This is a genomic window from Candidatus Njordibacter sp. Uisw_056 (genome assembly GCF_047730085.1).
GTDB lineage: Bacteria > Pseudomonadota > Gammaproteobacteria > Pseudomonadales > Balneatricaceae > Njordibacter.
This window is the reverse complement of sequence record NZ_CP159830.1, coordinates 104,624-219,634: the sequence shown is the minus strand read 5'-3', so window position 1 is coordinate 219,634 and position 115,011 is coordinate 104,624. Positions and strand designations below refer to the sequence as shown.

The 115,011-nt window shown below is 45.1% G+C and carries 118 protein-coding genes, 1 tRNA gene, 1 pseudogene and 1 riboswitch (2 of these 121 only partly in view); of the genes and pseudogenes, 58 read left to right on the top strand and 62 right to left on the bottom strand.

From position 1 onward, the window contains the following. A protein-coding gene (locus tag ABXT60_RS01110) for a S41 family peptidase (protein WP_443630945.1) crosses the window boundary here: on the top strand, nt 1-1,031 show its 3' portion. The gene continues 154 nt to the left of window position 1, outside the view; the window shows 1,031 of its 1,185 coding nt (coding positions 155-1,185); its start codon lies beyond the left edge, outside the window; the stop codon is at nt 1,029-1,031. 82 nt (nt 1,032-1,113) lie between these two features. Next, nucleotides 1,114-1,833, top strand: a complete 720-nt coding sequence (locus ABXT60_RS01105; RefSeq protein WP_443630944.1) for a divergent polysaccharide deacetylase family protein — start codon at nt 1,114-1,116, stop codon at nt 1,831-1,833. Here ABXT60_RS01105 and hisF read toward each other — a convergent pair. The 4 genes from hisF to hisB are packed head-to-tail and all read right to left on the bottom strand — an operon-like array spanning nt 1,807 to nt 4,612. Next, nucleotides 1,807-2,580, bottom strand: a complete 774-nt coding sequence (hisF, locus tag ABXT60_RS01100) for an imidazole glycerol phosphate synthase subunit HisF (protein WP_443630943.1) — start codon at nt 2,578-2,580, stop codon at nt 1,807-1,809. The genes ABXT60_RS01105 and hisF overlap by 27 nt on opposite strands. A gap of 26 nt (nt 2,581-2,606) precedes the next feature. Next, entirely contained in the window at nt 2,607-3,356 is a 750-nt protein-coding gene (gene hisA, locus ABXT60_RS01095) for a 1-(5-phosphoribosyl)-5-[(5-phosphoribosylamino)methylideneamino]imidazole-4-carboxamide isomerase (RefSeq protein ID WP_443630942.1), read from the bottom strand. A 19-nt stretch (nt 3,357-3,375) separates the two neighbouring features. Then, the gene (gene hisH, locus ABXT60_RS01090) at nt 3,376-4,011 is read right to left on the bottom strand and encodes an imidazole glycerol phosphate synthase subunit HisH (RefSeq protein ID WP_443630941.1); all 636 of its coding nucleotides are present in this window, start codon (nt 4,009-4,011) and stop codon (nt 3,376-3,378) included. Between the two features lie 7 nt (nt 4,012-4,018). Beyond that, a complete protein-coding gene (gene hisB, locus ABXT60_RS01085) occupies nt 4,019-4,612 on the bottom strand; it encodes an imidazoleglycerol-phosphate dehydratase HisB (RefSeq protein WP_046485602.1) in 594 nt (197 codons plus the stop codon). 158 nt (nt 4,613-4,770) lie between these two features. Here hisB and mutY point away from each other — a divergent pair, with 158 nt between their 5' ends. From mutY to ABXT60_RS01065, 4 genes are all read left to right on the top strand, one after another. Continuing rightward, nucleotides 4,771-5,814, top strand: a complete 1,044-nt coding sequence (gene mutY / locus ABXT60_RS01080) for an A/G-specific adenine glycosylase (protein WP_443630940.1) — start codon at nt 4,771-4,773, stop codon at nt 5,812-5,814. Next, nucleotides 5,811-6,086, top strand: a complete 276-nt coding sequence (locus tag ABXT60_RS01075) for an oxidative damage protection protein (RefSeq protein ID WP_443630939.1) — start codon at nt 5,811-5,813, stop codon at nt 6,084-6,086. Before mutY ends, ABXT60_RS01075 begins: the two co-directional genes overlap by 4 nt. 136 nt (nt 6,087-6,222) lie before the next feature. Next, nucleotides 6,223-6,298, top strand: a tRNA-Phe gene (locus tag ABXT60_RS01070). A 77-nt stretch (nt 6,299-6,375) separates the two neighbouring features. Next, a complete protein-coding gene (locus ABXT60_RS01065) occupies nt 6,376-7,104 on the top strand; it encodes a DUF6538 domain-containing protein (RefSeq protein ID WP_443630938.1) in 729 nt (242 codons plus the stop codon). Nucleotides 7,105-7,220: 116 nt separating this feature from the next. Here the strand turns inward: ABXT60_RS01065 and ABXT60_RS01060 are convergent, their stop codons facing one another. Beyond that, the gene (locus ABXT60_RS01060) at nt 7,221-7,907 is read right to left on the bottom strand and encodes a fumarylacetoacetate hydrolase family protein (RefSeq protein WP_443630937.1); all 687 of its coding nucleotides are present in this window, start codon (nt 7,905-7,907) and stop codon (nt 7,221-7,223) included. Nucleotides 7,908-8,063: 156 nt separating this feature from the next. Then, nucleotides 8,064-8,966: a LysR family transcriptional regulator gene (locus ABXT60_RS01055; protein WP_443630936.1), complete on the bottom strand. Its 903-nt coding sequence runs from the start codon at nt 8,964-8,966 to the stop codon at nt 8,064-8,066. Between the two features lie 174 nt (nt 8,967-9,140). Between ABXT60_RS01055 and ABXT60_RS01050 the strand changes: the two genes are divergently transcribed. From ABXT60_RS01050 to ABXT60_RS00995, 12 genes are all read left to right on the top strand, one after another. After that, entirely contained in the window at nt 9,141-10,181 is a 1,041-nt protein-coding gene (locus tag ABXT60_RS01050) for an ABC transporter substrate-binding protein (RefSeq protein ID WP_443630935.1), read from the top strand. Between the two features lie 8 nt (nt 10,182-10,189). Next, nucleotides 10,190-11,008 carry an ABC transporter ATP-binding protein gene (locus ABXT60_RS01045; RefSeq protein WP_443630934.1) on the top strand — a complete coding sequence of 273 codons (819 nt, stop codon included), beginning with the start codon at nt 10,190-10,192 and terminating at the stop codon, nt 11,006-11,008. Then, entirely contained in the window at nt 11,008-11,823 is an 816-nt protein-coding gene (locus tag ABXT60_RS01040) for an ABC transporter permease (protein ID WP_443630933.1), read from the top strand. The genes ABXT60_RS01045 and ABXT60_RS01040 overlap by 1 nt, the downstream gene beginning before the upstream one ends. 58 nt (nt 11,824-11,881) lie before the next feature. Next, nucleotides 11,882-13,234 carry an FAD-dependent oxidoreductase gene (locus ABXT60_RS01035; protein ID WP_443630932.1) on the top strand — a complete coding sequence of 451 codons (1,353 nt, stop codon included), beginning with the start codon at nt 11,882-11,884 and terminating at the stop codon, nt 13,232-13,234. An 82-nt stretch (nt 13,235-13,316) separates the two neighbouring features. Continuing rightward, nucleotides 13,317-14,480 carry a CaiB/BaiF CoA transferase family protein gene (locus ABXT60_RS01030; RefSeq protein WP_443630931.1) on the top strand — a complete coding sequence of 388 codons (1,164 nt, stop codon included), beginning with the start codon at nt 13,317-13,319 and terminating at the stop codon, nt 14,478-14,480. 8 nt (nt 14,481-14,488) lie between these two features. Beyond that, nucleotides 14,489-15,265: an enoyl-CoA hydratase-related protein gene (locus ABXT60_RS01025; RefSeq protein WP_443630930.1), complete on the top strand. Its 777-nt coding sequence runs from the start codon at nt 14,489-14,491 to the stop codon at nt 15,263-15,265. A gap of 22 nt (nt 15,266-15,287) precedes the next feature. After that, the gene (locus tag ABXT60_RS01020) at nt 15,288-15,635 is read left to right on the top strand and encodes an indolepyruvate ferredoxin oxidoreductase subunit alpha (protein ID WP_443630929.1); all 348 of its coding nucleotides are present in this window, start codon (nt 15,288-15,290) and stop codon (nt 15,633-15,635) included. A gap of 20 nt (nt 15,636-15,655) precedes the next feature. Further along, on the top strand, nt 15,656-16,558 hold the full coding sequence (locus tag ABXT60_RS01015) for a dihydrodipicolinate synthase family protein (RefSeq protein WP_443630928.1): 903 nt from the start codon (nt 15,656-15,658) through the stop codon (nt 16,556-16,558). A 45-nt stretch (nt 16,559-16,603) separates the two neighbouring features. Then, entirely contained in the window at nt 16,604-18,046 is a 1,443-nt protein-coding gene (locus ABXT60_RS01010) for an aldehyde dehydrogenase family protein (protein WP_443630927.1), read from the top strand. 21 nt (nt 18,047-18,067) lie between these two features. After that, nucleotides 18,068-18,529, top strand: coding sequence for a deoxycytidylate deaminase (locus tag ABXT60_RS01005; protein WP_443630926.1), 462 nt, complete (start codon nt 18,068-18,070; stop codon nt 18,527-18,529). A 266-nt stretch (nt 18,530-18,795) separates the two neighbouring features. Then, a complete protein-coding gene (locus ABXT60_RS01000; protein WP_443630925.1) occupies nt 18,796-18,951 on the top strand; it encodes a hypothetical protein in 156 nt (51 codons plus the stop codon). Then, nucleotides 18,948-19,235 (top strand): hypothetical protein, encoded by a 288-nt coding sequence (locus ABXT60_RS00995; protein WP_443630924.1) that lies wholly within the window; start codon nt 18,948-18,950, stop codon nt 19,233-19,235. Before ABXT60_RS01000 ends, ABXT60_RS00995 begins: the two co-directional genes overlap by 4 nt. Nucleotides 19,236-19,889: 654 nt before the next feature. On the opposite strand, the gene ABXT60_RS00990 is transcribed toward ABXT60_RS00995, so the two are convergent. The 7 genes from ABXT60_RS00990 to ABXT60_RS00960 all read right to left on the bottom strand — a co-directional run bounded on the left by ABXT60_RS00990 (nt 19,890) and on the right by ABXT60_RS00960 (nt 26,250). Beyond that, the gene (locus ABXT60_RS00990) at nt 19,890-20,555 is read right to left on the bottom strand and encodes a GntR family transcriptional regulator (RefSeq protein ID WP_443630923.1); all 666 of its coding nucleotides are present in this window, start codon (nt 20,553-20,555) and stop codon (nt 19,890-19,892) included. 18 nt (nt 20,556-20,573) lie between these two features. Continuing rightward, complete coding sequence (locus tag ABXT60_RS00985; RefSeq protein WP_443630922.1) at nt 20,574-21,572, bottom strand: Gfo/Idh/MocA family protein; 999 nt, start codon at nt 21,570-21,572, stop codon at nt 20,574-20,576. A gap of 116 nt (nt 21,573-21,688) precedes the next feature. Beyond that, nucleotides 21,689-21,850 (bottom strand): Gfo/Idh/MocA family oxidoreductase, encoded by a 162-nt coding sequence (locus tag ABXT60_RS00980; protein WP_443632056.1) that lies wholly within the window; start codon nt 21,848-21,850, stop codon nt 21,689-21,691. Between the two features lie 23 nt (nt 21,851-21,873). Then, on the bottom strand, nt 21,874-23,016 hold the full coding sequence (locus ABXT60_RS00975) for an ABC transporter ATP-binding protein (RefSeq protein ID WP_443630921.1): 1,143 nt from the start codon (nt 23,014-23,016) through the stop codon (nt 21,874-21,876). A 27-nt stretch (nt 23,017-23,043) separates the two neighbouring features. Continuing rightward, nucleotides 23,044-23,892: a carbohydrate ABC transporter permease gene (locus tag ABXT60_RS00970; protein ID WP_443630920.1), complete on the bottom strand. Its 849-nt coding sequence runs from the start codon at nt 23,890-23,892 to the stop codon at nt 23,044-23,046. Between the two features lies 1 nt (nt 23,893). Further along, a complete protein-coding gene (locus ABXT60_RS00965; RefSeq protein ID WP_443630919.1) occupies nt 23,894-24,856 on the bottom strand; it encodes a carbohydrate ABC transporter permease in 963 nt (320 codons plus the stop codon). A 101-nt stretch (nt 24,857-24,957) separates the two neighbouring features. Beyond that, entirely contained in the window at nt 24,958-26,250 is a 1,293-nt protein-coding gene (locus tag ABXT60_RS00960; protein WP_443630918.1) for an ABC transporter substrate-binding protein, read from the bottom strand. 272 nt (nt 26,251-26,522) lie between these two features. On the opposite strand from ABXT60_RS00960, the gene ABXT60_RS00955 reads away from it, so the two are divergent. From ABXT60_RS00955 to ABXT60_RS00935, 5 genes and pseudogenes are all read left to right on the top strand, one after another. After that, entirely contained in the window at nt 26,523-27,653 is a 1,131-nt protein-coding gene (locus ABXT60_RS00955) for a mandelate racemase/muconate lactonizing enzyme family protein (protein WP_443630917.1), read from the top strand. A 188-nt stretch (nt 27,654-27,841) separates the two neighbouring features. Continuing rightward, entirely contained in the window at nt 27,842-28,753 is a 912-nt protein-coding gene (locus tag ABXT60_RS00950; protein ID WP_443630916.1) for a dihydrodipicolinate synthase family protein, read from the top strand. Nucleotides 28,754-28,784: 31 nt separating this feature from the next. After that, the gene (locus ABXT60_RS00945; protein ID WP_443630915.1) at nt 28,785-30,500 is read left to right on the top strand and encodes an IlvD/Edd family dehydratase; all 1,716 of its coding nucleotides are present in this window, start codon (nt 28,785-28,787) and stop codon (nt 30,498-30,500) included. Nucleotides 30,501-30,510: 10 nt separating this feature from the next. Beyond that, on the top strand, nt 30,511-31,398 hold the full coding sequence (locus ABXT60_RS00940) for an amidohydrolase family protein (protein WP_443630914.1): 888 nt from the start codon (nt 30,511-30,513) through the stop codon (nt 31,396-31,398). Between the two features lie 311 nt (nt 31,399-31,709). Beyond that, nucleotides 31,710-31,766: pseudogene (locus ABXT60_RS00935) on the top strand (hypothetical protein); the annotation flags it as partial. On the opposite strand, the gene ABXT60_RS00930 reads toward ABXT60_RS00935, so the two are convergent. From ABXT60_RS00930 to ABXT60_RS00880, 11 genes are all read right to left on the bottom strand, one after another. Beyond that, entirely contained in the window at nt 31,751-32,017 is a 267-nt protein-coding gene (locus ABXT60_RS00930; protein WP_443630913.1) for an FCD domain-containing protein, read from the bottom strand. The pseudogene ABXT60_RS00935 and the gene ABXT60_RS00930 sit on opposite strands and share 16 nt — an antisense overlap. A gap of 142 nt (nt 32,018-32,159) precedes the next feature. After that, nucleotides 32,160-33,683, bottom strand: coding sequence for an aldehyde dehydrogenase (NADP(+)) (locus ABXT60_RS00925; RefSeq protein WP_443630912.1), 1,524 nt, complete (start codon nt 33,681-33,683; stop codon nt 32,160-32,162). An 18-nt stretch (nt 33,684-33,701) separates the two neighbouring features. Continuing rightward, nucleotides 33,702-34,874, bottom strand: coding sequence for a fumarylacetoacetate hydrolase family protein (locus ABXT60_RS00920; RefSeq protein WP_443630911.1), 1,173 nt, complete (start codon nt 34,872-34,874; stop codon nt 33,702-33,704). A gap of 267 nt (nt 34,875-35,141) precedes the next feature. Continuing rightward, a complete protein-coding gene (locus tag ABXT60_RS00915) occupies nt 35,142-36,050 on the bottom strand; it encodes an SMP-30/gluconolactonase/LRE family protein (protein ID WP_443630910.1) in 909 nt (302 codons plus the stop codon). 14 nt (nt 36,051-36,064) lie between these two features. After that, on the bottom strand, nt 36,065-37,312 hold the full coding sequence (locus tag ABXT60_RS00910; protein WP_443630909.1) for an enolase C-terminal domain-like protein: 1,248 nt from the start codon (nt 37,310-37,312) through the stop codon (nt 36,065-36,067). A 16-nt stretch (nt 37,313-37,328) separates the two neighbouring features. Continuing rightward, complete coding sequence (locus tag ABXT60_RS00905; protein WP_443630908.1) at nt 37,329-38,063, bottom strand: ATP-binding cassette domain-containing protein; 735 nt, start codon at nt 38,061-38,063, stop codon at nt 37,329-37,331. Beyond that, nucleotides 38,056-39,030 carry an ABC transporter permease gene (locus ABXT60_RS00900; protein ID WP_443630907.1) on the bottom strand — a complete coding sequence of 325 codons (975 nt, stop codon included), beginning with the start codon at nt 39,028-39,030 and terminating at the stop codon, nt 38,056-38,058. The genes ABXT60_RS00905 and ABXT60_RS00900 overlap by 8 nt, the downstream gene beginning before the upstream one ends. An 86-nt stretch (nt 39,031-39,116) precedes the next feature. Beyond that, on the bottom strand, nt 39,117-40,097 hold the full coding sequence (locus ABXT60_RS00895; RefSeq protein WP_443630906.1) for a sugar ABC transporter substrate-binding protein: 981 nt from the start codon (nt 40,095-40,097) through the stop codon (nt 39,117-39,119). A 17-nt stretch (nt 40,098-40,114) separates the two neighbouring features. Next, entirely contained in the window at nt 40,115-41,305 is a 1,191-nt protein-coding gene (locus tag ABXT60_RS00890; protein WP_443630905.1) for an AGE family epimerase/isomerase, read from the bottom strand. A 22-nt stretch (nt 41,306-41,327) separates the two neighbouring features. Next, nucleotides 41,328-42,113 (bottom strand): SDR family NAD(P)-dependent oxidoreductase, encoded by a 786-nt coding sequence (locus ABXT60_RS00885; protein ID WP_443630904.1) that lies wholly within the window; start codon nt 42,111-42,113, stop codon nt 41,328-41,330. Nucleotides 42,114-42,145: 32 nt separating this feature from the next. Then, nucleotides 42,146-42,829 (bottom strand): GntR family transcriptional regulator, encoded by a 684-nt coding sequence (locus ABXT60_RS00880; protein WP_443630903.1) that lies wholly within the window; start codon nt 42,827-42,829, stop codon nt 42,146-42,148. Between the two features lie 225 nt (nt 42,830-43,054). Here ABXT60_RS00880 and ABXT60_RS00875 point away from each other — a divergent pair, with 225 nt between their 5' ends. After that, on the top strand, nt 43,055-43,384 hold the full coding sequence (locus tag ABXT60_RS00875; RefSeq protein ID WP_443630902.1) for a hypothetical protein: 330 nt from the start codon (nt 43,055-43,057) through the stop codon (nt 43,382-43,384). Nucleotides 43,385-43,492: 108 nt separating this feature from the next. Continuing rightward, nucleotides 43,493-45,523 carry an FG-GAP repeat domain-containing protein gene (locus ABXT60_RS00870; RefSeq protein WP_443630901.1) on the top strand — a complete coding sequence of 677 codons (2,031 nt, stop codon included), beginning with the start codon at nt 43,493-43,495 and terminating at the stop codon, nt 45,521-45,523. 338 nt (nt 45,524-45,861) lie between these two features. Here ABXT60_RS00870 and ABXT60_RS00865 read toward each other — a convergent pair whose 3' ends face one another. The 3 genes from ABXT60_RS00865 to ABXT60_RS00855 form a co-directional block, all read right to left on the bottom strand. Continuing rightward, nucleotides 45,862-46,380 (bottom strand): TRAP transporter small permease, encoded by a 519-nt coding sequence (locus ABXT60_RS00865; protein ID WP_443630900.1) that lies wholly within the window; start codon nt 46,378-46,380, stop codon nt 45,862-45,864. Next, nucleotides 46,381-47,661 (bottom strand): TRAP transporter large permease, encoded by a 1,281-nt coding sequence (locus tag ABXT60_RS00860; RefSeq protein ID WP_443630899.1) that lies wholly within the window; start codon nt 47,659-47,661, stop codon nt 46,381-46,383. A 94-nt stretch (nt 47,662-47,755) separates the two neighbouring features. After that, a complete protein-coding gene (locus ABXT60_RS00855; RefSeq protein ID WP_443630898.1) occupies nt 47,756-48,796 on the bottom strand; it encodes a TRAP transporter substrate-binding protein in 1,041 nt (346 codons plus the stop codon). A 212-nt stretch (nt 48,797-49,008) separates the two neighbouring features. Between ABXT60_RS00855 and pdxR the strand changes: the two genes are divergently transcribed. The 6 genes from pdxR (at nt 49,009) to ABXT60_RS00825 (ending at nt 54,254) form a co-directional block, all read left to right on the top strand. Continuing rightward, nucleotides 49,009-50,481 (top strand): MocR-like pyridoxine biosynthesis transcription factor PdxR, encoded by a 1,473-nt coding sequence (gene pdxR / locus ABXT60_RS00850; protein WP_443630897.1) that lies wholly within the window; start codon nt 49,009-49,011, stop codon nt 50,479-50,481. Nucleotides 50,482-50,692: 211 nt separating this feature from the next. After that, entirely contained in the window at nt 50,693-51,847 is a 1,155-nt protein-coding gene (locus ABXT60_RS00845; protein ID WP_443630896.1) for an epoxide hydrolase family protein, read from the top strand. Nucleotides 51,848-51,876: 29 nt separating this feature from the next. Continuing rightward, on the top strand, nt 51,877-53,388 hold the full coding sequence (locus ABXT60_RS00840) for an aldehyde dehydrogenase (RefSeq protein WP_443630895.1): 1,512 nt from the start codon (nt 51,877-51,879) through the stop codon (nt 53,386-53,388). Nucleotides 53,389-53,529: 141 nt separating this feature from the next. Continuing rightward, complete coding sequence (locus ABXT60_RS00835) at nt 53,530-53,856, top strand: TetR/AcrR family transcriptional regulator (RefSeq protein WP_443630894.1); 327 nt, start codon at nt 53,530-53,532, stop codon at nt 53,854-53,856. 75 nt (nt 53,857-53,931) lie between these two features. Beyond that, entirely contained in the window at nt 53,932-54,087 is a 156-nt protein-coding gene (locus ABXT60_RS00830) for a hypothetical protein (protein ID WP_443630893.1), read from the top strand. A gap of 11 nt (nt 54,088-54,098) precedes the next feature. Continuing rightward, the gene (locus tag ABXT60_RS00825) at nt 54,099-54,254 is read left to right on the top strand and encodes a hypothetical protein (protein ID WP_443630892.1); all 156 of its coding nucleotides are present in this window, start codon (nt 54,099-54,101) and stop codon (nt 54,252-54,254) included. 38 nt (nt 54,255-54,292) lie between these two features. On the opposite strand, the gene ABXT60_RS00820 is transcribed toward ABXT60_RS00825, so the two are convergent. Next, the gene (locus ABXT60_RS00820; protein WP_443630891.1) at nt 54,293-54,826 is read right to left on the bottom strand and encodes a hypothetical protein; all 534 of its coding nucleotides are present in this window, start codon (nt 54,824-54,826) and stop codon (nt 54,293-54,295) included. Between the two features lie 320 nt (nt 54,827-55,146). On the opposite strand from ABXT60_RS00820, the gene ABXT60_RS00815 reads away from it, so the two are divergent. Both ABXT60_RS00815 and ABXT60_RS00810 read left to right on the top strand, forming a co-directional pair. Continuing rightward, the gene (locus tag ABXT60_RS00815; protein ID WP_443630890.1) at nt 55,147-57,174 is read left to right on the top strand and encodes an FG-GAP repeat domain-containing protein; all 2,028 of its coding nucleotides are present in this window, start codon (nt 55,147-55,149) and stop codon (nt 57,172-57,174) included. Between the two features lie 595 nt (nt 57,175-57,769). Beyond that, on the top strand, nt 57,770-58,198 hold the full coding sequence (locus tag ABXT60_RS00810; RefSeq protein WP_443630889.1) for a DUF4864 domain-containing protein: 429 nt from the start codon (nt 57,770-57,772) through the stop codon (nt 58,196-58,198). A gap of 607 nt (nt 58,199-58,805) precedes the next feature. Here the strand turns inward: ABXT60_RS00810 and ABXT60_RS00805 are convergent. Then, entirely contained in the window at nt 58,806-59,675 is an 870-nt protein-coding gene (locus ABXT60_RS00805) for an EamA family transporter (RefSeq protein WP_443630888.1), read from the bottom strand. A 388-nt stretch (nt 59,676-60,063) separates the two neighbouring features. After that, nucleotides 60,064-60,243 carry a hypothetical protein gene (locus ABXT60_RS00800; RefSeq protein WP_443630887.1) on the bottom strand — a complete coding sequence of 60 codons (180 nt, stop codon included), beginning with the start codon at nt 60,241-60,243 and terminating at the stop codon, nt 60,064-60,066. A 282-nt stretch (nt 60,244-60,525) separates the two neighbouring features. Between ABXT60_RS00800 and ABXT60_RS00795 the strand changes: the two genes are divergently transcribed. Further along, the gene (locus ABXT60_RS00795; protein ID WP_443630886.1) at nt 60,526-60,693 is read left to right on the top strand and encodes a DUF2256 domain-containing protein; all 168 of its coding nucleotides are present in this window, start codon (nt 60,526-60,528) and stop codon (nt 60,691-60,693) included. Nucleotides 60,694-60,855: 162 nt separating this feature from the next. Here ABXT60_RS00795 and ABXT60_RS00790 read toward each other — a convergent pair whose 3' ends face one another. The 7 genes from ABXT60_RS00790 to ugpB form a co-directional block, all read right to left on the bottom strand. Beyond that, a complete protein-coding gene (locus ABXT60_RS00790; RefSeq protein WP_443630885.1) occupies nt 60,856-61,818 on the bottom strand; it encodes an ester cyclase in 963 nt (320 codons plus the stop codon). Between the two features lie 281 nt (nt 61,819-62,099). Continuing rightward, nucleotides 62,100-62,870: a DeoR/GlpR family DNA-binding transcription regulator gene (locus ABXT60_RS00785; protein WP_443630884.1), complete on the bottom strand. Its 771-nt coding sequence runs from the start codon at nt 62,868-62,870 to the stop codon at nt 62,100-62,102. Nucleotides 62,871-62,921: 51 nt separating this feature from the next. Then, nucleotides 62,922-63,644: a glycerophosphoryl diester phosphodiesterase gene (locus tag ABXT60_RS00780; RefSeq protein WP_443630883.1), complete on the bottom strand. Its 723-nt coding sequence runs from the start codon at nt 63,642-63,644 to the stop codon at nt 62,922-62,924. A gap of 155 nt (nt 63,645-63,799) precedes the next feature. Continuing rightward, nucleotides 63,800-64,852: an ABC transporter ATP-binding protein gene (locus ABXT60_RS00775; RefSeq protein WP_443630882.1), complete on the bottom strand. Its 1,053-nt coding sequence runs from the start codon at nt 64,850-64,852 to the stop codon at nt 63,800-63,802. A 2-nt stretch (nt 64,853-64,854) separates the two neighbouring features. After that, a complete protein-coding gene (gene ugpE / locus ABXT60_RS00770; protein ID WP_443630881.1) occupies nt 64,855-65,694 on the bottom strand; it encodes a sn-glycerol-3-phosphate ABC transporter permease UgpE in 840 nt (279 codons plus the stop codon). Then, nucleotides 65,694-66,575, bottom strand: coding sequence for a sn-glycerol-3-phosphate ABC transporter permease UgpA (gene ugpA / locus ABXT60_RS00765; protein WP_443630880.1), 882 nt, complete (start codon nt 66,573-66,575; stop codon nt 65,694-65,696). Before ugpA ends, ugpE begins: the two co-directional genes overlap by 1 nt. Before the next feature lie 286 nt (nt 66,576-66,861). Then, nucleotides 66,862-68,166, bottom strand: coding sequence for a sn-glycerol-3-phosphate ABC transporter substrate-binding protein UgpB (ugpB, locus tag ABXT60_RS00760; RefSeq protein WP_443630879.1), 1,305 nt, complete (start codon nt 68,164-68,166; stop codon nt 66,862-66,864). A gap of 627 nt (nt 68,167-68,793) precedes the next feature. On the opposite strand from ugpB, the gene ABXT60_RS00755 reads away from it, so the two are divergent. After that, nucleotides 68,794-69,165 (top strand): hypothetical protein, encoded by a 372-nt coding sequence (locus ABXT60_RS00755; RefSeq protein ID WP_443630878.1) that lies wholly within the window; start codon nt 68,794-68,796, stop codon nt 69,163-69,165. A gap of 348 nt (nt 69,166-69,513) precedes the next feature. On the opposite strand, the gene ABXT60_RS00750 is transcribed toward ABXT60_RS00755, so the two are convergent. Both ABXT60_RS00750 and ABXT60_RS00745 read right to left on the bottom strand, forming a co-directional pair. Next, complete coding sequence (locus ABXT60_RS00750) at nt 69,514-69,834, bottom strand: DNA-directed RNA polymerase subunit alpha C-terminal domain-containing protein (protein ID WP_443630877.1); 321 nt, start codon at nt 69,832-69,834, stop codon at nt 69,514-69,516. Nucleotides 69,835-70,017: 183 nt separating this feature from the next. Beyond that, the gene (locus ABXT60_RS00745; protein WP_443630876.1) at nt 70,018-70,428 is read right to left on the bottom strand and encodes a hypothetical protein; all 411 of its coding nucleotides are present in this window, start codon (nt 70,426-70,428) and stop codon (nt 70,018-70,020) included. Between the two features lie 531 nt (nt 70,429-70,959). Here ABXT60_RS00745 and ABXT60_RS00740 point away from each other — a divergent pair. After that, nucleotides 70,960-71,583 carry a CIA30 family protein gene (locus tag ABXT60_RS00740; RefSeq protein WP_443630875.1) on the top strand — a complete coding sequence of 208 codons (624 nt, stop codon included), beginning with the start codon at nt 70,960-70,962 and terminating at the stop codon, nt 71,581-71,583. Between the two features lie 55 nt (nt 71,584-71,638). On the opposite strand, the gene ABXT60_RS00735 is transcribed toward ABXT60_RS00740, so the two are convergent. The 6 genes from ABXT60_RS00735 to ABXT60_RS00710 all read right to left on the bottom strand — a co-directional run bounded on the left by ABXT60_RS00735 (nt 71,639) and on the right by ABXT60_RS00710 (nt 75,193). Further along, nucleotides 71,639-71,950 (bottom strand): hypothetical protein, encoded by a 312-nt coding sequence (locus tag ABXT60_RS00735; RefSeq protein WP_443630874.1) that lies wholly within the window; start codon nt 71,948-71,950, stop codon nt 71,639-71,641. A 44-nt stretch (nt 71,951-71,994) separates the two neighbouring features. Next, nucleotides 71,995-72,297, bottom strand: coding sequence for a hypothetical protein (locus ABXT60_RS00730; protein WP_443630873.1), 303 nt, complete (start codon nt 72,295-72,297; stop codon nt 71,995-71,997). 15 nt (nt 72,298-72,312) lie between these two features. Further along, a complete protein-coding gene (locus tag ABXT60_RS00725) occupies nt 72,313-72,558 on the bottom strand; it encodes a hypothetical protein (RefSeq protein ID WP_443630872.1) in 246 nt (81 codons plus the stop codon). 76 nt (nt 72,559-72,634) lie between these two features. Further along, nucleotides 72,635-73,462 (bottom strand): OmpA family protein, encoded by an 828-nt coding sequence (locus ABXT60_RS00720; protein WP_443630871.1) that lies wholly within the window; start codon nt 73,460-73,462, stop codon nt 72,635-72,637. Nucleotides 73,463-73,598: 136 nt separating this feature from the next. Further along, nucleotides 73,599-74,531, bottom strand: coding sequence for a DMT family transporter (locus ABXT60_RS00715; RefSeq protein WP_443630870.1), 933 nt, complete (start codon nt 74,529-74,531; stop codon nt 73,599-73,601). A 68-nt stretch (nt 74,532-74,599) separates the two neighbouring features. Continuing rightward, entirely contained in the window at nt 74,600-75,193 is a 594-nt protein-coding gene (locus ABXT60_RS00710; protein WP_443630869.1) for a DUF938 domain-containing protein, read from the bottom strand. Between the two features lie 286 nt (nt 75,194-75,479). Here ABXT60_RS00710 and ABXT60_RS00705 point away from each other — a divergent pair, with 286 nt between their 5' ends. The 3 genes from ABXT60_RS00705 to ABXT60_RS00695 all read left to right on the top strand — a co-directional run bounded on the left by ABXT60_RS00705 (nt 75,480) and on the right by ABXT60_RS00695 (nt 77,596). Further along, entirely contained in the window at nt 75,480-75,833 is a 354-nt protein-coding gene (locus tag ABXT60_RS00705) for a glutaredoxin (protein WP_443630868.1), read from the top strand. A 197-nt stretch (nt 75,834-76,030) separates the two neighbouring features. Continuing rightward, a complete protein-coding gene (locus tag ABXT60_RS00700) occupies nt 76,031-76,249 on the top strand; it encodes a hypothetical protein (RefSeq protein ID WP_046483601.1) in 219 nt (72 codons plus the stop codon). Between the two features lie 153 nt (nt 76,250-76,402). Then, nucleotides 76,403-77,596, top strand: a complete 1,194-nt coding sequence (locus ABXT60_RS00695; RefSeq protein WP_443630867.1) for an MFS transporter — start codon at nt 76,403-76,405, stop codon at nt 77,594-77,596. Nucleotides 77,597-77,922: 326 nt separating this feature from the next. Here the strand turns inward: ABXT60_RS00695 and thiB are convergent, their stop codons facing one another. Further along, on the bottom strand, nt 77,923-78,942 hold the full coding sequence (gene thiB / locus ABXT60_RS00690; protein WP_443630866.1) for a thiamine ABC transporter substrate binding subunit: 1,020 nt from the start codon (nt 78,940-78,942) through the stop codon (nt 77,923-77,925). Between the two features lie 93 nt (nt 78,943-79,035). Then, a riboswitch (TPP riboswitch) is annotated at nt 79,036-79,155 on the bottom strand. A gap of 536 nt (nt 79,156-79,691) precedes the next feature. On the opposite strand from thiB, the gene ABXT60_RS00685 reads away from it, so the two are divergent. The 13 genes from ABXT60_RS00685 to ABXT60_RS00625 are packed head-to-tail and all read left to right on the top strand — an operon-like array spanning nt 79,692 to nt 92,186. Beyond that, complete coding sequence (locus ABXT60_RS00685) at nt 79,692-82,013, top strand: bifunctional salicylyl-CoA 5-hydroxylase/oxidoreductase (RefSeq protein WP_443630865.1); 2,322 nt, start codon at nt 79,692-79,694, stop codon at nt 82,011-82,013. 13 nt (nt 82,014-82,026) lie between these two features. Next, entirely contained in the window at nt 82,027-82,779 is a 753-nt protein-coding gene (locus ABXT60_RS00680) for an SDR family NAD(P)-dependent oxidoreductase (protein WP_443630864.1), read from the top strand. Continuing rightward, nucleotides 82,780-83,241, top strand: coding sequence for a MarR family winged helix-turn-helix transcriptional regulator (locus tag ABXT60_RS00675; protein ID WP_443630863.1), 462 nt, complete (start codon nt 82,780-82,782; stop codon nt 83,239-83,241). Next, complete coding sequence (locus tag ABXT60_RS00670) at nt 83,234-84,046, top strand: enoyl-CoA hydratase family protein (protein WP_443630862.1); 813 nt, start codon at nt 83,234-83,236, stop codon at nt 84,044-84,046. The genes ABXT60_RS00675 and ABXT60_RS00670 overlap by 8 nt, the downstream gene beginning before the upstream one ends. A gap of 1 nt (nt 84,047) precedes the next feature. Beyond that, nucleotides 84,048-85,193, top strand: a complete 1,146-nt coding sequence (locus ABXT60_RS00665) for an acyl-CoA dehydrogenase family protein (RefSeq protein WP_443630861.1) — start codon at nt 84,048-84,050, stop codon at nt 85,191-85,193. A 12-nt stretch (nt 85,194-85,205) separates the two neighbouring features. Then, nucleotides 85,206-86,822, top strand: a complete 1,617-nt coding sequence (locus ABXT60_RS00660; RefSeq protein ID WP_443630860.1) for a benzoate-CoA ligase family protein — start codon at nt 85,206-85,208, stop codon at nt 86,820-86,822. A gap of 21 nt (nt 86,823-86,843) precedes the next feature. Continuing rightward, a complete protein-coding gene (locus tag ABXT60_RS00655; protein WP_443630859.1) occupies nt 86,844-87,983 on the top strand; it encodes an ABC transporter substrate-binding protein in 1,140 nt (379 codons plus the stop codon). Between the two features lie 54 nt (nt 87,984-88,037). Then, complete coding sequence (locus ABXT60_RS00650) at nt 88,038-88,958, top strand: branched-chain amino acid ABC transporter permease (RefSeq protein ID WP_443630858.1); 921 nt, start codon at nt 88,038-88,040, stop codon at nt 88,956-88,958. Nucleotides 88,959-88,962: 4 nt separating this feature from the next. After that, nucleotides 88,963-89,940, top strand: coding sequence for a branched-chain amino acid ABC transporter permease (locus ABXT60_RS00645; protein ID WP_443630857.1), 978 nt, complete (start codon nt 88,963-88,965; stop codon nt 89,938-89,940). Further along, nucleotides 89,933-90,682, top strand: a complete 750-nt coding sequence (locus ABXT60_RS00640) for an ABC transporter ATP-binding protein (protein WP_443630856.1) — start codon at nt 89,933-89,935, stop codon at nt 90,680-90,682. Before ABXT60_RS00645 ends, ABXT60_RS00640 begins: the two co-directional genes overlap by 8 nt. After that, nucleotides 90,679-91,371, top strand: a complete 693-nt coding sequence (locus tag ABXT60_RS00635; protein WP_443630855.1) for an ABC transporter ATP-binding protein — start codon at nt 90,679-90,681, stop codon at nt 91,369-91,371. The genes ABXT60_RS00640 and ABXT60_RS00635 overlap by 4 nt, the downstream gene beginning before the upstream one ends. Nucleotides 91,372-91,373: 2 nt before the next feature. Next, entirely contained in the window at nt 91,374-91,784 is a 411-nt protein-coding gene (locus ABXT60_RS00630; RefSeq protein WP_443630854.1) for an acyl-CoA thioesterase, read from the top strand. A 12-nt stretch (nt 91,785-91,796) separates the two neighbouring features. Beyond that, nucleotides 91,797-92,186 carry a RidA family protein gene (locus ABXT60_RS00625; RefSeq protein WP_443630853.1) on the top strand — a complete coding sequence of 130 codons (390 nt, stop codon included), beginning with the start codon at nt 91,797-91,799 and terminating at the stop codon, nt 92,184-92,186. 37 nt (nt 92,187-92,223) lie between these two features. Here the strand turns inward: ABXT60_RS00625 and ABXT60_RS00620 are convergent, their stop codons facing one another. The 5 genes from ABXT60_RS00620 to purE are packed head-to-tail and all read right to left on the bottom strand — an operon-like array spanning nt 92,224 to nt 96,122. After that, nucleotides 92,224-93,108 carry a heme-dependent oxidative N-demethylase family protein gene (locus tag ABXT60_RS00620; protein WP_443630852.1) on the bottom strand — a complete coding sequence of 295 codons (885 nt, stop codon included), beginning with the start codon at nt 93,106-93,108 and terminating at the stop codon, nt 92,224-92,226. Beyond that, nucleotides 93,101-93,571, bottom strand: a complete 471-nt coding sequence (locus ABXT60_RS00615; RefSeq protein WP_443630851.1) for an ion channel — start codon at nt 93,569-93,571, stop codon at nt 93,101-93,103. The genes ABXT60_RS00620 and ABXT60_RS00615 overlap by 8 nt, the downstream gene beginning before the upstream one ends. A gap of 11 nt (nt 93,572-93,582) precedes the next feature. After that, entirely contained in the window at nt 93,583-94,533 is a 951-nt protein-coding gene (locus ABXT60_RS00610) for an ornithine cyclodeaminase family protein (RefSeq protein WP_443630850.1), read from the bottom strand. A 4-nt stretch (nt 94,534-94,537) separates the two neighbouring features. Continuing rightward, a complete protein-coding gene (purK, locus tag ABXT60_RS00605) occupies nt 94,538-95,620 on the bottom strand; it encodes a 5-(carboxyamino)imidazole ribonucleotide synthase (RefSeq protein WP_443630849.1) in 1,083 nt (360 codons plus the stop codon). A 10-nt stretch (nt 95,621-95,630) separates the two neighbouring features. Further along, entirely contained in the window at nt 95,631-96,122 is a 492-nt protein-coding gene (purE, locus tag ABXT60_RS00600) for a 5-(carboxyamino)imidazole ribonucleotide mutase (RefSeq protein WP_443630848.1), read from the bottom strand. Between the two features lie 109 nt (nt 96,123-96,231). Between purE and ABXT60_RS00595 the strand changes: the two genes are divergently transcribed. Beyond that, nucleotides 96,232-96,843, top strand: a complete 612-nt coding sequence (locus ABXT60_RS00595; RefSeq protein WP_443630847.1) for an HAD family hydrolase — start codon at nt 96,232-96,234, stop codon at nt 96,841-96,843. A 17-nt stretch (nt 96,844-96,860) separates the two neighbouring features. Here ABXT60_RS00595 and ABXT60_RS00590 read toward each other — a convergent pair whose 3' ends face one another. Further along, nucleotides 96,861-97,892 carry a GlxA family transcriptional regulator gene (locus ABXT60_RS00590; RefSeq protein WP_443630846.1) on the bottom strand — a complete coding sequence of 344 codons (1,032 nt, stop codon included), beginning with the start codon at nt 97,890-97,892 and terminating at the stop codon, nt 96,861-96,863. Between the two features lie 134 nt (nt 97,893-98,026). Here ABXT60_RS00590 and ABXT60_RS00585 point away from each other — a divergent pair, with 134 nt between their 5' ends. Genes ABXT60_RS00585 through ABXT60_RS00575 form a run of 3 tightly spaced genes read left to right on the top strand, consistent with a single transcriptional unit; the run spans nt 98,027 to nt 101,148 of the window. Further along, nucleotides 98,027-98,872, top strand: a complete 846-nt coding sequence (locus tag ABXT60_RS00585; protein ID WP_443630845.1) for an AAA family ATPase — start codon at nt 98,027-98,029, stop codon at nt 98,870-98,872. 6 nt (nt 98,873-98,878) lie between these two features. Continuing rightward, nucleotides 98,879-100,054: a vWA domain-containing protein gene (locus ABXT60_RS00580; RefSeq protein ID WP_443630844.1), complete on the top strand. Its 1,176-nt coding sequence runs from the start codon at nt 98,879-98,881 to the stop codon at nt 100,052-100,054. Then, the gene (locus tag ABXT60_RS00575) at nt 100,051-101,148 is read left to right on the top strand and encodes an alpha/beta hydrolase fold domain-containing protein (RefSeq protein WP_443630843.1); all 1,098 of its coding nucleotides are present in this window, start codon (nt 100,051-100,053) and stop codon (nt 101,146-101,148) included. The genes ABXT60_RS00580 and ABXT60_RS00575 overlap by 4 nt, the downstream gene beginning before the upstream one ends. Here ABXT60_RS00575 and ABXT60_RS00570 read toward each other — a convergent pair. The 3 genes from ABXT60_RS00570 to ABXT60_RS00560 are packed head-to-tail and all read right to left on the bottom strand — an operon-like array spanning nt 101,119 to nt 105,976. Then, entirely contained in the window at nt 101,119-102,381 is a 1,263-nt protein-coding gene (locus ABXT60_RS00570) for a hypothetical protein (RefSeq protein ID WP_443630842.1), read from the bottom strand. The two genes, ABXT60_RS00575 and ABXT60_RS00570, sit on opposite strands and share 30 nt — an antisense overlap. A gap of 2 nt (nt 102,382-102,383) precedes the next feature. Then, nucleotides 102,384-103,268, bottom strand: coding sequence for an outer membrane lipoprotein-sorting protein (locus ABXT60_RS00565; RefSeq protein ID WP_443630841.1), 885 nt, complete (start codon nt 103,266-103,268; stop codon nt 102,384-102,386). Next, nucleotides 103,268-105,976, bottom strand: a complete 2,709-nt coding sequence (locus ABXT60_RS00560) for an efflux RND transporter permease subunit (protein WP_443630840.1) — start codon at nt 105,974-105,976, stop codon at nt 103,268-103,270. Before ABXT60_RS00560 ends, ABXT60_RS00565 begins: the two co-directional genes overlap by 1 nt. 118 nt (nt 105,977-106,094) lie before the next feature. Here ABXT60_RS00560 and ABXT60_RS00555 point away from each other — a divergent pair, with 118 nt between their 5' ends. After that, complete coding sequence (locus ABXT60_RS00555) at nt 106,095-106,322, top strand: hypothetical protein (protein WP_443630839.1); 228 nt, start codon at nt 106,095-106,097, stop codon at nt 106,320-106,322. Between the two features lie 108 nt (nt 106,323-106,430). After that, on the top strand, nt 106,431-106,877 hold the full coding sequence (locus ABXT60_RS00550; RefSeq protein WP_443630838.1) for a hypothetical protein: 447 nt from the start codon (nt 106,431-106,433) through the stop codon (nt 106,875-106,877). 43 nt (nt 106,878-106,920) lie between these two features. Here the strand turns inward: ABXT60_RS00550 and glpK are convergent, their stop codons facing one another. The 7 genes from glpK to hemC all read right to left on the bottom strand — a co-directional run. Beyond that, a complete protein-coding gene (gene glpK / locus ABXT60_RS00545) occupies nt 106,921-108,411 on the bottom strand; it encodes a glycerol kinase GlpK (protein ID WP_443630837.1) in 1,491 nt (496 codons plus the stop codon). Continuing rightward, complete coding sequence (ubiD, locus tag ABXT60_RS00540; protein ID WP_443630836.1) at nt 108,408-109,901, bottom strand: 4-hydroxy-3-polyprenylbenzoate decarboxylase; 1,494 nt, start codon at nt 109,899-109,901, stop codon at nt 108,408-108,410. Before ubiD ends, glpK begins: the two co-directional genes overlap by 4 nt. A gap of 36 nt (nt 109,902-109,937) precedes the next feature. After that, nucleotides 109,938-111,197 carry a transcription termination factor Rho gene (rho, locus tag ABXT60_RS00535; RefSeq protein WP_046483652.1) on the bottom strand — a complete coding sequence of 420 codons (1,260 nt, stop codon included), beginning with the start codon at nt 111,195-111,197 and terminating at the stop codon, nt 109,938-109,940. 145 nt (nt 111,198-111,342) lie between these two features. Further along, entirely contained in the window at nt 111,343-112,542 is a 1,200-nt protein-coding gene (locus ABXT60_RS00530; RefSeq protein ID WP_443630835.1) for a heme biosynthesis HemY N-terminal domain-containing protein, read from the bottom strand. A 3-nt stretch (nt 112,543-112,545) separates the two neighbouring features. Next, nucleotides 112,546-113,781, bottom strand: a complete 1,236-nt coding sequence (locus ABXT60_RS00525; protein ID WP_443630834.1) for a uroporphyrinogen-III C-methyltransferase — start codon at nt 113,779-113,781, stop codon at nt 112,546-112,548. A gap of 70 nt (nt 113,782-113,851) precedes the next feature. Continuing rightward, nucleotides 113,852-114,631 carry a uroporphyrinogen-III synthase gene (locus ABXT60_RS00520; RefSeq protein WP_443630833.1) on the bottom strand — a complete coding sequence of 260 codons (780 nt, stop codon included), beginning with the start codon at nt 114,629-114,631 and terminating at the stop codon, nt 113,852-113,854. 7 nt (nt 114,632-114,638) lie between these two features. Beyond that, on the bottom strand, nt 114,639-115,011 hold the end of the coding sequence (gene hemC / locus ABXT60_RS00515; protein ID WP_443630832.1) for a hydroxymethylbilane synthase. 578 nt of this gene lie beyond the right edge of the window; only the last 373 of its 951 coding nucleotides appear in the window; the start codon falls outside the window, past its right edge; its stop codon occupies nt 114,639-114,641.

Genomic DNA, 115,011 nt, shown 5'->3' with positions numbered 1-115,011 from the left:
AATCTTTTGTAGCGGTATATGAACGCATTCGGCTAAAACACGTAGATGCCAAGACTGATGAAGAGTTATTGCAACTTGCCCTTGAGGGCCTAATTTTAAAACTCGACCGCTTTTCTAGCTACTTAGATGCCGACGAGATGGCTCGCCTGCAACAAGATACCCAAGGGGAATACACTGGCATAGGGGTTGAACTGGTGCCAGAGGGCGACTACATTCGAGTGATCACCCCTATTGATGATGGCCCTGCATACCGTGCTGGAATACTCCCTGGAGATTGGATCACTCACGTTCAAGGCAAGGCCGTTAATGGGCTCGACGTGCATGCCATAGATGAGCTAATGACTGGAAGTGCCGGAACTGAGGTAACCCTAATTATATTACGTAAAGGTGAAACACTTAACTTTGCCTTAACCCGCGAAATTATATCCACACAAAGTGTTCGCAGTGAACTCATGCGAAGTAAAGTAGGGTATTTACGCATTAGCCTGTTCCAAAACCACACTGGGCAAGACTTAGTAGAGCAAATGCAGGCTCTGAAGTTGGCTGGTGCAGACCGTTGGTTATTAGACTTAAGAAATAATCCCGGGGGCACCCTAGGGGCGGCAGCAGACGTGGCTGATGCATTTTTAACCACAGGCGTCATCGTGACTACAAAGGCACGGCAAGCAAGTAGTAACATGCGTTTTGATGCCAAAGCCATAGACCCAAGTGAAGGCTGGCCGTTGGCTATTCTTATTAACAACGGCAGTGCTTCGGCATCAGAAATTGTGGCTGGCGCCATAAAAGATCATCAACGTGGCCAGCTAGTGGGCGACACTAGCTTTGGCAAGGGCTCAGTGCAGTCTGTTATCACACTGCCTCAAGGCGCAGGCGTTAAACTAACCACGGCATATTACTACACACCTGACGGCCACAATATTCACCTAAAAGGCATACAACCAGACATCATCCTAAGTAACACAGATGCACAAGACGACCAGCAGCTTGCTGCTGCACTAGACTTGCTCAGCCCTTTAGATGCTGAAAAATAAAATGTTTCTTACGCCTGTTCAGCTGCCTAAGTGCTTTAAATCAATTCTCTACTGTTTTATGTGGTGCCTGTTTGTACCTGTTATGGTATTTACACCTATTATAAAAGCAGACGTGTTTCAGCCCTCTATGGTAATTATCATAGACGATCTAGGTTATAACCTTGCCAACGGGCTGCGCGTTGTAAATTTGCCCGGGCCCATTACCTTGGCGGTAATGCCACACACCCCCCACGGTGCTTTGTTAGCCCGCAAAGGCGCCGCAGCAGATAAACAAATAATGCTCCACGTACCGATGCAAAACCATGCAGGTTTAAAACTTGGCCCAGGCGGCCTCACTTTAGACATGGACGAAACCCAATTTAAACAGGTATTAAGAGCGAATGTGGCTAGCGTGCCTTATGCAGAGGGGCTAAACAACCACATGGGTAGCGCCTTAACGGAGCAGGCCCTGCCCATGAAATGGACTATGGATGTAGCCAACGAATTAAATTTATTTTTTGTAGATAGCCGCACAAGTGCCGCTAGCATTGCTTGGCAACAGGCTATAGATCAAGCTGTTCCAGCGCTAACAAGAGATGTATTTTTAGATAATGATACCGACATAGAGGCGCTAGAGATGCAGTTTCAAAGGGCCATAACCATCGCTAATAAACATGGGTTTGCCGTTCTTATTGGCCACCCCTACCCAGCCACAGCAGCCTTTTTAAGCAAGTCTCTTAGTAGGCTCGATGAAGCCGGTATCAAGCTTGTTTCAGCATCAGCATTAATCTGGCAGCTACAGCCGCATTTCAATGCCCTTTGAAGACATATACTGCTTCGCTTGAGGGATGGTGTATTCGTTAAAGTGAAATATACTAGCGGCTAAAACAGCATCAGCCTTGCCTTTAATCACACCCTCTACCAAGTGGTCTAAGTTGCCCACTCCACCAGAAGCAATAACGGGCACAGACACAGCGTCGCTAATAGTGCGCGTTACGCCTAAATCATAACCATTTTTAACACCATCTTGATCCATGCTAGTCAGTAGGATCTCACCAGCACCATAAGTAACCATTTTAATAGCCCACTCCACAGCATCAATACCTGTAGGCTTACGACCACCATGGGTAAAAATTTCCCACCGAAGCGCTTCCCCGGGGCCACTTACTTGCTTAGCGTCTATAGCAACCACAATACACTGGGCACCAAAACGGTCGGCGGCTTGTTGCACAAAATCTGGGTTAAATACTGCAGCAGAATTAATACCTACTTTGTCTGCACCCGCATTTAGCATGCGGCGAATATCTTCACAGGTTCTAATCCCCCCACCCACAGTGAGAGGAATAAACACTTCACTGGCCATCTTTTCAACCGTGTGCACCATGGTGTCACGGTTTTCATGGGTAGCACCTATGTCTAAAAAAGTAATCTCATCAGCACCCTGCTCATTGTAGCGTTTAGCCACTTCTACAGGATCCCCAGCGTCTCTAATATCAACAAACTGCACGCCTTTGACAACCCGACCGTTGTTCACATCTAAACAGGGAATAATGCGTTTGGCTAAGCCCATGGGAGTTTCCTTAAAATAGGCAGTTGTTAGCTTTGGGCGTCACAATAAGATTGCGCTGCGGCCAAATCTAACGTGCCTTCATAGATAGCCCGGCCTGTAATGGCACCTACAATACCATCTGCAGCAACAGCAGCAAGCGCATGCACATCGTCCATATTAGTCACACCACCCGAGGCAATTACAGGAATCCCAGCTTCCCTGGCCAAATGGCGCGTAGCCTCTACGTTAACACCCTGCATCATGCCATCACGAGCAATGTCTGTGTACACGATAGCGCTTACCCCATCATTACGAAAGCGCTTTGCTAGGTCTACTGCCTTAATGTCTGTCACTTCGGCCCAGCCCTCTACGGCAACCATGCCGTCGCTAGCATCTAACCCCACTATAATACGGCCCGGAAAATCTCGACATGCCTGGGTAACAAAGTCGGGGTCTCTTACCGCTTGAGTACCAATAATTACATATTCAACGCCCGCCTGCAGGTAGGCCTCTATAATGTCTACATTACGAATGCCCCCACCAATTTGAATCGGTAATTTAGGGTGAGCCATAGCAATGGCCTTAACAATATCGCCATTCACAGGGTTACCAGCAAACGCACCGTTTAAGTCTACCAAATGCAATCTTCTGCAGCCCGCAGTGACCCATTGGCTAGCTACGGCAACTGGGTCTGCGGAGAACACGGTGGATTCTTCCATACGGCCTTGGCGTAGGCGCACACATTCACCATCTTTTAAATCGATGGCTGGAATCATTAATAAAGGGGTTTGAGACATAGACTATTTACGGCAGCGTTTAGCTACCGTCCCACTGTAAGAAGTTTTGTAAAAGCTTAAGGCCTGCCGAGTGGCTTTTTTCTGGGTGAAACTGAACAGCAAAGAGGTTTTCCCTAGCCAAGGCCACATCGAATTCAAGACCATAGCTGCAGGTAGCAGCCACTAGATCACGCGTTTGAGTGTGCACAAAATAACTGTGCACAAAGTAAAAACGGCTATTGTTGTCTATGCCATTCCATAGCTTGTGGGGCTTTTGCTCTACTTGGTTCCACCCCATATGAGGTACCTTTAAGTGAGCTGCTTGTACACTAGGTTGGTCGCCAAAGAAAGACACATCGCCTGGCAGCTGGCCTAAACAATCTACACCGCCATTTTCGCTTGAGCGCTGCATAAGGGCCTGCATACCCACACAAATCCCTAACATCGGCTTCTTGCCCATTTGATCAGCTACAATCTGATCAACACCCAAACGCTTAATTTCGGCCATACAATCACGAATGGCTCCCACACCTGGCAACACAACCCTATCACAGGATTCAATTTTAGCTGCATTGCTAGTGACATAAACGCGGGTATTGGGGCAAACGTGTTCTAGGGCCTTGGCAACAGAATGTAAGTTCCCCATGCCATAGTCAATTACTGCAATAGATTTCATAAGGCGCCTATAAGCTGCCCTTAGTAGAAGGCATCATTCCTGCCATACGTTCGTCGGCACTTAGAGCCATGCGTAACGCACGTCCAAATGCCTTAAATACAGTTTCTGCTTGGTGATGAGCATTTTTGCCACTTAGGTTATCAATGTGCAAGGTAAGCTTGGCATGGTTCACAAAACCACGGAAAAACTCATCAAACAAGTCCACGTCAAAGCCACCAATGCGGCCACGGGTGTATGACACATGATTAAACAAGCCTGGGCGGCCAGAAAAATCTAACACCACGCGAGATAGAGCCTCATCAAGTGGCACATAGGCAGACCCATAACGAGTGAGGCCCTTTTTATCACCCACTGCCTTATCTAAGGCCATGCCTAAGGTAATGCCCAAATCTTCTACCGTGTGGTGCGCATCAATGGCTAAATCACCATGAGCAACAATATCTAAGTCAATCAATCCATGACGCGCAACCTGTTCCAACATATGGTCTAAGAAAGGCAACCCAGTGACACAACTAAACTTGCCAGTGCCGTCTAAATTCACACTGACTTTAATCTGAGTTTCTAGGGTATTCCGTTCTACAGTGGCGGTACGTGCCGACATGAGGTGTCCTCGCGTTTAAGTAATAGGTAAAGCTACACAATAGGCAGAGATTATACGGCCTTTAGCGGCTAATTTACAAAGAACAAACGCACCTAAAAGCGATAAAACAATTGTATACTGAGCATTGACCTCATTTGCTCACCCATAAGCCCCAATTAATGACTACAATTAACTCTTTTGCGGAACAATTGCTCACATGGTTCGACCAACACGGCCGCAAACACCTGCCTTGGCAAAAAAATCGCACTGGTTATCGGGTGTGGGTGTCTGAGATTATGTTGCAGCAAACACAAGTCATCACGGTTATCCCCTACTTTGAACGCTTTATGGAGCAATTTCCCACAGTAAAAGACTTGGCTCAAGCCCAAAGTGATGAAGTACTTAGCCTTTGGACAGGGCTGGGTTATTACAGCCGGGCGCGTAACCTTCATGCCAGTGCGATAGCTATTACTGAGCAACATCAAGGTAATGTGCCAAAGGACCTAGACGCCCTCATAGCGCTAAAGGGTATCGGCAGATCTACCGCAGGTGCCATCATTAGCCAGGCCTACAACAACCCAGGGGTTATATTAGACGGCAACGTAAAGCGCCTACTCACTCGCTTACATGCCATAGAGGGATGGCCTGGCCAAAGCCACCTAGACAAACAACTTTGGCAAATGGCCACAGACCTCACACCAACCCAACGCAACGCCGATTACACTCAAGCCATCATGGACCTAGGCGCCACCATCTGCAAACCCAAGCAGCCTTTATGTGTGGCATGCCCCATGCAAGACTGCTGCCATGCGTTAGCACAAGACAAAGTGGCCTCTATTCCTACACCTAAGCCTAAAAAGGCATTACCTCACAAAACCATCAGTGTATTATTACTTAAAACACAGCAGGGCCAAACTCTACTAGAACAGCGGCCTAGCAAAGGCATTTGGGGTGGGCTTTGGAGCCTGCCAGAATTCGTAGACCTTAAGGCACTACAAACCCAACTTGCTGTAAATGGTTTACCGACAAATACTAGCCCTGTAACACCTATTAAACACGTATTTAGCCACTATAAGCTCACTATAGAGCCTCACCTTTTAGTGCTAGATAATGCCTCAAAAAAAGTTTCAGAAAATAATAAAAGTCAGTGGTACGATCCACAACAACTGCATACAATAGGGCTAGCCACTCCGATAAAAAAACTACTCGAGAGAACCCAATGACACGCACCGTTTTTTGCACCAAGTATAAAGCCGACATGGAAGCTATGGATCGCCCACCATACCCGGGCGCTAAAGGCCAAAAGCTGTTTGAAACCTTGTCTAAACAGGCATGGCAAGACTGGCTGGCACACCAAACCATGCTTATTAACGAAAAGCACTTAAACATGATGGATCCAGAAAGCCGTGCTTACTTGCAAGGCGAGCTGGATAAATTTGCCTCTGGTGATCATTACGACCAAGCAGAAGGCTATGTTCCACCTTCAGGTGAGTAAACCGCCACTAGAATAAAGAAAATAACCAAATTTCAGCAACTTATTGTTGACAGGAAAATTCAAAACGGGTTTAATACGGCCCTCTTCTTGGTCGCTCAACAGCGTGTAACCAGCTCAGAAGAAAGCAAATAGTATTGCCCGGATAGCTCAGTCGGTAGAGCAGAGGATTGAAAATCCTCGTGTCGGCGGTTCGATTCCGTCTCCGGGCACCACAAATCCCTAAGAAATCCCCATGAAAGCCCCGTGATACCTGTATTTCCATCAATTTTACTTGTGGGGTGTGTAGACCATGGTTGTAGACCAGAATAGCTATCTTTACCTTCGGAATAACATTTATTACTTTTCTAGACGTATCCCTCTGGATATGGAAAGCCGTTACATTTCTAAAAGAATTGTTAAGAGCTTAAAAACACGATCAAAACGAGTTGCCTTGCGTAGCTCCAATCACATTTGCTTTCAGCTTGAAGCCTACTGGAGTTCCATTAGGGTTGAGACGATTACCCATGGACTTGTAAGTGCACCTGTAGCTAAAGTCACTCCACCTGGCTGTGGATACGACCTTCTGGATGCTAAAGATTACTACATGAAGCTCAAAGGCAAAGATAGAGGCCATGTATTTGAGCGTACTGTAGAGCGAAATACTAGCTATCTTATTGAGGCTATAGGTAATCGTGATTTGGATGAATATACGTCATCCGATGGTGGAGTATTTCGAGACTTCCTAGTGACGAAAGGGTTAGCCATCAGCTCTATAAAGAGAGTTTTCTCATCATTGAAACCTATTATATTGTTAATGATACAAGAGTATGGGCTGGCTGCATCTAACCCACTATCTAAAACGTATATGCCTACAAATCACCTAAAGGACACAAGACAGCCAATCCCACTGCCGACAATCCGAAACATCCAATCATTGTGCTTGGGTATAAATGATGACCTAAGGTGGATCGTAGCTATGGTGCGTGATACTGGCGTTCGCCTTGCTGAAGCCTGTGGATTAGAGCGAAGTTTTAGTTGACCAATACAGGTTTTAGTGGGTTTTTTAAGTTTAATAATAAAAAGTTCTAGAAGTGAAACGCTGCACTAAAAACGCAGTCAAGAACGGTGTTCTCAGAATGAAGATAAAGGGAGAGATTAGACTACGGTAACAACAAGTTCACCCATGCCTGAAACTGACCCAGTCATAACGTCCCCTTTTACAATAGGGCCAACACCTGCTGGAGTTCCTGACATAATTAAGTCCCCCGCAGCTAACTCATAGTATTCAGAAAGGTAATTAATAATCTCTGCTGTTTTCCATATCATTTGATTTAAATCACCTTTCTGTTTTAGCTCACCATTTACTTTCAAATCTATCAATCCCTCAGCTGGATGGTCTAGATCCGAGGCCGGGATAATAGGCCCCATCGGTGCTGACTTTTCAAATGCCTTTCCAATTTCCCAAGGCCGACCCATCTTCTTCATATTAGTTTGTAGGTCTCTACGAGTCATATCCAGACCCAATGCATAACCATAAACATGCTCTAATGCATTGTTTAAACTGATGTTCTTACCGCCTTTACCTATGGCGATTACAAGTTCTATTTCGTAATGTACATCACTACTTTTTTCTGGATAAGTAAATGTTCCAGAAAAATCTAAATTATCAGGGTTTTTCTGAAAGAAAAATGGTGACTCTCGGTCTGGGTTATGGCCCATTTCGATTGCATGATCTGCATAATTACGGCCAATGCAATAAATTCGTCTTACAGGAAACACTGAGTTACTGTTAGCTATTGGAGCAACTGTTTGTGCTGGACCTGCTATTACGTAGTCCGCCATAATACTACCGTATCCAAAATGAGTTATTTATAGTTAGTAAAAGTAGCTTAAAGCTTGGTAGCAGTTTTCGACTCAGTTACCGCTTTGCCAATTCCTTTTGCTTCGACCGATTGAAGTCTTATTGTAAGGGAGGACACTAATCCTGACAGAGATAGATTATGTAAAGTCAACACTGCGAAGATTTTTTTCAATTAATTTCATGAAAAGTCGTGTAGGAGTGTCAGGGCTTTTGTGAGAGGATATAAAGACACTTATTTTATAGTCCTTCAACACTGATTCAGCTAAAGGCACAAAGACAAGTTTCTTTTCTCTTATATCTTGCATAAAACCAATTTTAGTATAAAGACCAATTCCAAGACCTTCAGTGATTGCCCGCTTAGCCATTAAAAGTGAATTTGTATAAAATATTGTTGAGAGTGAAGATAAATCCACCGAAGGCTCCTGATCGATGACTGAAGTTCGCCCTCTAGCATCAGTTGTTCTAACAAGAGGGAAACCTACACAATCATTCAGGCTGACATAAGGCTTACTTGCTAATGGGTGATTGGTCGGGACAATGAGGCCAAATGGCGAAGGTTTTTCTGCCATCACCCTAACATCAGGATGAGTCCAGCGAGAAAAACCAATTCCTATGTCCGCTTTATTTTTGGCAACTCGGCGCAGAGAATCATCCAAACCTGCGGTTTTTACACTATAAGAAATACTTGGGTATTCCTTGGAAAACGTTGCTATTACTTTGGGCAAAAAATCAAAGATCAAAGAGTCTAGCGTTGAGATAACAATATGTCCAGATCGCAAGTCACGAATATCTTCTATTGCCGCCCGCATACTTTTAAAATCATATATCGTGTTTCGGCAATGCTCCACAACAAGTCGCCCAGCCTCCGTTAATTCAATCCCCTCAGGTATTCGACTGAATAATTTAATGCCGAAATCTTCCTCAAGCTTTAATATCTGTCGATTAACGGCAGAAGATGAAACGTTAAGAACGTTTGCAGCTTTCCGGATTGACCCCTGACTAGCTACTTCGTCAAGGTATCGGAGGAGTTGATGGTGCATATTTTTGAGTCCATTATAAACTTCATCATGATGCCTTTAAGTCATCACTATTGGCGTAATTTACTTCTTATTGTACGCACTTAATCTCTGTATAGTAAAGCTTCGTTGTAATAGTTCAATGACGTTAACTACCATAATTTCTTAGCAGCATAATAATAAAATGAGGGAAATAATATGAGTAATATCTTGTTTGGTAATATGGGTAGAAGGAGTTTTCTAAAAAGTGCAGGAGCAGCAGGCTTAGCTGTTGGCGGCACAATGATTGGTATCACAAAATCTGCCCACGCAAGTGAATTTGAAATAAATATGCAATTAGGCTGGTTGGCATCTAATGGACAGCTTGGTGAAGTTGCCGCTGATGCTCTTGGATACTACAAGGCTGAGGGTCTAACTCTAAAAATCAGTCCTGGCGGGCCAAGTGTTGATGGAGTGGCTTCTGTCGCTGCCGGAAGTGCAAATATTGGGCAAGTTTCCTCAAGTCCATCTTTGATGATGGCGCGTGCGGCTGGCATCCCAATTAAATGTTTTGCAAGCGGCTACCAGCAACACCCTTTCACTTATTTCTCGCTTAAGACGAATCCCATTAATACGCCCCAAGATATGATAGGCAAGACAATTGGCACACAAGGTACGGCAAAAATATTGCTCCGCGCTTTGCTAGCGAAGCATCAAATTAAAGAATCCGATGTTGATATTGTTGTTATGGGCGGCGACATGGCGCCGTTGATGACTGGACAAGTCGATGCTGTATCAGGCTGGCAATCAAATATTAATGCCTTGAAAATTCTCGGCGACCAACGGAACGACATGCGCCTTTGGGACGCGGGTATCCAGCTTTATGCAAATCCTTATTACGCATCTGATGAGAATCTAAAAAATCATCCAGATAAATTTGAAGGCTTTGTTCGCGCCACTGCCAAAGGCTGGGGTTGGGTGCATGCTAATCCAATGGAAGCTGCGGAACTGCTCGTCAAGCGTTATCCAAACTTGAATATAGAGGCTGAACGAGAAGCTGTGCCACTTATCTTGAGCTATGTTTTCAATAGCGAAACAAAAGCTGGTGGATGGGGCACTATGCGCAGGGATAACTGGGAATCCCAGATTAAAACGTATTCTGATCTAGGCCAGTTTAAAAAGGGTGCTCCAAAGTTGGATGACGTCATGACGACTTCGATCCTTGATGCAACAGTTAACGACCGTCCTAAGATAGGGTGAGTTTAAACATGTCAAAAGGTCCAATTAGTAGTCGTATTACTGGCAATGCCGGGGGCGCAGAGCCCCCTGCTGTTGTCATGAAGGATGCTTGTGTGCGCTTTGGTGACCAATTGGCATTGGAAGATATTAGCCTAACCGTGGATGAGGGCGCATTTATCACAATTTTAGGTCCTTCGGGTTGTGGTAAATCAACCTTACTGCGCCTCGTTTCTGACCTTGTCCCAACCGACGATGGAGAAATTACCATATTTGGCAATGAGGTCGAAACCGCTCGCCTGAAACGAGAGTTCTCCTTTGTCTTTCAGGACGCCACTTTACTTCCCTGGCGCTCAGCCATAGATAATGTTCGGTTGCCGTTGGAAATTGGCGTGAAACACGCTCATAAAAGACCAAAGGCAGTAAGCAATCTCTCTCCAGAAGATTTATTAGAGCTTGTAGGGTTAAAAGGACGTGAAAACGCTTTGCCTCATGAATTATCCGGAGGTATGCGTCAGCGTGTAGCCATAGCTAGGGCTTTGATTTGCAAGCCCCGCCTATTGCTCATGGACGAACCTTTTGGCGCATTAGACGAAATCACGCGTGATCATTTAAATGAGCAAATTTTAAGAATCTGGAAAGAAACGGGGATAACAATTATGTTTGTAACTCATTCAATTCCAGAGGCGATTTTTTTGGGTCAAAAAGTATTGATGTTGGAATCTGATCCGGGACGTGTTCGTGAGCTTGTAGATGTCGACCTACCTTACCCTCGCGAATTACCCATGCGTGAAACACCTGAATTCAACAAAATATCTCGGTATTTACGTAACCTTTTGGAGACATGTTAGTGAATATTGACAAAAACGACACATCATCTAAAGTTGCCAAAAATAATTCAGTAATTGCAATAATTTTTGCTAATAGTTGGCTCCCAATATTAGCAGTAATTATGATTTTTGTAATATGGGAACTTGTAATTCTGATTTTTGGAGTGCCTGAATATATAGCACCGACACCCAGCGCAGTCCTAGAGACGTTGATCGAAGAGAGAACACTACTATTTCATAATTTCTTACCAACATTTTTTGAAAGTGTGGCAGGGTTTTTTGTAGGGAATTTATTTGCAGTTGTTTTAGCAATTGCATTTGTTCATAACAAAATGTTCGAAAAAGCCTTCTTCCCAATTGCTGTTTTTGTAAACACCATCCCCATTTTAGCTATTGCCCCCATTCTGGTACTGATGTTTGGGAACGGTATAAGCGCCAAAGTGATTATTGCGGCACTAATCTGTTTCTTCCCGACGCTTGTTAATATGGTACGAGGGTTAGAGTCAGTAAGCCCTGAAATGATTGAACTGGGTCGGATACTGTCGGCAACTAAGTCAGAGTTTTTTTGGAAAATCCGTATTCAATCATCGCTACCATTCCTGTTTTCGGCGCTAAAAATCGCATCGACAACATGCGTTGTTGGCGCAATCGTTGGCGAATGGATTGGGGCTGATGTGGGCTTGGGCTCTTTAATTATTGAGGCAACTTACAATTTTCGATCACCTTTGTTATACGCGACTGTAATTGTTTCTTCCGGCCTTGCGGTCATTTTGTTTGTATCGGTAACCATTGCTGAACGTCTGATTGTTAGATGGAAGCCTGAACATATATCCTAATTTTCGCCAAAAATAACTTATTTCGTCTGAATAGGTTTCAGACTTACAGGAAAATATTATGCTAGATTTTGACCACGCACCAATAACACTCACTCAACAGAATGTACCCGTGGTCGCTAAATCTGACGTTGTGGTTGTTGGCGGCGGCCCAGCAGGTGTTACAGCAGCTATTTCTGCAGCGCGTAACGGCTGTTCTGTGACGTTAATTGAGCGATATCACCACCTCGGTGGTATGGCATCAGGTGGAATGGTGCTAGTTTTGGATGATATGTGCAACGACGGTGAAATTACAACCACCGGAATTGTTGATGAATATGTTGAAACCATGAAAAGTGAGAACGGTGCCGTATATCCCCCACCAGAAGATCGTTTGCAAAGTCATGAAATGTGGCGTAAATGGTCTCGTTGGGGCTGCCATGACTTCCGTTCCACACAAGATCCGATGCCTATTGTATATGCTGTCGCATTCGATCCTGATGCCTGGAAGCGAGCATCATTGAAACTTGTTAAAGAAGCTGGGGTTAACCTGAGACTGCATAGCTGGTTTTCTGATGCGATTGTCGAAGATGGAAAAGTTAAAGCCATTATTGTTCAAACTAAAACAGGTCGGCAGGCAATTTTAGCCGATGTCTTTATTGACGCATCTGGTGACCTAGATTTGGCAATCGCAGCAGGTGCTAAATATTCAAAGGGACAATATATTGTCACCACTGTATTTCGATTAAGTAATGTTGATACGGTAGCTGTAGACAAGTTTCAGTACGAATGCCCAGAAGAGTACAGAAAGATTGATCGTCAGGCACGTCGCATTATTGGCGGTGCATGGGACATGTGGTGGCTGAAGACTCCTCTTCCAGGGGTTGTTTGGTGCAATTGCCCACACATGCCGGGTTATGACGGGATCTCGGTAGAGGATAACACTAACGCTGAATACGAGGGACGCCGTCGTATGTGGGCCTTATATGAATTCGTAAAAGCCAACATGCCAGGCTTTGAGAAATGTCATATGCTGGGAGCAGCTGAGCAGGTTGGCGTTCGGCAAACCCGCCAGTTGGTCGGCGAATATGTGGTTACAAAAGATGATGTCACTAGCCGTCGTTACTTTGAGGACACTGTTTGCCGAGGTCGTGATTATTATACTCCATACAGGGCGCTGTTACCAAAAGGCATTGACAATTTAATTGTCGCGGGGCGCCATTACTCTGCTGAATCTGAAGCACAAAAAATGTCCCGAGAAATTCCCCCATGCATGGTCCAAGGTGAAGCATCGGGTGTTGCTGCTTCCCTAGCGTTGAACGGCAACCTAGCGTTCCGGGATGTTGATCCTAAGGCGATTCAAAAGAAAATGCGGGCACAGAATGCTGATCCAGGTGACAAACCTTCTGAAAACGCCGGGAAAAGGGTTACCTAAATATAAACATTAGATATAAACATTAGATATAAACATTAGATATAAACATTAGATATAAACATTAATTATAAAAAGGCGAAACATGTCAAATAATGAGCTTCCTCTGGATGGCGTTAAAATCATTGATTTTTCCCAGGTTATGTTGGGCCCTTGTGCCACACAAATGCTGGCTGATTTTGGAGCTGATGTCATAAAAGTTGAGCGCCCAAAATCTGGCGACCTGTCCAGGAATGTATTTGGGGGGCAGGGTGAAGTGTCACAAAATAACCCAGTTTTTTGTAGTTTAAATCGCAACAAGCGTTCAATCACTTTGAACACTCGAACAGACGCTGCCAAAAATGTTATCTACGAGCTCATTAAGACTGCTGATGTAGTCGTGAACAACTTTAGGCCTGGTGTAATGACGCGAATGGGGTTTGGCTACGAAAAACTTAAGGAAATAAACCCAGGTATCATTTTCGCGGCTGGGACTGGGTTTGGTACTAAGGGTCCATACTCCCATAAAGGGGGGCAAGATGTTCTTGCTCAGGCAATGAGTGGCGTTATGGAACAGCGTGCACATGACTCTGTCCCTCGTTCCATTTATCCAACAGCCCTTTGTGATTATGCGGCTGGAATGCATTTGGTCCAGGGTGTTTTGGCCGCAATTATTGCCCGTTATAAATCGGGGGTTGGCCAGAAAGTTGAAGTTTCATTGTATAACTCCATGATTGCGATGCAAATGCAAGAAGCTGCTAATCTCATGGCAACGAAAGGCACCTTGAACTGGGCTGCATTACCTTTGTGTGGCGTTTTTGACACGACTGACGGGGCTGTTGTGGTTGTTGGGGCCTTCAAAGAAAATCCACTACAAGATATTTGCATAGCAATAAAACACGCAAAAGACTTATCTATCAAATATCCAATGCTAGAAGATCAAGTTGAAGCCAAAGAATTTTTACAGGGGGAATTCCGTAGCCATTTTAGCAAAATGTCAACGACTGAAGCCATAACTAACATGGAGAAACGAGATCTTTTGTGTGCCCCAGTAAAGTCTTTGGAAGAAGCACTAAAGGATGAACAAACAATAGTTAATCAAATGATCGCAACAATGAATCATCCCATACACGGAAGTATACAAGTAATCTCATCACCTATAACCATGTCAGACAGCCCCTTTACAATTAGGCATACACCCCCTGGATTGGGTCAACATACGGATGAGATTTTAGCCGAACTAGGCCTATCTCTAGACGACACACAATAGGAACGACCATGACTGTAAAATTTGCCATAAAAGACAATGTTGCCTATGTCACTATCGATCGTCCAGAGCGCATGAATGCGGTTGACCAACCGACCGAAGAGGTTCTTGAAAAAATCTGGTGTGAGATTGAAGGTAACAAGAATATATACTGCGTCGTCCTTACCGGCAGTGGGGAAAAGGCTTTCAGTGCTGGGGCTGATATGAAATCTCCAGGTAATTATACTGGACTTGAATACTGGGCTCATTTAAGTGCAAATGGCTTCGGAGGTATAGCTTTACGAGATACTCTCAACGTGCCTGTAATTGCACGAGTAAATGGACTCGCATTAGGTGGAGGTTTCGAAATGATTCTCGGGTGCGATATTGTTGTCGCAACACAGGACTCTTCTTTTGGGTTACCTGAATCAAGAGTGGGCCGTCTCGCACTTGCTGGTGGAATGGTGCTCTTGCAACGTCAAATTCCAGAAAAAATTGCTTCCGGTATTATATTGTCTGGTCGCCGTATATCTGCCTCTGAAGCCTATCAGTATGGTTTGGTAAATAATGTTGTTGCACGTGAAAGTTTGGATGCAACTGTCCAGAGTTGGGTTGATGATATTAAACGATGTGCCCCTCTATCCGTTCGTGCCTTAAAAGACACCATTCGCAATACAGCTCATATGAAACCCAAAGAGGCGCAGTTCTACCGGTCGGAATCCTTGGTTGCAGCTCTGGTATCCAAGGATTCCGAGGAAGGGGTGCAAGCTTTTATTGAAAAGAGGCCTCCAGTATGGTCAGGCGGATAACTTTTGGTACAGGCGTTCAAATATGTCGTACGTAATAATTGAAGAATGCGTAGATATTAAAGATGGAGTGTGTACACAAGTTTGCCCTGTTGATTGCATTTATGAGGGTGGTCGGATGTTTTACATCCACCCAGAAGAGTGCGTGAAATGTGGGCTTTGCGAATCGATATGTCCAGTCGACGCTATACGTGTGATCACTGAAGTTACTCCTGAAGAGCAGCCCTATGTCCTTATTAATAAGGAGTTTTTTGAAGAAAAGGTGACTGGGTGGGGGCGGCCGGACGGATGGTCATCAGAATTTACAACAGATCTAGATCATCCACATATCGCTGTATTGCCACTAAGAAATAGGGAAAAACCGGATGAATGATTCAATGTTAGGAGGTATCTGTGCCGAGAAGAGATAGTGAAATCAGTGGCGTGGTTGCTGCTGTGCCAACAATTGTCGATCCTAATCACCAACCAAAAATAACCGAATTCATACACCATTGTAAGTGGGCACTTGATAATGGGTGTGATGGTTTAAATATTTTAGGAACAACGGGCGAGGCTAACTCGCAGGGCCCCGCGACCCGAAAATCAATTATGAAGGCAGCAGCAAGAGATATCGACCCTTCAAAAATGATGGTAGGCACGGGTACTTCTGATTTGGAAATGACGGTTGAGTTAACACGCTATGCTGATAAATTGGGGTATGCTGTAGCTCTTGTTTTGCCTCCCTTTTATTATACACCAGTTACTGATGACGGAATCCTCTCTTATTTTAAGGCGATTGACAATGCATTGGGAACATCAGATATTGTTCTATATCTCTATAATTTTCCTGCACTATCAGGCATTAAGTTTTCTGTTCAGTTAATTAAACGTATGGTCGAAGAGATGCCAAATCGTATTCGTGGTCTTAAGGATTCCTCTGGCGACGTGCATTATTGCAAGGAAATTGTTGAAGCTGTACCAAATTTTAAAGTCTTCCCTAGCAATGAGATATGTATTAGCGAGGCTCGTATCAATGGTTTCGCTGGGTGCATATCAGGTTCCGTGAATGTAACAGGCCCTTGGGCTGGCAAACTGTGGCATGATTATGACGGCCGTAATCTTGACAGCCAATTAGTCGAACTAAAGGAACTTAGAACGGCAATTTCATCCGTTCCCTTGGTACAGGCTGTAAAACACTTGATTGGTCTTCGAGAACATAACATCGATTGGAATATTGTGATTCCGCCTTTAATGCCTCTCACAGAGTCACAAAAAATACAGTTAACAGAAGTTGCGCAAAAACTTAGTTACATCTGAAAAAATCAACTTTGATAAAAATTCCAAAATTCACAGGAAACAAATATGACATCTAACATTAAATGTAATCTTATTAATGGAAAGTGGCAAAAGGGTGCTAAAGCTACTGACAATATAAATCCCGCTAATACAACAGATATCGTTGGTGTTTATTCATCCGGCTCAAGAGATGATGTAAATGTAGCAGCCGAAGCTGCAAAAGACGCCTTTCATGGATGGGCCAATGCCAGTCCGCAGGTTCGTCACGACTTGCTTGATGCTGTTGGTAATACTATTGCCGCACGCAAGGCACAGTTGGGCGAATTGCTAGCTCGCGAAGAGGGAAAAACACTAGCTGAAGGAATAGGCGAAACTATACGCGCCTCTCAGGTATTTAAATTTTTCGCTGGTGAAGCCCTCCGTGTTAAAGGTGACACTATCGCATCAATACGTCCAGGAGTTGGAATTGACGTGACCCGCGAACCGCTTGGTGTCGTGGGGGTTATAACCCCTTGGAATTTTCCAATCGCCATTCCCGCTTGGAAAATTGCTCCTGCACTAGCTTTTGGTAATTGTGTTGTTATGAAGCCTGCTGCGTTAACCCCAGGGTGTGCTCATATGATTGCAGAAATACTTATGGAGTGCGGGGTGCCAGACGGAGTTTTTAATTTGATTATGGGCTCTGGCTCGATCGTTGGTGAAGCCATTTTAAATCATCCCGACATCGATGCTGTATCGTTTACTGGCTCTATCCCGACAGGTAAACATGTCGCCGCGAAGTGTTTTGAAACAAATAAAAAGTTTCAGCTTGAAATGGGCGGTAAAAATCCAATGGTTATTTTGGATGACGCTAATTTAGAAGTTGCTGTTTCAGCATGTATTAGTGGTGCTTTTTTCTCAACTGGACAACGCTGCACAGCCCCTTCTCGATTTATAGTAGAAAAAGGAATTCACGACCAGTTTGTTTCGTTGATGAAAGAAGGGATGGCAAAGCTTGTTGTGGGTGATCCTCTTGACGTGAATACATCAATTGGACCAGTTATTGATGAACGTCAGCTACAATCGAATCTGAACTATATTGAAATCGCAAAGCAAGAAGCTGCTGAAGTCTTCGGCGGTGAGCGTCTTGAACTGGACAAGCCTGGTTTCTATCAAAATCCTGCCCTTTTTCTCGGCACGACAAATGATATGCGTATAAATCGAGAAGAAATTTTTGGACCATGTGCATCCGTGATTAAAGTAGAAGACTACGACGAAGCACTTCGAGTTGCCAACGATACAAGTTTTGGTTTAGCGGCAGGTATTTGTACACAAAGTCTTAAATATGCAACAAAATTTAAACGTGAGGCTGAAGCTGGAATGGTAATGGTGAATTTACCCACTGCAGGGGTTGATTATCATGTCCCGTTTGGGGGAAGGAAAGGCTCGTCGTATGGTCCTAGAGAACAGGGTCAGTATGCGGTTGAATTCTACACAACTGTGAAAACAGCCTATACTTACGCTGGATAAAACCTCAGCAAAGGTTGTATTATGAATTTTAAAAAATATGAGATGGATCGGTGGGATAAGCGGTTTTTTGATTTGTGTAATCTAATCTCTTCCTGGAGTGAGGACCCTCACCGGGTCGTTGGGGCTGTAATTGTTGGACGCGGAAACCAAATTTTATCTACTGGGTATAACGGTTACCCTCGAGGAGTTATATCAAAGGAAGAACGATTTAGTCGAGTGAATAGAGAGAAGTTTCATTGGTCTGAACATGCCGAGCGTAATGCATTGTATAATGCAGCTCGGTCTGGTGTCGCTACTGAGGGAATGACACTTTATTCCAGTGTGTTCCCGTGTTCTGACTGTGCGAGAGGCATTATTCAGTCTGGTATCAGACGACTAAAAACGTTTCGTGCTCCGGAAAAAGACCCTAGTTTCGAACGTGGTTTTATTGTCTCTAGCATCATGCTTGAAGAAGCTGGAATTGATGTCCAATTATTTGACTAGCTGTGGTTGCTACGGTCAATATAAACTGAGCACTTTTCTTGGGTTGTATCTCAGAGAAGGAGAAAAGACAGGTTAACACCTGAACGGTTGGATTGTCTTAATGCGTTAGGTTTTTTTCTAGGTCAAAAAAGTTTACTTTGATACTCCAAGAGCATTGCTGCCAAACGCTTGCGCATGGCAACTACTTCTTAAGTCCTAAGGCCGTGAGCATAGCAGTGATGGTTCTTTCCAAAGGTCTGGTTTCTTGGCCCTGTAGAAGCTCTACCATGGCGTTTAGATCGGCTTTTAGTGTGCGTCACCTGAGCAAGCCAGGTCTTATCAACAAAGCTATTAAGGTTGCACACAAAGGCGATTGGGATAGAGTTGCTGATGAGTTTGACGACTTAGAGACACTAGTAGTTACTGTAGGAAAAGACAAATGATAATGCAAAAGGTAAAAGATTTTTGGATCAACAGTTACAAAAGTGATAATGTTGCTTTTGGATTCGAATTAATAAGTTTTGTATTTACAGTTATGGCAAGTATGACTTTAGCATTTAATGCTACAGATCCTAACATGCTAATTATATATCCGTTCTTCTTTGTAGGATCGGTTACACAATGCTACGCTTCAGTACGTAGAGGCGCCGCTTGGGTAATGCTACTAACTGGTTACTTTGCAGTAATCAATGTATTTGGATACGGAGTGGCCGCATTATGGTGGTAAAACCTTATCAATGGCTGGCCTGGGTGGCAGTGCTAATAGCTTGGCCCTAGCGTTGGCTATATGGCCTTGCCATGTAGCTACGACTAACTCCATCGGCAATAGGTTGCCACGTCGCTGTTCTGGCCCCAGAGTTACCTTTTTAGCTTGTAGCCTAGTTAGCTTAGCCCTCTCTTGAGTGTAGTCCAGTTCACCACTTGACCTATTACCTAGCCACCGTTTGAGTGCTGCAATCTCAAAGAAAACTTGTTTGCCGGTTTTATATAGCAGATGTTGCCTCCATTTACTTTCCAGATAAAGATATCGATGCCGATACCGTACGTTTTCAGCTGCGGCCACTTATCCAAAAAGAACTTGATAAATGAACAACATCACTATCTCTTTTATTATTGGGCGAATTTTGGGTGTTAAGAGTAATGCTTGAAACTCGAATGTGGTGGATATGGGGGGAGTCGAACCATTCTCCTGATCCCTTTAAATATAGTGTATTAAAAGTAGTTTTATAGATTAGGGTACCAAAAAATCAATCCATCTATAGTCGAGACGTGGCACTTCTGCCGCCCGCTTCAACAGCTCCAAAGGCCACTTTCAATGCTCGAAGATTTGCAGCAAACCATGCATTTTGCAAGCGGAAGGTGGAACAAGGAAAATAAGGGGTTAATTCTTCCTATTCTTTATAACTTCAATATAGATTTTTTTACTTGTTTTGATGTGATCAACGCTCAATTCAGCAAGCATCCAACTGTCTGTTCCCTGCAGATATTTGATAATCAAACGGTGGTGTTCGATAGATTCCTTTAAACGAGCGGGATTGGCAAGATTCTTAGCACGAATAGCCAAAGTGATATCCATATACTCAAATATAAGTTCGCGGAGATATGGATTGGTACACGCCGACAATTGCGCCTTGTGAAATGCATCATTTGTTTCATGAATGCCCCTTAAATCGTTGGCGGCAATACATGCGCAATATTCATCGTTAATCGCCTTCAGTTCCTCAATCAGTTCTTCAGAGGCCGGCAATGGTGTACACAACGCTGCCCGTCGATGCAGCATCTCCCTAACCTCGTAGATATGACCTACCTCCTCAGCGGAAAATGTGCGAACCATCGCGCCCTTGTTACGCTCGAGCACAACAATTCCCGAACGTTCAAGACGGGCGAGCGACTGGCGCATGAAATGCCGGGTTCCACCAAAACGCTCCAGTAAAGTGCCCTCTCGCAACCTTTCTCCGGGCTGCAGTCGTCCGAAAATGATGTCTTCCTCAAGTTCCCGTGCGACACGTTCGTCAAGGGGTATTTTAAAATTTTTAACCTTGCTCATAGGGCTGTGAACTCTCTTTTACGATACATAGGTCCCATATACCTTATCAATAATTTCCATAGTCTTTAAATTATCTTCCGGCCATGTCTCGAATTGCCTGCCGCTGCTAAGGCAATCGAGAAAGTGTTTGATCGTATCATGATAGGACGACTCATAGTCGGCAGCTAGATCGACCTTTACGGATTGCTGTTGGCGTGCGATCAACTCGAGTTCATCGCCATGCAGCCGTATGGTACCTGTTTCACCAATAATTTCAAGGTCATCAAAAAGCGATGGCGGGTATCCGTGCGCTGAAAAATTTCCTGTTAAAATGACCGAACCGTCGGATTTCGACCGCATATAAAGCGTTGCATTGTCCTCGCCAGCTATCTCTTTACACACTTTACCCATTCGCGAGGACTCAAGCTCAAGGTCCCCGAGCAAAAAACGCAAGCTATCCACGTGATGGATCAATACTTCCATCAAAAGCATCTGCTCCAGATTTTTCATCATCGGTTGGCGCGTAAGGGCTGGAAGTTTGCCGCTACTATCGGGCAACAGGCCTGATGTAAAAGCATTCAGTGATGTCTGGAGAGGTTCTCCAATAAAACCCCCATTAATCCAGCGATGAATCTGGCGGTAATGGGGTCTCCAGCGCCAGTTCTCATGCACCATTATCCGTACTTTTTCGCCAACAGTTGTTACAAGCGCCTTTGCCTCGGCAAAATCCTTCGCCAGCGGTTTTTGGCACATGGTCGGCAGATTATGTGAAACAGCCATCAATACGTGCTCTACATGAAATTGACGTGGTGAGATTATGTCCACTGCGTCCAGTGATTCTTGTTCCAGCATTTCGCCTGCAACGGCGTAAGCCCGTTCAATGCCATATTCTTCTACACGCGTATTGCGCGCCACCGCAGATGGGTCCGCGATTGCGACTACTTGTGCCTGATCCTGCAGTTTCTGGTAGGCATTCAAGTGGTGTTTAGACACCCACCCGGCTCCTATCATGCCGATTTTTTTTACTTTGTTTGTCATTTTAAACCCAAACCTCCGGACAAATCGTTATCGCATGAACTGCGGCATCAAATACTTCGGAACAGAAAGCATAAGTTCAGGGAAATCAGCTGCAATAATCACCACACCTAAGGAAATCACGTAGAACGGAAGATGATGATTGCCAGAATGGCGAAGGCGGCGGCGCGATTCTGGGCGGCCGAGTCTGATGGGTCGGCGATCGCCACAACCTGCGCCTGCCCAACGAGCGTTCGCCAAGCCATCAAATGGTGTTGAGAGACGAACCCCGCTCCTACCATTCCTACACGAAGCGAACGGGCGTTCATGGAATTTCTTCTCGTGTGGAGCCCTGGGGAGGTATCGCCCTTGTCGTTTCCGCATCAAACAAAAGGACCGCATCTGGGTCAAAGCGAAGTCCCACGGCGTCGCCGGGGCGGACACTCACATCTCGGTGCAGCCGGGCGATCATCTCGCCGCTTTCGGGTACGTCTACGACCAGCATTGTCTCGGCACCCAACGGCTCGACCGCCAAAACGGTCGCTGGCAGTATCGCCGCATCGGCGTCATTCAGTTGAGCGACGTCGGTGAGCTCTATGTCCTCCGGACGTATGCCAAGTGCCGCCACCTTGGCTTGGCTATTGGCGAACGGACCATTGTTCCAGCGCGTCAACGCGATCCGACGTCCGGCCACTTTGGCGACGAGACGGTGGTCACTCCGCTCGATCCCGACCTCCAAAACATTCATCGGTGGACTGCCTAGGAAGCGGGCGACGAACAAGTCGGCGGGGTCATGGTAAATGTCGAGTGGCTTTCCGACCTGGACCACCCGCCCATTGTTCATGATACAAATTCGTTGGCCCATAGTCATTGCTTCAATCTGGTCGTGTGTGACATAAATCATGGTGGTGCCAAGACGTCGTTGCAGCTTCACAAGTTCATTGCGCATGTTAACTCGTAGTGCTGCGTCGAGGTTGGACAGCGGTTCATCGAAGAGAAATACCTTAGGTTCACGAACCATAGCGCGACCCAAAGCGACACGCTGTCGTTGCCCGCCAGAAAGGGCGTGCGGTTTGCGTTTCAGCAGATCGGACAACCCTAGAAGATCAGCTGCCTCATTGACGCGGCGGTCAATCTCACTCTTCGGGATCCGGCGTCGGCGCAGGCCAAAGGCGAGGTTGTCAGCGACCGACATATGGGGATAAAGGGCGTAGGACTGGAACACCATCGCGATGTCGCGATCCTTTGCCGACACGTCATTGACTACGCGTGCGTCGATCGAGAGGCTCCCTGAGCTGATTGTCTCAAGACCAGCGATCATTCGCAGGGTCGTCGACTTGCCGCAGCCTGATGGCCCTAGCAGGACCATGAACTCGCCGTCGGCGACCTCAAGGTTCACGGTATCCACTGCTAATTCCGATGCACCGCTATATCGTTTACATATCTCTTCTAGCTGTACTGTTGCCACGCCGGATCTCCTCTCTTTGAATGCAATTTATTTGACAGCGCCCGCCGTCATCCCCTGAATTAACTTTTCTGAGAAAAAGGCGTAGACGATGAGGACGGGAATTATGGAGATCATCATGCCGGTGGCGATCATACCAATGTCCTGAAAGTAATCGCCCATGAAGCGCTGGATGCCCACCGGAAGGGTTCGCAAATCCTCATCCGCAATCAGTACAACGGCGAATAGAAACTCATTCCATAGCATGATGAAGTTCAAGATCATCGCAGTCGCCACCGCCGGCATTCCGATCGGCAGGACGAGCCTGACGAATATCTCGAGATCCGAGTATCCATCGATCTTAGCGGCATCGAACAGATCCTGAGGGATACGCGCGAAAAATCCTTCAAGCAGATACACTGTGAGTGGCAACTGCAGCCCGATATAAACCATGATCAGGCCCAGACGCGTGTTGTAGAGGTCATATTCAACCAACACCTGGAAAAGGGAAATAAGGATGATTTGGGGGGGGAAGATGATCGAGCTGAAAAGCACGAAATAGATCAGCCGGTTCCCGCGAAACCGATAGCGCGATAGACAATGCGCGGCAGCTGCGCCTATTAAAGTGACTAGAAGCACCGCGGTAACAACCACGATGGTGCTGTTCATGAAGTACTGGTCGAAGTTGGAGTCAGCCCAGGCAACTTTAAATTTGCTCCAGTGAAACGTCGACGGCCAGGCATAATGGTCAGCGCTGATCTCGGAGGTGGTGCGGACCGACATTGTGCCGACCCAGACGAAGGGAAGCGCCGAATAAACCGTGTAGGCAACCAACACCGCCATCAACCCACCGCTACGACATAATCCTCGCAGGGTGTCCAGACCAGGCCCTATCGACATTTCAGTACTCCAACCGTTCGCGTTGACGGAATAATCGCATTAAGCCGGCGACAAATACCAGCACGACAATGAACCAGACCACCGCGATCGCCGACGGATAGCCAAGGTCGAATGTGTTCCAATTGAAGGCCCGCTTGTAGACGTAGGTCGATACTGTCTCAGTTGACCAAAGCGGCCCGCCTTGGGTCATGATCCAAACCAGATCGAAGACCTTCATCTTCCCAATAAACGCGAGCACGAGGAGATTCAACAGCGTCGGCCGCAGCATCGGTATGATGATGTGGATAAGCTTCCGCCACCAGCCACACGCATCGAGCTCCGCCGCCTCGAGGACCTCTCGGGGCAACGAATGCAGCGCAGCCAAACATACAACCATATTGAAGCCTGCCCATTTCCAAGAGTGGGTGACGATCAGTGAGGCGAGCGCTAAGTCAGGATCACCGATCCATGATGCGGTCAGCGCCTCGAGCCCAAGCGCACGTAAGACGATGTTCAAAACTCCCCAGTCATAATTGTAAATCCACGTCCACATGATGGCGACGACGACATAGGACAGCAGCACCGGCGTGAACCAGGCGACTCGGAAGAAACGTGCGAAGGGTACGCCCGCATAAAGACAGAGAGCGAGCAACAAGCCGGTCGTGACATCTAGCGCCGGTGCGACAAGGGACCAAATCATCGTATTGCTGACCGCCATCCAGAAGGTAGTGTCGGAGGCAAGCTCAATGTAATTCGCTAGGCCGACGAACTCTGAGGAGGAGAGGTCCTGGACCATCAGAAAACTGTTGTAGAAGGTTCGAGCGACGGGATAGGCGGTGAACGCCGCATACACTAGAAGAGCCGGAGCCAGGAACGTTATAAGCACGTACCAGGAGGCTGCCCGCGGATCGCCACCCTGCCGCCCGGCGAGCGCGCTCTTAAGCTTGCCCTTGATACCACGGTCCTTATGGTCTGTTGTCGTCACCTCCCGTCACTCCCTAGATTGTTCCTCAACGCTTGAGTAACACGGCAACCGAGGGCACTGAGGCCCTCGGCGCCGATCACCGTATTTTAGACAGCGGGGCGTCAGCCCTTGTAGCATGCCGCATCCATCTTTTCAGCGGCTTCTTCAACACCTATCAGACCACCTGCGAAAGCTTTATTCAAGACCTGATCCCAGGCGTCCTTGCATTTGCCCTGAAGATAATGAAGCGGCGTGCCGATAAAGTACTTCGCGTTGGCGTTAACCGCTTTGAGATCCTGGAAATAGGCAGCGTGAACGCTTTCGATTTTGCTAGGGTCCGTCTCGATGCCAGTTTGCAGCAGCACCGCCTTCATCCAGTTATTGCCGTTGTCCACGGTCGCGATAGACTTGAGCAGGGCGCCCGCGCACTGCTTGTGTTTGCTTTGCGAATACATGACGTAGCTGCCACCAACTGCCAATGTCTTGCAATTATTGCAGACACCGCCCTCCACCGCCGGGAAGTTCATGATACCGAGGGGGAAATCCTTGGGTTGGCCACCCTTCTCAGGCGGCACAAATGAGCGGCCAGTATACCAACTTCCCATCGCCAGCGTCAGCGAACCCGGTTTGGTATGGAAATAGTAGTGTGACTCACCAAGCTTGGTAGTCATGAAGCTCTTAGAATAGGCGCCGGCGTCCACAAGTCCTTTGACCCATGTCATGATCTCGGCGACGCGGGGGTCCTTGTAAGAAAGCTTGTTCTCCAGCAATTGTCGATAAGCCGTGAGGCCGAGCTTGTGCATCAGAACCTCCTGCAGGAAATAGGCCCCCGGATAGGGCCGATCACCGACGCCATTGCCGATTGGCGTTATGCCTGCATCAACCCCCTTGCGCACCAAAGAAGCAAAAGCTTCCTGGCTGAGCTGCTGCCCCTCCGGCACCTGGATACCGAGTTCTGCCAGCTTGTCCTTGTTGTAGTAGAGTTCGACCGTGTAGGCCTCAAGCGGCAATCCGTAAACCTTGCCACCATGGGACCAGGATTCCTTGGCCCAGCCCTTCAAGTTGTCGAGGTCGATATAGGAGTCGAGGGGTTCAAGATAGCCCCCATCAATGTATTCAGTCTGGTCCGGTTCGAGCCAGAAGATGTCGGGTGCCTGTCCGGTCCGTACGGAGGTTTTTGCGGCCGTATAGATCTCAGCCTTCTGGATGAACTGAAGGTTGACCTTGCACTGCGGGTTTGAAGCCTCGAACTCACTGACGCGATCCTCGACGAACCCCCGCTTACTGACCTCGTCCGGCCAGTGACTCCACATCGTCAGCTCTTCTGCGGCTCTTGCTGGTGTGGATGCAACTAATAAGCTGACGGCGAGCGCCGTAATCAGCCAACAAGCTTGATTGATGTATGCACTTTTCACGGCGTACCTCCTAGTCAAATGATTTTCAGGTAAATGAGCATGGATAATGACCCCAAAAATACATATTGTCAATAATATTATCACTAACATGCGATGAACGCCGCCGATAGTAAATTAAATTATTGTTTTTTAAGCATATTAATAAATATTTTATTTTTGGTTGCAATTGATTATTGACAATTATATAGGGACGCGGTAATTTAGTTATTGTGTTAATGAGCCTGCGCGCAACATGCAGGTTGATCGTACTAACTAAAATGGGGAGGAACGAGTTGAGCCGCATATCATCAATCTCAAGCTGTGTGGTACGGGTGCCGCTGAGCCAGCCCGTGAGCTTTGCTACCCGTACTGTCGAGGCGCGAGAGTACTTATTGGTTCGGGTCACCGGCGACGACGGTATTGTCGGCGTTGGTTTCTGCTATCCGGGCGATCGTGGCGCCCAACTCGCACAAAGCGCCGTGCATCAATTGCTTGGCCCGCTGGTTGTCGGCCAAGACGCTCACATGGTGCCCGCGATATGGCAGCGCAACCATCAATCTGCCTTACTGCACGGCCGCTCCGGGGTTGTTATGCGGGCGCTCAGCGCAATCGACATTGCCCTGTGGGACCGCAATGCCCGTGCCGCCGGTTTGCCACTCCACAAGTTTCTTGGGTCCGTCTGTGACCGCGTGCCGGCCTATGCCAGCGGCGGCTATTATCTCGCGGGCAAGACGCTCGATGACTTCGCACGCGAACTCGCAGACTATGTCACCGCCGGCTATCGCGCAGTGAAAATAAAAGTCGGGCAACTCGACATTGCCGGCGAACGTGAACGCATGGCTGTCGCGCGAGAAGCGATCGGTCCCGACGTATTTCTGATGCTCGACGCCAGTAACGCCTGGCGCGATGTGGCAAGCGCCGATCGATTCTTGCGACTATGCTATGAACCGTTCGATCCTTATTGGATAGAAGAGCCGTTCGGCCCCGACGATGTGCTTAACCATGCAGAATTGGCAAATCGGACGAGGGTGCCGGTGGCCACAGGCGAGCTTTTGGCTGGTCGGCAAAGCTTTCTCGGCCTGATGCGCGAGAAGGCATGTGCCATTGTGCAACCGGACGCCCAGGTGTGCGGGGGAATCACCGAATACCGGCGAATCGCCGCGACAGCCGAGAGCTTCGGCATGGCCATTTGCCCGCACGCCTTCCACGATTTGCATAAGCATCTCGTCGCGGCGAGCATTAATAGCCCCTTCGTTGAAGTTTTTACTGACACCAGCATCCTCAACTTCACCGCTTTGCTCGACCGTCAATCGTTGATCGAGGACGGCGAAGTTGTGCTGGGAGATGAGCCAGGCCTCGGCTTCGACTTCGACGAGTCCGTGGTCGACCGACACGCAATCACCTCTTGGGAAGAGGTTTCATGAACGACGACACGGGCGATCGGAAGCATTCGGGCCCAAGCGATCCGAACACCACGGTCCCGTCCAGTATGCGCAAGGGGCTGACAATTCCGCCCTTGTGATAAAAGTCTAAATTTTGTTCATTCGGGCAAGCATTCAACCGGAACCCGAATGAAGGCATTGGTAAACAAATCACGATAAGGGATGCGTTAATGACTAAAGGTAATTTCGAGGGGGTTCTTGTTCCCGTACTGACCCCTTTCACAGCAGATTTCAAACCAGATAGCGCGCGTTTTATAAACATGTGCAAATGGTTACTCGATCAAGGTGCTAATGGTCTTGCAATCTTTGGTACCACCAGCGAAGCAAACTCAATGTCGTTTGCTCAAAGAGAAGAACTACTTGATCGACTGATTACAGCAGGCATCCCCGCTAAGTCCCTTTTGGTCGGTACCGGAGCTTGCTCACTTGATGAAGTAGTTCGCATAAGTCGAAAATCCACAAAGCTTGGCTGTGGCGGCGTACTTATTTCAACACCATTCTATTATAAAGCCGTTTCGGATGAGGGCATCTTTGCCTTCATGTCTACGGTGATCGAACAGGTCAATGATGCCGCACTCAGAATCTACCTTTATCACATACCTTCTCATACTTGCGTGCCTTTTGGGATCGAGCTCGTAGGGCGTCTGGCAACCGCCTATCCAGATACAATTGTAGGTTTGAAAGACAGCTCCGGAGACTGGACAAACACCGAGAGTCTGCTCAAAGAATATCCTCAGCTTGAAATTTTTCCCGGTTCAGAGGCCTTTTTACTAAAAGCGTTACGGTTAGGTGGCAGTGGTTGCATTACCGCCACAGGCGGAGCAAATCCCAAGGGCATTAGAGAAGTATTCGACCGTTGGCAAACCGATGAAGCGGATAATTTGCAAGACCGGATTTCCGAGATTAGGAGAACCATTCAGCGTTATCCGTTGATTCCCGCCATGAAGGCCATGGTCTCGCACTTCCATGATGACCCGGCATGGCGAACACTGGCGCCCCCCCTATTGCCGTTGCCGCCCGAAACTGCCGGCTCTTTATTTGCCGATCTGGCAGCCATCAACTTTCAAATAGAACCACGATAAACACCCTTCATATAACTTTAAGAATTTTCCAATGGATGACAAGATAGGTATACAACGAGGATTGACCAGCTACGGCGATGAAGATTTCTCGCTCTACTTGCGCACTGCCTTTATCAAGGCGATGGGCTATACCGACGAAGCTCTCGGCCTGCCGGTGATTGGAATTGTTAATACGTTTTCCGGCTTTAACCCTTGCCACGGAAACGTACCCCTGATCATTGAAGCGGTAAAACGCGGCGTGATGTTGGCCGGAGGACTACCGATTGAATTTCCCACCATCTCTTTGCATGAATCATTTACCTATCCGACCAGCATGTATTTGCGCAATCTGATGTCAATGGATACCGAGGAGATGCTTCGCGCCCTGCCAATGGATGCCTGCGTGCTGATTGGTGGTTGCGACAAAACCGTTCCCGCACAGCTTATGGCAGCGGCAAGCGCAGACGTTCCGGCGATAAGTTTGGTTACTGGTCCGATGCTCTCCAGCTCACATCGCGGTAAACGTATCGGTGCTTGCACAGATTGTCGCCGGTTCTGGGGTGAATATCGTGGCGGTCGTATCAAGGAAGACGAGCTGAAAGAGGTAACAGGACAACTTGTGCCATCGGTAGGAACTTGCGGCGTGATGGGTACAGCCTCAACAATGGCATGCATGACCGAGGCCATGGGGATGATGCTTCCTGGCGGGGCTACCATTCCTGCAGTACTTTCTGAACGGCTTCGCCATTCTGAAGAAACCGGTGCACATGCGGTAAAACTATCGAAAATGAAGTTGAAGCCGTCTGAAATAATGACACCCGCTGCGCTGAAAAACGCTTTGCGGGTGCTCTTGGCGGTGGGAGGGTCGACCAATTGTCTTGTACATTTGGCAGCAATTGCTGGGCGATTGGGTGTCCAGTTAGATATGGATGCATTCAACACACTTGGGGCAGAAACACCAGTTCTTGTCGATCTAAAGCCAAGCGGTAAATATTACATGGACGATCTTCATCGGGCTGGAGGTATGGCAGTTGTACTGCGTGAGCTCAAACCACTTCTCAATCTAGATTGTATGACAATTACTGGACGTACACTTGGCGAAGAAATTGAGGCATCACCAGAACCGTTTACGCAAGATGTTGTACGAACAATAACGAACCCGATTCACTCCGGAGGCAGCCTTGTATTCCTTAAGGGAAATCTTGCAGGCAATGGTGCAATAATCAAGCAGTCAGCCTGTTCGCCGGACTTGCTTAAACATTCCGGACGCGCCGTGGTGTTTGATTCTCTCAATGATCTGGCCGATCGCATCGACACCATTAAAGATGTCAACAAAGAAGACGTTCTGGTGCTGCGAAATGCAGGACCAAAGGGTGCTCCCGGGATGCCTGAAGCAGGTTACATCCCAATCCCAAAAGTTTTGGCAAAGCAGGGAGTAATAGACATGGTGCGTATTTCTGATTGTCGGATGAGTGGCACCGCCTTTGGCACCGTCGTTTTGCACGCCGAACCGGAAGCCGCCGTTGGCGGCCCGTTAGCTTTGGTTGAAAATGGTGATATTATTACGCTGGATGTTGCCAATCGCACATTGACCATGGATGTGGATGCTGAAGAACTTGAGCGTCGTCGTGCGGCCTGGGTACCTGCTCCTCCGGTAGAAGGAGAGCGTGGATATAGGAAACTATTTGTCGAACATGTAAACCAGGCGGGCGAAGGTGTGGATTTTGATTTTCTGACCAATCGACCGTTTACTGCGAAAACCCCTTAGGCGGCTCCAAATGGGAAATAGGGATAGAGCTAATAACATGCCATTGGAAAAAACATTCACGCCGCCGCAATTTGATGTTCCAGATAACGCTTGTGATTGCCATGCACATATATGTGGCCCCTCATCAGTTTACCCATACGTGCAGGATAGAATTTACACACCACCCGACGCCTTGCTGTCCGATTATAATGCAATGTTGAACGCTCTCAACGTGCGCAGAGCAGTTTTGGTGCAACCCAGTATCTATGGAACCGACAACCGTGCCATGTTAGATGCAATACAACATGCAAGTTTTCCCTGCCGTGGTGTCGCTGTGGTCGATGAATTGGTGGGCGATCAGGAATTACAAATGATGCATGATATCGGCATTAGGGGCGTGCGCTACAATATGGTCGACGTGAACGCTCACACAGACACACTCCCGATCGGAGCGATGACAAAATTTGCCGAACGCATCAAACAATTTGGATGGCACATTGAGCTTCAGATCCGTATCGATGAATTTCCGGATTTTGATCAGATATTCAATAATTTCCCAATTGATCTGGTTGTTGGGCACATGGGCTATATGAACCTCGGTAAGACGCCACAAGAACCAGGGTTTCAGGCAATGGTGCGGCTGGCGGAAACTGGCCGCTGCTGGGTGAAGTTATCTGGTCCTTACCGGATTTCTGCAACAGATATGCCGTACGACGACATTATTTCTACCGCTCAGACTCTTGCCCGCGCTGTGCCCGACCAATTGATTTGGGGGAGTGATTGGCCCCACACAAATATCGCCGGACCAATACCAGATGACAGTTGCCTTTTCGACTTTGTAGCGACTTGGGTTACCGATGCATCGACGCGAAGTAAAATACTCGTTGATAATCCCACCCGTCTTTATTGGGCCAATTAGGAGACCTGTACGCCAGTTATTCATCGCAGATGAACTCAAATCGGGGTACTTACAAGTTAACTGTAATTCGGTGACAATTGCCGAATGACTAAACCAATATCTACATACGATATCGTTTTCCCTCCGAAATCATTCAATATGCCGTATGGCTTTATTACAGATTCAATCTCAGGCATCGTGACATTGAAGATTTGTTGGCTGAGCGAGAAGTAGATGTTACTTACGAAGCAATCCGATTGTGGTGTAATAAATTTGGTCCTGAATTTTCGAGAAGGTTAAAAAGAAAACATTAGGGATATGGTGATACCTTTTTTATTGATGAGGTTTTCGTCAAGATTGATGGTAAGCATCATTACCTCTGGCGAGCGGTTGAAGATTTGCCGTGTGTGAAGTCATAACGGTCGTGTTCGATAGATTCCTTTAAACGAGCGGGATTGGCAAGATTCTTAGCACGAATAGCCAAAGTGATATCCATATACTCAAATATAAGTTCGCGGAGATATGGGTTGGTACACGCCGACAATTGCGCCTTGTGAAATGCATCATTTGTTTCATGAATGCCCCTTAAATCGTTGGCGGCAATACATGCGCAATATTCATCGTTAATCGCCTTCGGCACCTTAGCAGTTTTTGAAGATTGGTCTGGAAACTGTTGGATTTATTGCAGATGAATTGTGACCATTCCGTTTGCCCTGGCGTTGCATGCAGCAACGGGTATTGACGTCGCCGTCGTCAACCCCAAAGCATTCATGTGTACCCCGTCAGCCTACAATGTTGGGAGCAAACAAGTCCATAGGCAGCAAATCATCTGGAACATCCTGATAACATACAGGCCTCAAGAAACGTCGGATGGCCATAGACCCAACTGACGTCGCACCGAAATTAGTGCTGGCGGGGTAAGGGCCGCCGTGGACCATAGCATCACAGACTTCTACCCCAGTGGGGAAGCCGTTAATGAGAATTCGGCCCGTTTTTCGCTCCAATATTGGCAACAGCTCCTTTGCAGTTTTATGATCGCTCTCATCAATAAACAACGTGCAGGTTAGTTGTCCTTGCAGGCTTAAGGCGATATTTCGCATTTGCTGGATATCTTTAGCCCTAATGATCATTCCCATAGGGCCGAAGACTTCTTCGGCCAATTCCTTATTCACTAGCCAGTCATCACCTGAGCAAGCATACAAATGCGGTGAGGCTTCACGAGTTGTAGACGATGTTTCCACTAATCGCTGAACTGACTCATTTGACGATATACGTTTTGTCCCCGCACGGTAGGCATCTGCAATACCATCAGTTAACATAGTTTGTGGAGCAATTTGTTTTAGGTTTTCAGCCATTTTCTCGGCCAGAGCATCGGCGTCTGGTCCATCAATTACAACAGCGATACCGGGATTGGTACAAAACTGCCCTGCTCCCATGGTAAGTGATCCACTCCACCCTGCTGCGATTTGTTCACAACGACCAGAGAGGGCAACCGGAAGGATGAACATCGGATTGATCGAACCTAGCTCACCAAAAAACGGAATTGGGTTTGGTCGTGCCGCACATAAATCAAACAAAGCCCGTCCACCTTGTAACGACCCAGTAAAGCCAACGGCATTAATTAATGGGTGCTTTACCAAACATGTACCTACGTCGAATGAACCGCCTTGAACCAGCGAAAAGACGCCAGGATGCAAATCACAGGCCTGTATTGCCGCATTAATGGCTTGAGCAACTATTTCTGCGGTTCCCGGATGTGCTTCGTGACCCTTAACAATGACCGGACAACCTGCAGCTAGTGCCGATGCTGTATCACCGCCAGCCGTTGAGAATGCCAGCGGAAAGTTAGAGGCTCCAAATACGGCGACCGGACCGATGGGCCGCTGAACCAGTCTCAAATCTGAACGAGGCAAAGGCTGGCGGTCGGGCAAGGCTTTATCTTGACGAATGTCAAGATAATCTCCTTTCTCAATATAGGATGCAAACATCCTAAGCTGTCCCGTTGTCCGCCCTCTTTCTCCAATCAAGCGAGCCTCCGGCAAGCCTGTTTCCTGGGTGCCAATTTCGGTAATCTCGTCACCACGGGCATCTATTTCATCCGCGATCTGATTCAGGAACCTGGCGCGATCCATCCTGTTTGAATAACCGTAACTCCAGAACGCTTCTTCTGCCGCTTTAACTGCCTGATCCACAAGCTCTGGCGTACCAACTGAAAAATCTTGAACAAATCCATGGGCTGGGTTGGATGTAAATGTAGGTGCGCTGAAATTCCATTCTCCAGCAACGAGGTGACTGTTTTTAAGCATAAGTATGTGTCCTGGTTGTTAAATGAGGTTTCTGGATTTAAGGTTACGTATAAGTGCAGATATACCAAATGTCCACTCAGGACATTTAGTGGAAAGCTGGACGGTGTTACTGAGTTGACCTAGCCCGTCAGATGAAATTGTCACTATGTCTCCAAGCTTGTGGGTAAATCCCTCGCCTGGGACATCCCGGTCCTCAGTCGGCGCGAACAAAGTACCTAGAAAAAGCATAATCCCGTCAGGGTACTGGTGATGCCGCCCAATAGTCTGAGAGACGATTTCCTTCGGATCACGACTGATTTCTTTCATAGAAGAGTAACCCGTGAGTTCATAACCATCTTCGCCAGATATCTGCATATTAAGCTCAGCGTTTCGTACATCGTCGAGTGAGTAGTTTTCATCAAACAAACGAATGAAGGGGCCTATTGAACAGGAAGCATTATTATCTTTTGCCTTGGAAAGGAGCAGCGCTGACCGGCCCTCAAAATCACGCAAATTAACATCATTACCTAAGGACGCTCCCTTTATTCGCCCCCGGCTGTCAACAGCCAGAACAATTTCTGGCTCGGGGTTATTCCAAATTGATTTAGGGTGAAGACCAACGCTAACTCCCCACCCCATAGAAGAAAGTGTTTGTGATTTTGAAAATACTTCTACGTCTGGCCCTATTCCCACTTCCAGATATTGTGACCAAACTCCCTCTTCAATAAGGGCGTCTTTCAGCTTGGCCGCCTTTTCAGAACCTGGCTCGACATTACGAAGAGAGTCGCCAATGAGGCTTGTCACTTTGGCTCGCACAGCTTCTGCTTTCGCTGGGTCCCCGGCTGCCGCTTCTTCAATTACCCGCTCGACCATGGATTTTACAAACGTCACACCTGCCGCCTTGATGGCCTGTAAATCACAGGGAGCCAGCATATGAATTGCGTCAGGCCTGCCAGCATGATTTAAGGCGATGTCATCAACGTTACCCAAAAAAATCCCTTCTATCGAATTGACGTATTCAGCCGGGTTATCCATTTCCAGTATGTCGCAAACGAGGGGGGCTACTTTTAACGTGATATCAATAACCCGACCCTCTCGAACGACGATAACTGAAGGGCCCGAGACCGCCGGATTCCAGACTCGGCCAATATAGGTACCCTTGGGGTCTAGATTTTTACCCAAATCAAAGACCTGTTTTTTGTTCGATGTCATGAACTATCTCCTCATTAATTTATACCAGGTTTTTCCAACTCACTTTCATGTTGGCATCTCATCATTAACCGTCTCTCGAATTCACCAAAATTGGTGATCCAAGTTAGTTGTCAGTATCAACCGCTTGATTGAGATTCTCAAAACAGCAAAAATGCAACAGCAAAAGAGGCCGATACAATAGCGCTCGAATCCAGAGCCGCAGCCTCAGCTGGATTTGCCATTTGTAACATTTGATTGGCCCGTTTGAGATGAAAGGAATTAGCCATCTTATCCTCTGAATTTGTGATCGGGCAGGCCTGTAAAATCCGAGGATATCTCGATCAGTGCCCCCTCAAGTGGATTGGCCCTCAGCTGTGCTTCACTCAGCATGAACTGAGCCGAACTGACAAAAAGTGATTTTCGATCGGCCCCACCAAAGGTGCAACTGGTCGGGTTCGTCATCGGTACGATGATCTCCCGATCAACCCTTCCATCGGGTGTGATACGGATCACCCGACCACCGCCAAAACGCGCGTTCCATAGGCAGCCGTCTTCGTCGATACTCGAACCATCGGGCACCCCCGACTCAAAGCCTTCAAGCAGCACCCGGCGATTGCTAAGCCCACCACTATTGTCATCGTAATCGAAGGCAAATATCACATTACGTAGCGAGTCGCCAAAATAGAAAGTTTTCTTGTCTGGCGACCAGGCCATTGTGTTGGGTATGCCAAATTCATAATCGGTGTGGCGGGTAACTTTGCCATCAGGGTCAAGGCGAAACAACGCTCCACTATGTCGGTCAATGTCACGCCCGCTGCCATCAGAATTTAGATTGGTACGCATTGACCCTAACCAAAACCGCCCCGAAGGATCACACCGACCTTCGTTCAGTCGATTACCTACGGTCGGGTCAGGGTTGCTTTGGGAAGTGAATTGGCCGGTACTGAAATCAAACCAGGCCACTCCGCCGGCCAGAGCTACGACGGCCCCCGACACAGTTTGCCGTAGGGCGATTGCTGTCGGAAAATCTTTAGACCGCCATGACGTTGTTTTCTTATTCGTGAAATCATGTCGGCGGATGGCCTTGCCGATGATATCGACCCAATAAAGACATTGCGTGTCTTCATCCCATATCGGGCTTTCACCAACCTGATCACGGGTGGCCGTGATAACGTTGAAATAGGGTTTCTGTTCCATTTGCGAGCCCTTTTCTATTTACCGTCGTCTTCGACCGACACTGCCGGATTTGCCCAGCGGGTATTTGGAACAAGCGCAAACCAATCCTTGCGTCCCGGATCACGATCATAAGGATAACCACCAACCTCTTTGTAATAGGCTGCGTATTTTTCGAGTTTGGCACGATCTAGCTCTACCCCCAGCCCGGGTCCAGTCGGCACTTTGATCTTGCCATTTTTATATTTCATTAGCCCACCCTTTATCACATCATCCATCAGATGATGGTAATGAGCGTCAGCAGTAAACGAAAGGCTTGGCAATGCTGCGCCCAGATGAAGCATTGTCGCCAGTTGGATTCCCAGTTCACCAGAAGAGTGCACAGCAATACCAAGCTGGAAAGTGTCACATACATGTGCCGCTTTGACACATTGGCGAATGCCACCCCAGAAAGTCGTATCAAGTAAGATGACATCAACAGCGGGATTTAAAATATTTGAGGAAAGCTGTTCAAAGTTAACCACAACCGTATTAGTCGCCATCGGTATTCGCACTTGCTCCCGAACTCGACGCATCCCATTCATGCCCCAGGTAGGATCCTCAAAATAGTCATTACGCAGATCTTCGATTGCATGGCCGAAGCGGATTGATTCTTCCACAGAAAGAGCTGCGTTAGGGTCATAACGTAAGGAATCTCCGGGGAATTCATTTGCTAATGCGCGATAAAGTTCAAGTTCGTAATCAGGTGGGAATACGCCGGCTTTAAGCTTGTGGGCGGTGAAACCGCATTTGTCCTTTAACCGGTTCGCTTCGGCCAATAGTTGATCGGCAGTTCGTACTTCTCCACCATGATCCTTATCGTTATAGCGGAAGAAAAGATAGGACGCGAAGCCTACCTCATCGCGCAACTTACCCCCTATCAAATCATAAACTGGAACGTCCAAAGTTTTGCCAATTATATCAAGGCAGGCAAATTCTATGGCAGCATGTAATTGTGTACGGTTGTTATAGAGACTGGCGGTTGGATTGCAAATTTTAAACCAAAGTGCCTCAAGTTCAAAAGGATCGTGACCAACGAGATAGGATTTTAGTCCTTGAAAGGCAGCCTCAGAAGATTCACCACCGCCTCCCATCTCTCCAAGGCCAATGACTCCAGTGTCGGTTTCTACTTCGACAATGGTGCGTACGAACTTGCCCCAATGTGCACCATTTGCGGTCCTGATTGGTGCCTCAAGCGGAACAGCTACGGTTGTGGCGCGAATATCAATAATTTTAGGTCGTTTCATGGAATTGCTCCAACGTTTAGGTAATGAGGTCGATCATATGAGGGACGGTTGTTTCCTCAGACAGTAAATCTGCAACTTTGTTTCCCCTCGAAAATGCAACAATCCGATCAGATACTTCATGCACGTGGTGAAGGTTGTGGCTAATAAAGATCACCGTTATCCCTTGTTCACGCATTTGACGCACGTATTCCAAAACCTTGTTGGTCTCCTTGACTGACAAGTGATTAGTTGGTTCATCCAAGATCAACATTCGAGAGCGAAAGTGCATCGCCCGTGCAATTGCAACACCCTGGCGTTGGCCGCCTGAAAGGTCTTTGACCGGTCCATCGGCCGAGCGCAAATGCAGACCCACATCTGCAATTGCCGCCATTGCTTCCTCAGCCATTGCAGCCTGGTCCAACATACCAAAGCCCCGCACCCCCCATTTGCGTTTTTCGCGTCCAATAAATACATTGCGCGCAATTGACATTTCAGGAACCATCGCGGTGTATTGATAGATCGTTTCGATCCCAAGGTTCATGGCATCACGAGGACGCGCGATATGAGCCTCTTTTCCTTCAAAGAAAATTTGACCTTCGGTTTGTTTATGAACGCCAGACAGGATTTTTATAAAGGTAGATTTACCGGCACCATTATCACCAATCAGGCCAATAACTTGCCCTTGTGGGATATCAAGATCGAGATCGCGCAGAGCGTGAACCGAGCCATACCATTTATGGAGGCCACGGACTGATAAATGTGGTTTAGTCATCTTCGACTTCCTTGTATTTGGCGCGTGCCGCAACGTCGCGTGTCATTTTGTTAATGGTGACCGCTATGACAATAATCGCGCCCACTGCAAATCTAAACCAGTTGGCATCAACTCGGGTGAGAATGATGATGTTTTCTATAAAGGCGAGCAACAAGGCTCCGATCACTGCGCCAATAACTGAACCAACCCCGCCAGCTAGGGCCGCACCACCGATAACGGTGGCTGCGATTGCTGTCAGCTCATAACCGGTGCCCATGGATGGCACGATGGCTTTAATCCTGAATACCTGAATCATCCCTGCAAAACCCGCCAGCATCGAACAAAGCATAAAGGTTGTCGTCTTTACCAGATTGACATTTATTCCCATGTTACGCGCTGACTCTTGACTGCCACCAGTCGCAAAAATCCAACTGCCAAAATCAAATTTACGTAACCAGATACCTAACAAGATACCGATACCTAACAACCAAAAAATAGAGACGCGTAGGAGATCCACTTTGCCCACAATCCACCAAAGATCCAAGTCACGTGGGAATGGTGGAGGGAACCCATCTGAAATTACAACGGTCATACTCCGAGCCATAAACAACATTCCGAGCGTTGCAATAAATGAAGGTATGCCGAGTCGAATAGTGATGAAGGCATTTGCTAAACCTACTAAGGCGGCCACGACAAGCCCCCCAATCATCGAAACAGGTAAAGGAAAGCCTGCTGCCATCAAAAGCACCATGACCATCGGTGACAGGGCAAATACTGACCCTACCGAAAGATCAAATTCGCCTGAAATCATCAGGATTGTCACGCCAATTGCCACTAGCGCGATTTCCGGTATTGGCTGAAGCACGATCTGGAAATTCCCAAGTGTCAGAAAGGTTGGCGACAGAAGGCTAAATACAAATGTCATTGCGATCAACATTAAAAAAGCGCTGGCCTCAGGCTTTGTTTGAAGCATTTTTTTGAAGTGCATACTAGGTCTCCACTGCACCTATGGTAGGGATTAATAAGTTAAGGAATAGCCGCCCATCAAAACGGGCGGCCAAAGTTTATGGAGATTTAGCGAACACCCATCGCAGAGTATTTCTCAACTGACCCCACGTCTTCTGGTCGGATCAACGCTTTACCAGTATTAACGTCAAAGGCTGACAGACCAAACTTGTTAATAAAATACAATTGTTGGATCGGCAAGTAGCCTTGCAGGTACGGCTGTTGGTCAATGGTCAGATCAACATAGCCTAGCTTCATCTCGTCCAATAAAATTGGAACCAAATCAAAACCACCCATATGGATTTCACCCGGTTTCACACCCATATCGCGCAGGCATTCCCCAGCACCGGCAAACCAGAAGGCGGAACCTACCACGGCCGTTGTTTTTCGGTTGCCTAAAATATATTGGCAGATGCGTTGACCCGTGACCGAGATATCATTCGCAGAATCGATGGTTTCGTGTGTCAGATTCCAGCCATCTGCAATGGCTTCGTCCAGATACAGACGTGCGCCGCCAATCCGGTCTTCGGCCCATGATTCACCAGGACGCGCCAAACCGAGCAGCACATGCTGGGGTTGGCTTTTGTCCATACCAACCAACAGGCCTTTGGCAACTTCATATCCGGCTTGAAACAGATCCTGACCAATAAAAGCAAGGCGGGAATTACCGTCAGCACCTTCTGTATCGTCAACGTTTATGGTGATAAGCGGAATACCTTTTTCAGCAGCCCGCGCAATGGCCTCATCATAAAGATTATCGTCCACGATAACTGTCGCAATGCCGTCAACGTCCTGGCCAATAGTGGTTTCGAGATTTTGCAAATGCATCTGCAAATTTCCGTTTTCCGATGTAAACAACATCTGGCAGTCAACCTGATAATCTTCGCAGGCATCATCCATGCCTCGCTTGATTGTTTGCCAGAACGTGTTGTCAATGCCGGTCTGCGTCAGCACTGTGAACTTGAGATCATTAGCAGAAAAAGCATTTGGGGCGCCAAGGCCTGCAACAAGGGCTGCGGCTGAGCATATTCTTAGAATTGTTTTTTTCATCAGTTTTTCCTTCAGGTTTATAAAGTGTTATTAAGTCGGATTGCCTCCGACACTTCGTAACAGGCGGCCAACGGATGATAATCCGTCTTGGACGCCGGGCTTTTCTGGTCGCTGTATCTTTTACCGGTATGGTCAAGAATGCGGTACCAGCCACCAAAATCGTGATCGATAAAATGCTTATCAGCATAGTTCCAGGTTTTGTCATACCAGTCCCAATAGCTATCCTTGCTGGTAGTCAGTCCCAAAAGCGCCGCCGCACCGATAGTTTCGGAAAACACCCAGTAGTATTGGTCAGTGTCCAAAATGGTTCCGTCGGGCGCGAACGTGTAATTTATGGCCCCGGTCGTTGGGTTCCAAGCCGAGTCAAGTGCTGCCTTAAACAGGAATTCCGCCTTGGGTATTAGCCAATCCACCGGGCGATGGCGGTTTAGGATCAACAATAACTTGGACCATTCCACGAAATGTCCAGGCAAATAACCATAGGGGCGAAACAGGTTTTTTGGATCGTTTTTATTGTAATCCCAGTCATGGGTCCAGTCAGTCTTGTAATGCTCCCAAACCAGCCCGTCAGCCGGAGCGGCTAGATCGACACAGATTCGCTGTGCCAGCACGCCTGCCCGATCCAAATAGCGATTATTGCCCGTGGCCTCATAGGCCGCCAGCATCGCTTCACACATATGCATATTGGCATTCTGGCCACGGTAGCCGTCGATTGCCGACCAGTCACCTGCCTTTATCTCATCAACATAAAGCTGAGTGTCAGGTTGCCAGAATCGAGTTTCCAACAGGCCCCAAATATCGTCTAACAAGGCATCCGCTGCGGTGATTCCTGCCTTCTTCGCTCCTGCAGCTGCCAGCAAGACGAAGGCCTGACCATAACAATGATAAGTGCCGTCGCTCACGGTTTGCCCATCCAGAACCCAGGCATAACCACCGTCCGGTTGGCGATGATGATCACGCAAGAAAGCAACGCCATGTTCGGCAGCAGCCCGGTAGTCCGCGCGTCCCAACACAAGAGACGAAAGCGAGAAGTTGTAAATAAACCGGCAAGTTCCAACAAGGTGCTTGGTCACTTTGTCAAAGACCGTACCGTCGTCGCGCATCTGATTTATATATCCGCCATCTTCCATGTCCATACAGGTCGGATGGTAAAAATCCATGATTGCAGCGATATGCGATTTTAGAAAGTCTTGGCTTTTGTAGTCCATGCTCATTTCCTTTCAACTATGCCTATTCAGGCAGAATGATGCCCAGTTTCGACAACATACCACCGTCGAGTTTGATGTCCGCTCCAGTCATGAATTTGCAATAATCAGTAGCCAGAAAGTTCGCAAGAGCTGCAACTTCCTCGACTGTTCCAACACGCCCGATCGGATGCCCTTTGCCCCAGGCCTCAATGGTTGCCTCGGCAGTGCTGTCACCTTTCCACAAATCAGCGGCCCAACGCAGCATCGGTGTATCTATCGCAGCTGGGCAGATTGCGTTCACCCGAATGCCTGCGTCCGCATGATCCAGCGCCATTGCGCGCGTCAGGGCTACGATCGCGCCTTTGGACGCGGTATAAGCTGCCACATTGGTTTGGGATGCATAGGCCTGCACCGATGCAATATTGATAACCGATCCGCCGCCACGCTTATCGATCTCGGGAAGAGCATATTTTGCCGCCAGAAAGATACCCTTAACGTTGACATTCATTACCTCGTCCCAAGTATCTTCCGGGGTGTCGATCACTGTGCCGTAGCGTTGAATGCCTGCAGCGTTGACTAGGACGTCAACACCGCCAAAAGCATGAACCGTCGCTTCGGTCAACATTTTCATATCCGCCTGCTTTGACACATCAGCCAGAACAGTGATCAACCTATCACAACCAATCACTCTCTCAACCTCCTCCAGGCTGACTGAGTCATTGGCGCAGACAACAACATTGGCGCCCTGATTACAGAACTGTTTGGCGATTCCTAGACCCATGCCTTTTGAGCCACCCGTTACGATTGCCGTTTTTCCTGTAAGATCCATGCTAATCCCCCAAATGGTCAGCTATGTTGGTGCTATTTTTCACTCTTTGCCAACTCGAAATAGTCGCTATGTTGCTCCGCGAGATTGTCGAGATCGTGCATTACCCTTCGCAAATGAGTCGTCACGATCGAGCGGGCTGCATCCACGTCATGGTTTTCAATTGCCTCCAAAATCAACAAGTGGTCGGACAAAAGTACATTTAAATCGATTTTTTGCAGGCTCAGTCGGCGAACTCGGTCCATATGCTTCTTTGCCTCAGATATAACTGACCATACAGCGACTCGATCAGTCATTTCACTAAAGTGGCGATGCATTCGCTCATCGGCTACAAAAAAACCGGCAGTATCGCCCTCCAAGATAGCAAATTGTTGTTCATCAATTGCTTGGCGAATGTTAAATACAGCGCGCTTCGACTTTACTTTCACTGCCTCTTCGATGATCGCTAACTCCAGTTTTTCGCGCACATATTGGGCTGAAATCACTGCGTCAAAGCGAATAGGCGAAACTATGGTTCCCGCACGCGAACGGAAATCGATCAACCCTTCAGATGAAAGACGAGTCAGCGCTTCGCGAATAGGCGTGCGACTCATGCCCAGCTCGTCCGCCAGATATGTTTCACCGATGGTTTGGTTTGGTTTCAGGTCCAACGATACAATTCGGTTACGTATCTCTCGGTAGGCACTCTCACCAGCAGAAATTTCAGTTATGTTGGCCAAATGAAAAACTCCAAATTAAAGTTACTATAATACTTGTATACAAGAATACATATACATTATACAAGAATATAAGGACTGTCAAGTTTCCCCACATCGTGTTGAGCCCCGGAATTTGATGGCAAGGTTGGCAAACGGCAACTTGTAGAACGCGATAACACGGCTCGTTATTTAGAGCGATTGCGTGACCTAAATGACAGCATCAAGCACCTAACGCTCAAGGAGTTGTTGTCCAAGCAATTAAATATTAATGTATGCAGAACACGTAGTGGTTACAACACAACGACTGACGCACTTAGAGGCAGTTTCAGGCAGTATTTGGAGCACGCTGATATCTTGCGAGACACTAATGGCGTTACACGCAGTATGTATTGTCTTCGCCATACATACTCCACATTTAGATTGGTTTCTGGCACCGATATCCATCAACTTGCTACTCAAATGGGAACCAGCGTTAAGATGTTAGAAACATTTTATAGCAAGGTTTCCCCACAGATGAACGCTGCTATTCATAGTGGCAGATTAGAAACGATGTGGCGCGAAGACCAGGAAGATTAGACTCGGTCTATCGAACTAGAAGATCTGTATCCGCGATATGCCTAATTAGTTGATTCTATAATTCTGTGTTATTCATAGTGATAGTTATGCCAACAAGGAGTGTTCACAATGCTGTTTCTTTGTCTTCAAGCACTGATCAAACCATCAAAGAACAAACGTCTTAGAAACGTGATCGCTTTGTGTGTCCTGCTGACACCTATCTACGCATTAGCGGATAACCATTTTTCATCTTGGTCAGATAAAACAATCTGCCGTCTTGCGAAAGCGACCCCTGACAATATTGAGTATCAAGCCGAGTCGACAAAACGTGGGCTAAGTTGTGGTGGTTCACACACGGCAAACAGCAGTGCTTCCTCACAAAAAGTAGCCAAGGCACTTGCAGGCATTGATATTGAGAATGACCCAACTGCGGATTTCTTTAAGCCACCACAGACGCCTTATCCAACAGGTAAATTGTACTGGTTTGGGAGAATGTGGCGAGTCGCAGACTATAACAACGATGGAATTTCCGATGTGCTATACATAGGCACTATGAATGCTGATAACGCTGTTGCTGGATCAGAAGATACTGGGGATATCTGTGGTACAAAGGCTTGCTCAGGATCAAAACCACTGCCGTCATTGTATCTGGGGGATAAAAAAGGGCAATTGACTTACTCACCTCAACTGTTAATCGATGACCGAAAAGAAAGCGGGATGTCTTTAGGCAGTCAACTATTAGTGGCTGATTTTAATAATGATAATGTTCTCGACTTTTATGTCTCCGACAACGGGGTTGGTACTCATAATGGCTATCGGGACAGTTACTTTTTGAGTCAGCCTAATGGCATTTGGGCTGAATCTTCAGAGACCCATCTCAGCCATTCTAATTTTGTAGTTTTTGATCACGGTGGCGCTACTGGTGACATTGATAATGACGGCGATATGGATGTTGTTATAACTGAACTGTATCACCAAAAGAATGGCACCTCTTTTTGGTGCTTGATGAATGATGGCAGTGGCTTTTTAAAGAAGCGTAAGTGCGGAGGTGCTTTTGCCTTTGGTCTAGAACTTGCTGATATGGATGGTGATGGCGATTTAGACGCACTTGTTGGCGCTCACGAATATGGAGGAAACCAAGCATTTACTGGCATTGTTTGGAATAACGGCAAAGGGTACTTTTCTCAAAAAACCGCACTCCCAAAACACAAAAAGAAATGGGGAACCATTCCTGAAGTTTCAGCATCAGATCTAGACGATGATGGTGATTTGGACATCGTTTATAGTAGAGCAGGCGTTTTATATGTGGGCACTGCACTACAAATTATTGAAAACTTAGGTAACAAGAAGTTTAAAGATCGTGGCATATTCCCATTAATCGAGGCTCCTGATGATTTCAAACCTGTCGGTGAGGGAAACGAATGGAACGACTTTATCGAAAATATATCATTTAGAGATTTTGACAAAGATGGTGACAATGATATTTATTTGTCAAGTTCTATGTCACAAAAAACTGATGGGATGGTCCTGATAAATGATGGCGATTTTAAATTTTCACTACTAAAGCCGTCCGAGAAATTTGAACTATATGAACAGTTAGACAACAGCAATGTAATAATATCTAAACAATTTTTAACTAGCGAAGCCAAGATTAAAGAAACTGAAAACTCAATAAAATTTGACACAACTATCAAGAAGAATGGTGATGTAGTATTTGAAGGAGTAGACAAATTTACTAAATTTGACATCGGTATCCCTCTTAATAACTCTGGCGCTTTATTAGTCGGTTTTAAAGACTTAAAAGTAGTTAATGATTATAGTTTAAACGTACGTACACACATAAAATATGGAAATATTGATTTTTCAGTCAACGTTTGCTTTGAGTACTACTTACAGCACCAATTTATGGCTGCTAGAACTAGTTTTAACAGGAATGATTGGGGTGGATTAAATAATATTATGCCTTCAAGCGGCTGTATAGGAGAATGGGAGTTAGAGAGTGACAAGCCAAAGCTCCAGGAGATTGGTGTATATACTGTATTAAATGATATACAAACAAATACTCTACCATTTCTTGAGGCTCTTGATGAACAAACAGATGGTTCAGTATGTTTTCTTCTAAAAAGATTGGTAACTGACAAGAAATGCACATACCCATGACTATAAATCAAAAGTAATTAATGGAAGATGATATTGCTGAATCTGAAGTGGAAATCGCGGCAAATCTCATTCAGTAATAACTTCCAATTAACACGAACCAAGCCCACTTAATTGTGGGCTTTTTATTGCAAATACCTAAGCAGATGAACTAAGCAACCTACCCGCACTCCTATCAGAAAACGCCCAGATAAAAGCGTTTCGCAGTTTTCTCAGGTAGTTTTACAGCTGACCACTACGTCAGAAAAAGACCGATTTTCGCCGTTACGCCCCGGCTTCGCCTGGCCCAGCCATGGTGCGAACGCCAAACCAAACGATCGAATCAGGTTTTGTGAGAAAGATTAGACCTTTTTCACAAAACAGATAGCAGCCCCAAATGCCGTCAAAAATCCAGCTATCGGCAGGATCATGACAGCGTATTTTTTTGGCATGTAGTTCTCTTTGAACTCAATACCTTGCGCGGTAAATTCAAAATGCCACATTTCCCAATATTTACCACGCATGCCTTCGACCAGCTCAATGCCATAAATAACCAGAGTTATTCCGACCAAAATAATCATAAGCTTCCAAAACTGGCGTATATACAGGGCAAACCTAGGGGGTAGCTTTTCGTAAATTAAGTTCAAAGCGATGTGTTCATTATCTCTGGCTGTGAGCGAGAGTGCTATAAACATCAACCAAATATTACTTAGTACCGTTAACAGATCCCCCCAAACAGGAGGGTTTGCAAACACATATCGCATAAGAACAGTGTAGAGCGTGAATCCAACCATCAAAGCCAAAAACAGTGAACACAACGCCTCTAAACCGCGATGGATAACACGGTCAACGTTATTTAAAAATTGCCACATAGTTTTCATTTAACTCATTACCCGTGGAAGAAACATCGTCAATTCTGGAATGACGAGAATGAGAAATAGAAGTAAGAATAGACCTATCAGGTAAGGAACTAATGCCACGGCCACCTCTTCTAGTCGGACTTGCGCGATGGTTGCAGAAGTGAAAAAGGCGACGCCAACTGGGGGTGTTACAGACCCTATCAAGAAGCCAACGATGACTACGACCGCGGCCTGAACCTCAGGAAAGCCAGCTTGAGCCATAACATCAACGAGAACGGGGCCAACGATGATAATATTTACTGCAGAATCCATCACCATTCCGAGCAGAAAAATAAAAAGAATAAGGGCCAGAATAAAGATAATGGGGGAATCCGCGAGACTTAGTAACCAACTCTCAAGATCACCGATCGCACCCAATGAGGCAAGCAACCAACTAAAGGGTCCCGACGCTGCTATGATAATGAAAACCATGGCCGAATTACGAAATGCCCGACGGAAAGCGCCAGTGCATTCTTTCCATTTAATAGTTCGGTATACAAATACACCTGTAAACAGTGCGACCATCGCTGTGATAGCACCCGCCTCAACGACTGATGCTATGCCCCCCATAACTGAACCAACCAAAACCACGGGGATCAGCAGGGCGAACGAGGACCGATACAATTCTTTTCCGGCTCGCCGTATCGAAAAATTCTCATCGCTTCGTTCGAAATTATATTTTACAGCGAAGTAATGGTTAATCACCATAATCACCGCGCCAATCAGCAGGCCCGGAATAATCCCGGCCGCAAACAACGCTGCAACTGAAATCTCAGTCGCATTCGCAAGGACAATCATCATAATACTGGGTGGAATGATGCCTCCGATGGTGGAGCTAACGGCCGTAACAGCTGCAGAAAAGGCCGGAGGATATCCGGCCCTTTTCATAGCAGGCAAAACCAATGCGCCCACTGTGGCCGTATCAGCTACGACCGACCCATTCATACCCGCAAAAAACATACTCACAAGGACGTTAACTTGCGCTAAACCTCCGCGCATCCGGCCGATCAGAGCTCTGCTCAAAGAAACGAGCCGATCGGTAATCGTCGCACTGCTCATTAACTCACCCGTCAACATGAAAAAAGCAATCGCAGTCAATGGCACTGAATCAATGGCGTTGAACATTTGGCTGGGGATTAAAACGAGAGGCACTGCATCGGTAATCAAAATATAAAAAAAAGGTATTAAGATTAGAGTGAAACCGATTGGCGCACCACAGAGGATTAGAAATAGTAATACGCCAAGCAGAACAAGACTTTCCATGGTGGCTCACTTATAAACAATTTATCAAGAAAAAGACCATCTAGGACTACTTGGTAGCCTAGATGGTCTTTGCACTATTTTGCAGGTGACCGCTTTACAGAGCGCCGGCTTTTTCAAGCTGAGCAACAAAACCATCCATGCCTTGCTCTTGAAGTACTCTTCTGGCGACATCAGGTTCAAACGTGCCCTTGGCATCTAACCAAGCACCGATTGCGCCTTCTCTCCATTGAGATAATTCCGCATCAGATGGCACATACCACTCTTTGGCAGATGCTTTAATGATATCTTCTCCATTCTTAATCCAAGCGTTATCTAACTGGTTCACTTTTTCGCCATAAGCATCAGCAGCTTCATGTAACCACTTTCTCTCTTCAGAAGACAGAGCGTTATACTGCTTTGCATCCATTGCAAGAATATTTCCAGACCACATTCCACCAATCTCAGTGAAGTATTTTGCAACTTCATGAAGTTTTGCTACTTCCTGCCAAGGACTGGCGACATACTGACCCTCAACTACACCGGACTGCAGACCTGAGTATAACTGGCTCCAATCATAAGGCGTAGGAACAGCACCCCAATTTTTAACAAGCATAAACTCAACTGGGCTCTTGGTCGTCCGCCACTTGAGACCTTTCATATCATCAGGAACGTGGATCGGTTTGGTTGCATTCCCAAGCTGCCTAAATCCACCACTCGAATATACCGAAAGGCAAATGTGGCCCGCATTCTCAAGCGCCAGTTTACACTGCCGTTCTGCCAGCCACTCGTTCGATATTCTTTTCGCATCTTCGAGTGATTTGAAAATAAAAGGCAAATCGAAAATTGCTAGTTCTGATCCAAAATTACCATAGTTTGCGGTAGAGCTAGTCCACAGAGCTATGAGACCCTGATTGGCCTGTTCACCGCACTTTTGTTCTGCACATAAGCTTTTTTGATAGAATGGTTCGACTTTCATCATTCCACCAGACGCTTTTTGCATGGCTGGTATCAGCGCCTGATCTATGGCATCCCCGATCGGCATCCCCAATCTGCCAGTCGTCCCGAGTTTGAGTACTGTTTCTGCTAACACAGACTCAACAGAAAACATAAACACCGCTGATATAGCCAGTGCCTTAATTGTGTTATTTCTTTTCATGATGTTTTTCCTTTATTTTTTTAATGACACAGGTTTCATTTAGATAAATTCAGAAAACTAAACTCCTAAATCAATATATACTTTGATCGAGCATAGGAAAAGCGACAGTTTTCTTTGAAGTAAAGGACAGTTGTAAGCGCGATTAGCGTGTTGTAGCTATTAGACTTTGAACAACATTTAATGAATACTCACATGGATAAAGGAGTCTGCACGTGCAATCAAATACCTCAACATCTTTTAACTTACCTGAAAATTCGAAACTAGGGTTACGTGATCAAATCTGTGAAATGGTGAGTTCCTCTATCACCTCTGGGGCACTGTCCTCTGATAAGCGACTTCCTTCTTGTAGAGAGCTAGCCCAGCAACTTGGAGTATCAAGAAATACAGTTTTTGCGGCTTATAATCGTCTAATAGACCTTGGTTTGCTCGTTTCTCGCAACAGATCTGGCTATTTTATCGCCTCTGAAACGCAATCAGTACTCATGCTCAATAGTGATACTAAGCTTGGGGTAGAGCCAGAAAAAAATAGGGGTCCGTCACCAGTTCAGTTTGGACCATCAGGTCTTATACCGGTTCTTAATCCACTAAACTGGACCAGTTACCCCTTTCCCTTTATTTATAATCAAATTGACCCCACCCTGTTTCCAGTTGAGAGTTGGCGAGAATGCTCACGCTTGGCATTAAGTCGAACCCAAAAGCCTGCGTGGATGGATGATTCAGTAGAAAGTGACAGTCCACAATTAATTCAGCAACTACGCCAACGCCTTTTAACCTACCGTGGTATTTATGCAGAGCAAGATGAAATTTTGATTACTTTAGGTACTCAAAATGCCTTATTTATTATTGGTACGGTGTTCTCAAATAAGGATAAGATTATAGCGATTGAAGATCCAGGTTACCCAGGGGCTCAGAATGCCTTTAAATTAAGTGGTAATAGTTTTGTCGGCGTTGCTGTTGACCAAGAAGGGCTTGATGTTTCTTCTATTCCTGAGAATTGCCAGCTGGTATTCACGACTCCAAGTCACCAGTTTCCAACCATGGTGACAATGTCTGAATCACGTCGCAAGCAATTGCTTGAGGCCTCAGTGGCGCAAGATTTTTTGATTATCGAAGACGACTACGAAGCTGAAATGAATTATTTTGACTCGCGCTCAAGATCTCTGAGATCGTTTGATCAAAATAACAGAGTGATCTATGTGGGTAGTTTATCCAAAACTGTGTCACCTGGTATAAGGCTAGGCTTTATGGTGGCCCATCGGGATATTATTGAACGGGCGCGCACTATAAGAGGTGTGATGATGAGGCACCCGCCCACTATTATTCAAGAAACTGTCGCTTTGTTTTTTCGCCTTGGTTACTACGATGCACATTTAAGAAACCTTCAGCGACGCTATAAAAAGCGTTGGCAGGTCATGAATCACGCAATTTCAACGCATTTATCAATGCTAGAACAAACCCAAAATAAAGGTGGCACTTCATTCTGGCTAAGAGGTCCTGAGGGATTTAATGCGAGAGATTTGGCTGATCGCTTGCGTGACAAAGGCGTGCTTATTGATATTGGTGAAACCTTTTACCTAAGCCATGACACGCGCAGTTTCAGACTTGGTTTTGCCTTTGTTACTATGCAAAAACTTGAGGAAGGAATTATTGTTATTGCTGAAGAAGTTAAACAATTGCTGCAATAATAATCACTCCATCGATTCTATTTTCATATGCTGATCAAATCACTCTGATGAATAAACTAAATAAAGGAGGTGAAACTCTGTCCTTTGAAAACCTTAAACCTGTCTCTAGACGATTGATATTTTTTTTGAGTTAATTAGGCAACAAGCTTAGGGATAACTTAACTTAACTTAGGCCGACCGTAACTATCCAAAACTAAGATGTGATAACAACATGAGCTTTTGCCAACCCTTTAAAATTGATATCCCTGACGCAACCTTAAATTCTGTGAGAGAACGAGTCGCTGAGTATCCTTGGCATGAAATGCCTGATGATGGGGGCTGGGATTATGGTTCAAACTTAGATTATATGAAAGAACTTGCTCAATATTGGGTTAATGAGTATGACTGGCGCAAGCATGAAACTGCCATTAATGTTTTTCCTCAATTTAGGGCTCAAGTAGATGGCATTGATATTCACTTTATTCATGAAGTTGGCAGTGGCCCATCCCCAACACCATTGATCATTAGTCATGGCTGGCCTGGCACAGTGGTTGAGTTTATGAAGATTATTGAACCTCTCGCGCACCCAGAACGTTTTGGTGGCAAAGTTGAAGATGCTTTTACTGTTATTGCGCCATCATTACCTGGGTTTGGTTTTTCAGGAGCCCCTCCACGCCCCTATGGTCCCCGCAAGATTGCAGGCATATTAAATACGTTAATGACCGAAGTATTGGGTTACGACAGCTATATAGCTCAAGGCGGCGATTGGGGTGGCACCATTTCAGCATGGCTGGGTTTCGATCACTCTAAATATTGTCATGCCATTCACATTAATATTTTAACCCTGCGGCATGCTGATGGCCCTCAAACGCCAGAAGAAAAACGATGGGAACAGCAGTTTGATATAGACCAAGAGATGGAAAATGGTTACCGAACACAACAAGCGACTAAGCCACAAACCCTTAGTTATGGGATGATGGACAGTCCGGTAGGTATTGCTGCTTGGATTATTGAGAAGTTTCACTCATGGTCAGACACTGATGGGCAAAATATAGAGAGTGCCCATAGTAAAGACGACCTACTGACCAACATCATGATCTACATTGTGACCCGCACTTTTAATACGGCGTCTTGGATTTATTATGGTCGCCGTGAAGAAGGGGGTCGAATTTTATCTAATAATGGGGACTCAATTACAGTGCCAACAGGATGTGCTTTATTTCCAAAAGAAATGTCAGCATGGCCACCCCAAAGTTATGTGAAACGTATGTGCAATGTTCAGCACTGGACTGAAATGCCTCGAGGAGGTCATTTTGGCGCGCTCGAAGAACCTGAATTATTGGTAGAAGATATTCGCACTTTTGCTAGAAAATTACGCTCTCAATAAATTAAATTTTACGACAAAGGAATCATTCGATGTCTACCCTGCTTACTTATAACGAATATAGCGTTATCGCTAAAAATCTTACCTTCTCTGTTAATCCATTTGTTAATGGCAAGTTTTCTAAGCCTTTATCAGGTAATACAATGGAGACGATTAACCCAGCTACTGGTGATGTTTTAGCCACCGTCGCAGCCTGTGGTGCAGAAGACGTAGATGCTGCTGTTATTGTCGCTCAAAAATCCTTTGACAGTGGAAAGTGGTCACGCTTACATCCTAACGAGCGCAAAGAAATTATTATTGAGCTAGCCAATTTGATTGAAAAAAATCAACATGAGTTGGCTGTTTTAGAAAGTCTTGAAAGTGGTAAGCCGATTAGTGAATGCCAGATGACAGATTTACCTGAGACAGTGAGTACTCTCAAATGGCATGCTGAAGCCGCTGATAAAATTTATGATCAAATCTCACCCGCTAATGAAAGTGGTATTGGACTTATTGTACGCGAACCTATGGGGGTTGTTGGTGCAGTTTTGCCCTGGAACTTTCCCTTAATGATGTTGGCTTGGAAAATTGGCCCCGCACTGGCAACAGGTAATAGCGTGATCGTTAAGCCTGCTGAACAAACCTCATTAACCACCTTGCGCGTGGCTGAACTTGCTTTGGAAGCTGGGGTTCCTGCAGGGGTGCTTAATGTGCTGCCTGGTTTAGGGCCTGACGTGGGCGAACCAATGGGTCGTCACCATGGAATTGGTGCCATTTCGTTTACTGGGTCTACGGAAGTGGGTCGCTTGTTTGTAGAGTTTTCTGCAAAAAGTAATTTGAAAAAAATTATTCTTGAATGTGGTGGAAAAAATCCAGCAGTGGTGCTTTCTGATGCAAAAAATCTTGATAATATAGCCAAACATGTAGCCTTTTCAGCATTATGGAATATGGGTCAAAATTGCACGGCCAATGCCCGTTTAATTGTCCACAAAGATTTGAAAAAACCGCTTGTTGAGAAGGTTTTAAAAGAATTTGATCACTGGAAAACTGGTGATCCACTCGATCCTAGTAACCAACTCAGTGCTATTATTTCACCAGAACAATATGCCAAGATTTTAAACTACATTGATATTGCAGCCAAAGAGGGTGCTGATTTAATTTATGGGGGTAAAGCCATTCAAAGCGGCAACGGCCTATTTATAGAACCCACTATATTCGACAATGTGACCCCCGATATGACCATCGCTAAGGACGAAATATTTGGCCCAGTGTTAGGCATTATGTCGGTGGATTCTGATGCCGCCGCAATCGCATTAGCTAATGATACCAGTTACGGGCTGCAGACCTCATTGTTCACCTCCAATGTGACCAATGCTCATCGTTTTGCACGCGCACTTCAGGCGGGCACAGTGTCGGTTAATTGTTATGGGGAAGGTGACATTACTACGCCATTTGGTGGTTACAAGTTATCTGGCTTTGGTGGGCGAGATAATGGCTTTTCAGCACATGACCAATACACAGAAACCAAAACAATTTGGATTGATCTGAGTGAAGACAGTGTGTAGCTAAATTTGCCACAGTAAGCTGTGGCAAAAAGCTTCAATTTGGTTGAGAAAGGCCCAGAATTGAAAAATTTTCACTAATTGAACACCGAAAATTTTTGTTGGAAGTTTAATTGCTCTAAATTAAAACTAGATTTAAAAACTATGCGCGCACAACCACGCCGGCAATTGCTCCTTGATACAGCGCTGAAACTGTTTAATGAACAGGGCTACCACGCAACAGGCATAGACTTGATTCTTGGAAACTCAGGTGTTTCAAGAGCCACTCTGTACAAACACTTTCGCAGTAAAGATGAGCTTATCTTGTCGGCACTGACTCAAAGGCATGAACAGATCTTCAGTGTTATAGAAGAGGCGTTGAGTAATGCAAAGGCGACAGGAGCTAAACAGCCAGCTCTTAGCCTGTTCGATGTATTACATCAACAGATAAACGGCGAACACTTTTTTGGTTGCAACCTTATGAACGCATAGTCTGAGTTCACTGAAGCCTCTAACCAAATTCATCAATACGCAGCCCAACATAAGGAACATGTACGGGAACTTTTAATGGAATATCTGATAGAAAAAGATGAGCAACTAAGACAGCAGCAATCTGAAATGCTGTTACTGTTTATGGATGGCGCAATTATTAATGCCCAAGTTCGTGGCAATAAGAATTCAGCAAGCATGGCGAAAGTTGCTGCAGAAAAGTTATTAGCATAGGTTGTTTGCTAATGACGGTAAAAAAGAAACTACTTATTGTTGCCAATGTGGCCTCTGAAAATACTAATGCATTAGCAGATACAGCAGTGAGAGGTGCAAATCACCCCAACATCGAAAATATCGAGGTTAAATACACCGCGCCCTTACAGGCAGTGCCAAATGATTGAATAGGGGTAGCTTGCTGTCAGGCTAACTGTTGCAAGACCTAATTTAACATCCGTTCATGGACTGCTTCCATACCACGCCTCGCCATATCACTAACCTCGGCAGCATGTGTTTGCAGTGCTTTAACGACAATCGAGCTGGTTGATGTTTGGGTAACTACAATGCCAAGTGCCGTCATAGTGATATTTGTTTTTATGGCATCACTTTCTGCAAACAATTTATCCAGTGTTGGACTTTGAATGATTATTTTAGGGTCTCGCTTTTCTGCTAACCTAGCGACCATAGCGACAACATGTCTCACTAGAGCATCACGTAATTTATCATCAGTTGTTTCGGTGGTAGTGGTTATCCCATTGGATATATTTTCAACTGTTCGAGTGATTTGTTTATGGTTCTTGAATATTGTCTTTAAATCATCTACCTCACTTTCAGTCGTATCCTTCCCTTGAAGCCCGGGCATATTCACCTCATCGTGGGAGTGGTTCACTTGACCCTCTTCACTTGATCCGTGGTGAGCCTTCATCTGCTCTGCATAATCGTGACTTACATTTAACACATGTGGCGCAAACCACATTGCAAGTGCACCAAGCCCAAAGACAGCGACATAAAGGATTGTTGTTTTGAACTTCAGCATCATTTTCTCTTATGACTTATATTAGAATTTCATAATACTTATACAATACTATAATAATACTGTTACGTCTTTAACCAACCAATGTCTCATCTGGCTAGCAACGGGGCTTAGACCAAATGATTAACAATGGCTGAATAGGGTCAGGAGTTTAGGCTCGGTCTATTGAACTAGAAGAGCCATACCGGCGGCAAATCTAATTAGTTGATTCTATAACTCTGTGTTATTAATAGTGTTAGTTATGCCAACAAGGAGCGTTCACAATGCTGTTTCTTCCTCATCAAGCACTGAACAAACTATCAATGACCAAACTTCTTAGAAACTTGATTGGTGGTGGAATTCTGTTCATACCTATCTATGCATTATCAGATAACCATTTTTCTTCTTGGTCAGATAAAACTATTTGCCGTCTTGCGAAAACGACTCCTGACAAAATTGAGTATCAAGCCGAGTCGACAAAACGTGGGCTAAGTTGTGGTGGTTTAAACAACAAAAGCATTAGTGCTTCCTCAAAAAAAGTAGCCAAGGCACTTGCAGGCATTGATATTGAGAATGACCCTAAGAAAGACTTCTTCAAACCCCCGCTGGCGCCGAAACCAACTAATCAATTGTACTGGTTTGGGAGAATGTGGCGAGTTGCAGACTATAACAATGATGGGGTTGCCGATGTGCTATACATAGGCACTATGCACGCAGAAAATTCTGTTGCTGGGTCAGAAGATACAGGAGATATCTGTGGTACAAAGGCTTGCTCAGGACACCAACCCCTACCGTCATTGTATCTGGGGGACGAAAAAGGGCAATTAACTTACTCACCTCAACTGTTGATTGATGACCGAGAAGAAGGTGGTATGTCCTTAGGTCGACAATTACTAGTTGCCGATTTCAATAGCGATAACACCTTAGATTTTTATGTCGCTGATCACGGAATTGGCACTCACAAAGGCGTTAGGGACAGCTACTTTTTAAGTCAACCTAATGGTACTTGGATTGAGTCATCCAGCACACATTTAAGTCATTCAGGTTTCAAGGTTTTTGACCACGGCGCTGCAACAGGCGATATTGATAATGACGGTGATATGGATGTTGTTATAACTGAACTCAATCACCAAAATAATGGCACCTCTTTTTGGTGTTTGATGAATAATGGTACTGGTTTTCTAAAAAAACGTAGGTGTGGGGGCGCTTTTGCCTTTGGCTTAGAACTTGCGGACCTTGATGGCGATGGTGATTTGGATGCCTTGGTTGGCGCTCACGAATTTGAACGAGGCCAAGAATTTACTGGCATTGTTTGGAATAACGGCAAAGGGTACTTTTCCCAAAAAACTACACTCCCACAACACAGAATGAAATGGGGAACCATTCCTGAAGTTTCAGCATCAGACCTAGATAATGATGGTGACTTAGACATTGTGTACAGTAGAGCGGGTAAATTGTATGTGGGCACCGCAATACAAATTATTGAAAACTTAGATAACAAGACATTTAAAGATCACGGCATATTCCCTTTGGTCGAGGCTCCATCTGATTTTAAACCGATTGGTGAAGGGAATGAGTGGAATGACTTTATAGAGAATATTATGTTCAGGGATTTTGACCAAGATGGTGACAATGATATTTATTTGTCATCTGGGTCACGTAAAACTAATGGGTCAATTTTGATTAACAATGGGAAATTTAAATTTGACATATTAAGTCCCAGTGAATCGACGCGATATTTTGAAGATGGTAGTCAAAAGAAAATCTTGATCAACCTTGATTATGCAAGAAAGCAAGCGGTAACTAAAGACACAGTCCACTCCAATAATTTTTCTAAAGCGTTATCAAAGTTACCATCAATACAGTTTGAGGGTATAGATGCGTTTAAAGCATTTGAAATTCCTATTAGCTTAACCACATCAGGGGCGCTAATTATTGGCTTTAAGGATGTTGAAGTTGACCGACAGCATCACAGTCCATGGCTCAAAGCACGGATACATCTTCGGTATGGCAACCAAGATATATCGACTAATTTATGTGTTCAATATTACCCAGAATATGAATTCCTAGCACCACGTGTTTCATTTACAAGGGGCGATTGGGGCGATGTCGAGGAGTATGCACACAGTTCTAGTGGGTGTAATGGCTTTGTAGGAAACTGGGAGTACGATGACAATGTTTCTAAGTTGGAGGCGTTGGGGCTTAAGGCTGTTATTGATGATGTGCGTTTTAACTATAACCAGTTCCTAGAGGAAATTAGTGCTCAGTCAAATATTTCTGCCAAATTCCTCCTCGACCAAAAAGTGAATTGATGTTTTAGTCCACTATTTTTCAGGCATCTAATCAGATTGTAAGCATTATGCACCTTAATAAATTCTTGCCTTGAAAAGGGTATAACCTAGTCCTCATCAGTTGCTAACATAGGGAATATGAACCTCAAAACTGACTGTTCCATTTCTTTTTTATGTTGAGCGAATAAACGCAGCACCCTAGGGGATTAAAAGACCTAGTTGAGGAAGAATAATTGGGTTTAGCGAAGGCTGCACTAAAAAATACACCATCGGCTTCAGTCGATTAAATGTTTAAAGATCTCAAGCAATGGATTCCAGTATTGTCGCAGTTAAATAGTTAACTCTAGACAGCTTTGCCAAACCTGGTTCGGTTATGTATTGGCTCCAGTCTGGTTGATTTCTTACACGAAACAAGCATTACCTTTGCATTCCTTTTCAGTATTTACACCCATACTGACACTAGAATGCTTATAATTGTGGGACGGATATTGAAGACACATCTTTGAAGGAACAATGTGTCGATACAAATCTAAATGACTGCTTAATGATTTTGCTGACTATTATCAATTAGGTAATTAATCGAGTTTGTCACTAGAATTATAAAGAGAGGAAACAAGTGAATTTAAAGAAATGTATTGCTCAAATACCCTATTTTGCAAGTATTTTCGTACTTTTGTTGTTTTGGCTCCCAGCGACCGCTGGTGAACAAGAGGATGTACAGGCTACGATAAACGGCCAATGCCAAGCGTTTTTGGAAGATGATGTGACTAGGGCGTTTACTTACGCTAGCCCCTCGATACGCTCTATGTTTGGTACGCCGCAAAATTTTGGTGAAATGGTTCGGCGTGGTTATCCAATGGTATGGAAACCCGCAGGTATGACATTCCTTGAACAGAAAGAAACCCCCCAAGGGCGCACTCAAGATGTTCAAATTTTTGATGCTTCTGGAACAGCCCATTATTTGAGGTATTTTGTGACGCAAACTTTAAATGGATGGAAAATATCAGGTGTGCAATTGTTGGATATTGCTGATATTAGTGTTTAGCACAACATCCACGTGGGCTGATTACGCAGCGTTTTAAACCCACAATTGAATCACCCCTCAAAATCGTGATGGCAGCGGTAACAGTGAGGATTGGCACAGTTACTGCAAATATAATGAAGAAACAAGTCTGCGGTCAAGGTGGTTAAGCCTTTGTAAGATGGCCAGCCGTGGATTGAACTGTTAAAGCAAATATCACTATTAGCCCCATAGTTAAACCAGTTGCAGCTGGGGCCAACGTATCGCCCTAGTCATCGCTATTTATGTAACATAATGACGTGCTACTGTTGGTCTGTAATGCCTTCTCGCCTCTGAGCGATGAGCTGCAGTCAAACCCTAAAGTTATAAAAGCCAACCGTATCGAAACCATTAATTGCGCTGGCGCTAGGCTGTGCATTTGTGACTGAATTACATGCAATAGAGTGTAGGTTCTCACAAATCACACAGGTTTTTGGAGGCCTTTATATCGCTAGCACTGTTTTAGTGGGGTTTACAGTTTGTTTGGGTAGATACTCGTCAAACTTTACAAACGTCTCAGGCCGCAAGCGCCATATTGTAACCCAGTTTTTTATTGGATCCATTCGAAAATAACTGGGATAGATAATGAATATTATGAGCTAGCTAAAATAATTCCTAAACCAATAACTGCGATCCAGATCCAACGCGCAGGAGCAACTTTTTCACCCAGCCACAACCAAGCAGTAATCGTTGTAATGGCAGAAAAAGCGGCAAAACCGATGCTAGCCGCAATGCGGCCATCACCCTGAGATCCCATAAGGAAAGCCCACAGCGCGGCTACTTCTAAGGTGGCTTGTGCAAATACCAAAGCTGCCACTTTGCCTCTAGGTGTGTTGAGTTTTTGGCCCTGCTGTAGCTGCCAAGCCACCAGTATGAGTACGCTAATTAGCGCAAACATGCGATTTAAATATAACGCAGGCATGGGGCCTATTTCGGCGCTGGCTTCTTGAGCAAAAAACATGCGTAACGACACAGTAAATGCTGTTGCTAAGCCTAACAAAGCAGTGGTGCGAAGCCATGTGGCGGAGTAGTCTGGTTCGCTAGCCGGGGTTTTTGAAGGCCGAGACAACATAATTACACCACCAAAAACCAGTGCTATAGCCAGCCCCTGAGCCCAACTGAAAGGTTGGCCCGCTAACGCATTCATAGCCACTAACATTACCGTAAAACTTGATGCTGCTGGTGAAGCAACTGCTACAGGGCCCCGCTCAAGAGCTTTATATAAAAACATGAGAGCAACGATATTAAGTACACCAGAGGCTGCTGATACAGCCCAGGCATAGGCATGCCAGCGAGGCCAATTGTCAGTAAACATAAATAATACACTTAAACCCAAAGTAGATAGGCTCATCACTGCTAAGATTAAAATGCTAATTGACACTTTTTGAGTAGTGGCGCGGGCTACCGCATCAGAGACACCAACAAACACAGCAGCTAACAAGCCCCAAATGATTCCACTCATGCATGTATCTCGTTGCAAACTTTATATTAATAATGTTGCAGCTTAGGCAATAATAAGGCCTTTGCCAAGAGCCATTCTAATTGACACAAAAAACCATTACAGCGATTACAGAACGACATCACCCTAAGCTGCCAGAAACCTAGGCCACAAGCCAAGTTTTCGTTGGCGCATAAGGCTCATTAATTTCAAGCCGCATGGCCTGTTATTGGCTTGTAATAGCTTCGAACAAGTGCCTCACTAGTAGCAGCATAACCCCTAGGAGATGGGTGGTTTTATACTGTTATACCCTGCCTTTTAATGAAGACTGATGTGAGTGAACTTTCCAAAATACACATTTTTTTGGATTCAAATTTTTAAAAATACATCATTGACAACACAGGGTCCTTCTCTAGGGCCCTGCTATGCGTTCCACAAACAGTATTTTTTCTGCGTGATAACCAACCCAGTTATCCACCATGAAACCATGATCTGCAGCCATCTGAGTTAAACTACTTACTTGGCCCTTTTGTACGCGGTCAAAATTCTCAAAGGTGAAATTGCCTGCCAACAGCTTTGAAAATGTTTTCATAAATTATTGAAAAATATTCTATTATAATCAGGGGTTTTGTGACTAACGGGCGCCAACCCTACTCTGGGTTTTTCTAACAACACCCCCAAATTTTATATAAATCTAATCCACTGTATGTATCACTGACAGGCCTCCAAATATTTTAACATGGCTTAGAGGCAAGCCACACACCAAATGGAACAACCCAGACGTGTCATAAAATAAGTATCGATTATGGTTATGATAGTAATTAGGTAGGGTCCACACTAAACTACCCCTTTAATAGTTAGGCTTCCATGACCAATGAAAAAATCTGATTTGCCACAAAAAATTTGTGCGGTGTGCGAGCGCCCTTTTACCTGGCGCAAAAAATGGGAAAGGGTTTGGGATGATGTTAAATACTGCTCCGAACGTTGCAGACGTTCATCTAAAAGTTCCAAAGGGAATATTACAGATATTAAGCGGCCATAGGTTGTGAACCCTGAGACTAGTTATTCTAAGCCCTTTGTATGCCATAACTGACGCAAAACTAGTCTAACACGTGGTTAAATCAACTTGTGGGCTAGTGTTAACCTTTAGCAAGCTTATCCGCCTCTAAATAACACTATTAAAGAGTGATCATATTAGGTTGGCTTACTCTTGTACTATAGTTTGTAGCAAAATTTGCTTCCAAATAGCAATGTCATCAATGAGGGTGGTTTCTCTGCGCACACCCCATGGCCCAAACTCCACATGGCTTACGCCCATTACATGAACTTCCGCACCCGTGGGCGCACCGTAACGACCAAAACCTTCATGCTTACCCGTCAAAGACCAGCGAATTGCGCTACGTGCGCCAAGCATAGGATCATGACGGCCAATCTGATGTTCAATTTTAAAGCTGGCATAAGGAAACGCACTGCGTAAGCCAATAAAAAATTCCTTTGCTGTATCAATACCATGTGCTTCGACGCCACAAGGGTATGCCAAATGACACGCCCTGTCGTATTCGTCTTCAATCACTCCAAACTCTGCACGCATAATTTTTTGTAAAATTTTGGCATGTTTGTGACCCCACTCATTGCCATTACCTACGCCATTATATGGCCCTACAACATCAGAATTAGGAGTTAGGGGAAAGGCTACATCGCCTGAGTTTATTAGCGCTTGCGCCGCAGCTTGGGTGGTTTGGCCTAGCTGTGTGGCTATGGCGCCATTATCACGGATCAACCATTCATCCCATACCCGATTGCCATGGCAAAAGGTGTCAGCAATGGTTCGAAAAGTAACTTTTATGCCAGTGGCTTGGCCAAACGCCCCGCCCCTGTGGGTAGCCGTGGACACGATGCGATGGGAGGATAAAAAGCCTGCTTCATCATCACCACACCAAATGACATCTTCACCGAGTAATTGGCGATCTGGAAACTCAGCCAGCGTTGCCATGGTATTTGCTTTACCCGCACCATTACCTTGGCTGATGCCGGCGGGGGTTCTTACTACCAAGTCTTCACTATAATGCCAGTCAAGTGCAGCAATGTCTCGACCCTCCCAAATCTGCGCGGTGCATTTAAGGATGTAATCTGGCAAGCTTTTATACTTAGGGTCAAAGTTTTTCATAGGGTTACCATATTGGTGTGAAAAATTACTTATGGCGTCTATTATTGTGAACTAATAATAATGCATAACGCTTTTAGTTCTTGGAGAACAAGGCCACCATAATTACAACTAATTTTAGCATCACCACCCTGCACAACCACCAATAATACGTGTGATAATAATGTTTGGCTATCAAGGTTGACCACTGCTGTTGATGGTGCCATCACATTACTGGGCACACAGTCTATATGATCAATTGTAAGTGCCCGCTTTAAGGGCAGGCGTAAAGATGGGAATATTGCCTATGTGTCTTTGGCGCAGGTGGTTATTTCTATATTGTGTTGCTGTAATTGATCAGCGATCACAGAATTATCTATTTGATCGGTGAAAAAGTAATCTATGCTGGAAAACCCTGCGACTTTAGCAAATGCTTTTTTGTTCCATTTGCTCATATCGGCAGCCAGTATTTTATGCTCGGCATTGTTTAAGATAGCTTGCGTGATGCAGGCGTTATCACGATCAAAGTCCATTAAGCCACGTTGGATATCTAAAGAACCGACGCTTACAATAGCAAAATCGACATGGAAGTTATTAAAAAATTCTACCGTCTGTTCGCCTATTAAATCTTGATCTGCAGGGCGTAAATTACCACCACTGACCAGCACTTCGATGTCACTTTTTTGAAAAAATATACTGGCAACATTGAGGTTATTAGTAATGATTTTAAGCCCTTTTTTAGGCCTTAATTGCTTGGCAATCGCCTCCATTGTAGTGCCAATCCCTAGTGCAATTGAAGCGTTATCTGGAATAAAGCTGGCGATGCACTGTGCGATTAACTCTTTCTCTTGGGCATTAATAATACGTCGATTACCGAACGATAAGTTTTCAGCACTAGGGAGCTGGCCCACACCACCATGATGCCTCCTGGCTAGGCCTAAATCACACAATTGGGTAATGTCGCGGCGAATAGTTTGTGCTGCCATGTCAAAGTGCAAGGATAGTGACTCAACACTGACAAACTCTTTGCCGCTTAATTGCGCTAATATTAATTCTTGTCTAACGTTGAGTTTCAATTGCTAGATGCTCGTTTATAAATTGTAGTTATGCAATTAAGGTACTGGTGCTTAAACGTGGTTATACCTTTGCGGATAATCAGTAATTATCGCATCCACGCCCCAACCCCAATGTGCTTTTACTAATTCAGGGTCATTTGGGGTATAACAATAAACCTCATAACCTGCAGCTTTTATAGCTTCTACTTGCACTTTTTGCAATAGTTTGTAATTGCAATGACAGCTCACGGCGTTAATGCTTTGCATTTGCGCTAACCAGTTTTCAGGGATTTCATCGTATAACTTGCCAAGTTGCAATTCAGGCTGATGATTATGACAGTACTCTAACGCAGCTTGATCAAAGCTTGAAATAATTAGTTTATCAAGGTCTTCCCAATGCTTTTGTAATAGTGCCAACACAGGTGCAACTACTTTCTCTGGACTATTTTCATAAAGTTTGAATTCTAAATTAAGCCCTAACCCTAGAGATTGAATTAAAACGATCGCCTCTTCAATGGTGGCCATCTTTTCGCCTTGAAACAAATCAGAGAACCAAGCGCCACAATCAAGTGCAGTTATGCTTGTGGCGTTATGGTCGCTAAGTAACCCTGTGCCATCAGAGCAGCGATCAACACTGTTGTCATGCCACATCACAATAGTGCCATCACCGCAGGCAACAGCATCTATTTCAACCCATTGGCAGCCTTCTTCAGCGGCTTTTTTTAATGCTGATAAAGAGTTTTCAGGCGCTAAGCTAGAGAGCCCTCGATGCGCCATAATTTTTGAAGTTAACATGCTTTGTCCCAATGTGTTTGACTAATGTTTAGTTTAGTTTTTGTTGTTCTCTAACTCAGTAATCTTATGTTACAGACCAAAGGCGTGCCACTGATAAATGTGAGTTTAGCCAAGGCAGACCACTAAAAATTGATGAGATAGCGTCGTTATATTGTTTAATAAATCCTCTGCTGAGTGTTAGTATCAAAGAAATATAGTTTTTCTGTATTAAAGCTGAAGGGGTAGACAGCACCAATTTTGGCATCTAATTGGCCATCACATTGGATTACAACCGGTTGCTCAGAGTTTTCCATTTTTAGGTACAATAAAACGTTAGACCCTAACTTTTCAATCATCTGCACCGTTCCTTGTAAGTCTGAGACTGACTGATTGAAATGTTCAGGCCTGATGCCTAACACTATTTTGCCACGCTGGGTAACGTGTGTAGGTGTGGCAATACTCTGTTGTCCTATTTTTATGCTTTCATCACACACTTCACAATCTAAAAAGTTCATAGCCGGAGAGCCAATAAAGCCTGCTACAAATTGATCTTTAGGATCGTCATAAATTTCCATTGGCGTGCCAATTTGCGCAGCAATGCCATTATTCAAAACAACTAATCGGTCCGCCATTGTCATCGCTTCAACTTGATCATGAGTTACATAGATCGTTGTTACAGCAAGTTTTTGTTGTAGCGTTTTAATTTGCATGCGCATTTGTACGCGTAACTTAGCATCTAAGTTAGAAAGCGGCTCATCAAACAAGAACACCTTAGGGTCGCGCACAATGGCGCGACCCATTGCTACTCGCTGGCGTTGGCCACCAGAAAGCTTGCTAGGGCGACGTTGCAGGTAGTCTTGAATTTGCAGTAATTTAGCCACATCTTGTACGCGTTTATCTATTTCATCCTTAGGCATTTTCATTAGCTTTAAACCATAGGCCATATTGTCATATACCGTCATATGGGGATAAAGGGCATAGTTTTGAAAGACCATCGAAATACCACGATCTTTTGGCTCAAGGTCATTAACGACCTTATCATCAATTTTAACTTCACCAGAGGTGATGCTCTCTAGTCCCGCGACCATCCGTAGCAGGGTAGATTTACCGCAGCCGGATGGGCCTACTAAAACAATAAACTCGCCTTCCTCAATATCTATATTGATACCGTGAATAACTTCGCTATCTTGGTATGACTTTTTCAGTTGTTGCATGTTGATAGTTGACATTATTACTTCTCCGAATCCGTCAGGCCTTTAACAAAAATTTTCTGCATAAAAATAACCACTAAAATAGGTGGCAGCATTGCAACAAGGGCTGTCATCATGATCAGGTGCCACATAGGCTCACTCTCTCCAGATTCCAGCATTTGTTTAATACTCATTACGACTGTGTACATGTCAGGATCTGTGGTCACAAGCAGTGGCCACAGATACTGATTCCAACCAAATATAAACAAAATAACAAACAAAGCAGCTATATTAGTTCTCGACATAGGGATGACCACATCAAAGAAAAATCGCATAGGGCTTGCACCGTCTATCCTAGAGGCTTCCATTAATTCGTCAGGGATAGTCATAAAGGTTTGTCTAAACATAAACGTAGCAGTTGCAGAAGCGATCAGTGGGATGCTTAAGCCGGCATAAGTATCAAGCATGCCGAAGTTAGCGATCACTTCATAAGTGGGCAGTATCCGCACTTCAACTGGCAGCATTAAAGTAAGGAATATCATCCAAAAAAAGAACATACGAAAGCGAAATTTAAAGTAGACGATTGCAAAGGCAGAAATGATTGAAATTACAATTTTACCTACCGAAATCATCAACGCCATGGCCAAGCTGTTCAGCAATGTTAAGTGAATAGGTGCACTAAAGCCTTTGCCACTAAAAAGCAGTTTGAGATTAATCCAAAACTGATTGCCCGGTAACAACGGCAATGGCACTTGTGTTAACCGCAAAGCGTCGTGGCTAGCTGCAACAACCATTACCCATATAGGGAATACAATTAACGCTACCCCTAAGATCAACACCGTATGACTGACAAAAGTCGCCATTGGTCTATTTTCTATCATTAGTATTCTACCTTGCGCTCTACATATTTAAATTGGACTACGGTAAGTAAAATAACAATAAACATTAAAATAACTGACTGCGCAGCAGACCCACCAAGATCAAGCCCAACAAAACCATCATTAAATACTTTGTAAACCAGTATCTCAGTTGAATTACCTGGCCCTCCACTGGTGATTGCGTGAATTATGCCAAAAGTATCGAAGAAGGCATAAATGATGTTGACGACCAATAAAAAGAAAGTTGTAGGTGAAATCAGTGGGAAAATAATGGTACGAAACCGATGCAATGGCCCTGCGCCATCAATGGCAGCGGCTTCAATTAACGATTTTGGAATAGAGTGCATAGCGGCAACAAAGAATAAGAAATTGTAGCTAACTTGTTTCCAAGCAGCAGCAATAATAACTAAGCTCATTGCCTGGCCACTATTGAGTTTATGATTCCAATTTATGCTTACAATGTCGAGAAAATAAGGGATGATCCCCAATGTTGGATTAAACAAAAACAACCACAAAGTACCTGCTAAAACCGGGGCTACTGCGTAGGGAATAATTAGGAGTGTTCTATAAGTATGGGAACCTTTAATGACCCTGTCAGCTAGCGCTGCAAAAAATAATGCAAACCCCATAGAAAGTGCGGCGACAGAGACTGAAAAGAAGGCAGTTCTAGTGAATGAATTTAAATAATTTTCACTATCATAAAGTTCAGCGAAATTGTCGAACCATACGAATTCAGTCGATAATCCAAAGGCATCTTCTAGTAAAAACGATTGGTAAAGGGCTTGAACCGCTGGCCAAATAAAAAATAATAAGGTAATGGTTATTTGTGGCGCTACCAATAAATAAGGTAAATACGATGTGTTGTAATGGACACGTTTATGCATTGCAATACCAAGGTTTTAACGAAGTTGAGTGGATATTCTGGAGTATTAAATTAACCTTCCACCTATATTAGCTTTAAAGAATAAGTATTTAAACAGCTGAAATTGGGGCAAGCAGAGAATTAGGGATAGTCTTTTTGCTAAACAGCATTGTGCATTGTTAACTGTTGAGAATCCACAGAGGATATGAGCTTATTAACTATTGATTTAAAGTGTGTAAAAAGACATTTATAAAAGCAACAACAGCCTACTTTTCCAAGTAGGCTGTCGTTGGATCATTTATGCTTGATCACTTATTAGCTTTTTCAAACTTGCGTAATAGCTTGTTTGATTGCGAAACTGCATCATCCATTGCTTCTTGAGCCGTTTTTGAGCCATTCCAGATTTTTTCCATTTCTGCATTGATAACATCGCGGACCTGAACAAAATTACCAAAACGTACGCCTCTAGAGTTTTTAGTAGGCGTGTTTAAACTTAACTGTTTAATAGCAATGTCTGTACCCGGATTTTTATCGTAAAAACCTTCTTTCTTACTTAACTCATAAGCGGCCGTCGTGATAGGCACGTAGCCCGTTTCTTGATGCCACCAAGATTGTACTTCAGCAGAAGATAGGTAGCGCATAAATTCTGCAACACCCTTATATTCTTCTTTTTTATGGCCTTTTAAGGTCCATAGGGTGGCTCCACCAATAATTGAATTTTGTGGAGCATTGGTTACGTTAGAATCGAACGGCATCATCGTTTGTGCATAGTCAAATTTAGCTTGGCCTTTTATAGAACCATAGTATGCAGACGAGTTAATCCACATACCGCAATCGCCATTAGTAAACATTGCTAAGCTTTCACCACGTCTGCCACCATAAGTGAAACTGCCATCGGCTTGCATGTCAGACAAGCGCTGTAAATTTGCCGTTACATTTTTGTTATTAAAAGTGAATTCAGTGTCTAGACCGGCATAACCGTTCTGTTTGGTGCCAACAGCAATATTATTCCAGGCACTGTAGTTTTCAATTAAACCCCATGATTGCCAACCCACTGCAATACCACACTTCATTCCACTGTCAACCAGCTTCTTAGCGCTAGTTGTCACTTCGTCCCATGTCTCAGGTGCAGTATCTAATCCAGCTTTTTTGAATGCATCACGGTTGTACCAAAGCACAGGTGTAGAGCTGTTAAAAGGCATTGATAGCAATTCGCCTTCAGGTGTTTGGTAGTATGAGATTACCGCAGGTAAATAATCTGATTTATTTAATTTAACACCTGCATCATTCATTACCTGCTCAATCGGATAAACAGCACCTTTCGCCGCCATCATGGTAGCAGTTCCCACTTCAAACACTTGCACAATGTGTGGCTGTTTTTTAGCTCTAAAAGCAGCAATAGCAGCTGTCATTGTTTCGGTATAGTTACCTTTATAAACCGCGTTAATTTGATAATCTGTTTGTGACGCATTGAAATCAGCAGTAATCTTGTTAACTCTTTCCGTGTTGGTGCCGCCCATTGCATGCCACCAATTAACTTCAACCGCAGCATTTGCTGCGCCAGAAAGTAGTGCTGCAGCGACTGAAGCTGCAACTAATGTTTTTTTAAGCATTGGATCTCTCCCTTTAAAAACTGTTATTTAATTTATTGTTAACTTTATCGAACTAAAGTCGTTATTAAGTATCTAGTTTACGGATCAAACAAATTTATTGCGTTTCAACTGTTCTCATCGAAACTGGTAAAAAGCTCCAATTTGCGAACTGCAGAGCGGCTAAAAATCATGACACTTTAACGCCAGTCAATTGATACTACCCTATCGTAAGCTTGAAAAGCAATGTGTTCGAATGACGATAAAAAACCTTTTTAATCGATTAAGTAATGTAAAAACACTTTATATTGTTCGTATGATCATTTAAAAAGCGCGACTGAATAATATTTTCTTATAAGCCCGTAAGCCATTACAGATGATGCCAACCTACTATGGGGCGTAATTAAAAGATAAGATTTACCCAACGTATCCAGTTTCTGTCAGTGATGGCAAGTTCACACGGTCATCTACATATTCATCATTGCCATTGGTAGCAATGGGGCTTAGATTAATAGTCAACGCTGTATGGCCACCATGGTTTTATTTTTCCAGCTCAAATTTCTCAGTTATGGACTAGACTTAAGTCGTAGATGACGATAGTGTAAAGTTGCTCACGATATCCATAAAAACAATTAATAAAAAGGAAATGCTATGAGTTTATCTTTAATTTTTAGGCTTCAAGCCACTTTTGCTGCAATTTGGGCCTTACAGTTAGTTTTTTTACCCTCAATGGTTTTTGCTCAGTATGGCTGGACACCCTCACTTAGTTTAGTTGCACTAGCCCAAGCGTGCGGCACTGCAATGGCTGGCCTAGCTATTCTTAACTATGGTCTACCTGAGTGGGCCGATGAGGATCAGCTTGCAGTGGCTGCAAAGTCTGCAAGTTTTATTGCAGCATTATTTGCTGTAATGCAGCTTTATCAAATCCTTATTTCTGGTGCAGCGCCTGGCGGAGCAATGGACTGGGTAAGCACTGTTGTCACTGTTCTTTTTGCTTTAGGTTTTTTCATAAAATCGAAATAATGAAACCATAAATTTTTTCTTAAAAGGGGGCGTAGTTGGCCTCCTTCATTATTACCTTATATAGACGTGTGCCCACTGGGAAACACGCTGGGAATGCTAGAAGCCTAATTGGCGCTTTTGGCGAAATTTAAGCTGATACATAGGATTTCAGGGCCAGTAAAACCGCACATTTAAGTTGCTTTTACATAAAAGCAGAAAGGCATTTATACCTCCCTACCCTAGCTCACTAATCTTCCAGCACCAGCATAGGAGCGGTAAAGCGATGCAGAAAAGTATCTAAAAGAATGTGTTGGGCCTGACTCAGGAGTTAAGCGCTTTTCTTAGCAAATTGCAGTAAATGAATGCCTCTTAAGACTCACTTCTTAAGTATCTAAACCGCCTAGCCCTAGTTTTGTATGGTGCTGGATCAGGTGCTAAGCGTAAGCCACGCGCGGTTAACGCCTCTTCAATGTTAAAGAGCGTTACCTGACCTGCGTTGGGTATTCTTGTAATCATTAAAGGGGTGCACTGCACTAGCTGTTCAATCGTCAAGATTCCCGAAGCGCTTAATGCGTTCGCGGTTCTCGTCCGCAACGCCAGCTTTGTTATAAGCTCTCCAGCAAAGTTGTTGTCTTGACAAATTTCTTTAAAAAAAACCACTTGGTTCGACTTGCCTCTAAACCTATCCATTTAACGTCTCTTTAGTTTTTAATTTTCACCAAAAAAGCCCAGCTTTGCTGGGCAAAGCACACAAGAAAATTTTAAAACGTGTTATGTATGCTGGGACAAACGAAAGGTTCATAAAAACAACCGAGGCGCTTCGTTAATCAAAAGACAGAATAGGTTCGACCACATCAATGAAACCAACGTAGATTAACCATGGCCACTAAACACCATATCACGAGTTTCTAATCTAAATACGGCTCGGTAGCACATTGTTGCTGCGAAACCTGTCGCAACCACCGGCACCACCTGCAGAGGGATGCTGTGAGACACAACCAACGCTATCAAAGTTGCACACGGGATCGTAAACCCAACGCCCAAAGCCAACAAAATAGATCGTTGGGATTTGGCATCACTCACTTCACGAACACCAAGTATCATGACAGCCCCCATTAATGCCATAGCTGCCATCATATAACGCTTCACAATCCCCACTTCTAGCGCCAGGCCTTCTGCATTTGGGAACATGTTAAAGGTAAACACATCAGGTGCTGAGATAAAGGCCACCGCAAAAAAGGTGGATAGCGCTGCACAGACGGAAGTGATCGACTTGTATTTCATTATTACTATTCAGTCCATAAAGTTAAGGCGATATTCTGGGTGCCTTTTAAAATAATTCTAGCTGTTTTATGCAGCATTTTTTAAGGCTTCCAAAATAACCTAAAAAACTTACAGATGTTTATTTGTAGATGTTCATTAACTGAACATTGGTTAATTTGTGTGTTCAAAAGCTGAACATATTGTCACACCCATACCGAGTTAAAATTTAACCTGAGTCTGTCGAGTTTTATATCAATATACTTGCGCTGAAACGAACTTAAGCGGTAATGCAGCTGGGTAACCTATCAGCAGGCAGTGGCCTACACTTGGGGGTTGAAAATGGTCAGGACCTAACCTAAGCTGTAGTTTTTCAGTTTATGAAAGGTATTTAACTACCTTAACCATAAAGCCCACAAAGCAACTGTTGGCAAAGGTGTAACACTCATGCTGATGATCAGACCCACACGCCTTCCCATAGTTTTAGCGCACGATTGAAGACACATTTATGATAAGGTTTATGACGATAATAAGGGTTAACCTGCACTAGTAACGGTGCAACAAAGTAAATCAGACAGAAGTTGGATTTTAATTATGATGAAATGGACATATAATTTTAGTATAAAAAAGGTAGTTTTTTTAGTGTTGCTAAGCCTTACAGCCACGGCTTCTGCTAGTGAAGAAAACCTTAGCTTTCCATTTACTTCCGACAGTGGCAAATATTGGCAGTACGTTAGTGATAGAACTATGGGGGGAATATCCAATGGCCAGGTTACACTTGAGCAGGATGCCGGCATATCGTTTGCCAAACTCACTGGCAATGTAAGCACAAAGAATAATGGCGGGTTTATTCAATTGCGCTCGAGAATCTCATTTGCCAATTCTGACAAAACTGGCAAAGAACTTCAGGGGGTTCGCCTGAATGTGCGTGGTAATGGTGAAACGTATCATATTTTTATTAGAACTAATGATACTAGATCTTATTCAGATTATTATTCAGCCACCTTTCAGGCAAATACCAGCTGGGAAGTGATTGATTTCCCTTTTAGTAGCTTTGAACGCAAGCGTGCACCTGATTCAATCTTACGCGCTAGAAACATAAGAGCCTTTGCTGTTGTTGCTTATGGCCGTGATTTTACAGCTGATGTTTCTGTGTCTACTGTGGATTTTTACTACTAACACCAGCCCCAGATACTAGCACCTGTAAACTATTTACTATGGTGCCTTGTGAGGCTCAAAATGCCAGTTGAGTGCCCACTTTAATCTGCTGCTCATCAGTTACCAGCATGGCAATAGTGTCACCTTTAGTAACGAAATGATGACCAGTAATGCTAAACAACACACCATTACAAGGTGCCATTATTGGGATAGATTGTGCAGTAAGGCTGTCAAGCAAAACGACGTCTGCAAACGGAGCACCAGCCTTTAAAGTATCGCCCAACTTTGATCGATAGGTAACAATGCCAGACATTAAGGCGTTCACCATTTTCACCTGATCTACGCCCAGCTGCTTCAGTTTAAAAGGGTTTTGTGGTGCCTGTGACATCTTCTTCTAAACAAATGTGAAAGCCCAATGCGTTAGCAAGTGCCTTACCCATCTGTTGTTGGTGTACACCATAAAAAAACATGGGGCAATGCAACATCATCACAATGTAAGTCCAGCACGTAGTGTGCATCGATAGAATGGGGCAGTAGTATTTTATGCAATGAGTTTATTTCAAAATCATCTGATCTTTGGCTCACCAGGTTTTTTAGGCCTGTTCGCATAAGCTGATCGTTTTCTAGCAGATCATCACCAAATGAACCTATTAAACTAGTCATTACTTGGTCAGCATTGATGGCCATATTACGGTTAAAGTTTTGCCCAGTATGCCAGTCGCAACGACCAATCACATGACCAAAAGACCGCTACCTTAAACCCACTGGGTTAGCAAAAGGCACTAATAGAATTTCTGCATTAATTGCGCCCTGCTGGTCAAGCTGTTGCAAATGCCTCAGTAAGTGCTGCGCAACAAGCAGCCCGGGGTATTCGTCAGCATGCAAGCCAGCCTGAATATAAACTTTCTTGCCACCCTTTGAACCAAAGCGATGCAAGTGAATATGTGCTTCATTGCCTACGCTTGCAGCAGGTAGTTTTATTGTTGCAAATGTCATGTTGACAACTCGTTAATATGCAACGTGTTAGTAGGTGTTCATCACAAACCTATACGTCCACACTATTTAGAACGGGTTAGTCAGCAACCTTTTGTTGCACCTTGATTACCAGTTCAACACGACGGCTAAGCTCGAAGTTCTCACTACCATCTGCATTGATGATTAATTGGCTTTCACCCCAAGCCATGGTGGTGTCCGTTTGCATATCGCGTAGGTTAAGGTAGTTAACAGCTGTATTTATACGCCTTTGGGATAAGTCGTAGTTATAGTTGTCCGTTCCTCTACTATCCGCATGCCCACCTAGGCTCACTTTGAAAATAGTATAGGCGTTACGTGCCTTCATTAGCGCTAATTCAATTTTTTCCTGCTGATCTACTCGTAAGTTGTTCTTATCAAAGTCGAAGAGTATATGAGTGGTAATTAACTCTACAGGATAACTATAGGTAACCACTTTAACTGTGGGCTCGGAAACTAGCTCAGGTGTTGGCTCAACCGCTAACTCTGTTTCTATTTCTGTTTTTGTTTCTGTTTTTGTTTCTGTTTCTGTTTCTGTTGCTGGCGCTGGTGCTGGTGCTGGTGCTGGTGCTGGAGTAACAGCGGCAACCTGCACTTCTGGCGCAGCTATAACTTCTTCAGCAACAACAGCCTCTTTTGTTTCTGTGGTTTGCGTTGGTGATACTTCGGCAGCCACTTCTGGCTCAGCATCAGTAGCGTCTGCCAAACATTTGGGCTTTCCTAGCGACTCCCATGAGCCATTGCGAATACATTGGCCATTGCCATCCAATATCGGGTTACCGTTTTCAGACCACCAGAAGGCCCGATGAGCCAGTGAGTCATTATCATTGTGGGCCTGCATTATTGTGCTGCTACATAGCAACACTATTAAACATATTGTTCGCAACATAATTTTCCCTTTTAAATAATCTGGTGATGGTTCCCGCTGACCATAGTCTACTTCATGAGGGTAAGAATTAACATATGACGGGTTAAACTGCACATTATTTATCTCAGTACTAGGTAGGTGGTTATTGGTTAAAAAATTAATGCTGGCTTTTGCGCTTCCAAAGGCGCCCATCAATAGCTGATAACCCTATAGCAATCAACGCCATACCTGCTAGATTAACCCACTGAAGAGTTTCATTTAAGAATAGTAAACCTAAGAATATTGCAGAAACAGGAACTAGCAAAGTGACTAGTAATATATTGGTGGCACCAGATGACGCTAAAATTTTAAAATATAAGATATACGCTAATGCAGTAGAAAATACCGCCAAGGTTAAAATAGAAGCCCACACCATAATGCTAGGAGAACCTGGCCCTAATAAGGCTAAAGGCCCGTCTACATAAAAGGCAACAGGAGCCAGCAGCGCAGTTGAACCGGTGACTTGGCCTGCCGCAATTATAATGGGTTTAAGCCCCATGGCCTTAAATCGTCGCCCAAAAACACTTGCAAATGCATAAGATAATGCCGCGCCCAGTATGGCTATTTGAGCCAAGATAGTGCCCTGCTTAACACTGTCTAAACTAGGTATTCCAATCATCATTACAACACCCAAAAAACCAACAGCCACACCCACAAGCTTCATGGCTGTTGCCCGCTCATCCACTAACAACAAGCCAACCACAATAACACCAAACAAAGGAGTGGTGGCATTAAGTACCGATGCTAAACCTGATGCAATGTGCGTTTGGCCCCATACGATTAGGCTAAAGGGGATGACGTTATTCAATAACCCCATAATTAAGAAGGCCACCCATACATTTGGGCTTTTCGGCAGGCTCAAGCCCATAAAGAGTACGATAATCCATAACGTAATCGCCGCTAGCCCTACTCGCAATGTCACTATTGTAAGGGGTGGTAATTCTGCCACCGCAACCCCAACAAAAAAGAAAGATCCACCCCACAGTAGAGATAGAGTAATCAGCATTAGCCATTCACGCATACCCATGGATGTATTAATAGATGATGTCACGGTGAGCCCTCTGCAAGATAAGTTTGTTAAATAGGCTATTTTATTTAAATAGACTTAAGTTAAAAGTATCAACTCTTTTGCCACACAATTAAACGGTTATTAGCCGGCATCGGATAGTCTCTTTGAAGCACTAGTCCATATTTTGTAGCTAAGGCATTAATATCATGAAATTCTCTAATGCCCTGATGAGTAAATTGCTGTTGCAGTCTTGCATCGAAATCTACGTTGCTTTGCGCTTCAAGAACACCTAAATATTTCATTGGGCCATAAAGACAAAATACGCCACCTGATAAAAGCCGCTCACCAATGCCAGAAAACATAGCAATAACAGCCTGCCAAGGCATAATATGAGCAGTATTGGCAGAGTAAACAGCATCATAGTGAGCAGTTGGCCAGGGGTCACTGAGTACGTCTAATGGCAAAGGGGATAATAGATTAGATGCTGGGTGGTCACTCATCCAGCATCTAATACCTGCATGATTTTGTTCTCGGTCACTCATCTGCCAGCTTAGGTGGGGCATTTGTTTAGCAAACCACACCCCATGTTGCCCTGTTCCGCTACCCACCTCTAAAACATGTTTTTTGTTAGCAAAAACGTGCTCTAAAATTTCACCAATAACTACTTGGTTATTGGCACAGGCTTGTGAAAAGGGCTTATGCATTGGCTATATTACCAAATGACGGTGAATTCATTGGCCCAAGTAATCGTTTTTTGGTGTTCATATTGCTGCACTCAGAATGTTACAATAAACGGCCTAAATACTACGTCCATATGGCGCCTTTGGCTATAGGTACAAGGCATATTAGCCAGCCCATTATGCTGCCAATGGCTTCAGAAAACTGCAGCATTTATAACCACTAATGTAGGCAGTTACATAACTTAGCGCCTGCAACTTTTATTTAAACTTAGCCACTAACTATTGGCTTCGCTACCACGGAATCATATATATGGAAATTCGCCCAGTTTTAGATCATGCCCAAATTCATCCTACCATTCGCACAGGGGTGGCTCAGTACCACTCAAAAATTGTTGCCCAAGTAATTGATACTGTTAGCAATAATCAGGCGGTGGTGATTGGTATGTCTTTGAACCCCGCTGTTAAAAAGGCCAGACAACTACTTGAAGGCCAAGGTTTAAAGGTAACGTATTTAGAATTTGGTGGTTATGGCAGCATGTGGCATGAACGCTTAGCTATTAAAATGTGGAGCGGCTGGCCAACCTACCCACAGGTTTTTGTTAATGGCATGTTAGTGGGTGGGGCTAGTGATGTGAAATCACTGATTGCCAATAACGCACTTTAAAGTTTGATTAAATTTGGCAATAAAAACAGGTGGCTGACCTAATTAAGTTAGCCTTTAAAACCATACACAAAAAACTTAATGTACCAATTTATACCAATAATTTGCTAATTTGAGCCATATTGATATGATGTCGATGGCTGAATCGCTAATTCTTAGCATGAGCCACACAATAATAACATACTCTAAAGAGGCGAATTATGATTGATAGCATCGTAAGCAGCATAAAAAAACTCACTGAAGCAGGCATGGCACTTATTGCCCTAGCCATTGTTTTAGAGGTAATTTTTGGTGCGAATGTAGCATTCGTAGGTGTCGGAGTTGTTGAGAATGTTCTCAGCATTGTTGGTGCATTGGGAAGTGAGGGCTTGGTAGGTTTAGCCTCAATTGCAGTCATCTACTCTCTATTTAATAGATAGTAAACAACCAGTAGTGCTGTAAAAGCCCACATAATATGTGGGCTTTTTTGATTCTATGGTGGGGTCTGTGCAAGTGAAAAATCGTTACAGCAAAGTGGATGTAACCACTTAAAAATAGATGTTATGATCATTTTTAAGCAATGAGATGAACCCATGACGAAACACACGAGAGCCAAGTTTTGGCCTAGCTTTAGCCCAAGCTCGCTCACCCTTCTTGCAGCAGCAACTGTTTCTGCTGTGCTTGGTTCAATCCATGCTTTTTCTATACTTTTAGCGCCACTTGAAAGTCTTTTTGACGCCACCCGTTCGGCAGTCTCATTAACCTATTCTCTTGCTTTGGTGTCGTTATCTATTGCTGTGTTGCTTGGCCATTTAGCTTATGGCCGCACATCTGCTGCAATTTTTCTTATGGCCACGTGTGCCTTAGCTGCTCTAGGAACACTGATTGCTGGGCTAGGAAATTCACTGTGGGTTGTGTGGCTTGGATATGGGGTAGTCTTTGGCGCAGCTAATGGGCTTGGTTATGGGTTTGGATTGCAACTCGCAGCGCAAGCTTATCCGGGGCGAGAAGGCCTGTCCATGGGCATTATCACAGCAGCATACGCTTTTGGGGCGGTCATCTCACCCACCCTGTTCAATTTTATATTAGACACCCTTAGCTTTACGGCTGTCATGATTACATTGACAGCACTATTGCTTGTTGTTGGCCTATTAAGTGCACTGATACTCAAGCAAGTGGGGGCAAAATTCTGTAATAATAAGCCGGGGTCTGCCACCTTATCAGCTTCGCGTCGCAGCCAGCAACTACTGTGGCTTGGCTATTTTGGAGGTGTGTTATCGGGGCTCATGGTGATTGGTCATTCTGCTGGGGTTGTTGCCACATTGCAGCCAGGCATCGCACCCTGGGTTGCACCTATGGTGATAGCCACCTTTAACTTGCTTGGCAGTCTAATTGGCGGCCGTTTAGTTGATAAAATACGTGCAGAGGGGTTACTGGCGATATTAGCCATTATCACTACGTGTGCACTTATTAGCTTAGTTGTATTTGGCAGGATTGGTGGACTCTTTATCAGTTTAAGTGCCATTGGTTTTGCCTACGGCGGCACCATTGCTGCATACCCTGCGGCTATTGCGAAGCTGTTTGGTGTTCAAGACATTGCCAAAATTTATGGCCGTGTATTTACAGCATGGGGCTGTGCTGGGCTCCTTGGGCCATGGTTGGCTGGCTGGCTGTTCGATATTAGTCGAGACTATCAATTAGCATTATTGATTGCCGCAGCCTTTAGTATTGTTTCGGCCATGGCTATGGTTCTATTATCAATGGATAAACCATATGTGCGTGTTTGATTGCACGAATACAAAGACACATTGCTGCCGTTGTGCGTTAGGAGGAATTAATGATGGACACTGACAGCATTAGTAACGCAGGCAAACGTATGCAGCCAGTGAGCAAAAAAATGGCAGGTATTACTGGATGACGCCTGTAACATCCGCTTCATTAACGCTAGGCAGACTTTGGGTTCTCGCCAGGTAGACCGCGACATGGCAAAAGCTAATTACATCGGCATCCCAACTTACAGTGCAACAGTCTAAATTAAATGCTTAGGCAAATGAGCAGACCCAAAAACAGCACTATTGCTAGCGCCACAGAGCCTGCACACAGAGGCTAAGATCTACTGGGTCATCACGTTAAGCCAATCATTAACCCACTGCTTGCGGTTTTGATTGATTTCAGCTGTATCTAGCTGCAATACCTGAGTAGGTTTAATTAGTTTGCCATAAGCTTCTGGCATGTCTGCAGGCGTGTTTACAGGGTACATCACGTTGCTTAAGGGTAGGTGCTTTTGGAAGCCCTCACTTACCATGAAGTTTAGGAAATCGTCAGCCAGTGCCGAATTTTGAGACGATTTCAACTTTGCCGCCACTTCCACTTGCAGGTAATGACCTTCCTCAAATTCAGCCGCTTGGTACTGGTCTGTACCTTCAACAGCCATATGGTAGGCTGGAGACGTGCTGTAACTCAGCACCATAGGTGCTTCACCTGCCATGAACAAGCTGAAATAAGCTTCACTCCACCCCTTGGTGGTGGTTAAAATATTATCCGACAACTTGGCCCAAGCCGCATCTGACTCATTCCCATAAACAGACTTCATCCACAACAGTAAACCCAAACCAGGGGTACTTGAACGTGGGTCTTGAATGATGATCTTTAATTCTGGGCCCGCATTAACTAACTCGTCTAAACTTTTTGGCGGGTTGGGCATAAGCTTGGTGTTGTAAACAAACGCAAAGTAGCCATAATCAAAGGGCACAAATGTATCATCTTGCCAGTCGATGGGCATTTCTAAACCATTGGTGTCTACCGAGTGATTAGCAAATAAGCCACTTTTTTTGGCATCATCGACTAGGTTTAAGTCTAACCCGAGTAAAAGATCAGCCTTAGTAGACGCACCCTCTAACTTGAGGCGCTGCAACATGGCCACAGCATCTGACATACCCACTAGGTTCAAGGTACACCCACATTGCTCTTCGAATGTGGGTTTTATGAGTGGCCCCATCCCCCAGTCTGAAACGAAGGAATCGTAGGTATAAACCGTCAGTTCTTTTTTGGGGGCATCGCCGGCTAACGCTGGCGTGGCGGTGATCGTTAAACTGAGACAGGCGGCGGCAATATAAGCCGTATAGTGAGACATAAATACTCCTAAAAATTAACTAGTTAATTTCTATGACGGCCAATAGTATATTGGCGCTATTAGGAGGAGGGAGCGGCGTAAGGCTAGCTTACGTGGATGCGTTTCCTTGTTCCCTACGCTGGCATTATCCAGATCAGGTACAACGGGATTCACGTTAGTGATCTCAGCCCAACACGTTAATTAGAAATTAACTGGACACCCCGACAAGTCATAGTGGGCGCAATATAGACCAAAACTAGCCTTGGTTGCAAGGCTAGAAGAGGTGATTTAAGAAATAATATAGATTTTCCGTTTCAAATCACTCGAAGAAGCACCCACCTATGCTTGGAACGCAGGACCTTTGGTTATTTATCAGCTCCGGTGTCTGACTTAATTTTGTTCCTGGTCAGGGTTTTATTTTTATTGTTAGCTACATTGCCAGCAAAGGCTTTCAGGGCGGTTCTGTGGCGACTTTAGGAGTAAGTGCAGGCACTCTAGGCCACATAATCCCAGCTGCTTTTCGGCATTTCAGCACTCGTTGCAGATTCTAGCAACAAGCTGAAAGGAGGCCTATTTACCTACTTTGGTATTCGCCTACTGCTTAGCTCCAGGCCCTGAACTCTTTAATTAATCGCTACTATGTGGGGATAACTTTATTGAGTGGTTTAGAGGGTCACCCCATAATTATAGGTATTTACTTTAGGCTTAAAATATTATACTTTATACTTAAAGTAATTATTTAATAATTCTCTACTCTGGAGCGAGTGTTAATGAAAATAGCTTGTATCGGTGGTGGTCCTGGGGGGCTTTATTTTGCCATCAGCATGAAATTACGCAACCCTAAGCACGAAATTTTAATCATCGAAAAAAACCGGCCAGACGACACATTTGGCTGGGGCGTTGTATTGTCTGATGAAGCCTTGGCTAATGTAGACCGCAATGACCCCATTAGCGCGGCAGCCATTCGTAACGAATTTGCCTACTGGGATGATATAGCGGTAGTAAAAGATGGCGTACGTGAAGTATCAAGTGGCCATGGGTTTTGTGGTATCGGCAGGATGAAATTATTGCAAATTTTACAGCACCGCGCCCAAGAGCTAGGCATTGAACTGCGCTTTGAGACACAAGCAGGTGAATACGAAGACTATATGCGTGACTACGATCTGGTTGTTGCATGTGACGGACTTAGGTCTAAAGCCCGCAATCAATTTGCTTCAGTGTTTAAGCCACAAATTGATGAACGCTTATGTCACTTTACTTGGCTGGGCACACATCAGAAGTTTGATGATGCGTTTACCTTTATTTTTGAAAAAACACAGTATGGTTGGGTATGGGCCCACGCCTACCAATTTAGTAAGGACACAGCTACCTTTATTGTGGAGTGCAGTAAGTCTACATTTGAAGCATTTGGTTTTGCCAACCTAAGCCAACAAGAGTCTGTTGCCATTTGTGAAGCTATTTTTAAGGACCATCTAGGTGGCCACAAGCTGATGACTAATGCCAACCATATCCGTGGTTCTGCATGGATTAATTTCCCACGCGTGCTGTGTGAAAAATGGTCTCACAAAAACCTAGTCCTAATGGGTGATGCCGCAGCAACAGCACATTTTTCAATCGGTTCTGGTAGCCGCCTTGCCTTTGACAGTGCAATTGCCCTGGCAGACTATCTGGAACAAGAACAAGACCTACCTCGAGCCTTTATAAAGTACGAAAATGAACGTCGAATTGAAGTGCTTCGTTTGCAGTCGGCAGCACGTAATTCTATGGAATGGTTTGAACAAGTAGAGCGTTATCTAGACCTAGACCCTGTGCAGTTTAACTATGCTTTGCTGACACGATCACAACGCATTAGCCATGAGAACTTGCGTTTACGAGACCCAAAATGGTTATCGCTAGCTGAGCAATGGTTTCAGCAAAAAAATAACCAAATGCCTAGTAACCGCAGCCCTATGTTTACCCCATTTAAATTACGTGGGCTCACGTTGGCTAACCGCATCGTTGTGTCGCCTATGGCGCAATACAAGGCCCAGGACGGCTGCCCCACTGATTGGCACCTAGTACATTATGGCAACCTGGCAAAAGGGGGTGCTGGCCTAGTTTATGTGGAAATGACATGCCCCAGTGCAGATGGCCGAATTACCATAGGGTGCCCTGGGCTTTACCACACCACCCATGTTGCCGCTTGGAAAAAGATTACTGATTTTGTGCACCAAGAAAGTAGTGCAAAAATATGCATGCAGCTTGGGCATGCCGGCGCCAAGGGTTCTACACAACGTGGCTGGGAGCAAATGGATGCGCCTTTAACCAGTGATAACTGGCCGTTAAAGGCAGCCTCTGCTGTAGCCTGGTCTGAGGCAAACCAAATGCCTACGGAAATGACCGAAGCTATGATGGACCAAGTTCAGGCAGACTTTGTATCTGCTGCCAAAATGGCACTTGACGCAGGCTTTGATATGATCGAATTACATTGTGCGCATGGTTATTTATTATCATCTTTCATTACCTCATTAACCAATAAGCGACAGGATCAATTTGGTGGTACATTAGATAATCGTCTACGATTCCCCCTAAGTGTTTTCGCAGCCATACGGGCAGTAATGCCAGTGGATATGCCTTTGGCTGTGCGGATTTCTGCCCATGACTGGGTAGATGGAATGGGCATGGACCCAACGCAAGCTGTGGCCGTAGCTCAAGCATTTAAACAGGTCGGCGCAGATATTATCGATGTGTCCAGTGGACAAACCAGCACGCAGGCCAAACCTGTTTATGGGCGCATGTATCAAGCACCCTTTGCAGACCAAATTCGCCACGAAGCAGCTATACCTACAATGGCTGTGGGTAACATTTTTGAAGCAGACCATGCTAATTCAATTCTGATGGCCGGTCGGGCAGATTTAGTGTGTTTAGCTAGGCCCCATTTAGCCAACCCTTTTTGGACCTTACATGCTGCCGCTGAGCTTGGTGATGAGCAGCAATTATGGCCTCTGCCCTATGGGGCAGGTAGAGACCAATATTATCGCTTAGCCCAGATTGAAGCCCAAAAAGCGCTACAAGCTACCATAGTGAATGCGGCAGCAGTGAGCAAGGTTTAGACGAGAAATAACTATGGATTTAACTAATCAACATGTTTTAGTTACTGGGGCAGGTTCAGGCGTTGGCCTTGCCATTGCTAGGCAGCTTGATAAGCTGGGCTGTCGTATCACTTTGTGTGGCCGCAATGAAGGCCCGCTGATTGAGCTCTCATCCAGCTTAGACAATGCCCAATATTTTACCTGTGATGTGACAGACAGAGTCGCATTAGATGATGCCTTAAACCAAGCAAGGCAAAGTTTTGGCCCTTTTTCAATTGCTATTGCTAATGCAGGCAGTGCTGAGGCACGCCCGTTTAGCAAAATTTCCCAGCAAGATTGGCAGCAAGCCATGGGGGTTAATCTTGATGGCTGTTTCAACACTTTTCAAGCCACCTTGTCAGATTTACTGGGACACTCAGAAGGCCGTCTAATTGCTATTGCCTCAACTGCCGGGTTGCGGGGCTATAAATATGCCTCCGCATACAGCGCCGCTAAACATGGGGTCATTGGGCTGGTTAAGTCATTGGCTATTGAACTGGGGCCAAAAAACATTACTGTTAATGCTATTTGTCCAGGGTTTACCAACACACCTATGTTACAGCGCAGTATTGCCAAGATTATGCAGGCCACAGGCGCTGACCAAGCAAAAGCTGAGAGTAAATTGTTATTAGACAACCCCATAGGCCGATTTATAGAGCCTCAAGAAATAGCCGATGCCGTGGTTTTTTTATGCCAATCCCCTGCGTCTAATGGGGTCACCTTAAAACTGGATGGAGGCGCTCCTTAAATGGTTAATCACTACGATGCTAATACCCGCCAGCACCTTCGAGTATGGTTAAAGCTTCTCAAAACCAGTACTAGTATTGAAACAGCCTTGCGCGAGAGGCTAAAAAAAGAGTGCAGTACAACATTGCCAAGATTTGATGTTATGGCCGCTTTGGATCACCACACGGATGGCTTACGCATGACAGAGTTATCTGACTTTTTGATGGTGTCTAATGGCAATGTTACCGGCATTGTAAGCCGCCTTGCCGAAAGCGGCCTGATAGAACGAACCCAAGATACCCATGACCGCCGCGCTCAAAAAGTGTGTTTAAGCCCAAGCGGGCAGGCAGAATTTAAACAGCTCGCTCAACGCCACGCGCAGTGGATTGATGACATTATGCAACCGCTTAACACCGAAGAATCTAATACTTTATTAACATTACTTGAACGACTGGCTAACCATAAGGTGAACAAAAATGACTAGGTTAGAAGATGTTACTGCAACTCACTTTCATTGGCACTGCTCTCATGGCGTTGGTACGATTAAGCTTAATCGTCCAGATCGTAAAAACCCCCTCACCTTTGAAAGCTACGCAGAGTTAAAGACGCTCTTTTTGCAACTAGCACTACAACAGACCATCAAGACCGTTGTTATTTTACCCAATGGTGGCAACTTTTGTTCTGGTGGAGACGTGCACGATATTATCGGCCCCTTGTTAGATAAAGACACTTTAGGTTTGCTCAATTTTACTCGTATGACGGGTGACCTAGTGAAAGCTATGCTGGCTTGTGGCAAACCCATTATAGCTGCAGTGGATGGCGTGGCTGTTGGTGCTGGCGCTATTTTGGCAATGGCCAGCGATATGCGCATAGCGACCCCACAAGCAAAAACTGCGTTCTTATTTACCCGTGTAGGTTTAGCAGGATGCGACATGGGTGCCTGCGCCATTTTACCTCGTATTATTGGCCAATCTCGAGCAGCTGACTTACTATTTACTGGCCGTTCCATGAGCGCAGAAGAAGGCCAGCAATGGGGTTTTTATAGCAGAATTGTTGCAGTAGAAGCGTTAGAAGAAACGGCACAGGATATGGCCAAAAAGATTGCTGCTGGGCCTAGCTTTGCACATATGATGACCAAAACTCAACTCAATCATGAGTGGAATATGTCGCCAGAACAAGCCATAGAGGCTGAAGCTCAGGGCCAAGCACTGTGTATGCAAACACAAGATTTCAAACGTGCATATGAGGCTTTTATTAATAAACAAACACCTAGCTTTGAGGGTAATTAGCATGCACCGCGATATGAGCTTTTTAACTTGGCCTTTCTTTGATGACTACCACCGGCAACTGGCTACAGAATTGGAGGCCTGGTGTGAAGTACATTTGCCAGTGGATCATAGTGATGTAGATCAAGCCTGTATCCAGTTAGTAAAAATGCTGGGAGATGGGGGCTGGCTTAACCACAGTGCTATAAATCCAGATTCCTCTACCCACCAATCATTAGATACCAGAACCTTGTGTTTAATTCGAGAAACTCTCGCTAGGCATGATACTTTAGCCGACTTTTCCTTCGCTATGCAGGGCCTTGGTACGGGTGCCATAAGTCTGTTTGGCACCCAGGACCAACAACAATGGTTACGCAAAACCCGTGCTGGCGAGGCACTCTCTGGGTTTGCATTAACTGAACCACGATCGGGATCTGATGTGGCAAATATTGCCCTGAGTGCTCATCTAGAGGGTGAAAATTACGTCCTTAATGGTGAAAAGACATGGATTTCAAATGGCGGCATTGCCGACGTATATTGTGTTTTCGCTCGCACCGGTGAAGCGGCTGGCGCAAAGGGTTTATCTGCGTTTTTAGTACCTGCAAATAGCGCAGGGCTTACAGTGGCAGAACGCCTGCATACAGTTGCACCTCACCCTTTAGCTCGGCTAAATTTCAACAAGGTTGAGGTACATAGCAGCCAAATGATTGGCGATGCAGGAAGTGGCTTTAAGGTCGCTATGTCTGTACTAGACATCTTCCGTTCTAGTGTAGGAGCCGCTGCTTTAGGTATGGCACGCAGGGCGTTGCATGAATCATTAGAGCGCAGCCAGAGCAGGCAATTATTTGGTGCACCATTACGGGATTTACAAATGGTCCAAGGGCACCTAGCCGACATGGCCACCCAAATAGATGCCGCTGCATTGCTGGTTTACCGAGCTGCCTGGACTAAAGATCAGGGCGTCGCAAGGGTCTCTAAAGAAGCGGCTATGGCTAAGCTCTATGCTACCGAAATGGCCCAAAAGGTTATTGATCAAGCGGTACAAATACATGGCGCAGAAGGCGTAAGAAGTGGGGCCACTGTAGAGTGCTTATACCGTGAAATACGGGCTTTACGCATATATGAAGGCGCCACAGACGTTCAAAAAATAATTATTGCCAAGCAGCTTTAGGTAGGAGGCCCCATGAAGTTACTCGATTCAGGTCATGTAGATACATTTTGTCGCGATAACTTGCCCCCTATGGATCAGTGGCCTTCGCTCAATACCAGCCAGTATGCTTACCCTAAGCAACTCAATGTAGCAGTTGAACTGACTGATCGCATGGTAGAACGTGGCTTTGGTGATCAAACTGCCTTAATTGGTAATGGCCGAGTACGCACATACAAAGAGCTGGCTGATTGGAGCAACCGCCTAGCCCATGCATTGGTAGATAATTACGGTGTAAAGCCGGGTAACCGAATATTAATACGGGCGGCTAACAACCCTGCCCTAGTAGCATGCTGGCTTGCCGCCACAAAGGCCGGCGCAGTAGTGGTTAATACTATGCCGATGCTGAGAGCTGGCGAGCTGAGTCAAATTGTAGATTTAGCGAAAATTAAACTGGCACTGTGCGACACACGCCTAATGGACGAAATGACCACTTGCGCCAAAACCAGCAACACTTTAGACCAGGTTGTAGGCTTTGATGGCACTGCAAATTTTGATGCTGAACTAGACCGTATTGCACTTAATAAGTCTGTGCGCTTTAACGCTGTTGCAACCAGTGCAGACGACGTAGCACTGCTAGGTTTTACGTCTGGTACTACAGGCAAGCCGAAGGCCACCATGCATTTCCACCGAGACTTACTAATTATTGCCGACGGTTATGCCCGTGAAATATTAGAAGTAACACCTGATGATGTGTTTGTGGGCTCACCCCCTTTAGCATTTACTTTTGGTTTAGGTGGGCTAGCTATTTTCCCACTGCGTTTTGGCGCGGCCGCTACTCTGCTAGAAACAGCCGCACCTCAAGATATGATTACCATTATTGAAACCTACAAGGCCACTATTTGCTTCACCTCTCCTACGGCATACCGTGCTATGTTAGCTGCTATGGAAGAGGGTGCTGATTTATCCAGTCTTCGAGTTGCAGTGTCTGCCGGGGAAACTTTGCCCGCGCCTGTATTTGCTGAATGGCAGGCAAAAACTGGTAAACCCATGCTCGATGGTATTGGTGCCACAGAAATGTTGCATATATTTATGTCTAATCGCCTTGATGATGCCAAACCGGCCTGCACTGGTAAGCCTGTGACCGGCTATCAAGCCAAGGTGGTTGACGATAATATGCAGGAACTGCCTCGCGGAGAAGTAGGCAAACTGGCTGTAAAAGGACCGACAGGATGCCGTTATTTAAATGATGATCGCCAAGCCAACTATGTTATGAATGGATGGAACCTTACAGGGGATGCTTTTTACCAAGACGAAGAAGGCTATTTTTATTTTGCCGCTAGAACAGACGACATGATACTGTCTTCTGGTTACAACATCGCTGGGCCAGAAGTGGAGGCATGTTTGTTAGGGCATGAGGCTGTATTTGAATGTGCCGTGATTGGCACGACAGATGAAGCACGTGGCCAATTGGTGCATGCCCACATTGTGCTAAGCCCATCTTTCCAAGCCTCTGATGCACTCGTATTAAAGCTACAGGATTACGTAAAAAATACTATTGCACCTTATAAATATCCTCGGTTAGTGGACTTTATTGATGCCCTACCCAAAACTGAAACGGGGAAAATTCAACGTTTTAAACTAAAAAAATAAGACCCATAAAGGAGTAGTAAAATGAAAAAGAAATTAATCACCAGCCTTTTAGGTGCAGCCTTGTGCTTAACACCACACGTTGGCGCCGCCCCAGTAAAAGTGGGTATGATCACCACCCTATCTGGTGGCGGTTCTGGCTTAGGAGTGGATGTGCGTGATGGCTTTATGCTGGCTGTGAAAACAGCCAACCGCTCAGACCTAGAAGTCATTGTTGAAGATGATGCGCGAAAACCTGCGCTTGCCGTCCAGATCGCCGATAAAATGATCCAAAAAGAAAAAGTGGATATCCTCACTGGCATTATTTGGTCAAATTTGGCCATGGCCGTTGTGCCAAGCACAGTGAACCAGGGTGTCTTATATTTGTCTCCTAACGCTGGGCCATCTGCCTTAGCAGGCCAAGGCTGTCACAAAAACTATTTTAACGTTGCTTGGCAGAACGACAACTTACATGAAGCAATGGGCAATTATGCTAATTCAGCAGACCACAAAAACAGCTTTATTTTGGCCCCTAATTACCCTGCTGGTAAAGATGCTCTCACAGGGTATAAGCGGCTCTATAAAGGCAATTTGGCGGGTGAAATCTACACCAAATTAGGGCAAAAAGACTATGCAGCAGAAATTGCTCAAATTAGAGCTTCTGGCGCAGATAGTGTGTATATCTTCCTTCCAGGAGGCATGGGAATCGCGTTTATGAAGCAATACTCGCAAGCCGGAATGACAACGCCCATTATGGGGCCAGCGTTCTCCTTTGACCAAGGCATTCTAAAAGCTGTGGGTAAGGCTGCCCTGGGTGTAAGAAACTCGTCTCAGTGGAACAAAGACATCGATAATGCTGCCAACAAGGTGTTTGTTGCTGACTTTGAGGCCGCATATGGTCGCTTGCCTTCATTGTATGCAAGCCAAGGTTACGATACGGCTAACTTGATCTTGTCTGCTATGGATTCTGCAGATATTAATGACCAAGATGCGTTTAGAGCCGCTCTTAAGTCTGCTCAGTTTGACTCTGTTCGTGGTGACTTCCGCTTTGGTAATAACCAACATCCTATCCAAGACATTTATGTACGTGAAGTAGTCATGGAAGGTGACGTGCTCACCAATAAGATTATTGGTGTGGGACTAAAAGACCATCAAGATGCCTATGCGGCAAACTGTTCTTTGTAATTTACCTTAACCACAAGCGGTACATAAGTACCGCTTGACTATGGAGAAGCCAGTATGGATGTAATACTGCTTTTAGAGCAGCTCCTCAACGGCTTACAGTTAGGCATTATGCTGTTTTTGATAGCAGCAGGTTTAACCCTTATTTTTGGAGTCATGGGACTAATAAATTTAGCCCATGGCTCTTTGTATATGATCGGCGCCTTTGCTTGCGCTGCAGTTGCTACTTGGAGTGGCTCCTTTTGGCTAGGCCTAATGGCAAGCCTAACCTTCGCTGCAGCAGCAGGTGCCTTGATTGAAGTAGTTATTATGCGGCGGTTATATCATCGTGAGCACCTCGATCAGGTGCTGGCCACCTTTGCCCTTATCCTTATTTGTTCCGAAGGCACACGTTGGTTGTTTGGTTCGTTTCCTTTGTACCTAGACGTACCCGACATATTTTATGGTGCTGTAAACTTATTTGGTGTGCTTCAGTATTCACGCTATAGGCTATTCATTATTGTTATTGGTTTATTTACAGCCCTTTGCATATACCTGTTAATTAACAAAACTCGCATCGGCATGCGTATCCGAGCTGGCGCGGCAGACCGTCAAATGACGGCGGCTCTGGGTATTAATATTAGTCTGCTTTACACTTTGGTATTTGCTCTTGGAGCAGCCTTGGCTGGTTTTTCTGGCGCTTTGGTAGGCAGCATTCAGTCTGTTGAAGTGGGTATGGGTGAACCTGTGCTAATCCTTGCTTTTGTAGTTGTGGTTATTGGAGGTATTGGGTCCATACGTGGCGCTTTAGTGGGTGCCCTTTTGGTGGGCATGGTGGACACATTGGGCCGCGGTTATTTACCCCAAATACTCCAGCTATTGCTTGACCCTGTATTCGCCAATACTTTGGGTGCGGCTCTCTCTTCCATTGCAATTTATCTACTGATGATTGTTATTTTAGTCTTCAAACCTCAAGGCTTGTTCCCTGCGCATGGATAACTATATGTCAGAAAAAATGCTCAACCGGGCCCTGTTATCTTTACTCATTATTGCCCCTTGGTTGGCTCACTGGATAGATGAACCTTACTATGTCTCTTTGGCCACGCGTATTGCTATTTTAGCTCTGGCAGGCGTAGGTTTGAATATTGCGCTGGGCTTAGGCGGCATGGTTTCCTTTGGTCATGCTGCATTTTTTGGAATTGGCGGTTATGTCACTGGTATTTTAGCAAGCCATGCCCTAAATTATGAGCCCTTGTTCAGTGGCATTTTTGCCATGTCAGGCAGCACACAAATGCTATTTATTTGGCCAATAGCCATGCTTGTTGGCGCTATAGCAGCTATTTTTATTGGCCTACTTAGTTTGCGCACAAGTGGTGTGTATTTCATTATGATTACCCTCGCTTTTGCTCAAATGATTTACTACTTTTCAATTTCTTGGCCCAACTACGGCGGCGAAGATGGCTTACCTATTTACTTACGAAATAGCTTTCCAGGCGTTAATACATTACAGCCTATTCAATTCTTTATGATTTGCTGCACTATCCTACTTATTACCCTTTGGGGCGTATCGCGATTACAAGATTCCCGTTTTGGTAATGCACTAAAAGCCCTCCGCCAAAACGAGACCCGAGTGGCCGCTGTTGGCATCAGCCCATTAGGCATTAAACTTGCAGCCTTTGTTATCTCTGCCATGATCACAGCTTTGGCAGGTTCACTATTTGCCGACCTTAACCGCTTTGTTAGCCCCACTATGTTTTCTTGGCACACCTCTGGGCAAATAATGATCTTTGTTATTCTGGGAGGCATAGGCCGCTTATATGGACCCGTAGCAGGTGCCATCATGTTTATCCTGTGCGAAGCATTACTTGGCAGTTGGACAGAGTATTGGCAATTTTTCCTAGGGCTGCTGTTGCTATGGGTTGTACTGTTTGCTCGGGGAGGTTTAATTGGCCTGTTATGCGGAGACAAAGCCCATGACTAATAGAGTTTTAGAGATCACTAACCTAAACAAAAGTTTTGGTGCTATTCATGCAACACAAGATCTAAGTTTAACGTTAGATACAGGCGAAATTCATGCCCTCATCGGCCCTAATGGTGCAGGAAAGTCTACCTTGATTAAACAAGTGACCGGTTATTTGCAGCCTGATAGTGGTGACATTCAGTTTTTGGGGCAATCAATTAACCACTTGTCGCCAGCACACAGGGCTAAATTAGGTTTAGCACAAACATTTCAAGTGTCTTCTTTAATTATGGAGTACTCCTGCCTGCAAAACGTAGTACTTGTTGTGCAAGCACGATTAGGGTCCAGCTATCGCTTTTTTGCGCCGATAAAAGATGATGCTTTATTGCAGCACGAAGCCATGACATACCTGCAGGAGGTAGACCTAGACAAGCGTTGCTATATTGCAGCATCTGCTTTGTCCCACGGCGAACGACGACAACTTGAAATTGCCATGGCATTAGCACTTGAACCTAAGGTTTTTTTACTTGACGAACCGATGGCTGGAATGGATCCTGTTGGTGTCAAAAAATTAATTAAACGGCTAAAGAAAATGTGCGAGAAGGCACCTATTCTATTAGTAGAACACGACATGCCTGCGGTGTTTGCTCTGGCAACCCGTATTACAGTGTTAGATTATGGGCGTGTTATTGCCACCGGCGATGTTGAAAGTATTCGTAATAACCCCGAGGTGCAAACAGCTTATTTAGGAGTAGCGCCATGACTCAAGCCCTGCTCACGGTATCAAATTTGTCAGCCCATTATGGTGTCTCTCAGGCCCTTTTTGATGTCAATTTAACAGTTCATGCAGGCCAAGCTGTGGCCCTCATGGGCCGCAATGGTATGGGCAAAACCACTACTGTAAACGCCATATGTGGGCTTATGGCCACAACTTCTGGTGCCATTGTTTTCAATGGCCAGTCCTGTGTAGAACTGCCTAGTTACAAGGTTGCGCGCTTAGGCTTAGGATTAGTGCCAGAGGGGCGCAGGTGCTTTGCAAATTTAACAGTACGGGAAAACCTGTTAATGGCAGCCAGGCCAGGCGAATGGGATTTAGCTAAAATCTGTGGCCTTTTGCCTCGTTTACATGAGCGCCTTGACCAGTATGCCAATACTTTGTCAGGTGGAGAGCAACAAATGCTGGCCATCGGCAGAGCATTACTTACTAATCCAAAACTGTTAATTTTAGATGAGGCTACAGAAGGTTTGGCCCCCGTGATAAAACAAGAAATTTGGCGCATTGTAGCGACCTTAAAACAGGCAGGTCAGGCAATTTTATTAATCGATAAATCTTTAGCAGAGCTATTGCCCATTACTGACACCTGCGTTTTATTAGAGCGCGGCGCAACTGTATGGCAAGGCCTGCCCAACAGCTTAGATGCCAACCTTAGACACCGCTATTTAGGGATATAAACATGCCTTCATTTGAATTTAAGCACCCAGTTTTATTTCAGCACTGTGACCCTGCAGGTATGGTTTTTTACCCGCGTTATTTTGAAATGGTTAATGCCTGTGTTGAAACATGGTTTGCTGAGAAGCTGCTAGTGTCATTTAAACGGCTGCACCTTGAATTAGGCTTAAGTGTACCTACGGTGTCTACCCAAACTAACTTTTGTGCGCCAAGTCGCCTAGGCGACTTACTAGTATTTCAGCTACACGTAGCAAAAATTGGTAACACCAGCTTAAGTTTAAAGATTAACGTAACCTGCGATGGCCAGCTTCGGCTCACTAACGACACCACTTTGGTACTTATCGAACAACACACTGGCAGCCCATCCCTTTGGCTTAAGCACCCTGAGTTTGCCAGCCTGAGTCACACTTTTTAATAAGGAAATATCATGCAATTACTAAACCCACCACACTGGAAAGAACCTAAAGGCTACTCCAATGGTATTGTGGCTCAAGGCAAGCAAATTTTTGTGGGTGGCCAAATAGGATGGAATAAAGACCAAGTATTTGAATCTACTAACTTTGTGAGCCAGTGTGAACAGGCACTTATCAACATCGTTGAAGTGCTTGCACAAGCTAATGCAAAACCAGAGCACCTGGTACGATTAACGTGGTACGTGATAGACAAAACAGTTTATCTGCAACAGCAACAGGCTCTAGGAAAGGTATACCGAAAAGTTATTGGTCGCCATTTTCCAGCAATGACGATGGTGCAGGTTGCAGACCTTATTGAAGACCAAGCCCTCGTCGAAATTGAAGCAACGGCAGTTGTAGACTAGACCAACACATAAAGGGCAGGCCTTTTTACTTTTGGTATTAGCCTTTTAATGAGCTTAAATCACTAAAATACTTCTGTAATGCTGGGGCAAAATAAATTATTTCTTTATACGCTGCTACGGCTCTGGGCATCGCGTCTATTGCTATTTTTAGTTGCGTTAATGCATGAGGTACCTGTGTTAGGCTCATCATTGGGTAGACGTAAACCCTTATGGTAAAGGCAATGGCATGGGTTTGGGGCAACCGCGTAAGCGTTTGCCGTTCGCAGCGATAATATAGAGGGGTGTTTGCTGCATGCATGATCTTATCTCCAGGAAGTTGTGCCAATTGTGTATTCGCCTGAAGTGACCAGTTAAATCGTTGAACGGGCTTTCCTACTGTAAGGTGATCAAAAAATCGATCTATTTTAGGCGTTAACTTTTCATGAAGGGTAGGCACTGGGTCATGGATGGTGGCCATAGGCTGGCCTATTTTTTCTGACAGATGCCAGTTACTTGGGCTGCATAAGCTGGCTGCCGTGAGGCAATAATTACCATCTAGTTTCTCCATAATGAGTAAATCATCTGCTACCCATAGCGACGCTTGCCATAAAGGGTGGGTACCCGCTCCAGCCAACTCAATGCCATTAGGCAAGTAGTTTAGGCCACCTGTCATATTGCAGTATAGTTGACTATGCTGATTTAGCAGATGTCGCTTTAGCTCAATAGCCAGTTCTTGTTGGGCTGCATAAGCGCTGGGTAATGCATCAAATATGTGCTGTTGCTGTAACTCCCTTAACCTCAGCTTATGTTCCAAGTAACGAGGGTAGTCTTCGTCTGGCTCAATCCAATGACGTGGATCTAACGACTTCATACCCATAGAAATGGCATCTTTATGCTGCATATGTGGCAGGTATTTAGGCAGCTTAGTGGCAATATTAATCATTAGTTTGGCGCGAACTCGCTACCTCTTCAACTCGAGTTATGAGCAGGTCTATTTTCTTTTCTAGCGTTTTATTATGATTTAAAATATCGCTATTTTGTTGCCGCAACTCGCGATTTTTAACATTAGTGTCGGCAAAACCAAGCATACGTTCAGCGATTAGCGCGCCAATAAAGCCTACCAATCCCACACCCACATAAAACATTAAAGCCACTACCATGCGTCCACCAAAAGTGACTGGAAAATGGTCACCAAAACCAATAGTGCTGGCACTCATTTGTAGCGTCCAAAACGCATCGACGTAGGAATTTATATTACTGTTTAGTGCACCTTCTTCAAAGTGTAACAACGCCAATGCAAATAGAGCAATCACACTATACAGTAGGCATACACCAGCAGCACCTAAAGCTAAAAGGCTGTAATTACGAATGCCATACTGGTCAGTTTTGTAGATGTATTTTTGCATTACACGCGTCCCTATATTGAGGCTTTGGCAACCATACGAGCAGCAACAAAATCTTCAATGGAGGCGCCTACAGACTTAAACAATGTAATACTTTGATTGAGCCTCTTGTAGGTCATACCACTAAGTTGGTGCAGGTCTCCCTGAATATTATCCATGTCAAAGTAGCCTTCCTGTGCAGCCTGTAATAAATCTCCAGCTTCACCATGGGCGCCCGCATAGGTGTCCACAAAAACAAGGCTTTTGGCTACCAGTTCACTATCGGTTTCACGCAAGTCTGAGCGGTATGCACCTACAAGGTCAATATGGGTGTTTGGCTTAACCCACGCACCTTTTACTAAGGCTTTGTTAGACAGGGTGCAACAGCTTATAACATCAGCTTGGCCGCAGGCCTGTGCCAAATCATTAACCGCTTGAGCATTGTCTAGCTGGCTTGCAACTGCTGCGGCTTTAATCTGGTCGCGGCCCCAAATTAATACCTTATTAATTGAGGGCCGCACGCTCATGTGGGCGTGGGCCAATTCTAATGACAACCGCCCTGTACCGACAATAAGTAGCGTTTTTGCATCTGTGGGGGCTAGGTAACGCGCCGCCAGAGCTGATGCTGCTGCGGTTCTTCGCGCAGTAAGTGTTGCACCATCAATCAAGGTAGACCAAGCCCCGGTTTCAGCGTCAGCAACTAGCACTTGAGCCTGTATGGCAGCAAGGCTTCGAGCACTGTTACTGGGCACCACATTAACCAACTTTACTACAACACCCGCATCCTTTGCCCAAGAAGGCATGATGAGCAAGGTGCGATCTGCCTGGGGTAAGTGCTGATGGCCTGCAGGTTCAGGCACTGAGTAATGTAATCTTGGTGGCGCAGTGGCTGCACCATCACCTTTACTAAAAGCATCATGCAGCGCATCAATGAGTGCTGGGTATGGCAACAGCTGTGCAGTAGTTGGCCCATCAATTACGCGCATAATACTAGCTTTCCAGTTCGTCTATAGCCCAGTCTAATGCTGGTTGATACCAATCTGTGAGGGTAGCTTGAAGCTGCCTTAAAGAGTGAATCAGCTGTGTTTTATCGGCCATAGAAAAGTTAATGTGGCCAACCTTGCGAACAGGCCTTACTTCTTTGCCATACCAAAACACTTCAGCACCAGGCAAAGCCAACCACGCTAAATTATAATCAATACCAATAAGGTTAATCATCACACTGTTGTGCTTGATAAGGGCAGGCACCAGCGGCAAGTCTGCCGTTGCTCGTACATGGTATTCAAACTGGCTAATACTTGCACCTGATTGAGTCCAATGGCCACTGTTATGTACTCTTGGCGCTAGCTCATTAATAAGTAGGCGCTCACCCAACCTGAACAACTCCATGGCCATAACACCCACATAATTAAGCTCATCCATTACTTTACCGAGCATGGTTTCGGCTGAACTTTGGAGGTTAGTTAAGCGTTCTAGAGGTGCCAAAGTAACAGTTAATATGCCATCTTGATGTCGGTTTAGCCCCAAGGGGTAGTAGTGGCAATCACCCGCTCTATTGCGCACACCAACAATGGACACCTCTTCGTCAAAGGCAATCGCTTGTTCGGCAATCACCTTATCGTGCCAACCTTGAGGAATAGCGCTACCCTGCTGCGCCACCAGCCAATGCTGACCACGCCCGTCAAATCCACCAGTGCGCTGTTTAAGTAATACTCTATCACCATATTGCTCATGCAGGCTGGCGGCCGTATGTTGTTCTTCTACTAAGGCCCATGGCGCAGTGGCCAATTTCAAACGGTCCAACAGCTGCTTTTGCGTAACGCGATCGGCTACTAAACTAAATACATCTTGGTTTACAAAGTTGGCGTGGGCAGCAAGTTGATCGGTGGCCACAGTAGATGGCCACTGTTCGCGCTCTGCGGTAATTACATCATCATCTTCTAGGGCAAGGATGGCATCTAGTTCAATGTCTACCGGGCGCAAATCTACACCTAACGGTTGAGCGGCATGTTTGAGCATGGCACCTAACTGGCCCGCGCCCAATACCCACACACGTTTTATTGCTGGTTTCATAACGCTTGAATTAACCTTCCCTTGGATCGGGATTATCTAATATAGTTTGTGTTTGTTCAGTACGAAAATCTTCAATCCGTTGGGCTAATTTAGGATCTTGATTTGCTAATATTTGGCTAGCCAGCAACCCTGCATTGAAGGCACCAGCACCACCAATGGCCATACTTCCTACAGCCACACCTCGGGGCATTTGCACAATTGAGTAAAGGCTATCAACGCCACTTAAGGCTTTACTTTGCACAGGCACGCCCAGCACGGGCAACCGTGTTTTAGAGGCCACCATCCCAGGTAAATGGGCTGCACCTCCGGCACCTGCAATAATCACCTGAATACCACGGCCTGCAGCTGCAGAAGAAAATGCCATGAGTTTGTCTGGTGTGCGGTGAGCAGACACTACTTCCACTTCGTAATTTACACCCAAACGATCCATAATTTGTGTGGCTTCTTGCATACATGGCCAGTCGCTCTTAGACCCCATGATAACGGCAACTTTTGCGCCCATTGGTTTTTCTCCAAAAAGTGAAGGATAAATTTTACCACAAGGCCTCATAAGGCTAAAGAATGCTAAGTAAAACTAACCTATTTACTGCTAAATTTGTTAGATTGTGGCCATGAAAATACCTTTAAACGAAATACACAAAAAAATTCTAACTAGTAAGCACTGGATTTTTGATATGGATGGCACCTTAACCATAGGGGTACACGACTTTGACATGATGAGAAGTGAACTTGGTTTAGCACCAGACCAAGGCATCTTAGAAGCTGTGCAAGCGATGTCCCCTGAGGAAGCTGCACCCATGTGGGAGAAAATTGACGCAATGGAGTATTACTTTGCCAGTTTAGCTAAACCCATGCCCGGTGCATTTGAACTTTTAGAGCACCTGCAGAAAAAAGGTGTCAACTTAGGCATATTAACGCGCAATGTAATGCCTGCGGCCTTACACACACTTAAAACCTGTAATTTAATTCACTTTTTTACGCCTACAGACATTTTGGATCGAGCTTCTTGCGAGCCAAAGCCTCACCCAGCTGGAATATCTTTATTACTGGATCGATGGGGTGCCAATAATGCCGATAGTGTAATGGTTGGAGACTATTTATTTGACCTAGAAGCAGGCAGAGCTGCAAAGGTAGCCACGGTGCATATCAACACCGAGGCGCAGTACCCATGGCCACATGTGACCGATTGGGGCATTGACCACTTAAACCAACTTATAGCTTAAAGTGGCTTGATTTAAGGTTAGGACTGCCTGCGGGTTTGCGATGGTGTGACTTCAAAATACTGCCGGTAGCATTTACTGAAATGTGGGTATGACACAAAACCACAGGCCAGCGATATATCACTCATACTCAGATGGGTTTGTGTGAGCAGTTGGTGGCATCGTTTTAAGCGCAGCTCCAGATAATAACGTGTGGGGGTGCTGCCTAAATAACGCTGAAACTGACGTTCTATTTGCCGCCTTGTAATGCCAACTAACGAAGCAATTTCTTCTGCTGACAACATTTCTTCCATGTTGTTTTCCATCAATCCAATAATATCTTGAAGATTTTTTGGCAATTGGGTGTCGGCCTGATCACTCAGAAAGGCAGGTTCACCAGCATTATTAATGCGGTCGCACGTAAGAATGTCGCAGATACCTCGCACAAAAGGCTTACCTCTAGCCTCTAATATAATTTCAAGCATCATGTCTAAAGCACTATTACCACCAGCGCAACTAAAACATTGTTTATCAATAATATAGGCTCTATCTTTTAAGTCTATATTGGCAAAGCTCTCCCTAAAGCTCGCCCTATTATCTCGATGAATTGCACAGGTTTTACCATCAATAACACCTGCATTTGCCAAGGCAAATAAGCCGTTCCACAAAGACCCTAATGCCTTTTTTCTTAAGCCAGGTTGACGCAAAAATTTAATTAATTGAGGGAGAGGTTCCACATCTACTCGAAAACCACCACACACCACAAAAGCGTCTATATGGTCTAGATTAAGTTCCCCTAACGAGTGGTCAGCCATGGCGGCAAACCCCAAGTCACTGCACACAGATGCCCCATCTAAACTCACTAAGCGAAAGGTGTAGAGTTCTTCTTCACTGAGCAAATTAGCTGTACGCAAGGCGTCTAAAGCGGAGGTGAGCGCCACCATAGAAAAATTTTCTTGTAACAAAAAGGAGAAGTTGCGTAGCTCCCCGGGCAGTTTATTAGTTACCGGGGGGTTCACAGGCTCTAGAGGAAACACATGTAACTGCGCTTTTGGTTTTATTGGCTCATCCATAAGCAAATTATATCACCAAATTTGAAGAGGGTCAGTGCAACAAAGAATAGCGGCGAGATGACTTGTAAGTCTTACTGCTTAGCAATGCTATTCATGCCAAAATAGCATCATCTGTTTATGTATAGGCTTTATTTATGAATTTCACCGGTACTGAAAAATACGTTGCTACTAAAGACTTACAAATGGCAGTTAACGCTGCGGTCATATTACAGCGTCCTTTGCTGATTAAAGGAGAGCCTGGTACTGGCAAAACCCTGCTTGCAGAAGAAGTGGCTTCTGCATTAGGCATGCCACTGATGCAATGGCATGTAAAGTCTACCACTAAGGCACAACAGGGCCTATACGAATACGATGCCGTATCGCGTTTGCGTGATTCTCAACTGGGCAGCGATCAGGTTCATGATATAGGGAACTACATTAAAAAAGGCAAGCTATGGCAAGCCTTCGATGCTGATGAGCGTGTGGTATTGCTGATTGATGAAATAGACAAGGCAGACATTGAGTTTCCAAATGACCTTTTGGTAGAGCTGGACAAAATGGAATTTCATGTTTATGAAACAGGTGAGAGAGTTCAAGCCAGGCATCGCCCAGTGGTGATTATTACGAGTAACAATGAAAAGGAATTACCAGACGCCTTTTTACGCCGCTGCTTTTTCCATTATATTAATTTTCCAGACAAGCACACCATGAAAGCCATTGTTGATGTGCACTACCCAGGCATTAGCAAAGCCCTCGTTGCTGAGGCCATGCAAATGTTTTTTGACGTGCGGGACATCCCTGGGCTCAAAAAGAAACCCTCAACATCTGAATTAATTGATTGGCTTAAGCTGCTTATGGCGGATGAAATTCCTGAAGATTTATTAGCCAACCGTGACCCAACCAAAGCCATCCCACCACTTTATGGTGCTTTATTAAAAAATGAACAAGATGTTCAACTTCTTGAGCGGCTAGCTTTTATGGCCCGCAGGGAGCAGCGTTAATTTATTATGTTGGTTAACTTTTTTTACACTCTAAAGCGTGCTGAAATTCCTGTTTCCATCAAAGAATACTTGATGCTGCTGGAGGCGCTTCAGTGCCATCTTGCGTTCGCAAACATGGACGATTTTTATCACCTTGCCCGTATTTGTTTAGTTAAAGATGAAGCCAACTTCGACAAATTCGACCGCGTATTTGGCGCTTATTTTAAGCAGTTAGAAAGCTTAGAAGATGTGCTTAACGCCCTCATTCCAGATGAATGGTTGCGCTCAGAGTTTATGAAGCAGTTAAGTGATGAAGAAAAAGCTAAGATTAAGTCTTTAGGCGGCTTAGAGGAGCTGTTAAACACCTTTAAGGAACGGCTTAAAGAACAGGAAAAGCGCCACCAAGGCGGCAGTAAGTGGATCGGTACTGGCGGCACGTCGCCATTTGGACACAGCGGCTATCACCCAGAAGGCATCCGTGTAGGGGGCGACAGCCAAAACAAGAGTGCGGCGAAGGTATGGGAAAAGCGTCAGTTTAAAGACCTTGATGACAGCGTTGTGTTAGGCACGCGTAACATTAAGGTAGCACTGCGAAAATTACGCCAATTTGCTCGCACTGGCGCCGCTGAAGAACTGGATTTAGACCACACCATTAGTGCTACAGCGAAAAATGCAGGCATGTTGGACCTAAAGCTTGTTCCCGAGCGCCACAATGCTGTAAAAGTGTTACTCATGCTCGACGTAGGAGGATCGATGGACCCTTACATCCAGGTGTGCGAAGAATTATTTGCTGCTTGCCGAACGGAGTTTAAGCATTTAGAGCAATTTTACTTTCATAACTTTGTCTATGAAAGCCTTTGGCGCAACAATATGCGCAGACAAAACGAAAGAACATCTATATACGACATCATTCATACCTATGGGCGGGATTACAGAGTTATTTTTGTGGGTGATGCGTCTATGTCACCCTATGAAATTAGCAGCCCTTACGGTAGTGTAGAACACATGAACCCCGAACCTGGACACGCGTGGATGCAACGCCTTACCACCCATTTTGACAAGGTGGCATGGCTTAACCCCGTTGCAGAGGACCATTGGCGCTACACTCAATCTATCGGCCTTACGCATCAACTAATGAATGATAGAATGTACCCTATGACGCTAAATGGCCTTAGTGATGCTATCAAGGCGCTAGCAAAGTGACCTACCCCTCAAGCGACAACCCCATCATCTGCACCTGCTTTGATATTCACCAAAATGCCGTTGAAGCAGCCATTACACAGGGCCACGATGACTTTCGTAAATTACGCGAGGTGCTTGGAGTAGCTGGGGATTGTGGCAATTGCCACAGGCCTATTAACAAACTACTTAAAGCCCACCGCATGATGAATGCACCCACCAAGGAGACTCCTTTGAGACGCAGATTTCCCATGCCATGGCAACATATGAGCGCTGCAAAATTAGAGCAGGAATACTCTCCAAGCTCGTGTGTTGATGACATTATGGTGTATCTCAATGATTACACCAACTACTCTAAAGAGGCTCAAAATAATCTGAGTTATCAAAGTAACCTTGCCTATAGTGACACTATGGGTGAAGTGCTCGATTACTTTCCTGCTGCAACTGGCGGGCCTTTGGTGGTTTATATTCATGGCGGCTATTGGCAAAAATTGAGCAAGGATGATTCTTGCGTGATGGCCCCAGGCGCACTAGAACAAGGTATAAATTTAGCAGTAATTGATTATACCCTTGCACCAGAAGCCACTGTTAATCACATGATTGCCCAGTGCTGCCGGGCCATAGCATGGCTTATTGCACAGAGTCAGAAGCTTGGCTTTGATTGCAGCAAAGTCATTATTGCAGGCAGCTCGGCAGGTGGGCACTTGTGCGCTTCAGTGTTGCAAGCTGCTCAACAAAGCCTGCATGGCCTTAGCCCACAAGCCATCTCTGGGGCAGTGTTACTCAGTGGCGTGTATGACCTTCGCCCTTTAGTTAATACCTACATCAACGAACCATTAAACCTGACGAACCAAAGTGCAACAGAACTAAGCCCTGGCCTGTATAGCAACCAAGGATTGCCACCTTGCATCCTTGCCTACGGCAGCAACGAAACCCAAGAGTTTAAGCGCCAAAGCGAAGAGTACCACCAGCAATTACTGAGCGATGGCGTAAAAAGCCAGTGCTTTGAAGTGGCAGGCCGCAATCATTTTGACATTGTGTTTGACCTGGCCATTGCAAGTGCTAGCGTTAATCAACATCTTCATCATTTAATAACTCAACTTAACACGCAAGATTAGCCCCTGGGTGCCATCCAGAGATGCATAGGCAGTATTATTTTTTGCAGCAATCACGCTGTAGCTTAGGCTGCTTTGCCATAAATCTGTGGGTTCCCATGCAATTGACCCAGTAAGCCCCCGCAGTGCAGCGTTAGGGGTGCCAACATGAGTGAGAGACCAGCTGTATTGATCATTATTAAAGTGATCATTCACACCTAAAGTATAGGTTAAATCTGTTCGATTACTCGCTACTGGCGCTGCCGCAGGGGTGATGTAGCTGGCTTTATAATTAAGCCAATACTGCGCTGTTAAATTAGCATTCCACTGCCTATCACCATGATTGAGCTCTATACCAACAGCAGTATCTATACGGTTATCTGACGTTAGGCCAGTGTAGCCCAGGTTATGCTCTAAGCCCCGTTTGTAGGCAAGGTCAAATTTAATCAAGTCATCATCGATGGCTTTATTCCAGCTGTAACCAATCAATTGGTAGGGTTTTGCCGACGCTGTCGTTGTGGCTAAGTTAAGTACTGGGCTATTGGGTACCATTCGCCCTGCATAAATAGCCCAATCACTACCTGCCCCTGTATAACCATACTTAGCACCCCACTCTTTGGCTACACTAGTGGTTAACCGTATACCAGGCAGTGGAGTTACACTTGGATCTAAACCCACAAACCAAGAAGCTCGCGCTGATGGCATATAATAACGACCGCTTACCAGCCATTGTGGCGTTAATGACATGACACTACTGGTGAGGCTGGGTGCTGGGTTTATCACATCCAACACCCCGGCCCCTTCTACTTCACCCCAGCTGAGTATATAGCTGCCCAGCTTAACACTGGTTTCGGCCAAGCTGTAATGTAGTACTAGCCTCTCAATTCCCAGTAGACTAAAGTCACCTTTGACAGGTTTTTGGGTATCACCTTGCCAATACTGTGTGGCCTTTAGTTCTAGTTCTGCATAGATTAAGAGGCCCAGTGGTGACTCACTTGATAAGCGTAAATCTGTATAGTGGTCGGTGCGTTTAAAGCCAGCTTTGGGGTTAACTGCCAAGGTGTATTCAACACTTAACTGCACAGGTTTATCTGTTGTTAGATTAACGCTGCTTGCCAAGAAAGTCTCATCAGTAAATAAATAATCACTAGCGTCAACATCTTCACTCAGCAGATCATCACTGGCATAAGCTGGCATACCAGCAAACAAGGCCATAACCCACCAGACCAATAGCTTTTTAACCCCTTTAACAGCCATATTTATTGCGCCTGCTGCCTAAGTTTTTGCAAGTGCTTTTGCCTAAACACTTGGTCAGTGAGCGCGCGCTGGGTTAAAAACCGCTCATCAATATTAAGCCCAAAGCTTATCGCTTTTATGTTCATGTTAGTTAAGCGTTGGCTTACTAAATTTTTGAAAGTGATGCTTCTTGCTAACCAAATGCCATTAATCTGCTCAACCTTAGCCACCGATACTTGCTTAATGGCATTACCGTACTTGTCAAACATTTGCATTTTTAGGCTTAAAAACCGCTCAGTATCAATCCACGTTCTTACTTTGCCATAACGGGTGTGTTCTAAACGTTGGCGGGTAGGCACAGATTCAATCACTGCAACAGGACGGCCTTTATAGCGTCCCCGCTGCAAAATTTTATACGTATAATCGTCTAATTTGCCCGTTTCTTGGTCTTCAGTACTTATTTCTGAACCAAACAGGCTAGTGGGTTCAGTCTGCTCATTATTGTTGCCAGAAGCGATGCGCTTTACCTTACCCAATGCCGACAAATACAGCCAAGTTTCATTATCTTTACTACTTGCATCGTAGGTATAGGTCAACATACCAATGCCCCTTTCACTAGCAGGTTCCAGCAGGATAGCGATGGATTTACTATCTTTATTGTTGGCACCTGTATTAATTTGGGCACTTTCTAATAGTTTAATGCGAGGTTTTTCTACACACTTAAGTTTGCCATTTTTAGTACCATATTTGCAGCTCGTAAGCTGTATTAGGTTGAACGATGAATCATTGGTTTGTAATTGGTTTTTATCCATTTTTTGTACCAACTGTTGGCCTGTCAATTCTGCTTGGGCAGAGCTTATGACCAAAAAACCAAGGGCAAGGCGTATTATTTTGTTAAGCAATCGCATTATTTAGTGCCTTTAAATTGTAGATTATCTGTAACATTCTGTTGACCAAATTTGGGTTTAAACACCATGATTAAAGCAGGGAAAAATAATAAGTCGCAAAATAAAGCCACAAAAATAGCTAACGACCCAAATGCGCCCACTTTGGCAAGGCCCAAGTAATTACTAAAGCTAAGCATAAAAAAGCCACAGCCCAGCACTAGGCTGGTAAAGGTTACAGCTTGGCCTACTTCTTTAATGGTATCTACTAAAGCCAAGCGCATATCACTATGCTTAGCCAATGCCATACGATAGTGGGTGATAAAGTGAATGGTATCGTCTACAGCAATACCTATAATCAGTGGCGCAATCATTAAGGTGTCGGTGTCTAAAGGTATTCCCATCAACCCCATAAGACCAAAAGCTAAAGTGGCAGGTATCATATTTGGAATAATAGACATAAGGCCTGCTTGAACTGACCCTAAGGTAAGCACTAACAAACCCGAAATGATAACCATAGCTAGGGCTAAGCTTTTGAACTGATTATTGCTCATATCATCCATGAGTCTCATCATCATTGCCAAGGTGCCCGTAACGTGAACATCCATGTTAGGGTATTGTTTTTTGTGAGCCACAAAGGCTTTCTCGATATCAATCTGCACCAGTTCAAAAAATTCTGCATACTCGCTAGAACCTGCGTTTCGAAGTTGCACACTGATGTGGCTTTGACTGTAATCATCATTCACCAGAGCGCGCCGCTCATCTGGGTTTGAGCTATTAAAGAGATACAGTAACTGAGACACTGCAAGGTTGTCATTAGGAATAGTTTTGTAACCATCACTACCATCTTGCATGATGGCATGAGTATCTTTGACCAAGTCGGCTAAAGAGTGAGTACGAATAATATGTTGGCTGTATTTTTTTTCTATTTCCCGCTGAAGACGATCCATAGTCTGTAATACGTCAGCTTGAATTAAGGCATCAGACTGCTGCATATCGACCAAAATCTCTAAGCTGCCCGTACCCATCATATGCTCATCAACTACTGTATAGGCAGTTCGTAATGGTGAGCCTTCACGATACAGCTCAGCAATATTCGAATCTACCTTCACCTGAGTTGCACCATACAAACACACCGCAAATAAACCCACAAAAGCAAAATTAATTGTGTGTTTGTATTGTTCCACAAAAGCTGGAATTTTATCCAACAGATCTTGCAACCAAATGCCACTTAGCAACCACTGCAAGCCACTGCGATGCACAACAAAACGCATTGGCCATAGCAATAACCAAGTTAACTTAAGCAACTTAGTGATAGGCCACGCAAGGTAAGACAGCCAAAGTAGCCAACCATATTTTGGGGCAAATGACTTTTTTTTGGGCATGGGGTGCCATAAATCCATTAAGGCCGGTAATAGAAAAATAGTATATAAAAACGCTAAAAAAACACCAGCAGCAGAAGTGACACCAAACATCACAAACTGCGCCATTCCTGTAATAGTTAATGCCCCCATGCCCGCCATGGTGGTAATGGTAGTAAGCAATATAGGTAACCCAGTTTTGCCATAAGCTTTTGATAGGGCAAGCTCATGGTCATGGCCATGTCGCCTAAAATACACATAGCTACTCATAACGTGCACGCAATCTGCCACGCCCACAGCAACAATCAACATCACTGTTAAACTAATTAGTGTGCTAGATTCTAAGCCTAACCATCCTAAGGTGCCTACAACGAACAAGGCACTAATACCGATAGCAATTTGTGGCCATAAGACCGCACTGGCAGAGTGAAACAATGTCCACAATAAAACATTAATTACCAGCACCATGCCCAATAGCAAAACCCCTGCTTGCATCAAGTCATCTACTGCAAGCTCAACCATGGAGGCATTGCCAATGGGGTAAAAATTAAACTGTTGTGCAAATTCTGGCTGTTTGTATAGCCGACTCACTGCCTCCATAAAGGAAAGGTAAAGCCCCGAGTCCATACCTTCAAACCGCACACTAGTTTGCCTGGCTGTGGCGTCAAAGTTAATAGAAAACTCGTCATCAAAATTTCCCACCAGGTCAAATTCGTCATCTGCCATTAAATTAATAGAGGGAGTTCCAAGGCTTTGAGCAACTGGAATTGCACCAAAATCTGTGGTCACCATAATAGCGCCATAACGATAGTTTTTAGAGAACAAAAACAATGGCAGATTGCTTTGAGCCATGGCAATGGTCTTAACCTGCTCAGCTTCGGCTTCTGCCATAGCCAAATTTTGGATTAATCTGGGTGAACTTAAGGTATCTCCCTCATTCACTTGAATGCGAACATTAGTGAGTGATTGAACTCTCTTTATATGATCCAGCTCAGTGGCTAACTCAGGAGTAATGCCAGCTGCATCTAAGGTGCCTTGGGGGATGTCCTGCCTATTACTTAGGCTGCGTGTGAGTTGGTCGACCAAACGTAACGAAGCCGCAGAGAAAACGTCTCCATCTTTAGCTTCATACACAATAAATAGTCCATCATCACTACCAAATTGATCACGGAATTCATCCAGACTTTGCAATACTGGATCGTCTTCGTTAAACCATGAGTCCACCGTGACATCAATAACAAACTTAGTACTGCCAAACGCCATAAATAGGGTGGTGACTAGGGCAAAAATAATGATGCTCCAACGCCAAGGCCTCAGCCTGTCTGGTAGACGTTCAAAATAGTCACTTGTGGCTAACAAAATATTTTTCAAATAAACTCCAAATAATACATCAGATTTAAGTATATAAATTTTATCAAAAGCAAACAATGTGTAACTTTTGTACTAGGCTTTAATGATGACAAAAGGGAATTTACTAATCAGTGTTTTTATGGCCCTGACATGGCTCAGCGGGTGTAGTTTTGATGCCAAAATTAAGCCAAAACAACAGCAATTAGCTGCCAATATCTATGCCCAGTTGGCGTTGGGTTACATGGAAAGTGGGCACCTCACACTGGCTGAGCAACGTTTAAATAAAGCTATAGCATTGATGCCCAACGGACAGCTTACCCTTAGAGCCACAAAGCAATGGCAGTTGATGCAATTAGCTCGGCCCTAGGTAGGGATAATAACGGTAATAGAAAGGTAAAATGCTGTTTTCATAGTCTGGCTTGGTTATACTTGTAGGGTGTATCGTTAAATTGATCTGTTAAAAGGACATTACGCCATGGTGAATCAATCTGTTAAAGCCGCAAGTTTAGTGCTTGGGCTGGTAATTATAAGTGCTTGTAGCTTACCTGCTACCACTATACCAAGCACTGACGGTGCAACTTTAGCCGGTAATAGCCCGGCAGTTGCTAATTCGTATGCCGACATCCCTATTTCTGCTAATGATCAATTAGCTGTGGACAAGTCTTTGCTACTGAATACTGGGGAACAATGGATTGGCCGCGCTGTGTTGAAATCTAAGTTAGATACGGTACAGGCTTTTGAGTATTATATGGCTAACATGCCTAGCCAAGGCTGGATTAATATCACGTCTGTTCAGTCTGAAACATCAGTGCTTACTTACGAAAAAGGCAACCGTGTGGCCACGATTCAAATTAAACGAGGTACTTTGAGCGGCAGCCAAATTTCAGTGACTGTTTCACCTCGGGACGCTACTGCTCAGTAAATCAATAAAACAAAAAGATTACGTGCGCTATCTAGCGCACGTATTAAGTCTGGGTGCGCACTTTGTTCACTGCACTTAACCAACCATTGTATAAATGATCTCGAGTTGACTCTGGCATAGTGGCCGTAAAAGTGCGGTCGCACTGCCACATTTCACTAAGTTCTTCTAGTGAATCATATACCTTGGCCTGCAGCCCGGCTAAATAAGCCACTCCTAGAGCACTACTTTCTACACAGGTAGGCCGAGAGACCTTTGCGTCTAGCACATTAGACAAGTGGGACAAAAACCAATTATTCACCACCATGCCTCCATCTACTCTTAACGTATCTAAGCGCACGCCGTCTTTTTCCATAGCTTTTTGTAGGTCTTTGGTCTGATAACAAACAGACTGCACTCCTGCGCTGACGATCTCTTCAATACCCGTATCACGGGTTAATCCAAAAATAGCACCGCGAGCCAGTGGGTCCCAGTATGGCGCACCTAGGCCAGTAAATGCGGGCACCATGTAAACCCCGTGGTCAGCCGTGACAGACGCGGCCAAGGGTTCTACCTCGCTAGCACTACTAATTATTTTCAACCCATCTCTTAGCCACTGAATAGCCGCTCCAGCGACAAAAATACTTCCCTCTAGGGCATATACTGGCTTACCATTAAGGCGGTACGCCATCGTAGTTAATAGCCGGCTTGCTGATTGGAGAGGCTTATCGCCTGTATTAAGCATTAAAAAACACCCCGTACCATAGGTGCTCTTGGCCATTCCAGATTTAAAACAAGCTTGCCCGAATAGGGCAGCATGTTGGTCTCCAGCTACGGCATAAATAGGCAGTTGGTGACCGAGAACGGTTTCTTCTATGAAACCAAAATTGTCCGCACTATCTTTAACCTCTGGCAACATAGCTTGAGGTATATTAAAGAGTTCCAGCAGGCCTTGGTCCCACATTTGAGTATGGATGTTAAACAGCAAGGTACGCGACGCATTGGTTGCATCTGTGGCATGGATCTGGCCACCACTTAAGTGCCACATGAGGTAACTGTCAACCGTCCCAAATAACAACTCACCTTGTTCAGCACGCGCACGAGCGCCCTCTACATGATCTAAGATCCAGCTCAATTTGGTCGCTGAGAAATAAGGATCTAACAGCAAGCCTGTGAGAGAGGTAACTGTCGTTTCATGCCCTTCTTGTTTTAACTTGTCGCACATTACCGCAGTACGGCGGTCTTGCCATACTATGGCTGGATAGATAGCTTCGCCAGTAGACTTATCCCACACTAAGGTGGTTTCACGCTGATTAGTGATGCCTATGCCAGCAATTTGCTGAGCCTTTAAGCCACTATCTGCAAGGCTTTTACGGCAGGCCTGAACAACGGTATCTAAAAGGTCTGGTGGGTGATGCTCAACCCAGCCATTGTCAGGGTAATGCTGTTCAAATTCGTACTGTGCTGAACTAATTACAGTGCCATCTGCAGCAAAAATGATACACCGAGAACTGGTAGTACCTTGATCAATAGTGAGGATGTAAGCGTCATTTTTCAATGTTTATCTACCGAAGATCCAATGTTAAAAATACCTAATTCGTCCCACAGATCATCTACACGCTGCTTCACAGACTCGTCCATAGTAATAGTACGCCCCCATTCACGGGTGGTTTCACCTTCCCATTTATGGGTGGCGTCCATACCCATTTTAGAGCCTAAGCCAGAAACAGGTGAAGCAAAGTCTAAGTAATCAATCGGAGTGTTTTCTACTAGCAAAGTGTCTCGTGCTGGATCCATCCGGGTGGTCATAGCCCAGATCACGTCTTTCCAATCTCGGGCGTTGATGTCATCATCCGTAACGATAACAAACTTAGTGTACATAAATTGGCGTAAAAAAGACCAAACACCCATCATCACACGCTTGGCATGACCCGGGTACTGCTTCTTCATGGTCACTATAGCCATACGATAAGAGCAGCCCTCTGGTGGCAGGTAGAAATCAGTGATTTCCGGAAATTGCTTTTGTAACAGTGGGATAAACACTTCGTTAAGAGCAACACCCAACACCGCCGGCTCATCTGGTGGACGTCCGGTAAAGGTGCTGTGATAAATAGGATCTTTTCGGTGAGTAATACAGGTTACAGTGAACACTGGAAAACTATCTACTTCATTGTAATAGCCCGTATGATCACCAAAGGGACCCTCGTCTGCCATATCATCTGGAGCAATATGGCCTTCTAAGATGTACTCAGCACTGGCTGGCACTTGCAGATCATTGGTTAGGCAAGTGGCCACTTCCGTTTTACTACCACGTAACAGACCAGCAAAGGCATATTCACTCAGAGTGTCTGGCACAGGCGTTACTGCGCCTAAAATGGTGGCAGGGTCTGCTCCCAAGGCTACAGAGATAGGAAAGTTTTCACCCGGATGAGCAATTTTCCATTCACGAAAATCCAAAGCACCACCACGGTGAGATAGCCAACGCATGATTAAACGATTTTTTCCAATCACTTGTTGTCGGTATATGCCGAGGTTTTGACGTTTTTTACTTGGCCCACGGGTAATAACCAAAGGCCATGTAATGAGTGGGCCTGCGTCGTCTGGCCAACAGGTTTGGATAGGCAGCTTACTAAGGTCTACTTCGTCGCCCATCATGACATATTGTTGGCATGGTGGCTTTTTAATGAGCTTAGGGCCCATGTTCAGCACTTGCTTGTAAAGAGGTAGCTTGCCTAGGGCGTCTTTGAATCCTTTAGGGGGTTCTGGTTCTTTTAAAGAGGCAAGAAGGTGGCCTACATCACGCAGGCTTTCTACACTTTCGGCGCCCATGCCCAGCGCCACTCGCTTGGGTGTGCCGAACAGGTTAGCCAATACTGGAGTGTCATAACCTTTTGGGTTTTCAAATAATAAGGCTGGGCCTTCTGCGCGCAAGGTGCGGTCGCAGATTTCGGTCATCTCAAGGTATGGATCTACCTCTGTGGTAATGCGCTTAAGTTCACCTTGAGCTTCTAAACTCGCAATGAAGTCGCGTAGATCTTTGTATTTCATACTCATAACCTACGCGGTCTCCAATATATCAGGCAGTTACTTTCGCTTCATTGACATGAAGAACTCTTCGTTGGTTTTGGCACCTTTAAGCTTATCCAATAAAAACTCAGTCGCTTGACCATCTTCCATTGGATCCAACAACTTACGCAGAATCCACATCCGCTGCAATTCATCGTCACGGGTTAATAACTCTTCACGGCGGGTTGATGACTTTCGAATATTGATCGCAGGGAAAACGCGACGTTCGGCAATTTTACGATCTAAATGAACTTCCGAGTTGCCTGTGCCCTTAAATTCTTCAAAGATGACTTCGTCCATCTTAGAGCCCGTTTCAGTTAATGCGGTAGCGATAATAGTTAAACTGCCACCCTCTTCAATATTACGCGCAGCACCAAAAAAACGCTTAGGGCGTTCTAGAGCATGGGCGTCGACACCACCGGTTAGCACCTTGCCAGAAGAAGGAATAACAGTATTATAAGCACGGGCCAAACGGGTAATTGAATCTAATAAGATAATCACATCTTTTTTGTGCTCTACCAAACGCTTAGCTTTTTCTACAACCATTTCAGCAACTTGAACATGGCGTGAAGGTGGCTCATCAAAGGTACTGGCAACTACTTCGCCACGCACTGAGCGCTTCATGTCGGTCACTTCTTCTGGTCGTTCATCGATCAGTAATACAATCAAATGACAATCTGGGTTGTTGCGGGTAATAGAGTGAGCGATGTTTTGCAACATCAAGGTTTTACCAGCTTTAGGTGGAGATACAATTAAAGCTCTCTGCCCTTTGCCCATTGGCGCCGTTAGGTCAATTATTCGAGCGGTTAAATCTTCACTAGACCCGTTGCCAAGCTCCATGGTTAAACGTTCTGTGGGGAACAAAGGTGTTAGGTTTTCGAACAACACCTTATGTTTAGCTTGCTCTGGTGGCCCGTAATTAATGCTACTAACTTTAAGTAGAGCAAAATAACGTTCACCGTCTTTAGGCGGGCGGATTTTGCCATCTATGCTGTCGCCTGTGCGCAGACTAAAGCGGCGAATCTGACTTGGTGACACATAAATGTCGTCAGGCCCTGCTAAATAAGAAGCATCTGCCGAGCGTAAAAAGCCAAAGCCATCTTGTAAAATTTCTAATACACCTTGGCCAAAAATATCTTCGCCACTCTTGGCATGGCGTTTAAGAATACTAAAGATGCATTCTTGTTTACGAGATCGGGCAACATTATCGAGTCCCATGCCTTGGGCAATCTCGACGAGTTCAGGCATTGTCTTTGTTTTTAATTCAGTAAGATTCATAGTTAGATAGGCGTCAGTGCGCGCTAGGGGGAAAATAAAGTTAGTAGAGTGATAAGGCTAAGTTAGCCGGTAAAAGCCGGCCGATTAGACAGAAGGTCTTGCTGGAATGACCACAGTCTCCCCCAAGCTGGGTCAAGTGTCAATATTAAAATACACTCGCTAGCCGATAATGCTCTATCGCCGCATCAACATGACCCATTTTATGCTGTAACCTGGCCATTTCGGCGTGTGCTTCTTTACTGGCTTGCAAGGTTATACTGGCTTGTAAGTAATCTTGGGCTTTACCCCACAGTTCCAAACGTCTGCATAAGCGACCTAGTGTGAGCTGAAGCGCCGCACTATCCTTGGCATTAGCTTGCCAAGCCTCAGCCTTGGTTAAGCTTTTCTGCACATCTGTTAAAGGCAAGTGTGCATACTCAAGCACCAGCTCGTCCAACCACTGTAGTTTAAGGGTCTGCTCTATGAATACTTGTGTTGTCTTGGCAGTATCACCTTCAACACGAGCCATGGCCTTAGTGTAAGTAATAATACTTGGGCCGTGGCTGGTGATACTCTTTGGCGCTTTGCTCCACAAAGAGTGAAGTTGGTCTAGGCTACTCTTCGCTGCACTGCCATCTTGCCTTCTCGTTGCACTAAAAGCTCGCCCGTAGGCTAATTGCTGCTGCTGTGCCAATTGCTCTTGGCTAAGCTGGTTATGACTTCCCACTACCAACAATAAGTTAATAAGCTCAGGCCACATTTGTTGCCGCTGCAATAAATCCAATAACAACTGATTCGCTTCTGCATGCCTAGGATTGAGCTGATGTAGGCTTTGTAAAGCATTAAGCGCGGCATCATCATCACCTTGAAATAGAGAAATTTCGGCAAGCTTTAAATGCACTAGTTGCTGGGTACCTGGGAACTCTGTTACCAATTTCTTGAGTACCTGTCGCGCTTCAGCAATCTTGCCCTGCCTACCCATCGCAGTTGCCAGTGCAGGCAACACAACAATAGGCTGACTGGTAGTGGGCGCAAGTTCCAAAAACTTTTTTTCTGCACGCACGTTTTGGCCATCAGCCAAAGCCAGCAAGCCTTGGCGAGTTTGCAACTGCATACGCTTTATACGGCTAGTCTGCTGCCAGCTGCCAAGCACCCGAAAGGGTAAATTGAGTGCAATAATAAAGCGCAGGCTTAAAGACATGGTTACACATACTAAAACAATGCCAATTAATAGCACCCAAATGCTCATTTCTATGCTGGTATCACCCCACGCTAGTAACACATACCCTGGGTCTACATTAATTAAGCTGCCCAGCCCAGCGCCCACTAGTAATACCAATAAAACAATAAGAGTTAAAAAGCGCATAATCTACTCTCCCACCGATGGCTCAGCTGGAGTATCGTGCAATGTGGCAACAAAGCCTTGCAAAGCAATCAGGGAACCACTGATATTAGGCATATTAACTAGAACCTTCACCTCATCAAGCAAGTCAATCTGAACATACATTGCTTGGACGATAAGGTCAGTTGGCCGATAGTATTGAGCTAAAAGTTGCTTTACACCTACCAAAGATTGATCATAAATCGTCTGCTGGCGACGCAAAAGGGCAACTTGAGTTTGGCTTAATGCCATTTCAATACGCATACGCACTAATAACTCAGCTGCAGGCGTCAGCAGCTGCTGGTCTTCTTGAGTGCGTGATTGCACCTTAACCAGCTGTTTTAATTCCCCAAAAATACTGGCAGCCACGCTTTTAGTGTCCTGCCAAACAGACTGAGTCCATTTGATTTCTTCTGTTGGCGCGATCATAGCCTCATTTTCAAGACCTAGCCCAAGTGCCTTATCAGTGGCCGCTACCTTACTTCTGGGTGGAATAAAGGTCAGCTTTGACGCTAAACCAGAAAGCGCAGCAAGCTTTGCATAAACACCTTGTACGTCGACACTTGGAACAGCTGTAAGGGCGGCTAAATCTGCCGCAATGGCACTTCTGATTCCATAGGTGCCCACTTGTTCACTATCTCGAATGATGATGTCGGCAGCCTTAAGTAGGGCCATTGCAGACTCACTAGCTTGCTCCATAGCCAAACGCTGGTTGGCTAACCGCAACAGGTATTCAGCTTCTGCCAACTGCCACTGAGGCAATACTTTACCCTGGTCTAGTTGGGTTTTAGCCATGGCTTCTAAGGCACGCACTAAAGCCTGGTCCATGCGTTGCTGATTAGTTTTTAAGTCTGTTTGTTGGGTGGAAATAGCACGCTGTGCAGAAGTGTTTGCAAGGGTTAAGTCATCTAGCTTTTGTGACAATGACTGCTGTTGTTGCTGCCAATTTTGGAGTATTTTAGATTGGCCACTTTGGTCTGACATGAGCACCGCAGTATAGGATTGTGCTTGCCACTGCACGTAACCCAACCCGGCGACCGCTGCCATTAATAGCACAACAAGTAGCCACAACAAGCTTAGTTTGCCTTGGCTTGCTGGCTTTGTTTTTGCTGCACTAGCTCGGTCCACAGATTTAGAAACCTTAGCTGTTTTAGGGTTGGATACTTGTGGGTCTGCGCCTTTGCTAGGCACCTTAGTATTCGCTTTGTTCTGGTCTTGTGTCACTGCGTCAGCATCCTTTTTCAGCGGCTTAATCAGCCTACTATCATGCCACCTTATAACTAATTTTTACAGTTTATCGAGGCGCTTGTTGTTGTATTGTTTGCAGCAAAGTATCGCACATTGCTTGATTGCTGGCACTACCACTGGTAAGTAATACTTGGTAGCCTAATATTTTGGCCTGCTCCGCTACCCGTGCACTAGGCAAGACTAATATGATGCGCTGTTTGTTACACCAGTCTTGGCCACTTAGCAAGGCCTCAAAATTTCCTAAGGTTTCACCACTTTGGAAGATCACCGCTTGGGGTGAGAACTCAGCTACACTGACTAATTGCTCACGGTTAATATGTGGCAACTTGCGCTGGTAACATTGAGCATAGTTTACCTTTGCACCAGCAGTTTCCAATGCATCAGATAAAGTCTCTCTACCGCCGCATCCTCGAACTATTAACACCTTGTGATGGGTTTGAATTTGGGGCAATAGATCGGCCAACAATGCTTCACTTGTGTCGCCCATCACTGGCCTTTTTGCCGCAATACCAACTGCCATTAATTGAGCTTGTGTAGATTCCCCCATGCCCCACCATTGCACACCTACAGGCCACTGAGGCCAATAGTCTTGCACTAGGTCTAGCCAGAACTGCGCCGCATTGGTACTAATAACGATGACATGGTCAAAGGTGTCCAGATCCATTGCTAACTGCTTACTTTGCAGGCCATCCACTGATTGTGGTTCTACAGGTAAAATATCTAAGCACGCTTGGTGATGTACCTTAAACCCATGCTTTCGCAGTAGCTCAATCGTCACTTTTGCTTGTGCATCTGGCCGGGTGACCAACACCTTCATGCTTGTCATCAATTAGTTACTGAACATTATAAATAGCTTGAAGAATTTCACCAGCACCCTGTGCTAATAGGTCCTCTGCGGCAGTGATGCCTAAGCGTTCTGCATCCACACGTGAACCTCTAATTTCTGTAGTGAGTAAGCGGCTGCCATCTACTTCGCCCACTAATCCGCGTAGCCATAGCTGATCCCCTTCTAGTTCGGCAAAACAGGCAATAGGCACCTGACAACCACCTTCTAAACGTTTGTTGAGTGCGCGCTCAGCAATTACACGGTCCGCCGTATCTTTATGGTGTAACGGCGCCAGCAGAGCGATTGTGGCATTGTCGTCTAAACGGCATTCCACACCTACTGCGCCCTGCCCCCCGGCAGGCAAACACTGCTGGTCAGTT

What these genes read in the sequence shown, in the direction of transcription:
- ABXT60_RS01105 (WP_443630944.1), top strand. Translation starts at nt 1,114, where the DNA reads ATGGTATTTACACCTATTATAAAAGCAGACGTGTTTCAGCCCTCTATG.
- hisF (WP_443630943.1), bottom strand. Translation starts at nt 2,580, where the DNA reads ATGGGCTTAGCCAAACGCATTATTCCCTGTTTAGATGTGAACAACGGT.
- hisA (WP_443630942.1), bottom strand. Translation starts at nt 3,356, where the DNA reads ATGTCTCAAACCCCTTTATTAATGATTCCAGCCATCGATTTAAAAGAT.
- hisH (WP_443630941.1), bottom strand. Translation starts at nt 4,011, where the DNA reads ATGAAATCTATTGCAGTAATTGACTATGGCATGGGGAACTTACATTCT.
- hisB (WP_046485602.1), bottom strand. Translation starts at nt 4,612, where the DNA reads ATGTCGGCACGTACCGCCACTGTAGAACGGAATACCCTAGAAACTCAG.
- mutY (WP_443630940.1), top strand. Translation starts at nt 4,771, where the DNA reads ATGACTACAATTAACTCTTTTGCGGAACAATTGCTCACATGGTTCGAC.
- ABXT60_RS01075 (WP_443630939.1), top strand. Translation starts at nt 5,811, where the DNA reads ATGACACGCACCGTTTTTTGCACCAAGTATAAAGCCGACATGGAAGCT.
- ABXT60_RS01065 (WP_443630938.1), top strand. Translation starts at nt 6,376, where the DNA reads ATGGTTGTAGACCAGAATAGCTATCTTTACCTTCGGAATAACATTTAT.
- ABXT60_RS01060 (WP_443630937.1), bottom strand. Translation starts at nt 7,907, where the DNA reads ATGGCGGACTACGTAATAGCAGGTCCAGCACAAACAGTTGCTCCAATA.
- ABXT60_RS01055 (WP_443630936.1), bottom strand. Translation starts at nt 8,966, where the DNA reads ATGCACCATCAACTCCTCCGATACCTTGACGAAGTAGCTAGTCAGGGG.
- ABXT60_RS01050 (WP_443630935.1), top strand. Translation starts at nt 9,141, where the DNA reads ATGAGTAATATCTTGTTTGGTAATATGGGTAGAAGGAGTTTTCTAAAA.
- ABXT60_RS01045 (WP_443630934.1), top strand. Translation starts at nt 10,190, where the DNA reads ATGTCAAAAGGTCCAATTAGTAGTCGTATTACTGGCAATGCCGGGGGC.
- ABXT60_RS01035 (WP_443630932.1), top strand. Translation starts at nt 11,882, where the DNA reads ATGCTAGATTTTGACCACGCACCAATAACACTCACTCAACAGAATGTA.
- ABXT60_RS01030 (WP_443630931.1), top strand. Translation starts at nt 13,317, where the DNA reads ATGTCAAATAATGAGCTTCCTCTGGATGGCGTTAAAATCATTGATTTT.
- ABXT60_RS01025 (WP_443630930.1), top strand. Translation starts at nt 14,489, where the DNA reads ATGACTGTAAAATTTGCCATAAAAGACAATGTTGCCTATGTCACTATC.
- ABXT60_RS01020 (WP_443630929.1), top strand. Translation starts at nt 15,288, where the DNA reads ATGTCGTACGTAATAATTGAAGAATGCGTAGATATTAAAGATGGAGTG.
- ABXT60_RS01010 (WP_443630927.1), top strand. Translation starts at nt 16,604, where the DNA reads ATGACATCTAACATTAAATGTAATCTTATTAATGGAAAGTGGCAAAAG.
- ABXT60_RS01005 (WP_443630926.1), top strand. Translation starts at nt 18,068, where the DNA reads ATGAATTTTAAAAAATATGAGATGGATCGGTGGGATAAGCGGTTTTTT.
- ABXT60_RS01000 (WP_443630925.1), top strand. Translation starts at nt 18,796, where the DNA reads ATGGCGTTTAGATCGGCTTTTAGTGTGCGTCACCTGAGCAAGCCAGGT.
- ABXT60_RS00995 (WP_443630924.1), top strand. Translation starts at nt 18,948, where the DNA reads ATGATAATGCAAAAGGTAAAAGATTTTTGGATCAACAGTTACAAAAGT.
- ABXT60_RS00990 (WP_443630923.1), bottom strand. Translation starts at nt 20,555, where the DNA reads ATGAGCAAGGTTAAAAATTTTAAAATACCCCTTGACGAACGTGTCGCA.
- ABXT60_RS00985 (WP_443630922.1), bottom strand. Translation starts at nt 21,572, where the DNA reads ATGACAAACAAAGTAAAAAAAATCGGCATGATAGGAGCCGGGTGGGTG.
- ABXT60_RS00980 (WP_443632056.1), bottom strand. Translation starts at nt 21,850, where the DNA reads ATGGTAGGAGCGGGGTTCGTCTCTCAACACCATTTGATGGCTTGGCGA.
- ABXT60_RS00970 (WP_443630920.1), bottom strand. Translation starts at nt 23,892, where the DNA reads ATGTCGATAGGGCCTGGTCTGGACACCCTGCGAGGATTATGTCGTAGC.
- ABXT60_RS00950 (WP_443630916.1), top strand. Translation starts at nt 27,842, where the DNA reads ATGACTAAAGGTAATTTCGAGGGGGTTCTTGTTCCCGTACTGACCCCT.
- ABXT60_RS00945 (WP_443630915.1), top strand. Translation starts at nt 28,785, where the DNA reads ATGGATGACAAGATAGGTATACAACGAGGATTGACCAGCTACGGCGAT.
- ABXT60_RS00940 (WP_443630914.1), top strand. Translation starts at nt 30,511, where the DNA reads ATGGGAAATAGGGATAGAGCTAATAACATGCCATTGGAAAAAACATTC.
- ABXT60_RS00925 (WP_443630912.1), bottom strand. Translation starts at nt 33,683, where the DNA reads ATGCTTAAAAACAGTCACCTCGTTGCTGGAGAATGGAATTTCAGCGCA.
- ABXT60_RS00920 (WP_443630911.1), bottom strand. Translation starts at nt 34,874, where the DNA reads ATGACATCGAACAAAAAACAGGTCTTTGATTTGGGTAAAAATCTAGAC.
- ABXT60_RS00915 (WP_443630910.1), bottom strand. Translation starts at nt 36,050, where the DNA reads ATGGAACAGAAACCCTATTTCAACGTTATCACGGCCACCCGTGATCAG.
- ABXT60_RS00910 (WP_443630909.1), bottom strand. Translation starts at nt 37,312, where the DNA reads ATGAAACGACCTAAAATTATTGATATTCGCGCCACAACCGTAGCTGTT.
- ABXT60_RS00905 (WP_443630908.1), bottom strand. Translation starts at nt 38,063, where the DNA reads ATGACTAAACCACATTTATCAGTCCGTGGCCTCCATAAATGGTATGGC.
- ABXT60_RS00900 (WP_443630907.1), bottom strand. Translation starts at nt 39,030, where the DNA reads ATGCACTTCAAAAAAATGCTTCAAACAAAGCCTGAGGCCAGCGCTTTT.
- ABXT60_RS00895 (WP_443630906.1), bottom strand. Translation starts at nt 40,097, where the DNA reads ATGAAAAAAACAATTCTAAGAATATGCTCAGCCGCAGCCCTTGTTGCA.
- ABXT60_RS00890 (WP_443630905.1), bottom strand. Translation starts at nt 41,305, where the DNA reads ATGGACTACAAAAGCCAAGACTTTCTAAAATCGCATATCGCTGCAATC.
- ABXT60_RS00885 (WP_443630904.1), bottom strand. Translation starts at nt 42,113, where the DNA reads ATGGATCTTACAGGAAAAACGGCAATCGTAACGGGTGGCTCAAAAGGC.
- ABXT60_RS00870 (WP_443630901.1), top strand. Translation starts at nt 43,493, where the DNA reads ATGCTGTTTCTTTGTCTTCAAGCACTGATCAAACCATCAAAGAACAAA.
- ABXT60_RS00865 (WP_443630900.1), bottom strand. Translation starts at nt 46,380, where the DNA reads ATGAAAACTATGTGGCAATTTTTAAATAACGTTGACCGTGTTATCCAT.
- ABXT60_RS00860 (WP_443630899.1), bottom strand. Translation starts at nt 47,661, where the DNA reads ATGGAAAGTCTTGTTCTGCTTGGCGTATTACTATTTCTAATCCTCTGT.
- ABXT60_RS00855 (WP_443630898.1), bottom strand. Translation starts at nt 48,796, where the DNA reads ATGAAAAGAAATAACACAATTAAGGCACTGGCTATATCAGCGGTGTTT.
- ABXT60_RS00845 (WP_443630896.1), top strand. Translation starts at nt 50,693, where the DNA reads ATGAGCTTTTGCCAACCCTTTAAAATTGATATCCCTGACGCAACCTTA.
- ABXT60_RS00840 (WP_443630895.1), top strand. Translation starts at nt 51,877, where the DNA reads ATGTCTACCCTGCTTACTTATAACGAATATAGCGTTATCGCTAAAAAT.
- ABXT60_RS00835 (WP_443630894.1), top strand. Translation starts at nt 53,530, where the DNA reads ATGCGCGCACAACCACGCCGGCAATTGCTCCTTGATACAGCGCTGAAA.
- ABXT60_RS00830 (WP_443630893.1), top strand. Translation starts at nt 53,932, where the DNA reads ATGGAATATCTGATAGAAAAAGATGAGCAACTAAGACAGCAGCAATCT.
- ABXT60_RS00825 (WP_443630892.1), top strand. Translation starts at nt 54,099, where the DNA reads ATGACGGTAAAAAAGAAACTACTTATTGTTGCCAATGTGGCCTCTGAA.
- ABXT60_RS00820 (WP_443630891.1), bottom strand. Translation starts at nt 54,826, where the DNA reads ATGTGGTTTGCGCCACATGTGTTAAATGTAAGTCACGATTATGCAGAG.
- ABXT60_RS00815 (WP_443630890.1), top strand. Translation starts at nt 55,147, where the DNA reads ATGCTGTTTCTTCCTCATCAAGCACTGAACAAACTATCAATGACCAAA.
- ABXT60_RS00805 (WP_443630888.1), bottom strand. Translation starts at nt 59,675, where the DNA reads ATGAGTGGAATCATTTGGGGCTTGTTAGCTGCTGTGTTTGTTGGTGTC.
- ABXT60_RS00800 (WP_443630887.1), bottom strand. Translation starts at nt 60,243, where the DNA reads ATGAAAACATTTTCAAAGCTGTTGGCAGGCAATTTCACCTTTGAGAAT.
- ABXT60_RS00795 (WP_443630886.1), top strand. Translation starts at nt 60,526, where the DNA reads ATGAAAAAATCTGATTTGCCACAAAAAATTTGTGCGGTGTGCGAGCGC.
- ABXT60_RS00790 (WP_443630885.1), bottom strand. Translation starts at nt 61,818, where the DNA reads ATGAAAAACTTTGACCCTAAGTATAAAAGCTTGCCAGATTACATCCTT.
- ABXT60_RS00780 (WP_443630883.1), bottom strand. Translation starts at nt 63,644, where the DNA reads ATGTTAACTTCAAAAATTATGGCGCATCGAGGGCTCTCTAGCTTAGCG.
- ABXT60_RS00775 (WP_443630882.1), bottom strand. Translation starts at nt 64,852, where the DNA reads ATGTCAACTATCAACATGCAACAACTGAAAAAGTCATACCAAGATAGC.
- ugpE (WP_443630881.1), bottom strand. Translation starts at nt 65,694, where the DNA reads ATGATAGAAAATAGACCAATGGCGACTTTTGTCAGTCATACGGTGTTG.
- ugpA (WP_443630880.1), bottom strand. Translation starts at nt 66,575, where the DNA reads ATGCATAAACGTGTCCATTACAACACATCGTATTTACCTTATTTATTG.
- ugpB (WP_443630879.1), bottom strand. Translation starts at nt 68,166, where the DNA reads ATGCTTAAAAAAACATTAGTTGCAGCTTCAGTCGCTGCAGCACTACTT.
- ABXT60_RS00755 (WP_443630878.1), top strand. Translation starts at nt 68,794, where the DNA reads ATGAGTTTATCTTTAATTTTTAGGCTTCAAGCCACTTTTGCTGCAATT.
- ABXT60_RS00750 (WP_443630877.1), bottom strand. Translation starts at nt 69,834, where the DNA reads ATGGATAGGTTTAGAGGCAAGTCGAACCAAGTGGTTTTTTTTAAAGAA.
- ABXT60_RS00745 (WP_443630876.1), bottom strand. Translation starts at nt 70,428, where the DNA reads ATGAAATACAAGTCGATCACTTCCGTCTGTGCAGCGCTATCCACCTTT.
- ABXT60_RS00735 (WP_443630874.1), bottom strand. Translation starts at nt 71,950, where the DNA reads ATGTCACAGGCACCACAAAACCCTTTTAAACTGAAGCAGCTGGGCGTA.
- ABXT60_RS00725 (WP_443630872.1), bottom strand. Translation starts at nt 72,558, where the DNA reads ATGACATTTGCAACAATAAAACTACCTGCTGCAAGCGTAGGCAATGAA.
- ABXT60_RS00720 (WP_443630871.1), bottom strand. Translation starts at nt 73,462, where the DNA reads ATGTTGCGAACAATATGTTTAATAGTGTTGCTATGTAGCAGCACAATA.
- ABXT60_RS00710 (WP_443630869.1), bottom strand. Translation starts at nt 75,193, where the DNA reads ATGCATAAGCCCTTTTCACAAGCCTGTGCCAATAACCAAGTAGTTATT.
- ABXT60_RS00705 (WP_443630868.1), top strand. Translation starts at nt 75,480, where the DNA reads ATGGAAATTCGCCCAGTTTTAGATCATGCCCAAATTCATCCTACCATT.
- ABXT60_RS00700 (WP_046483601.1), top strand. Translation starts at nt 76,031, where the DNA reads ATGATTGATAGCATCGTAAGCAGCATAAAAAAACTCACTGAAGCAGGC.
- ABXT60_RS00695 (WP_443630867.1), top strand. Translation starts at nt 76,403, where the DNA reads ATGACGAAACACACGAGAGCCAAGTTTTGGCCTAGCTTTAGCCCAAGC.
- thiB (WP_443630866.1), bottom strand. Translation starts at nt 78,942, where the DNA reads ATGTCTCACTATACGGCTTATATTGCCGCCGCCTGTCTCAGTTTAACG.
- ABXT60_RS00685 (WP_443630865.1), top strand. Translation starts at nt 79,692, where the DNA reads ATGAAAATAGCTTGTATCGGTGGTGGTCCTGGGGGGCTTTATTTTGCC.
- ABXT60_RS00680 (WP_443630864.1), top strand. Translation starts at nt 82,027, where the DNA reads ATGGATTTAACTAATCAACATGTTTTAGTTACTGGGGCAGGTTCAGGC.
- ABXT60_RS00675 (WP_443630863.1), top strand. Translation starts at nt 82,780, where the DNA reads ATGGTTAATCACTACGATGCTAATACCCGCCAGCACCTTCGAGTATGG.
- ABXT60_RS00670 (WP_443630862.1), top strand. Translation starts at nt 83,234, where the DNA reads ATGACTAGGTTAGAAGATGTTACTGCAACTCACTTTCATTGGCACTGC.
- ABXT60_RS00665 (WP_443630861.1), top strand. Translation starts at nt 84,048, where the DNA reads ATGCACCGCGATATGAGCTTTTTAACTTGGCCTTTCTTTGATGACTAC.
- ABXT60_RS00660 (WP_443630860.1), top strand. Translation starts at nt 85,206, where the DNA reads ATGAAGTTACTCGATTCAGGTCATGTAGATACATTTTGTCGCGATAAC.
- ABXT60_RS00655 (WP_443630859.1), top strand. Translation starts at nt 86,844, where the DNA reads ATGAAAAAGAAATTAATCACCAGCCTTTTAGGTGCAGCCTTGTGCTTA.
- ABXT60_RS00650 (WP_443630858.1), top strand. Translation starts at nt 88,038, where the DNA reads ATGGATGTAATACTGCTTTTAGAGCAGCTCCTCAACGGCTTACAGTTA.
- ABXT60_RS00645 (WP_443630857.1), top strand. Translation starts at nt 88,963, where the DNA reads ATGTCAGAAAAAATGCTCAACCGGGCCCTGTTATCTTTACTCATTATT.
- ABXT60_RS00640 (WP_443630856.1), top strand. Translation starts at nt 89,933, where the DNA reads ATGACTAATAGAGTTTTAGAGATCACTAACCTAAACAAAAGTTTTGGT.
- ABXT60_RS00635 (WP_443630855.1), top strand. Translation starts at nt 90,679, where the DNA reads ATGACTCAAGCCCTGCTCACGGTATCAAATTTGTCAGCCCATTATGGT.
- ABXT60_RS00630 (WP_443630854.1), top strand. Translation starts at nt 91,374, where the DNA reads ATGCCTTCATTTGAATTTAAGCACCCAGTTTTATTTCAGCACTGTGAC.
- ABXT60_RS00625 (WP_443630853.1), top strand. Translation starts at nt 91,797, where the DNA reads ATGCAATTACTAAACCCACCACACTGGAAAGAACCTAAAGGCTACTCC.
- ABXT60_RS00620 (WP_443630852.1), bottom strand. Translation starts at nt 93,108, where the DNA reads ATGATTAATATTGCCACTAAGCTGCCTAAATACCTGCCACATATGCAG.
- ABXT60_RS00615 (WP_443630851.1), bottom strand. Translation starts at nt 93,571, where the DNA reads ATGCAAAAATACATCTACAAAACTGACCAGTATGGCATTCGTAATTAC.
- ABXT60_RS00610 (WP_443630850.1), bottom strand. Translation starts at nt 94,533, where the DNA reads ATGCGCGTAATTGATGGGCCAACTACTGCACAGCTGTTGCCATACCCA.
- purK (WP_443630849.1), bottom strand. Translation starts at nt 95,620, where the DNA reads ATGAAACCAGCAATAAAACGTGTGTGGGTATTGGGCGCGGGCCAGTTA.
- purE (WP_443630848.1), bottom strand. Translation starts at nt 96,122, where the DNA reads ATGGGCGCAAAAGTTGCCGTTATCATGGGGTCTAAGAGCGACTGGCCA.
- ABXT60_RS00595 (WP_443630847.1), top strand. Translation starts at nt 96,232, where the DNA reads ATGAAAATACCTTTAAACGAAATACACAAAAAAATTCTAACTAGTAAG.
- ABXT60_RS00590 (WP_443630846.1), bottom strand. Translation starts at nt 97,892, where the DNA reads ATGGATGAGCCAATAAAACCAAAAGCGCAGTTACATGTGTTTCCTCTA.
- ABXT60_RS00585 (WP_443630845.1), top strand. Translation starts at nt 98,027, where the DNA reads ATGAATTTCACCGGTACTGAAAAATACGTTGCTACTAAAGACTTACAA.
- ABXT60_RS00580 (WP_443630844.1), top strand. Translation starts at nt 98,879, where the DNA reads ATGTTGGTTAACTTTTTTTACACTCTAAAGCGTGCTGAAATTCCTGTT.
- ABXT60_RS00570 (WP_443630842.1), bottom strand. Translation starts at nt 102,381, where the DNA reads ATGGCTGTTAAAGGGGTTAAAAAGCTATTGGTCTGGTGGGTTATGGCC.
- ABXT60_RS00565 (WP_443630841.1), bottom strand. Translation starts at nt 103,268, where the DNA reads ATGCGATTGCTTAACAAAATAATACGCCTTGCCCTTGGTTTTTTGGTC.
- ABXT60_RS00555 (WP_443630839.1), top strand. Translation starts at nt 106,095, where the DNA reads ATGGCCCTGACATGGCTCAGCGGGTGTAGTTTTGATGCCAAAATTAAG.
- ABXT60_RS00550 (WP_443630838.1), top strand. Translation starts at nt 106,431, where the DNA reads ATGGTGAATCAATCTGTTAAAGCCGCAAGTTTAGTGCTTGGGCTGGTA.
- ubiD (WP_443630836.1), bottom strand. Translation starts at nt 109,901, where the DNA reads ATGAAATACAAAGATCTACGCGACTTCATTGCGAGTTTAGAAGCTCAA.
- rho (WP_046483652.1), bottom strand. Translation starts at nt 111,197, where the DNA reads ATGAATCTTACTGAATTAAAAACAAAGACAATGCCTGAACTCGTCGAG.
- ABXT60_RS00530 (WP_443630835.1), bottom strand. Translation starts at nt 112,542, where the DNA reads ATGCGCTTTTTAACTCTTATTGTTTTATTGGTATTACTAGTGGGCGCT.
- ABXT60_RS00520 (WP_443630833.1), bottom strand. Translation starts at nt 114,631, where the DNA reads ATGACAAGCATGAAGGTGTTGGTCACCCGGCCAGATGCACAAGCAAAA.